Origin of the sequence: Rubrilithobacter danxiaensis, assembly GCF_047272945.1 — a bacterium.
Lineage (GTDB): Bacteria > Bacteroidota > Bacteroidia > Sphingobacteriales > Sphingobacteriaceae > Rubrolithibacter > Rubrolithibacter danxiaensis.
On record NZ_JBKOPS010000009.1, the window covers coordinates 1 to 115,343 of the forward strand.

Annotated in this window: 108 protein-coding genes (1 of these 108 running past the window's edge); 49 read left to right on the forward strand and 59 right to left on the reverse strand. The window is 38.8% G+C overall.

The features are described from left to right. A partial coding sequence (locus ACLCDL_RS12465) for an IS3 family transposase (RefSeq protein WP_423148812.1) occupies nucleotides 1–139 on the forward strand: 139 nt, incomplete at its 5' end. A gap of 68 nt (nucleotides 140–207) precedes the next feature. On the opposite strand, the gene ffh is transcribed toward ACLCDL_RS12465, so the two are convergent. The 8 genes from ffh to ACLCDL_RS12505 all read right to left on the reverse strand — a co-directional run bounded on the left by ffh (nucleotide 208) and on the right by ACLCDL_RS12505 (nucleotide 7,194). After that, a complete protein-coding gene (gene ffh / locus ACLCDL_RS12470) occupies nucleotides 208–1,551 on the reverse strand; it encodes a signal recognition particle protein (RefSeq protein WP_423148639.1) in 1,344 nt (447 codons plus the stop codon). Nucleotides 1,552–1,628: 77 nt separating this feature from the next. Then, entirely contained in the window at nucleotides 1,629–2,624 is a 996-nt protein-coding gene (locus ACLCDL_RS12475; protein ID WP_423148640.1) for a DUF3078 domain-containing protein, read from the reverse strand. A 65-nt stretch (nucleotides 2,625–2,689) separates the two neighbouring features. Then, nucleotides 2,690–3,013 carry a hypothetical protein gene (locus ACLCDL_RS12480; RefSeq protein ID WP_423148641.1) on the reverse strand — a complete coding sequence of 108 codons (324 nt, stop codon included), beginning with the start codon at nucleotides 3,011–3,013 and terminating at the stop codon, nucleotides 2,690–2,692. Beyond that, nucleotides 3,010–3,753, reverse strand: a complete 744-nt coding sequence (locus ACLCDL_RS12485) for a carboxypeptidase-like regulatory domain-containing protein (RefSeq protein ID WP_423148642.1) — start codon at nucleotides 3,751–3,753, stop codon at nucleotides 3,010–3,012. The genes ACLCDL_RS12480 and ACLCDL_RS12485 overlap by 4 nt, the downstream gene beginning before the upstream one ends. Before the next feature lie 59 nt (nucleotides 3,754–3,812). Then, nucleotides 3,813–4,628 carry a glucosaminidase domain-containing protein gene (locus tag ACLCDL_RS12490; RefSeq protein WP_423148643.1) on the reverse strand — a complete coding sequence of 272 codons (816 nt, stop codon included), beginning with the start codon at nucleotides 4,626–4,628 and terminating at the stop codon, nucleotides 3,813–3,815. A gap of 8 nt (nucleotides 4,629–4,636) precedes the next feature. Then, nucleotides 4,637–5,308 carry a glucosaminidase domain and LysM peptidoglycan-binding domain-containing protein gene (locus ACLCDL_RS12495; protein ID WP_423148644.1) on the reverse strand — a complete coding sequence of 224 codons (672 nt, stop codon included), beginning with the start codon at nucleotides 5,306–5,308 and terminating at the stop codon, nucleotides 4,637–4,639. A gap of 1 nt (nucleotide 5,309) precedes the next feature. Further along, complete coding sequence (locus tag ACLCDL_RS12500) at nucleotides 5,310–5,945, reverse strand: O-methyltransferase (protein WP_423148645.1); 636 nt, start codon at nucleotides 5,943–5,945, stop codon at nucleotides 5,310–5,312. A 115-nt stretch (nucleotides 5,946–6,060) separates the two neighbouring features. Beyond that, on the reverse strand, nucleotides 6,061–7,194 hold the full coding sequence (locus tag ACLCDL_RS12505) for an acyltransferase family protein (protein WP_423148646.1): 1,134 nt from the start codon (nucleotides 7,192–7,194) through the stop codon (nucleotides 6,061–6,063). Nucleotides 7,195–7,415: 221 nt separating this feature from the next. Here ACLCDL_RS12505 and ACLCDL_RS12510 point away from each other — a divergent pair, with 221 nt between their 5' ends. After that, the gene (locus ACLCDL_RS12510) at nucleotides 7,416–8,561 is read left to right on the forward strand and encodes an acyloxyacyl hydrolase (RefSeq protein WP_423148648.1); all 1,146 of its coding nucleotides are present in this window, start codon (nucleotides 7,416–7,418) and stop codon (nucleotides 8,559–8,561) included. Nucleotides 8,562–8,571: 10 nt separating this feature from the next. On the opposite strand, the gene ACLCDL_RS12515 is transcribed toward ACLCDL_RS12510, so the two are convergent. The 3 genes from ACLCDL_RS12515 to ACLCDL_RS12525 form a co-directional block, all read right to left on the reverse strand. Continuing rightward, on the reverse strand, nucleotides 8,572–9,678 hold the full coding sequence (locus tag ACLCDL_RS12515; RefSeq protein ID WP_423148649.1) for a glycoside hydrolase family 18 protein: 1,107 nt from the start codon (nucleotides 9,676–9,678) through the stop codon (nucleotides 8,572–8,574). 68 nt (nucleotides 9,679–9,746) lie between these two features. Continuing rightward, the gene (locus tag ACLCDL_RS12520; protein ID WP_423148650.1) at nucleotides 9,747–10,694 is read right to left on the reverse strand and encodes a YihY/virulence factor BrkB family protein; all 948 of its coding nucleotides are present in this window, start codon (nucleotides 10,692–10,694) and stop codon (nucleotides 9,747–9,749) included. 76 nt (nucleotides 10,695–10,770) lie between these two features. Continuing rightward, the gene (locus ACLCDL_RS12525; RefSeq protein ID WP_423148651.1) at nucleotides 10,771–11,985 is read right to left on the reverse strand and encodes a PQQ-dependent sugar dehydrogenase; all 1,215 of its coding nucleotides are present in this window, start codon (nucleotides 11,983–11,985) and stop codon (nucleotides 10,771–10,773) included. 177 nt (nucleotides 11,986–12,162) lie between these two features. On the opposite strand from ACLCDL_RS12525, the gene ACLCDL_RS12530 reads away from it, so the two are divergent. Further along, on the forward strand, nucleotides 12,163–12,366 hold the full coding sequence (locus ACLCDL_RS12530; RefSeq protein WP_423148652.1) for a hypothetical protein: 204 nt from the start codon (nucleotides 12,163–12,165) through the stop codon (nucleotides 12,364–12,366). Nucleotides 12,367–12,422: 56 nt separating this feature from the next. Here ACLCDL_RS12530 and ACLCDL_RS12535 read toward each other — a convergent pair whose 3' ends face one another. From ACLCDL_RS12535 to ACLCDL_RS12545, 3 genes are all read right to left on the reverse strand, one after another. Beyond that, on the reverse strand, nucleotides 12,423–13,400 hold the full coding sequence (locus ACLCDL_RS12535; protein WP_423148653.1) for a DUF2382 domain-containing protein: 978 nt from the start codon (nucleotides 13,398–13,400) through the stop codon (nucleotides 12,423–12,425). Between the two features lie 69 nt (nucleotides 13,401–13,469). Continuing rightward, nucleotides 13,470–13,952, reverse strand: coding sequence for a YsnF/AvaK domain-containing protein (locus tag ACLCDL_RS12540; RefSeq protein WP_423148654.1), 483 nt, complete (start codon nucleotides 13,950–13,952; stop codon nucleotides 13,470–13,472). A gap of 143 nt (nucleotides 13,953–14,095) precedes the next feature. Beyond that, a complete protein-coding gene (locus ACLCDL_RS12545) occupies nucleotides 14,096–15,025 on the reverse strand; it encodes an SPFH domain-containing protein (RefSeq protein WP_423148655.1) in 930 nt (309 codons plus the stop codon). Between the two features lie 188 nt (nucleotides 15,026–15,213). On the opposite strand from ACLCDL_RS12545, the gene ACLCDL_RS12550 reads away from it, so the two are divergent. Next, nucleotides 15,214–15,447, forward strand: a complete 234-nt coding sequence (locus ACLCDL_RS12550) for a hypothetical protein (RefSeq protein WP_423148656.1) — start codon at nucleotides 15,214–15,216, stop codon at nucleotides 15,445–15,447. 32 nt (nucleotides 15,448–15,479) lie between these two features. On the opposite strand, the gene ACLCDL_RS12555 is transcribed toward ACLCDL_RS12550, so the two are convergent. Next, on the reverse strand, nucleotides 15,480–16,784 hold the full coding sequence (locus ACLCDL_RS12555) for a PAS domain S-box protein (RefSeq protein WP_423148658.1): 1,305 nt from the start codon (nucleotides 16,782–16,784) through the stop codon (nucleotides 15,480–15,482). A gap of 273 nt (nucleotides 16,785–17,057) precedes the next feature. Here ACLCDL_RS12555 and ACLCDL_RS12560 point away from each other — a divergent pair, with 273 nt between their 5' ends. The 7 genes from ACLCDL_RS12560 to ACLCDL_RS12590 all read left to right on the forward strand — a co-directional run bounded on the left by ACLCDL_RS12560 (nucleotide 17,058) and on the right by ACLCDL_RS12590 (nucleotide 25,657). Beyond that, nucleotides 17,058–18,305, forward strand: coding sequence for an efflux RND transporter periplasmic adaptor subunit (locus ACLCDL_RS12560; protein ID WP_423148660.1), 1,248 nt, complete (start codon nucleotides 17,058–17,060; stop codon nucleotides 18,303–18,305). Between the two features lie 4 nt (nucleotides 18,306–18,309). Further along, nucleotides 18,310–19,770 (forward strand): TolC family protein, encoded by a 1,461-nt coding sequence (locus ACLCDL_RS12565; RefSeq protein ID WP_423148661.1) that lies wholly within the window; start codon nucleotides 18,310–18,312, stop codon nucleotides 19,768–19,770. A gap of 19 nt (nucleotides 19,771–19,789) precedes the next feature. Continuing rightward, the gene (locus tag ACLCDL_RS12570; RefSeq protein WP_423148662.1) at nucleotides 19,790–20,455 is read left to right on the forward strand and encodes an ABC transporter ATP-binding protein; all 666 of its coding nucleotides are present in this window, start codon (nucleotides 19,790–19,792) and stop codon (nucleotides 20,453–20,455) included. Nucleotides 20,456–20,516: 61 nt separating this feature from the next. Continuing rightward, nucleotides 20,517–21,758, forward strand: coding sequence for an ABC transporter permease (locus ACLCDL_RS12575; RefSeq protein WP_423148663.1), 1,242 nt, complete (start codon nucleotides 20,517–20,519; stop codon nucleotides 21,756–21,758). Nucleotides 21,759–21,784: 26 nt separating this feature from the next. After that, complete coding sequence (locus tag ACLCDL_RS12580) at nucleotides 21,785–22,960, forward strand: ABC transporter permease (RefSeq protein WP_423148664.1); 1,176 nt, start codon at nucleotides 21,785–21,787, stop codon at nucleotides 22,958–22,960. A gap of 23 nt (nucleotides 22,961–22,983) precedes the next feature. After that, the gene (locus tag ACLCDL_RS12585; protein ID WP_423148665.1) at nucleotides 22,984–24,357 is read left to right on the forward strand and encodes a sigma-54-dependent transcriptional regulator; all 1,374 of its coding nucleotides are present in this window, start codon (nucleotides 22,984–22,986) and stop codon (nucleotides 24,355–24,357) included. Further along, nucleotides 24,341–25,657: a sensor histidine kinase gene (locus ACLCDL_RS12590; protein ID WP_423148666.1), complete on the forward strand. Its 1,317-nt coding sequence runs from the start codon at nucleotides 24,341–24,343 to the stop codon at nucleotides 25,655–25,657. The genes ACLCDL_RS12585 and ACLCDL_RS12590 overlap by 17 nt, the downstream gene beginning before the upstream one ends. Before the next feature lie 88 nt (nucleotides 25,658–25,745). Here the strand turns inward: ACLCDL_RS12590 and ACLCDL_RS12595 are convergent, their stop codons facing one another. Continuing rightward, nucleotides 25,746–27,833 carry an LruC domain-containing protein gene (locus ACLCDL_RS12595; protein ID WP_423148667.1) on the reverse strand — a complete coding sequence of 696 codons (2,088 nt, stop codon included), beginning with the start codon at nucleotides 27,831–27,833 and terminating at the stop codon, nucleotides 25,746–25,748. Between the two features lie 327 nt (nucleotides 27,834–28,160). Between ACLCDL_RS12595 and ACLCDL_RS12600 the strand changes: the two genes are divergently transcribed. Then, a complete protein-coding gene (locus tag ACLCDL_RS12600) occupies nucleotides 28,161–31,058 on the forward strand; it encodes a DEAD/DEAH box helicase (RefSeq protein ID WP_423148668.1) in 2,898 nt (965 codons plus the stop codon). On the opposite strand, the gene ACLCDL_RS12605 is transcribed toward ACLCDL_RS12600, so the two are convergent. Then, complete coding sequence (locus ACLCDL_RS12605) at nucleotides 31,055–32,173, reverse strand: DUF4407 domain-containing protein (protein WP_423148669.1); 1,119 nt, start codon at nucleotides 32,171–32,173, stop codon at nucleotides 31,055–31,057. The two genes, ACLCDL_RS12600 and ACLCDL_RS12605, sit on opposite strands and share 4 nt — an antisense overlap. A 131-nt stretch (nucleotides 32,174–32,304) precedes the next feature. On the opposite strand from ACLCDL_RS12605, the gene ACLCDL_RS12610 reads away from it, so the two are divergent. Next, nucleotides 32,305–32,619: a rhodanese-like domain-containing protein gene (locus ACLCDL_RS12610; protein ID WP_423148670.1), complete on the forward strand. Its 315-nt coding sequence runs from the start codon at nucleotides 32,305–32,307 to the stop codon at nucleotides 32,617–32,619. Between the two features lies 1 nt (nucleotide 32,620). Further along, nucleotides 32,621–32,824, forward strand: coding sequence for a DUF6358 family protein (locus ACLCDL_RS12615; protein ID WP_423148671.1), 204 nt, complete (start codon nucleotides 32,621–32,623; stop codon nucleotides 32,822–32,824). A gap of 2 nt (nucleotides 32,825–32,826) precedes the next feature. Here the strand turns inward: ACLCDL_RS12615 and ACLCDL_RS12620 are convergent, their stop codons facing one another. Next, nucleotides 32,827–33,846 (reverse strand): dipeptide epimerase, encoded by a 1,020-nt coding sequence (locus ACLCDL_RS12620; RefSeq protein WP_423148672.1) that lies wholly within the window; start codon nucleotides 33,844–33,846, stop codon nucleotides 32,827–32,829. A 67-nt stretch (nucleotides 33,847–33,913) separates the two neighbouring features. On the opposite strand from ACLCDL_RS12620, the gene ACLCDL_RS12625 reads away from it, so the two are divergent. Next, nucleotides 33,914–34,579, forward strand: a complete 666-nt coding sequence (locus ACLCDL_RS12625; protein ID WP_423148673.1) for a hypothetical protein — start codon at nucleotides 33,914–33,916, stop codon at nucleotides 34,577–34,579. A gap of 33 nt (nucleotides 34,580–34,612) precedes the next feature. Beyond that, complete coding sequence (locus ACLCDL_RS12630) at nucleotides 34,613–35,599, forward strand: hypothetical protein (RefSeq protein WP_423148674.1); 987 nt, start codon at nucleotides 34,613–34,615, stop codon at nucleotides 35,597–35,599. Here the strand turns inward: ACLCDL_RS12630 and ACLCDL_RS12635 are convergent. Together ACLCDL_RS12635 and ACLCDL_RS12640 are read right to left on the reverse strand one after the other, a co-directional pair. After that, on the reverse strand, nucleotides 35,596–36,210 hold the full coding sequence (locus ACLCDL_RS12635) for a rhomboid family intramembrane serine protease (protein WP_423148675.1): 615 nt from the start codon (nucleotides 36,208–36,210) through the stop codon (nucleotides 35,596–35,598). The genes ACLCDL_RS12630 and ACLCDL_RS12635 overlap by 4 nt on opposite strands. Before the next feature lie 19 nt (nucleotides 36,211–36,229). Further along, nucleotides 36,230–36,853, reverse strand: coding sequence for a hypothetical protein (locus tag ACLCDL_RS12640; protein WP_423148677.1), 624 nt, complete (start codon nucleotides 36,851–36,853; stop codon nucleotides 36,230–36,232). A 191-nt stretch (nucleotides 36,854–37,044) separates the two neighbouring features. On the opposite strand from ACLCDL_RS12640, the gene pepT reads away from it, so the two are divergent. The 4 genes from pepT (at nucleotide 37,045) to ACLCDL_RS12660 (ending at nucleotide 41,497) form a co-directional block, all read left to right on the forward strand. Further along, nucleotides 37,045–38,295 carry a peptidase T gene (gene pepT / locus ACLCDL_RS12645; protein WP_423148678.1) on the forward strand — a complete coding sequence of 417 codons (1,251 nt, stop codon included), beginning with the start codon at nucleotides 37,045–37,047 and terminating at the stop codon, nucleotides 38,293–38,295. A 68-nt stretch (nucleotides 38,296–38,363) separates the two neighbouring features. Continuing rightward, on the forward strand, nucleotides 38,364–39,137 hold the full coding sequence (locus tag ACLCDL_RS12650) for a hypothetical protein (RefSeq protein WP_423148679.1): 774 nt from the start codon (nucleotides 38,364–38,366) through the stop codon (nucleotides 39,135–39,137). Nucleotides 39,138–39,158: 21 nt separating this feature from the next. After that, nucleotides 39,159–39,797, forward strand: a complete 639-nt coding sequence (aat, locus tag ACLCDL_RS12655; protein WP_423148680.1) for a leucyl/phenylalanyl-tRNA--protein transferase — start codon at nucleotides 39,159–39,161, stop codon at nucleotides 39,795–39,797. Between the two features lie 203 nt (nucleotides 39,798–40,000). After that, nucleotides 40,001–41,497: an MFS transporter gene (locus tag ACLCDL_RS12660; protein WP_423148681.1), complete on the forward strand. Its 1,497-nt coding sequence runs from the start codon at nucleotides 40,001–40,003 to the stop codon at nucleotides 41,495–41,497. A gap of 14 nt (nucleotides 41,498–41,511) precedes the next feature. On the opposite strand, the gene ruvX is transcribed toward ACLCDL_RS12660, so the two are convergent. Continuing rightward, nucleotides 41,512–41,931, reverse strand: a complete 420-nt coding sequence (gene ruvX / locus ACLCDL_RS12665; RefSeq protein ID WP_423148682.1) for a Holliday junction resolvase RuvX — start codon at nucleotides 41,929–41,931, stop codon at nucleotides 41,512–41,514. A 176-nt stretch (nucleotides 41,932–42,107) separates the two neighbouring features. On the opposite strand from ruvX, the gene ACLCDL_RS12670 reads away from it, so the two are divergent. Genes ACLCDL_RS12670 through ACLCDL_RS12680 form a run of 3 tightly spaced genes read left to right on the forward strand, consistent with a single transcriptional unit; the run spans nucleotide 42,108 to nucleotide 45,039 of the window. Beyond that, nucleotides 42,108–43,253: a DNA polymerase III subunit gene (locus tag ACLCDL_RS12670; protein ID WP_423148814.1), complete on the forward strand. Its 1,146-nt coding sequence runs from the start codon at nucleotides 42,108–42,110 to the stop codon at nucleotides 43,251–43,253. After that, on the forward strand, nucleotides 43,253–44,572 hold the full coding sequence (locus ACLCDL_RS12675) for a PSP1 domain-containing protein (RefSeq protein ID WP_423148683.1): 1,320 nt from the start codon (nucleotides 43,253–43,255) through the stop codon (nucleotides 44,570–44,572). The genes ACLCDL_RS12670 and ACLCDL_RS12675 overlap by 1 nt, the downstream gene beginning before the upstream one ends. Beyond that, on the forward strand, nucleotides 44,572–45,039 hold the full coding sequence (locus tag ACLCDL_RS12680) for a gliding motility lipoprotein GldH (RefSeq protein ID WP_423148685.1): 468 nt from the start codon (nucleotides 44,572–44,574) through the stop codon (nucleotides 45,037–45,039). The genes ACLCDL_RS12675 and ACLCDL_RS12680 overlap by 1 nt, the downstream gene beginning before the upstream one ends. A gap of 66 nt (nucleotides 45,040–45,105) precedes the next feature. Here the strand turns inward: ACLCDL_RS12680 and ACLCDL_RS12685 are convergent, their stop codons facing one another. After that, on the reverse strand, nucleotides 45,106–46,401 hold the full coding sequence (locus ACLCDL_RS12685; protein ID WP_423148686.1) for a UDP-N-acetylmuramoyl-tripeptide--D-alanyl-D-alanine ligase: 1,296 nt from the start codon (nucleotides 46,399–46,401) through the stop codon (nucleotides 45,106–45,108). A gap of 94 nt (nucleotides 46,402–46,495) precedes the next feature. Here ACLCDL_RS12685 and ACLCDL_RS12690 point away from each other — a divergent pair, with 94 nt between their 5' ends. From ACLCDL_RS12690 to ACLCDL_RS12700, 3 genes are all read left to right on the forward strand, one after another. Beyond that, nucleotides 46,496–48,997 carry a M14 family metallopeptidase gene (locus ACLCDL_RS12690; protein WP_423148687.1) on the forward strand — a complete coding sequence of 834 codons (2,502 nt, stop codon included), beginning with the start codon at nucleotides 46,496–46,498 and terminating at the stop codon, nucleotides 48,995–48,997. Between the two features lie 315 nt (nucleotides 48,998–49,312). Continuing rightward, complete coding sequence (locus ACLCDL_RS12695; protein WP_423148815.1) at nucleotides 49,313–49,540, forward strand: type II toxin-antitoxin system RelE/ParE family toxin; 228 nt, start codon at nucleotides 49,313–49,315, stop codon at nucleotides 49,538–49,540. 65 nt (nucleotides 49,541–49,605) lie between these two features. Continuing rightward, complete coding sequence (locus tag ACLCDL_RS12700; protein ID WP_423148688.1) at nucleotides 49,606–49,920, forward strand: helix-turn-helix domain-containing protein; 315 nt, start codon at nucleotides 49,606–49,608, stop codon at nucleotides 49,918–49,920. A gap of 392 nt (nucleotides 49,921–50,312) precedes the next feature. Here ACLCDL_RS12700 and ACLCDL_RS12705 read toward each other — a convergent pair whose 3' ends face one another. The 4 genes from ACLCDL_RS12705 to ACLCDL_RS12720 all read right to left on the reverse strand — a co-directional run bounded on the left by ACLCDL_RS12705 (nucleotide 50,313) and on the right by ACLCDL_RS12720 (nucleotide 53,441). Continuing rightward, the gene (locus ACLCDL_RS12705; protein WP_423148689.1) at nucleotides 50,313–51,155 is read right to left on the reverse strand and encodes a sigma-70 family RNA polymerase sigma factor; all 843 of its coding nucleotides are present in this window, start codon (nucleotides 51,153–51,155) and stop codon (nucleotides 50,313–50,315) included. 51 nt (nucleotides 51,156–51,206) lie between these two features. Next, the gene (locus ACLCDL_RS12710) at nucleotides 51,207–51,380 is read right to left on the reverse strand and encodes a hypothetical protein (protein ID WP_423148690.1); all 174 of its coding nucleotides are present in this window, start codon (nucleotides 51,378–51,380) and stop codon (nucleotides 51,207–51,209) included. A gap of 36 nt (nucleotides 51,381–51,416) precedes the next feature. Further along, nucleotides 51,417–51,725, reverse strand: coding sequence for a hypothetical protein (locus ACLCDL_RS12715; protein WP_423148692.1), 309 nt, complete (start codon nucleotides 51,723–51,725; stop codon nucleotides 51,417–51,419). Between the two features lie 162 nt (nucleotides 51,726–51,887). Beyond that, nucleotides 51,888–53,441: a rhomboid family intramembrane serine protease gene (locus ACLCDL_RS12720; protein ID WP_423148693.1), complete on the reverse strand. Its 1,554-nt coding sequence runs from the start codon at nucleotides 53,439–53,441 to the stop codon at nucleotides 51,888–51,890. Nucleotides 53,442–53,856: 415 nt separating this feature from the next. Between ACLCDL_RS12720 and ACLCDL_RS12725 the strand changes: the two genes are divergently transcribed. Further along, complete coding sequence (locus ACLCDL_RS12725; RefSeq protein ID WP_423148694.1) at nucleotides 53,857–54,201, forward strand: helix-turn-helix domain-containing protein; 345 nt, start codon at nucleotides 53,857–53,859, stop codon at nucleotides 54,199–54,201. 12 nt (nucleotides 54,202–54,213) lie between these two features. Here ACLCDL_RS12725 and ACLCDL_RS12730 read toward each other — a convergent pair whose 3' ends face one another. The 7 genes from ACLCDL_RS12730 to ACLCDL_RS12760 all read right to left on the reverse strand — a co-directional run bounded on the left by ACLCDL_RS12730 (nucleotide 54,214) and on the right by ACLCDL_RS12760 (nucleotide 62,026). After that, nucleotides 54,214–55,482: an MFS transporter gene (locus ACLCDL_RS12730; RefSeq protein WP_423148695.1), complete on the reverse strand. Its 1,269-nt coding sequence runs from the start codon at nucleotides 55,480–55,482 to the stop codon at nucleotides 54,214–54,216. Between the two features lie 59 nt (nucleotides 55,483–55,541). Then, the gene (locus tag ACLCDL_RS12735; protein WP_423148696.1) at nucleotides 55,542–56,906 is read right to left on the reverse strand and encodes a M20/M25/M40 family metallo-hydrolase; all 1,365 of its coding nucleotides are present in this window, start codon (nucleotides 56,904–56,906) and stop codon (nucleotides 55,542–55,544) included. 86 nt (nucleotides 56,907–56,992) lie between these two features. Then, a complete protein-coding gene (recG, locus tag ACLCDL_RS12740; protein WP_423148816.1) occupies nucleotides 56,993–59,098 on the reverse strand; it encodes an ATP-dependent DNA helicase RecG in 2,106 nt (701 codons plus the stop codon). Between the two features lie 16 nt (nucleotides 59,099–59,114). After that, nucleotides 59,115–60,023, reverse strand: coding sequence for an EamA family transporter (locus ACLCDL_RS12745; protein ID WP_423148698.1), 909 nt, complete (start codon nucleotides 60,021–60,023; stop codon nucleotides 59,115–59,117). Between the two features lie 5 nt (nucleotides 60,024–60,028). Then, nucleotides 60,029–60,406: a RidA family protein gene (locus ACLCDL_RS12750; protein WP_423148699.1), complete on the reverse strand. Its 378-nt coding sequence runs from the start codon at nucleotides 60,404–60,406 to the stop codon at nucleotides 60,029–60,031. A 27-nt stretch (nucleotides 60,407–60,433) separates the two neighbouring features. After that, entirely contained in the window at nucleotides 60,434–60,577 is a 144-nt protein-coding gene (locus ACLCDL_RS12755; RefSeq protein ID WP_423148700.1) for a DUF6728 family protein, read from the reverse strand. Nucleotides 60,578–60,661: 84 nt separating this feature from the next. Continuing rightward, nucleotides 60,662–62,026 (reverse strand): OmpA family protein, encoded by a 1,365-nt coding sequence (locus ACLCDL_RS12760; protein ID WP_423148701.1) that lies wholly within the window; start codon nucleotides 62,024–62,026, stop codon nucleotides 60,662–60,664. Between the two features lie 162 nt (nucleotides 62,027–62,188). On the opposite strand from ACLCDL_RS12760, the gene ACLCDL_RS12765 reads away from it, so the two are divergent. Beyond that, nucleotides 62,189–63,478, forward strand: coding sequence for an aminopeptidase P family protein (locus tag ACLCDL_RS12765; RefSeq protein WP_423148703.1), 1,290 nt, complete (start codon nucleotides 62,189–62,191; stop codon nucleotides 63,476–63,478). On the opposite strand, the gene meaB is transcribed toward ACLCDL_RS12765, so the two are convergent. Then, nucleotides 63,465–64,343 carry a methylmalonyl Co-A mutase-associated GTPase MeaB gene (meaB, locus tag ACLCDL_RS12770; RefSeq protein WP_423148704.1) on the reverse strand — a complete coding sequence of 293 codons (879 nt, stop codon included), beginning with the start codon at nucleotides 64,341–64,343 and terminating at the stop codon, nucleotides 63,465–63,467. The genes ACLCDL_RS12765 and meaB overlap by 14 nt on opposite strands. A gap of 198 nt (nucleotides 64,344–64,541) precedes the next feature. Between meaB and ACLCDL_RS12775 the strand changes: the two genes are divergently transcribed. From ACLCDL_RS12775 to ACLCDL_RS12790, 4 genes are read left to right on the forward strand one after another with little or no spacing between them, the layout of a single operon-like run. Next, complete coding sequence (locus ACLCDL_RS12775; protein WP_423148705.1) at nucleotides 64,542–65,339, forward strand: glycosyltransferase family 2 protein; 798 nt, start codon at nucleotides 64,542–64,544, stop codon at nucleotides 65,337–65,339. Then, complete coding sequence (locus ACLCDL_RS12780; RefSeq protein ID WP_423148706.1) at nucleotides 65,314–66,153, forward strand: glycosyltransferase family 2 protein; 840 nt, start codon at nucleotides 65,314–65,316, stop codon at nucleotides 66,151–66,153. The genes ACLCDL_RS12775 and ACLCDL_RS12780 overlap by 26 nt, the downstream gene beginning before the upstream one ends. A 29-nt stretch (nucleotides 66,154–66,182) precedes the next feature. Then, complete coding sequence (locus ACLCDL_RS12785; RefSeq protein ID WP_423148708.1) at nucleotides 66,183–66,908, forward strand: glycosyltransferase family 2 protein; 726 nt, start codon at nucleotides 66,183–66,185, stop codon at nucleotides 66,906–66,908. A 19-nt stretch (nucleotides 66,909–66,927) separates the two neighbouring features. Next, entirely contained in the window at nucleotides 66,928–68,067 is a 1,140-nt protein-coding gene (locus ACLCDL_RS12790; protein ID WP_423148710.1) for a glycosyltransferase family 9 protein, read from the forward strand. Between the two features lies 1 nt (nucleotide 68,068). Here ACLCDL_RS12790 and ACLCDL_RS12795 read toward each other — a convergent pair whose 3' ends face one another. Continuing rightward, nucleotides 68,069–68,878 (reverse strand): class I SAM-dependent methyltransferase, encoded by an 810-nt coding sequence (locus ACLCDL_RS12795; RefSeq protein WP_423148711.1) that lies wholly within the window; start codon nucleotides 68,876–68,878, stop codon nucleotides 68,069–68,071. 92 nt (nucleotides 68,879–68,970) lie between these two features. Between ACLCDL_RS12795 and ACLCDL_RS12800 the strand changes: the two genes are divergently transcribed. After that, the gene (locus ACLCDL_RS12800) at nucleotides 68,971–70,788 is read left to right on the forward strand and encodes an ABC transporter ATP-binding protein (protein ID WP_423148712.1); all 1,818 of its coding nucleotides are present in this window, start codon (nucleotides 68,971–68,973) and stop codon (nucleotides 70,786–70,788) included. A 191-nt stretch (nucleotides 70,789–70,979) separates the two neighbouring features. Then, entirely contained in the window at nucleotides 70,980–72,125 is a 1,146-nt protein-coding gene (gene glf, locus ACLCDL_RS12805; RefSeq protein WP_423148713.1) for a UDP-galactopyranose mutase, read from the forward strand. Nucleotides 72,126–72,196: 71 nt separating this feature from the next. On the opposite strand, the gene infB is transcribed toward glf, so the two are convergent. The 3 genes from infB to rimP form a co-directional block, all read right to left on the reverse strand. Beyond that, nucleotides 72,197–75,148 (reverse strand): translation initiation factor IF-2, encoded by a 2,952-nt coding sequence (infB, locus tag ACLCDL_RS12810; protein ID WP_423148714.1) that lies wholly within the window; start codon nucleotides 75,146–75,148, stop codon nucleotides 72,197–72,199. An 85-nt stretch (nucleotides 75,149–75,233) separates the two neighbouring features. Beyond that, the gene (nusA, locus tag ACLCDL_RS12815) at nucleotides 75,234–76,469 is read right to left on the reverse strand and encodes a transcription termination factor NusA (RefSeq protein WP_423148715.1); all 1,236 of its coding nucleotides are present in this window, start codon (nucleotides 76,467–76,469) and stop codon (nucleotides 75,234–75,236) included. Between the two features lie 2 nt (nucleotides 76,470–76,471). After that, nucleotides 76,472–76,936, reverse strand: coding sequence for a ribosome assembly cofactor RimP (gene rimP / locus ACLCDL_RS12820; protein ID WP_423148716.1), 465 nt, complete (start codon nucleotides 76,934–76,936; stop codon nucleotides 76,472–76,474). Nucleotides 76,937–77,124: 188 nt separating this feature from the next. On the opposite strand from rimP, the gene ACLCDL_RS12825 reads away from it, so the two are divergent. Beyond that, entirely contained in the window at nucleotides 77,125–77,469 is a 345-nt protein-coding gene (locus tag ACLCDL_RS12825) for a phage holin family protein (protein WP_423148717.1), read from the forward strand. On the opposite strand, the gene ACLCDL_RS12830 is transcribed toward ACLCDL_RS12825, so the two are convergent. The 6 genes from ACLCDL_RS12830 to panC all read right to left on the reverse strand — a co-directional run bounded on the left by ACLCDL_RS12830 (nucleotide 77,466) and on the right by panC (nucleotide 83,784). Continuing rightward, on the reverse strand, nucleotides 77,466–79,583 hold the full coding sequence (locus tag ACLCDL_RS12830) for a M1 family aminopeptidase (RefSeq protein WP_423148718.1): 2,118 nt from the start codon (nucleotides 79,581–79,583) through the stop codon (nucleotides 77,466–77,468). The genes ACLCDL_RS12825 and ACLCDL_RS12830 overlap by 4 nt on opposite strands. Before the next feature lie 2 nt (nucleotides 79,584–79,585). After that, the gene (locus tag ACLCDL_RS12835) at nucleotides 79,586–80,830 is read right to left on the reverse strand and encodes a peroxiredoxin family protein (protein ID WP_423148719.1); all 1,245 of its coding nucleotides are present in this window, start codon (nucleotides 80,828–80,830) and stop codon (nucleotides 79,586–79,588) included. After that, nucleotides 80,827–81,975: an acyl-CoA dehydrogenase gene (locus ACLCDL_RS12840; RefSeq protein ID WP_423148720.1), complete on the reverse strand. Its 1,149-nt coding sequence runs from the start codon at nucleotides 81,973–81,975 to the stop codon at nucleotides 80,827–80,829. The genes ACLCDL_RS12835 and ACLCDL_RS12840 overlap by 4 nt, the downstream gene beginning before the upstream one ends. A 17-nt stretch (nucleotides 81,976–81,992) precedes the next feature. Then, nucleotides 81,993–82,484 (reverse strand): D-glycero-beta-D-manno-heptose 1-phosphate adenylyltransferase, encoded by a 492-nt coding sequence (gene rfaE2, locus ACLCDL_RS12845; RefSeq protein WP_423148721.1) that lies wholly within the window; start codon nucleotides 82,482–82,484, stop codon nucleotides 81,993–81,995. Nucleotides 82,485–82,531: 47 nt separating this feature from the next. After that, on the reverse strand, nucleotides 82,532–82,882 hold the full coding sequence (panD, locus tag ACLCDL_RS12850; RefSeq protein ID WP_423148722.1) for an aspartate 1-decarboxylase: 351 nt from the start codon (nucleotides 82,880–82,882) through the stop codon (nucleotides 82,532–82,534). A 62-nt stretch (nucleotides 82,883–82,944) separates the two neighbouring features. Next, on the reverse strand, nucleotides 82,945–83,784 hold the full coding sequence (panC, locus tag ACLCDL_RS12855; protein WP_423148723.1) for a pantoate--beta-alanine ligase: 840 nt from the start codon (nucleotides 83,782–83,784) through the stop codon (nucleotides 82,945–82,947). A gap of 144 nt (nucleotides 83,785–83,928) precedes the next feature. On the opposite strand from panC, the gene ACLCDL_RS12860 reads away from it, so the two are divergent. The 4 genes from ACLCDL_RS12860 (at nucleotide 83,929) to ACLCDL_RS12875 (ending at nucleotide 89,122) form a co-directional block, all read left to right on the forward strand. Beyond that, nucleotides 83,929–84,753: a glycogen/starch synthase gene (locus ACLCDL_RS12860; protein WP_423148725.1), complete on the forward strand. Its 825-nt coding sequence runs from the start codon at nucleotides 83,929–83,931 to the stop codon at nucleotides 84,751–84,753. 15 nt (nucleotides 84,754–84,768) lie between these two features. Then, entirely contained in the window at nucleotides 84,769–86,214 is a 1,446-nt protein-coding gene (locus ACLCDL_RS12865) for a DUF4270 domain-containing protein (protein WP_423148726.1), read from the forward strand. A gap of 58 nt (nucleotides 86,215–86,272) precedes the next feature. After that, nucleotides 86,273–88,108, forward strand: a complete 1,836-nt coding sequence (glmS, locus tag ACLCDL_RS12870) for a glutamine--fructose-6-phosphate transaminase (isomerizing) (protein WP_423148727.1) — start codon at nucleotides 86,273–86,275, stop codon at nucleotides 88,106–88,108. Nucleotides 88,109–88,183: 75 nt separating this feature from the next. Further along, on the forward strand, nucleotides 88,184–89,122 hold the full coding sequence (locus ACLCDL_RS12875) for a LysR substrate-binding domain-containing protein (RefSeq protein WP_423148728.1): 939 nt from the start codon (nucleotides 88,184–88,186) through the stop codon (nucleotides 89,120–89,122). 99 nt (nucleotides 89,123–89,221) lie between these two features. Here the strand turns inward: ACLCDL_RS12875 and ACLCDL_RS12880 are convergent, their stop codons facing one another. The 3 genes from ACLCDL_RS12880 to ACLCDL_RS12890 form a co-directional block, all read right to left on the reverse strand. Further along, on the reverse strand, nucleotides 89,222–89,830 hold the full coding sequence (locus tag ACLCDL_RS12880; protein ID WP_423148729.1) for a superoxide dismutase: 609 nt from the start codon (nucleotides 89,828–89,830) through the stop codon (nucleotides 89,222–89,224). 77 nt (nucleotides 89,831–89,907) lie between these two features. Then, a complete protein-coding gene (locus ACLCDL_RS12885) occupies nucleotides 89,908–90,384 on the reverse strand; it encodes a nucleoside deaminase (RefSeq protein ID WP_423148730.1) in 477 nt (158 codons plus the stop codon). A gap of 25 nt (nucleotides 90,385–90,409) precedes the next feature. Further along, nucleotides 90,410–90,745 (reverse strand): tRNA-binding protein, encoded by a 336-nt coding sequence (locus ACLCDL_RS12890; RefSeq protein ID WP_423148731.1) that lies wholly within the window; start codon nucleotides 90,743–90,745, stop codon nucleotides 90,410–90,412. Between the two features lie 64 nt (nucleotides 90,746–90,809). Between ACLCDL_RS12890 and ACLCDL_RS12895 the strand changes: the two genes are divergently transcribed. Beyond that, the gene (locus ACLCDL_RS12895; protein ID WP_423148817.1) at nucleotides 90,810–91,997 is read left to right on the forward strand and encodes a class I SAM-dependent rRNA methyltransferase; all 1,188 of its coding nucleotides are present in this window, start codon (nucleotides 90,810–90,812) and stop codon (nucleotides 91,995–91,997) included. On the opposite strand, the gene ACLCDL_RS12900 is transcribed toward ACLCDL_RS12895, so the two are convergent. The 6 genes from ACLCDL_RS12900 to ACLCDL_RS12925 form a co-directional block, all read right to left on the reverse strand. Continuing rightward, nucleotides 91,998–92,786 (reverse strand): TerC family protein, encoded by a 789-nt coding sequence (locus ACLCDL_RS12900; protein WP_423148733.1) that lies wholly within the window; start codon nucleotides 92,784–92,786, stop codon nucleotides 91,998–92,000. A gap of 143 nt (nucleotides 92,787–92,929) precedes the next feature. Beyond that, complete coding sequence (locus ACLCDL_RS12905) at nucleotides 92,930–94,162, reverse strand: DUF4097 family beta strand repeat-containing protein (protein ID WP_423148734.1); 1,233 nt, start codon at nucleotides 94,160–94,162, stop codon at nucleotides 92,930–92,932. After that, nucleotides 94,143–94,697 carry a hypothetical protein gene (locus tag ACLCDL_RS12910; protein ID WP_423148735.1) on the reverse strand — a complete coding sequence of 185 codons (555 nt, stop codon included), beginning with the start codon at nucleotides 94,695–94,697 and terminating at the stop codon, nucleotides 94,143–94,145. The genes ACLCDL_RS12905 and ACLCDL_RS12910 overlap by 20 nt, the downstream gene beginning before the upstream one ends. 23 nt (nucleotides 94,698–94,720) lie before the next feature. Continuing rightward, nucleotides 94,721–95,278, reverse strand: coding sequence for an RNA polymerase sigma factor (locus ACLCDL_RS12915; RefSeq protein WP_423148736.1), 558 nt, complete (start codon nucleotides 95,276–95,278; stop codon nucleotides 94,721–94,723). A gap of 86 nt (nucleotides 95,279–95,364) precedes the next feature. Then, nucleotides 95,365–95,901, reverse strand: coding sequence for an AAA family ATPase (locus ACLCDL_RS12920; protein WP_423148737.1), 537 nt, complete (start codon nucleotides 95,899–95,901; stop codon nucleotides 95,365–95,367). Between the two features lie 96 nt (nucleotides 95,902–95,997). Then, nucleotides 95,998–96,534, reverse strand: a complete 537-nt coding sequence (locus tag ACLCDL_RS12925; protein ID WP_423148738.1) for a hypothetical protein — start codon at nucleotides 96,532–96,534, stop codon at nucleotides 95,998–96,000. 333 nt (nucleotides 96,535–96,867) lie between these two features. Here ACLCDL_RS12925 and carB point away from each other — a divergent pair, with 333 nt between their 5' ends. Continuing rightward, nucleotides 96,868–99,684, forward strand: coding sequence for a carbamoyl-phosphate synthase large subunit (gene carB / locus ACLCDL_RS12930; protein ID WP_423148739.1), 2,817 nt, complete (start codon nucleotides 96,868–96,870; stop codon nucleotides 99,682–99,684). 57 nt (nucleotides 99,685–99,741) lie between these two features. Here carB and radA read toward each other — a convergent pair whose 3' ends face one another. From radA to ACLCDL_RS12950, 4 genes are all read right to left on the reverse strand, one after another. Next, the gene (radA, locus tag ACLCDL_RS12935) at nucleotides 99,742–101,121 is read right to left on the reverse strand and encodes a DNA repair protein RadA (RefSeq protein ID WP_423148740.1); all 1,380 of its coding nucleotides are present in this window, start codon (nucleotides 101,119–101,121) and stop codon (nucleotides 99,742–99,744) included. 111 nt (nucleotides 101,122–101,232) lie between these two features. Beyond that, nucleotides 101,233–102,783, reverse strand: coding sequence for an Rne/Rng family ribonuclease (locus ACLCDL_RS12940; protein ID WP_423148741.1), 1,551 nt, complete (start codon nucleotides 102,781–102,783; stop codon nucleotides 101,233–101,235). Between the two features lie 247 nt (nucleotides 102,784–103,030). Then, nucleotides 103,031–103,876 (reverse strand): tetratricopeptide repeat protein, encoded by an 846-nt coding sequence (locus ACLCDL_RS12945; protein WP_423148742.1) that lies wholly within the window; start codon nucleotides 103,874–103,876, stop codon nucleotides 103,031–103,033. 20 nt (nucleotides 103,877–103,896) lie between these two features. Beyond that, nucleotides 103,897–104,196: an HU family DNA-binding protein gene (locus ACLCDL_RS12950; RefSeq protein ID WP_423148743.1), complete on the reverse strand. Its 300-nt coding sequence runs from the start codon at nucleotides 104,194–104,196 to the stop codon at nucleotides 103,897–103,899. A gap of 160 nt (nucleotides 104,197–104,356) precedes the next feature. On the opposite strand from ACLCDL_RS12950, the gene mutY reads away from it, so the two are divergent. Next, entirely contained in the window at nucleotides 104,357–105,430 is a 1,074-nt protein-coding gene (mutY, locus tag ACLCDL_RS12955; protein WP_423148744.1) for an A/G-specific adenine glycosylase, read from the forward strand. A 2-nt stretch (nucleotides 105,431–105,432) separates the two neighbouring features. After that, nucleotides 105,433–105,873, forward strand: a complete 441-nt coding sequence (locus tag ACLCDL_RS12960) for a single-stranded DNA-binding protein (RefSeq protein WP_423148745.1) — start codon at nucleotides 105,433–105,435, stop codon at nucleotides 105,871–105,873. A gap of 65 nt (nucleotides 105,874–105,938) precedes the next feature. Here ACLCDL_RS12960 and aspS read toward each other — a convergent pair whose 3' ends face one another. Next, the gene (aspS, locus tag ACLCDL_RS12965) at nucleotides 105,939–107,684 is read right to left on the reverse strand and encodes an aspartate--tRNA ligase (protein ID WP_423148746.1); all 1,746 of its coding nucleotides are present in this window, start codon (nucleotides 107,682–107,684) and stop codon (nucleotides 105,939–105,941) included. 394 nt (nucleotides 107,685–108,078) lie between these two features. On the opposite strand from aspS, the gene ACLCDL_RS12970 reads away from it, so the two are divergent. From ACLCDL_RS12970 to ACLCDL_RS12995, 6 genes are all read left to right on the forward strand, one after another. Then, the gene (locus ACLCDL_RS12970; RefSeq protein WP_423148747.1) at nucleotides 108,079–110,457 is read left to right on the forward strand and encodes a TonB-dependent receptor; all 2,379 of its coding nucleotides are present in this window, start codon (nucleotides 108,079–108,081) and stop codon (nucleotides 110,455–110,457) included. A 4-nt stretch (nucleotides 110,458–110,461) separates the two neighbouring features. After that, the gene (gene pnuC / locus ACLCDL_RS12975) at nucleotides 110,462–111,088 is read left to right on the forward strand and encodes a nicotinamide riboside transporter PnuC (protein WP_423148748.1); all 627 of its coding nucleotides are present in this window, start codon (nucleotides 110,462–110,464) and stop codon (nucleotides 111,086–111,088) included. A gap of 9 nt (nucleotides 111,089–111,097) precedes the next feature. Further along, on the forward strand, nucleotides 111,098–112,204 hold the full coding sequence (locus ACLCDL_RS12980) for an acyl-CoA dehydrogenase family protein (protein WP_423148749.1): 1,107 nt from the start codon (nucleotides 111,098–111,100) through the stop codon (nucleotides 112,202–112,204). Nucleotides 112,205–112,281: 77 nt separating this feature from the next. After that, nucleotides 112,282–113,916 carry an alkaline phosphatase PafA gene (gene pafA / locus ACLCDL_RS12985; protein ID WP_423148750.1) on the forward strand — a complete coding sequence of 545 codons (1,635 nt, stop codon included), beginning with the start codon at nucleotides 112,282–112,284 and terminating at the stop codon, nucleotides 113,914–113,916. A 13-nt stretch (nucleotides 113,917–113,929) separates the two neighbouring features. Continuing rightward, the gene (locus tag ACLCDL_RS12990; RefSeq protein ID WP_423148751.1) at nucleotides 113,930–114,565 is read left to right on the forward strand and encodes a thiamine phosphate synthase; all 636 of its coding nucleotides are present in this window, start codon (nucleotides 113,930–113,932) and stop codon (nucleotides 114,563–114,565) included. Between the two features lie 24 nt (nucleotides 114,566–114,589). Beyond that, on the forward strand, nucleotides 114,590–115,153 hold the full coding sequence (locus tag ACLCDL_RS12995; RefSeq protein WP_423148752.1) for a thiamine pyrophosphokinase: 564 nt from the start codon (nucleotides 114,590–114,592) through the stop codon (nucleotides 115,151–115,153). A gap of 3 nt (nucleotides 115,154–115,156) precedes the next feature. Here the strand turns inward: ACLCDL_RS12995 and ACLCDL_RS13000 are convergent, their stop codons facing one another. Then, nucleotides 115,157–115,343: the 3' end of a M20/M25/M40 family metallo-hydrolase gene (locus tag ACLCDL_RS13000; RefSeq protein WP_423148754.1), read on the reverse strand. The gene runs 1,112 nt beyond the window's last position; only the last 187 of its 1,299 coding nucleotides appear in the window; its start codon lies off the right edge, out of view — the gene reads right to left on this strand; its stop codon occupies nucleotides 115,157–115,159.

The window sequence follows — 115,343 nt, forward strand, 5'->3', positions numbered from 1 at the left end:
CGAATACGGATCGACAGATCAGTTGAAAAAGGATATAAAAGACTATATCTGTTACTACAATAAAAAGCGAATAAAACTGAATTTAAATGGAATGAGCCCAATGGAATATCGAGCTCATTATTACAAATCTAATAACTAAATTCGTCCAAACTTTTGGGGGCAGTCCAGTAATGGGCAGGATTTTGTTTTTTTTAAAGAAGCGGATTTCTACCTTTTTCCGAAAGGCATTTTCGGCATTCCACGCATCATTTTTGCCGCGGCCGCCGGATTGCTGAATTGTTTCATCACCTTGCGCATATCATCAAACTGTTTAATCAGTTTATTTACTTCCTGAATATTAGTTCCGGAGCCTATGGCAATCCGGTTTCTCCTGCTTGGATTTATAGCATCCGGATTTTCTCTTTCGTAAGGCGTCATAGAGCGGATAATAGCTTCTATCGGCTTAAAAGCATTATCATCAATGTCAATATCTTTTATTGCTTTACCAACTCCCGGTATCATTCCCATCAGATCTTTCATATTACCCATCTTTTTAATCTGCTGGATCTGTCCAAGAAAATCATTAAAGTCGAACTTATTCTTTCTTATTTTTTTCTGAAGTTCTGCTGCCTCTTTTTCATCAAACTGCTGTTGCGCACGTTCAACCAAAGAAACCACATCACCCATTCCAAGTATCCGGGAAGCCATCCTGTCGGGATAGAAAACATCCAGCGCTTCCATCTTTTCGCCCGTACCTATAAATTTAATGGGTTTGTTAACTACCGATTTAATTGACAAGGCGGCCCCTCCCCGGGTATCGCCGTCAAGCTTGGTTAAAACCACACCGGTAAAGTCAAGGCGGTCATTGAAAGCCTTAGCTGTGTTAACGGCGTCCTGGCCGGTCATTGCATCAACAACAAAAAGGATTTCGTTCGGATTAGTGCTTGCCTTTACCGCTGCAATCTCGTTCATCATCTCCTCATCCACAGCCAAACGGCCGGCAGTATCAACAATTACAATATTATTTCCGTTCCTTTTTGCTTCTGCAATACCTTCTTTCGCAATGCCAATCGGATCATTGGAAGCTCTGTTTGCGTAAACCGGAACTTCGATCTGCTGTCCTAAAACTTCCAGCTGGTCAATCGCCGCGGGGCGATAAACGTCGCCAGCAACCAGCAATGGTTTCTTGCCTTTTTTAGTCTTTAAAAAGTTAGCAAGCTTACCCGAAAAGGTGGTTTTACCGGCACCATTCAATCCTGCAATAAGAATTACTGTAGGATTTGCAGTAAGTTCAAGTTCTGTAGCAGAGCCTCCCATCAGAGCCGTAAGCTCATCGTTCATTATTTTGGTAAGAAGCTGGCCTGGTGAAATAGAAGTTAATACGTTTTGCCCAAGGGCTTTTTCCTTTACCTCGTCTGTAAAAGATTTTGCAGTTTTATAATTTACGTCCGCATCAAGAAGAGCCTTCCGGATCTCCTTCATAGTTTCGGCTACGTTTATTTCTGTTATACTTCCCTGCCCTTTAAGAACTTTAAAGGCACGGTCTAATTTATCCTGTAAATTTTCGAACATCGTAATAATCAGCTTAAATAGCCAGCAAATTTAAGATTTAATGACGAAATAAACGGATATATGTTTTACTGAAGTGGTTAATTCGGCGGGAATTTATATGCAAGCCCTAAAGACAACGCCTGGCTTGCCTGTATCTTTGTACTTGCATCATCATCGTACACAGCAATGGCATTAATACCTACATTTACAAACCGGGTAATATTGGCTGTAAGCAGAAAGTCAAGGCGGTGGTCTATATTTCCCAGTTTTTCGTAATTGGCAAACAGAGAGTACCTTGACTTAAGGTTAATGTTGCTTGCAATATTTTTATCAATACTTGCAACTACTTGCAAAGCCAGCTCGTTTCTGAAAGACTTTCCCGGTTCAACCCCGTAATTTTTAGGATTGGTAAGATAGAGATCATTATCAAGCACAAAAGTTTGACGGGCAGTTCCTGTACCCAACCGAAGCCAGAAATATTTGGATGGCTTGTACTCAAATCCTAAAGATTCTGTAAGATATCCCGGTGACATGAATCCTGAAATTAAAGTCCTCGTCTCATTTCCCACACTGTCTTTTCCGAAGTTATATCCTCTGTCAAACTGCGATTCGAAGCTAACGGAGCCGAAAAAGTTCCAGTTTTTAGATACCTTGAGTGCAAGTTTATTATCCCAGAAAATCCGGTCGTTGGTTTTACGCTCCAGCTGGTCACGGTTTTTTAGTTTACCGTATTGCAATACCACTTCTGATACGTAATTGCGATCTTCTTTGGTGTAATCTACCTTGTAATTGAAATTAGTTCCGAGGGCAATGGAATTTACTCCACCTCCGCTCCAGTTATTACTAAATGCTGCCTGGTTTAAGTTTATACCAAAAGCAATCCAGTTCTTCCAGTAATTTACTTTAATGTCCAGTTCTTTCTCCGGAATTTGTACCGGCACAATCTGTAAAACAGGCTGCCTTACCGGAAGTGCATTCTTTTTTGGATATTGCCGCAAATTACTCAGATCAACAGAATCTTGCTGAGCCTTCTCCTGGGCATAACAAAAAGAAACAGCAGTTAAAGAAATGATAAGCAGCGTTTTCCAAAACATCGCAGCAAAGAAACTGAAAATAGCTGTTTTTTAAAAGGCAATTTCGTCTAAAACGTAAAAATGTATCAGAAATAATGCAGCCAGGCCCATAATTTCCGGCTTTTTATATACCGTAATTTTTTCTCTTCGGCATAGGCTTCTTTCTCAAAAACTATATTCATGTACGCTTTAAAATGATTCTTAAAACGAAGCAGGTTGACTATATAATTTAATAGATACAGCAGGTAAAAAGGAATAATCAACAATTCGAGTTGCTGAATTAAATGAATTTTTTCGTGGTTGATAAAAACAGGATCAAGCTTATATTTCTTTTCTTTCAGCAAAATGAACGGAAACAAAGCCATGCCAGGAACCGGTAAGTGCTTTACATGGAGCACAGGGAATTTCATGGAGCCTTCTTAAGGGATGGAAGCCGGTATGCTCCCGGATTAGCTACATATCTTTGATAACTCTCCTTTATAAATTTAATCAGCGCATAATCATTGGCTTCCAGTATAAAGTAATACGATGGCCGGTACTGCGACATAAAATCCTCCAGTTCTTTATCTTTTAAGCCCGTTGTATTGCTTACCAGTTTTTTTGTATAGCGGTAATCAATAAGTGCTTCCCGATAATCTCTTTCTATTATTTCCTGTAAAAAACGGGCATGTTTCCCTTCTTTACTCAATAAACTGAATAGTGCATCTATACTTAATCCGGCCCCTCCCGGACCAACTGATAACAGGTCTTTAGAATTTCCTTTACGGTAGATATCATTGTAAGCTGCCTGATTTTCTTCCAGCTTCTTTTGAGGAGACTTCAGGGAATCTCTTACTATTACTTCTTTTAGCCGAATGCTTGTGCGTTTTAAGTAAAAAAGAACCGTATTCTCTGTTTTTACCGTTGTTGTATCCACGGCATAACCTTCAAGAGCGGCAATAAGCGTATCGCCCTTCAGGGCTTTCATTGAAAACTCGCCCTTTAAGTTATTAAATACGCCCTTGTCTGTACGTGTGTTGTAAATAAAAACCCGTGTTATTCTTTGTTTGGTGTCTTTGTCGAAAACAATGCCCTGCACGGTAGTTTGCTGCGCTAAAAGATCAGCTGCGCAAATTAAAACAAAGCATAATACTAAAAGAAGTTTCTTCAAAACGGCTTAAAACTAACTAATCGGTTTTTATTAAAAACCAATTTAACAAACATTAACAATTATTTAGAAACAAGCAATAATTGTCCCAGTTTGATATCCGTATTTTGAATGCCGTTCAAAATCTTGATCTCTTCTACTGTTAAAGCAAATCTTTTGCTGATAGAATAGAGCGTATCGCCTTGTTTAACTTCGTATATTTTCATTGCAACAGGCGTTTTTTCCGGCTCCTGTGCTTTTGATACCGGAGGTTTAGAATTTATTTCGTCCATTACCCGATCTTCGCGTTTAGCTTTTGCTAAAACAGTTTCTTTCTTATCATACTGATCAAGGCCGTATCTCTCAATCAGGCCGATAAGAAGTTCAGGATATTTTGGATTTGTGGCATAACCCGCCTGTTTTAATCCGTAAGCCCATCCGCGATAATCATCTTTATCCATTTCGAATAAAAACGCGTAACGCTTGCGTTTAAGAAATTCAGAATGATCCCTGAAGGATTCTTCGGGATTGTTATAGACGCGGAAACATTCATCCAGCTGGTCGTCATCTCTCAAAATAGTTGGGCCTCTCCAGTCCGAATTACATTTTATACCGAAATGATTATTGGCTTCCCGTGCAAGTGTACTATTTCCGTTTGCAGATTCAAGTAATCCCTGGGCCAGCGTAATACTTGCAGGAATCCCATACAAGTTCATTTCTTCCGCAGCAATACCTTTAAACCGATTAATATACTCTTCGGCAGAAGTGCGGTTAATAAGAACTGTTTCTCCAAAGACCTTTCGAACCCGCTGTGCCGGTTGGTTTGCTTTTAAAGTAGTTTTTCTGCTGCTGCAAGAAGTTAAAAGAGCTAAACCAATTAACAGAATAAATAGTCTCATCAAATAAATTATATTTTTAATCGCTGTCCGGGCTTCAACCTGCTCGTCTGCAAGCCATTGTTTTTTTGAATGCTTGCTACCGTAGTTTTAAACCTTTTTGCTATTGTTGACAGCGTATCGCCCGCCTTTACTTCGTACACAATTATTTTAGGTGCAGGTGTGTTTATCTTTACTTCCGTAGTTTGTACTGCCGGAACTTCATCGGCAGGTTTATCATACTGATACAATTTATATTTTTTTATAATTGCAACAACCTGGCTGGCCCAGGTACCGCTTCTTGCATAGCCTGCTTTTTGAATCCCGTAAACCCATTTTTTATAATGGGAGGCTCCTAACTTTTCAAACAGCGGATCTAAAGTGCTTCGCCTTTTCATAAAGCTTACAAAATCTTCATACGAATCGTCTACGCTTTCGTATCCCTTATAGGCCGATTTTATTTTTGTACTTGAGTTAGCTCCTTTAATTCCGAAGTGATTGTTAAGATTGCGGGCAATTTTACTGTTGCCGCTGGCAGATTCATGAATGGCAATCCCTAAAATTATACTGGCAGGAATTCCATGCTCGTCCATTAAACGTATGGCTGCATCTTTGTATGATTCTACATATTTGCTTGCAGCCGACTGCCCGAAGGTAATGCCTGATGTAAACACCAGGAATACTGTGATCAATCGTTTTAACATACTATTGAATTTTACGAATTATAAAAAGACCATCCCGTACAGGTAAAATCAATTTCTCTGCACGTTTATCGTCCGTTACTTTTTTGTTGAAATTGTTGATGGCAGCAGTATCAGAATCATTTTCAGAAACCACCTTACCCTTCCATAACACATTATCAACTATTATAAGCCCTCCAATACGCAGTTTTTCAAAAGTAAGGTCATAATACGAAGAATTATTCTTTTTATCAGCATCGATAAAAACAAGATCAAATGTTTCTTCGAGTGCAGGGATAATAGTTAATGCATTCCCGATATGATACCTGATTTTTGAATTCAAACCCGACTGATTAAAATATTCTTTAACCCGATCCTCAAGTTCTTCATTAATATCAATGGTATGAATTATGCCATCGGAAGATAGACCTTCGGCTAATGAAAGTGTTGCGTAACCGGTAAAAGTTCCAACTTCAAGTATCCGCCTTGGCTGGATAATTTTAGATAAGAAACTTAGAAGACGGCCCTGAAAATGTCCTGACAGCATACGTGCCATGGGGACTTTCAGGTTCGTTTCCCGGTTAATGTGCTGGAGTAATTCCGGCTCCGGATCGCAATGTTGTTCCAGATAATTCCGGATAGCATCGTTCAGGAGTTCCATCCTGCAAAGATATATATTTTTGTTTTTACAAATTAAGCATGTCTCTTCCTGTTGATCATGAGCAGGTTAACGTTTTATTTCACACAATTTGTCTCAACAGTACTATGATTAAAATTTAAACCCGAACATAAATTTTCTTCCTGTCTAAAATCCAGCCGATGCTCCAGCACAATAACATATAAAAAAGTGCAAAAAGTAAAGAGCCGAGCGGGCCGGGGGCAATAGTTTGAAAAACATTGATCCCTAACCATTTAAACAAGCCGGTGTGAGGTGCTACTGTTATCATGTAGGCAACTACTACCAGTATTTCTGATAATAAGTAAATGAACAGCGGATTTTTACCAAAAACTACGAAGAAGCGGGACCAGTTTGCCGGATTCCAGAATTTTATTTCCAGCAAGTAAATTAATGCTGAAATTATAACCAGGTCTAAACCGGTGGTAAGTAAAACAAAAGAGCTGGACCATAATTTTTTATTGATCGGAAAAACGCTGTTCCAGCAGATGGCCAGAAAAATCAGCACAAAGCCAGCCAGCATTAATTTCGTTGTTGTTTCGTAGCCTTTTCCTTTTTCCTGAATAAACTTACCCGCATAATAACCGATTATCACATTTACTATAGCCGGCAGTGTGCTTAAGATTCCTTCGGGATCAAAAGCTACTCCTTCACCATGATATAAGTGGCTATCGCCTAATACAAATTTATCAAGATACGTTCCGGCATTGCCAAGCATACTTAACGGATCGACAGGATTTCCAAAAGCCAGCAGTATAACCCAATATCCTACCAATAGCAAGGCGCTTACCACGTATACTGTTTTTGTTGACAGGTAATGGATCATTAAGGAAGCAAAGCAATAGCACAATGCAATCCGCTGCAATACGCCCATTATACGTGTTTCACTAATCGGAGCAAGGGTAATATGTCCCTCATGTATTCTGAAAAACGGGAACCAGTATGAAAGATATCCTAATAAAAAGATCAGGATTGTTCTTTTAAATATTTTAGATAATACTGCTGCATCTCCAATTGCTTTATACTTTTTCATTGAAAAGCTCATTGCATTACCAACGGCAAACAGAAAGGATGGGAAAACAAGGTCTGTAGGTGTAAAACCATGCCAGGCAGCATGCTCTAAGGGAGCAAAAGGTACAGCGCCGGCACCGGGGGTATTAACAATAATCATGAAACAAATAGTCATGCCCCTGAATACATCCAGGGATAGGAAGCGAGCGTTTGAATTGTCCATTAAGATTTATCGGTTAGTTGTATGAAGGTAAAAAGTTTTCATTACATTTCATAAGCAGGCTAAGTCTATCCATAGAAAAAACATTATTTATTAACATAAGCTCACTAAAAGTTGGCAGATATTTTTAAAACCTATTTCTTTGCATTTTATTTATTCCTCTCTGTTTAATAGGGGATTACAAGAATTAACGCTATCAAATTACACTATTTCGTCAGTGCCGTATGAACAACGCCAGGGGAATTGAAATAAGCTTTATATTACTTTTTCTTTTAAGTTTTTATACTGTAAAAGCACAAAATGCTGCTGAAATTTCTTCTGATTCCCTGTTCAATAATTCAAATACCAGACATATAAGTTTTGGATTTGAAAGCGGCGGGGTAATGGCTACCACGGGAAAAGCTGAGAATCTGTTAAGGGAAATGAAATACTCTGCCATTGACCTGAGATTGGGCTGGCAGGGGAAACAGGATAACATTTATGCTTATCTGCATCATTACCCTGTTTTTGGTTTTGGCTTAACAAAAGCTGATTTTAATACCAGCGCTGTTGGACAGCCGCTTGCTTTTTATGGTTTTGCAAGTTTACCTGTTGGAGGACGGCATAAACGCTACGAAATTGATTTTACGCTGGCTTTGGGTTCGGCGGTTAATTTTAATCCTTTTAATAAAGACAATAATCCTTCTAACCTGCTCATCGGTTCCAGAATCACTCAATACTTTGGAATGGGGTTTAACATTGATTACCTGCTTAGTCCTAAATTTTCTATAGGTGTAGGGACTAACCTGAAACATTTTTCAAACGGATCGTACCAGAAGCCTAACCTTGGAATAAATTTAACTCCTATAAGCGTTACAGCAAAGTATTCTGTGAATAAAAGAATTCTTCCTCCCCGAATGGAAGTTCCCGTTTTTAAGCCTGTTCATTCCTTTGATATTTATACATCTGTGGGGGGCAAACAATTTGATATTGCAGGCGACCGGTATTTTAAAGGTGCAATCGGATTGTTTTACATGTATCAAACCCGCTATTCTACCCGGTGGGGAATCGGAACTGAATTATTTTATTCCGGAAGCGGGCCATCACTGGTATCCGGTGATGCTTCGCGTTTCAGTAAATCTACAAGTATTGCAATTGTTCCTGCTTTCGACTGGCTGCTCACTAAAAATTTATTTGTAGCCTTGGGTACAGGAATTTATTTAAAGAGAAATATTGAAAATGACGAACGGACCTTTTTCTACGAAAGCCTGAATCTGAGATACCGTTTTCTCGATCAATTTACCGTTGGAGTGGGTTTAAAAGCCCACGAAGGTGCAGCCGATTTTTTTGGCTACACTCTTGGCTACAGTTTAATAAAGAAGAGGGAGTAATTTTTCGACCTTATTTAGCTTCTTTTCCTGTTTCAATGATCGTATCCAGTAGGCCATCAGAAGGTGTATCAAGCCCTAATTCCCAGAACATAATACCGCCCAGGTTATTCTCCATCACATACTCTGTTTTCAAAGCAATAGAGCGTTTGTCATCAAAAGTTGCAAAAAGCTTTTTATCCCGATTATACATGTAGGGTGCTTTTGCGGTATCGTCCCAATGATATTCGAATCCATTTTTATCCGACAGATTCTCCGGGAATTTTTTGTAGTCGACGGAAGTTTTAAATTTTCCAGGCTGGTATAACCCATTATTTTCCGGCGGTACGTTTTCCCAGATCCGTGCGTAAAAAGCTGCCCCGATAATTATCTTACGCGGATCCACTCCTGCTTTATTAATTAAATATTTAACCGCATTATCTGTGGATTCAACTTGTTTAGGAGTAGAATACAGAGCCGTATGATGGCCTGTTTCCACAGCATATCCGTTTATGAGATCATAAGACATCAGGTTAACCAGATCAACAGAACGCATCACACTTTTCCAGTCCACAGATTCATCAAGGTATTTCTGAAAGCCTCCAGCAGCAAACGTTATAATGGCTTTTTTTCCTAAAGTTTCACGTAGCTGCTTTACCAATTCGGTAAAATTATTTTTGTCCTCAGGGGAATATTTATGTTCAGGAAAACCTTCAATGGCAGGATATTCCCAATCCAGATCTATGCCGTCTGCTTTAAAACCTGTCAGCACTTTTTTTACTGATTCTGCAAACTCCCTGCGTCCCTCTTTAGCCGAAAAAACATCCGAACAAGTTTTACAGCCACCCCATCCGCCGAGTGAAACTAATACCTTTAGTTGCGGGTTTACCTTTTTCATATCTACCATTTTTCTTATCATGGCAGAATCGGTTTTGTTACCTATGTTGAATTTATTATCCTTTAAATGGCCGAAGCAAAAGATAATATGGGAGATTTTTTTCGGATCGTATTTTTCAAGTTGCTCTGGCTTACCTGAAAAATAAGCTATTACATTGAACTTATTAACAGATTGCGCTTTGACAGCAGGTGAGCAAATAACAAGAATCAGAACGAATGAGAGGGCCTTAATTCGGTTTAACATAATGGTCTTTCAGAAAAAATTTTTATGCCTGAAAGGTAAGAATTAATTACTGAGTTAATAAGCCGGGCTTAATTTTTTTGTGGCGGAAGCACATCAACATCTTTTTCGATCTCTTTCTGTTCTAAGTGTACGGCGTAATCAGCAGGCTGAATTTCTTTCCCATACCTTTCGGAATATACCTGGGTAAATTCAGCCCCGAAGTAGAGGATAGCTGCAGTATAATATACCCATAACAAGATTACGATTAACGACCCGGCTGCTCCGTATGTGGACTCAGTACCACTTTTTTGAATGTACAGCCCGATTAGTAATCTTCCTATCATAAACAGAATAGCGGTAAAAATAGCGCCACCTCTTACATCTTTCCAGCCAATTTTAACATCCGGAAGGAATTTGAAAATAATAGCAAAAAGTGTTGTAATAACTATAAAGCTGATAACCAGGTTGGCTATGTTAATAAGGATGACGGTTACATCGGGTAAATACCTGGTCAGTATGTCGAACAGGGCGAGGATAGCTCCGTTAATAACCAGCGAAACAATTAAAAGAAAGCCTACCGCAATAATTAACGAGGAAGAAAGCAGGCGGTTTTTAAGAAACTGGAGCCAGCCCTTTTTAGGCTTTGGTTTTACACGCCAGATTATATTTAATGAATCCTGTATTTCTATAAAAACTCCTGTTGCTCCTATTACCAGCGTTACAATTCCAATTATCAAGGCTATATTGCTTTTACCGGATAAAGCCAGATTTTTAATAATTTCCTGAAGCTGCAGCGCTGCATTACTTCCTATCAGGTCTTTCATTTCAGTAAATACTCTGTTCTCAAAAGCATCCTGCTTTAAAAAAATACCAGCTAATGAAATTATTAATATGAGCAGAGGTGCAAGGGAGAATATAGTATAGTAAGCCAGTGAAGCACTGAACTTCATGGCCCGATCATTTGAAAAACCGGCAAACGTAGCTTTAAGAACGGCAAATGCTTCTTTCCAGAATTCTTTAGTGAATATTTTTTTCATAGCAGCTGAATAATCTTCAGCTTATAAAACTCCAATTGTATTACAAAGTTTAAACTTATTAAATCTTGTACGGCCTTTATTTAGATGTGAATTTATATATTTTACCATCGTTATATGAGCAAACGTATAACTCGTTATCCGCGTCTTCACCAAAAGAGGAGATGGCACCGTCGTGTTTAAGCAGGAATACATTTGTATATTTTCCGTTCTGGTTGCTCAAAGCCCAGATGTTACCCGTAACATAATCGCCATAAATATATTTCCCTTTTAAATCAGTTAACTTGTCTCCCCGATAAACGTAGCCACCCGTAACGGAATTTCCGGTTGATGGACCTTGTTTGTATGAATAAACAGGTAATATCAAATCTTTGGTATTGCAATCGGAGGATTTAAAACACTCATCTGCCTCCATAATATTCCATCCGTAATTACCGCCTTTTTTAATAATGTCAATTTCTTCGATTTTATTTTGGCCTACATCCCCCGCCCATAAATCTCCGGTTTCTTTATCAAAACTGAATCGCCATGGATTACGCATACCGTAAGCATAAATCTCTTCACGGAATCCCTCAGAATTACCTTTAAAAGGATTATCAGACGGAATTGCATACTTTAAACTGCCTTGAGTTCCGTTTACATCAATCCTTAAAATTTTCCCTAACAATGCCTTTTTATTCTGGCCGTTTCTGTGCGGATCTCCACCGCTTCCCCCATCGCCCGCAGCAATATACAAGTACCCGTCTTTACCGAAAGCTACTTTACCCCCATTGTGATTGCTGTAAGGTTGGTCGTAAGTAAGTAATATTTGCTCGGACGCAGGATCAGCCATATTTGGATTTGATACGGAAACCTTAAAACGTGAAATTACAGTGTGTAACTTTCGGTCGCCGCCTGCAGTGTAGTTAACATAGAAATACCCGTTATTTTTATAGTCGGGATGAAATGCCAGTCCCAACAGGCCCATTTCACCGCCTGAGGTTACTTTGGGCACAAAATTTAAAAAAACCTCGGCTTTTTTTACAGCCGGATCGTTATTAAAAGTATAAATAATACCTTCCTGGGCAATTACAAAATTGCGGTTTGTGCCATCAGCAGGACTAACAAATTCTACAGGCCGGTCGAACGTAAGATTTGGAAATGCCGGTTCCAACGCAAGAACAGGAGTACCGCCATTATTGTCAGCATCCGGATTTGAAACATCGTTTTTCGGCTTGTCCTTGTCGCGGCAAAATGTAAACGATAAAAATATAAGCAGCAAACCTGCAAACAAGAGTATGTTTGATCTTTTCATAAAGGCCTATTATAATCAGTTTTAAACTACTAATTAAACTGATATAAATCATGAAAGTTTTCAGATTAATCCAGATAGGCTTTCCCGCATTTTTTAAAATAACATCTGCATGAAACCCTGTGGCTAAAATCTCCGTAAAACCCTGTGAGTTTAGAATTTCTTTATTGCTTATTTTACATGAAAACAGAAAAGAATTTAAGAGAGACAAGCCATTATAATGTCTTCAGAATTGGGGCCGACACGGATATATTTAACGGCAGGATCCGGGTTGTTCAGGATCTTTTAGAAAAGCTGGAAGAAAAAGGCGACTATATAGCTTGTCAGGCAATTTTCGATTCTTTGGAAATTTATAACGCTGCAAATATCCGGGCAGAAAATTAAAATTGATACTGATAAAAAAATAGGCTGAATCCTGCAGGGTTCAGCCTATTTTTATTTTAAACCCGTCCTCTCCGGCTCAAATTATCATCATCATCCAGATCGTCATCATTATCAACAATTCTGTCATTTGTAATATTAAATCCGGTATCAAGGGCCGCGGTACGGTCTTCTGCGCTGGTATTAAAATTCTCCGGATCAGAGCTGTAAAACTGCTTATCGCTGTTATCGCTATGAGATCTTAATCTGTCGCTATCAGACGCATTCAAATTTTCTATATCCACATCTGTCCTGCGAACGGTATCTCTCACAGTTTCCTCTGTTTCCTCTACATCTTTTCCCAGTCTTACTTCTTCCACAATCCGCGATTCTTTACCTACTACAGGTACTTCTGCCTGCTCTCTCATTTCTATTGTTCCTTCTTTGAAATCAGACAAATCTGACTCTGATGCAGGCCGGTTAACAGGATTTCGTTCTACCGTTACATGTTCCTTGCGCAATCGAATACTTTCTTCTACAGGGCGTTCGATGATTTTACTCCGAATGCGTGCTCCTCCGGTTTCAACTACTTTTTTACCTACTGATAAATTCTCTTCAATAATCGGGATGGATCTATTGGTAGTTTCATCAGAGATACGGTCAGACATTGTGTTGTCAGACATTCCGGATGTGCTGCGGTATTCCCGGGCACGTTCATTCACATCAACCGCACCGTAATTGTCTAAAATTTCCGCGGCTCGTTCTGCTTCCTCTCTTGACTCGGTATGGACGGTTACAATGGAACCTCTTCTGCCCACTTCACTATAACTTTTAGCCTCTTCGTCGTCATCGCTACCAAATAAATTACTAAAAAAATGGCTGATACTATCTCCAAAGCTGTTATCGTCATTATCTGTGGCGCTTTCTGAATTTTCATCATCCTGCCTGTTAACGGAGATATCTATATTTTCTCTTGAAAAGCCATGATTTTCGAGATATTCTACTGCTTCCTGTGCGGGATTTGTGTAATCAAACACTCCAATTACTGTATGTGACATTTGTTCCTCCTTGTTTTTAAGATTTAAAAATTTAATTAAGTGGAGTAGATTTTCTTCATACTTATAAGTTTATGATTCAAGATTTTGATGTGATACATTAATTTCTTCCTTCTTAAGTTTATCAGAATAAGGTGTATTCAGTTCAACTTTTTGTTTTGTTATATGTAGTTCCTCCACGAGCATGAGGCGCTTTTCAATAACCAGCACTTCTTTTACTACCGGAACAATTGTTGTATCACCTTCATTTCTAATGGCGGGTGATGTTTCTACATACTGATTTACGGGAACATGCTTTATAGCTACCTTTTCTTCGATAGTAGGGATATTTACAGATACTTCCTCTTCTTTAACTGTCTTTGAAATATGTACTTTGCCGCTTTCAACAGTTTTTTTATCTACCTGCAGCTGCTCTTCGTACTTTGGAATAGTTATAGTGTCGGTTGTCTTCCTGCTATCCTGTTTCTTATCAATACTCATGCTATCGTTATTAAGAAGCTGCTGATATATCTCAATATTCTTACCACGATAAGATGCCTGAAGCAGAAAGGGCAAAAAAACTTTAAACTATGAAAAAAGAGAACCCGAATTGGGAAGAAGTGTATAATTTATTTCAAAAGGAGAGATGTTATCATTCCCCAACAAAATCAGGCTGTACCTTTATAAGTACAACCTGAAGCTTTTGAGTTAAAGCTGTGCTATTTAATTTCCTGGTTCTGTAACAGATGAAGGCTCATCATTTCCTGCATCGATTTTTTCATGCCATCTGTAGAACCATCAAGAAAAATCACATTTCCCTTTGAGTTTTCTGAGAAGTGTTTGATAGCTTCGGTCCACATGGTAAATAGAATAACGGAAGTATCCATATTAGCCTGTTGCATTTCCTTTGCGGCTACCGACATACCTTTGGCTACTTCTTCACGGAAAAGTGCAATACCCTGCCCGCGAAGCTGGGCAGCCTGGCGCTCGGCTTCGGCAGCTATTTTTATGGCATTTCCTTCAGCTTCTGCTGATTTTGTTTTGGTAATTAACAATGCCTGCCCCTCATTTTCTGCAGCAGCTTTCAAATTGTTTGAGGCCACAACCTGACTCATTGATTTCATTATCACTTCATCGAATGTAATATCATTTAATTGCAGATCCTGCAGGTGATAACCCCAGCTTTCAAGAATGGTATCCAGCTGTTCTTTAACATGCTCTACAATATCTCTCCGTAAAATCAACACATCGGCTTGTCGCTTAGTAGCAACAAATGCCCGTATCGATCCCTCAACTGTCCGTATCAATGCCTGCATCAGGTTACGCTCATCCACAAATTTAAAAGCTACGTTTTTAATAGTTTCTTCACTCTGATCAAAAACAGAATACAGCAGCATCGCTTTAAAATAAACATTGGCCTGGTCAACAGTTACTGCCTGGAATTCCAGTTCTACAGACCGGTTCTGTACAGAAATCCTTGAATAGATTTGTTCAATAAGAGGAATTTTAAAATTTAATCCAGGTAACAAAATCCGCCGGTACTTGCCAAAGACAGTTACAACAGCTATTGTTCCCTGCCTTACGGTAACAAAAGAAGAAAACAGAATGATCAGAACTATAAAGCCCGCTACAAGTAAAGGTATATTCATGTTATGAAATTATCTTTTAAAGATAGAAGTATTTCCTAAAAATGGTTCGGCTTAAAAGAAGCTACTGCAATAATGCATAAGCAGCGTGTTTCTTTTATCCATACAATGGTGTAAAACTTTAAATACTATCTTTTAAAACAATCTTTTCATAATTCAATTATCTCAATATCTCCAATGAGGATAAGATTATGGGATTACCTTTCAGAATTACTTACAAAGACAAGGATTACGTTTATGAGATTATTAACGAATCACCAATAACAAAAAATACAACCCAATTGCATATCCTTTTAAATGGAGAAAAGTTTAGCATGATAAAAAACGAACAGAAAGTATGGGTACAGCAGGAAGGCGACCGTACCTTAGATCCCGAATTTATTCAGGCCATCGGCCGCTCAGTTTCATTACGCTTCAGAATGTAAAAGACTACACGATATTACTATCTCTTACGGCATTAAAGCACCGTTTTCTTCGATATCTCCCTTACCATTTCATCCAATTCAACCCCGCTTTTCTTTAACAGTTCGAGCAGTTCGGCTGAAGTATCTACTTTATGTTCCTGCAGCATATCTAATATTCCGAGGATATTGGCCAGCGGCTTTCGTATGTCGTGCGAATTGATTTGAGCAATTTGTTGCAGGCGCTCATTTTGCTGCAATATTTTGTATTCGTTTTCTTTATTCTTCGATATATCCTGCATAGCACCCACCATACGTACTGCTTCGCCGCTCTCATTACGGAGGATGTAGCCACGGTCTACAATTACAGCGTAGGTATCATCTATTCGTTTGTACCTGTATTCTTGTTGCCAATACTGTACGTCAGTCTGTAAAACCGCCTTCTCTATCGAATTTTCTATCCCTTCCAAATCTTGCGGATGAATACGTTGAGCCCATTCAGATAAATTACAAGAGTATTCTTTGTAGCCTAATATTCTTTCATATCCTTCTCCCCAGTAAAGCACATTTTCCAAAATGTTCCAATCGTATATTGCTTCGTTAGTGGCCTTGTTTACTAACTGGTACCTCTCATTGCTAAGTTTAAGATTTTCCTGCGCAATTCTTTGTTCGGTAATGTCTGTATAAAAAAGTGTCAAAGCGCCATCGTAAGGATAAACCGTCACTCTTTTCCATCTTTTTATACGAGGCGAAAATTCTTCAAAAGTTATTGGAACATTTTCTTCCAGCGCTTTTTTTAATTTCTTTTTCGAGAACGATCCCTCCTCAAAAAGATCCCAGAAATAAGCGTTTAGCAATTTCTCCGGTGGGTACTGGGAAATTCGAACTGCAGCCGGATTAAAGGCAGTAATAATCCAGTCTTTATTTAAGTTAATATAACCTTCGTTAAACTTATTTAAAATTGCATGCAGGCGTTCTGCTGCCAGGTTGTGCTGCCTTTCAATTTCTTTATGCTCAGTAATATCCCTGGCAGAAGAAAAGATAAATGGCGTATTGTTTATGCGGCTCCCATTCCATGACAACCAGATATAGTGCCCGTCTTTACACCTGTACCTGTTTACACAATGTGAAACTTTCTTTTCAGCAGAAATTAATTCCAGTTCTTGGGATGTGGGCTGATAATCGTCCGGATGAATAAATTCATTAAACGGCCGTGATAATAATTCTTCTTCCGTGTATCCCAGAGCCTTTATAAAAGAATCATTAATTCTCTTAAAATATCCATCGTTACCGGCTATACAAAAAAACTCCTGAGATAAATTAAAAAAATCATTCCAGTTATCAGAAATAAAATCCCTCATAAATAAGCTACTTCATCAGAAAATCAGAATATTTTTACGAAAACACCGATAAAAAGTTTTGCTTCTTTCGGCTAATGAGATATTAAAATTGAATGATTTTTTATCCTTATTTAAAGCAAATAAAAGTTGATTAAAGACTCTTATCTAAAAACTTAACAAAACAGAACAATTTGTTCGATTTCGAACATTTTTTTAAACTTCATTTTTTCTATATAATTGAAGATCAGTATTTTATCTTTGGCATTTCTTTGGAATAAGTATGATCCAAAAATTATGGATAAACTCATTACTGAAGAGATAATAACGAAGAGGAAAAGGAAACTCTTCTTCACAATAGGAATACTTGTTACCTGCCTGATTATAGCTGTTTGGATGCTCCGGTTTTTTGTGAAGAGCACAGTTAAACGCTCGGAAATTGCTACTGCTGTTGTAGAAGTGGGAAACGTAGAAAACACGATAAATGCTTCCGGCGAAATTCTACCGGAATTTGAACAGGTAATAACCAGCCCGATCAATTCTTCAGTACAAAATGTATTGATTGATGCAGGAACTTCAATAAAACCGGGCCAGGCGATTTTAACACTCGATAAATCTTCTGCTGAGGTTGAATATGAAAAGCAGAAATTTCAGCTCGAATCAAAACGCAACAGTATTCATAAACTAAAGCTCGAACTGGATAAAAGCTTTTTCGACATCCAGTCAAATAACGAGATCAAGCAACTAAAAATTAACAGTTTAAAAGCTTCGCTTGAAGATACAAAAAGGCTGTATAAGGCTGGTGGCGCAACTAAAGAAGATGTTGCGCAGGCCGAGTTGAATCTGAAAGTAGCACAGCTGGAGAAGAAACAACTGGAGAACGAAATTCAGAACAAAGTGCAAACCATGAAAGCGGAGATGAAAGAATCAGAACTCGCAGCTGCTATTCAGGAAAATGATCTTCGTGAACTGGAAAAGAAACTGAAAGAAGCTGATATTATGGCAAACAGATCCGGAGTTGTAACCTGGGTTAATAAAAATATTGGAGCCAGTATCCGCGAAGGCGAAACGCTGGCCCGCATTGCTGATCTTAAAAGTTTCAAAGTTTCGGGAACTATTGCCGACAGTTACCTGGACCAGCTGCATAAAGGAATGCAGGCCATCATCCGCATAAATGATACAAAATTAACAGGGATCGTAACAATGGTTTCTCCCTCCGTCCAAAACGGCCTTATTTCTTTTGATGTGCAATTAGATGAACGAGATAATAAACTGCTGCGGCCTAACCTGAAAGTAGACGTGTTTCTTGTTACAGAGAGCAAAACAAACGTGTACCGGGTTTCAAATGGTGCTGCTTTTAAAGGAAGCGACTTGCAGGAAATCTTCGTGGTAAAAGGAAACAAGGCAGAAAGAAGAACAGTTCATACCGGTTTATCAAACTTTGATTACATAGAAATTAAAGACAATGTGAAACCCGGGGAAGTGGTAATCACGTCTAATATGAGTGATTACAAAAATGCAAAGGCAATAACCATTACCAATTAGTCTGATGAAAGCTATTTATATACTTACAATTTTACTTTCGGGACAATTGAGCACTGGTTTTTCTCGGGATTTGCAAGATACTATCAGATTAAGCTTGCAGGAAGTAGTAGCAATGGCCAAAGATAAGTCAATTGCGGCACGACAGGCTTCTACCGTTAAAGAAACCCGGTATTGGGAATGGCGGACGTTCAAATCCAACTACCAGCCGCAGCTATCTCTTCAGGGAATACTTCCGGGATACAGCAAAACTTACGCCGAGGTTCTGCAACCAAATGGAACAGTTGATTTTCAGCCGGTACGAAATAATAATTCTTCGCTAAATCTGTCGTTCAGCCAAAGCATTTCTGCAACTGGCGGAACTGTTTTCGGCACTACCCAGATGCAGCGCTTTGATGATTTTGACCGGAATAATGTGTTGTACAACGGTGTTCCGTATGCACTCGGTTATAGTCAGCCTTTATTTCAGTTTAACCGTTTAAGATGGGATAAGAAAATTGAACCGTTAAAATACAATGAAAGCAAGCAGGCGTACATCGAATCGATGGAAAAAATATCAATAAATGCCAGCTCGTATTTCTTCGACCTTCTTCTTGCTCAGGTAAACCTGCAAATTGCCGAAACGAATTTAAGCAATACCGAAAACATACTGAAAGTAGCAAATATGAAGCTTGAATTAGGCCGCATAACACGAAACGAAATTCTGCAACTACAGCTTGAACAGTTAAAAGCCGAAAAAGCAGTCGGAATTGCCAAACGCGACATGGAAATCGCCACGCTTAATCTTCGTTCGTACACCGGGCTTTTAAGTACTGATAAGATTGCCCTTTTGCCTCCTCAAGCAAGTATAAACATGAATGTAGCAACCGAAAAAGTGATTTCTGAAGCGTATGCAAACCGCTCGGATGCTATTGCTTTTATTCGCCGGATGGCAGAAGCGAAAAGAGATGTTGCTAAAGCTAAAGGCGATAATGGCTTAAATGCTACGTTAACTGCGAGGTTAGGTTTTTCAAAAAGCGCCTCAAAAATGTTCCAGGTTTACGAGTCGCCGCAAAACCAGCAATTGGTTCAATTAGAATTGGATATACCGATAATGGATTGGGGAAGATCAAAATCAAGAACTAAGACTGCGCAGGCAAATGAACAGTTTACCGAATATGCAGTAGAGCAGGATAAGCAAAACTTTACCCAGGAAATTGTAACGCAGGTAACCTTATTTGAGATGATGAAAGATCAACTGGTACTTACTGCAAATGCCGATAGTATTGCTTCTGAAAAATACCAGATAGCAAAAGACCGGTATCTTCTTGGGAATCTAAGTATTACAGATTTGAGTATCGCTTTCCAGGAAAAAGACCAGGCAAAACGTGACTACATTTTTGCTCTTCGCGATTTCTGGGGAGCTTATTATCAGTTAAGATATTTATCTCTGTATGATTTCGAAAAAAATCAGAAAATAACCTATTAAACTTAAAAATCAAAAGAATATGATACGATTAGAAAATATTGAAAAAGTTTACCGTACAGATACGGTTGAAACCATCGCATTGGACAGCATTAGTATGAATGTGTCAAAAGGAGAATTTCTTTCAATTATGGGCCCTTCGGGATGCGGTAAAAGTACTTTACTGAATATTATGGGGCTGCTTGATGCTCCGAGCAAAGGTGATGTTAAAATTGATAATCAGCAGCTTACTAATTTATCAGATAAGCAACTGGCACAGTTCCGTAACAAAAAAATCGGATTCATCTTTCAAAGTTTTCATTTAATTAATGATTTAAAAGTACTTGATAATGTTGAACTGCCCCTTCTCTATCGCGATTCATCTGCAAAAGAAAGGAAACGATTAGCTGAAGAAGCACTGGAAAAAGTTGGGCTGAGCAACCGGATGAAACACTTTCCGACACAGCTTTCAGGTGGTCAGAAGCAACGGGTTGCCATAGCGAGAGCAATTGTTGGAAAACCCGACATTATCCTGGCAGACGAACCGACAGGAAACCTGGATAGTGCTATGGGAAATGAGATTATGGATATTCTTCTTCATCTTAACCAAAGGGAAGGCACAACGGTAGTAATGGTTACGCACGACGAAAACATGGCCCGTAAAACGCACCGTTTAGTAAGGCTATTTGACGGATCACAGGTTCAATAATTTTAAAGTTGAAAGTAGCAAAACCAACAACTTATTACTCACAACCTACAGCTCAAAAATCATGTTAAAAAATTATTTAAAAATAGCCCTGGCGGTTTTACAGCGAAGAAAATTCTTCACTTTTATCAGCCTTTTTGGTATCAGCTTTACGCTTACCATCCTGATACTGCTCAGCTCGTTTGCTGATCATGCCATTAGTACCAGCTATCCGGAATTAAACAAAGACAGATCTTTATACATCACAACCTTACAACAGCTAAATACAAAGAAGTTTGGTATGATGCAGGGTCCGGGCAGCTTTTATTTTATGGACCATTATGCGGGCTCATTAAAAACACCTGAAAAAGTTGGTATCTCTTCGATGTTTATCGCTACCAACACCTATGTTAATAATAAAAAATTTGTTATTAATGTAAAATATACCAATGAAGCTTTCTGGGATGTTATTTCCTATGATTTTATAGAAGGAAAACCGTATACAAAGCAGCAAATAGCAAACGGCGAAAAGATAGCTGTAATTACTGACGATACTAAAAGGGAATATTTTGGCGATGTTAAAAATGCGGTGGGGAAGTATATTGAAACTGACAATGTTCAATATAGGGTAGTAGGAGTAGTGAAAGCAAGTCCGGTAACTATGATCTATTCTTATGCAGATATGTTTCTTCCATACACTATTTCAAAGGCAGATTACCGGAATAAAGGATATATGGGCAATTATGTAGCAGTGCTTTTAGCAAAGTCAAAAGATGATCTCCCTAAAATTCAGGAAGAGTTTGCGTCTGTAGTTTCAAAGATACCGCCTGAGAACCCTAAAGATTTTGACGAATTTCATAGCAGCGCTGATCCTTATCTTGCAACTTTTACACGCATAATTTTTGGGGACGGAAATAATTCGGGAATTACAAAATTTGGAATTACCATCTTTCTGTTCGTACTGCTGATTATGCTTCTTCCAACTATTAACCTGGTTAATATAAATATCAGCAGGATTATGGAACGCTCGTCAGAAATTGCAGTAAGAAAGGCCTTTGGCGCATCTTCCGGAACGCTCGTTATCCAGTTTATTGTAGAAAATATCATCCTGACATTGCTTGGAGGTTTGATAGGGCTGGCATTTGCCGGTGTTGTAATACATTTTGTTAACGAAAGTCAACTGATTCAAAATGCCAATTTCGGTATTGATTTAAGTGTTTTTGCCTACACCATCCTCGCATCATTATTCTTTGGCCTTCTATCAGGAGTCTATCCCGCCTGGCGGATGTCAAGATTGCACGTAGTTAAGGCTTTAAAAGCACAATAGATAGTCATCATTAAAAAAATAGAAATATGCTTTCGCACTTATTTAAACTTATATGGAACAAGAAAAAGCAGAATTTTCTGCTTATAGTTGAAATGCTTGTATCCTTTGCAGTTCTGTTTGCAGTGTTTACACTGGTAGTTTTTTATTATAATAACTATAAAAAGGATGCCGGCTTTAAATACGAGAATGTTTGGACAGTCAGTTATACAGTTCCTTCCGGCATAAATAGAAATGATTCTGTAATGATGTCTATAGAGGCTCTCAGAAATATCATTTCTTCCATGCCCCAGGTAAAATTACTGAGCTTTTCTGGGAATAACGTCCCCTTTTCAATGAATCAGTTTAACTCCATGCTTTCCTATAAAAATAAACAGGCATTAAGCGACTTCTACCTCGGTGAGCGCTCTTATAAAGACGTTCTGGATTTGCAATTAGTAAAAGGTAGTTGGTACAGTCGGGATATGATTACCTCACGAACCAAGCCTGTTGTTATCAATGAAACATTAAAAGAAAACCTTTTTGGGAATGAAGACCCTATAGGAAAAATTATTTCATCAGACCCTGAAAAATTTAAAGTTGTAGGTGTTGTTCACGATTTTAAGAGTAAGGGAGATTATCAGGATGCCGGCAACGGCCTTTTCCGGGTTCTCGACTCTGCAGATTATAAAAATCAAAATTCGATACTTATAAAAGTTGATCCCGATGCGAATGCCGCTTTTGAAGCAAAGCTATACAAGACACTTTCAAATTTCAGCAAAAATGCAAACACAGAAATTGAACACTTAGATAAAAAACTGGTAAGCAAGAATAAAGTAACCCTGGTGCCCATGTTAATTCTTCTTATTGTAGCATCGTTTTTAATAATCAACGTAGCCTTAGGCCTGTTTGGAGTGTTATGGTATAATATTAATAAACGCAGGGGCGAAATCGGCCTACGGAGAGCAATTGGTGCTTCTGGAAATTCAATATCGAAACAACTGGTCGGGGAGGCCCTCGTCCTTGCCACACTGTCGTTAATTATCGGCTCTTTCTTTGCCATTCAGTTTCCTTTACTAAATGTATTTGATCTTCCGGCACATATTTATATAACCGCACTGCTGCTTTCAATTGCGTTTATTTACTTACTTGTTACTATTTGTGCTTTATATCCCGGAAAACAGGCTGCAGCAATTTATCCGGCAGTTGCTTTGCATGAAGAATAATCCTTAAATTAACATCGGTTTTTATGGTTTTAATTATTGATGACGATATCGCAGTAAGAACATCATTAGTGCTCTTGCTGCAAAGTGAGGGATATAAAGTGACGTCTGCCGCTTCGCAGCAAGAGGCTTTGGACGCTATAAAAAAACAGGAACCCTCTCTGATCATTCTCGACCTTAATTTTTCAATTGATACTTCTGGAATAGAAGGTATGGAACTGCTTGGAAAGATTAAACAGGTAAGTCCCGCTGTTCCTGTTATTCTGATTACAGGCTGGGCCTCTATTGAACTGGCAGTGCAGGGAATGAAATTAGGGGCCAATGATTTTATTAATAAGCCCTGGAGTAATGAACATTTGCTGCAATCGGTAAAAACACTGCTTAATCTCCAGGAAAAGAAAACGGGTAATCATACACGTAAACAGCTGGATAAGCTCTACAATTTTAAGCAGATCATAGGTGAAGATCATCAGATGCTTCAGTTGCTGGATACAATAGGGCACGTTGCCTCTACAGATGCTTCAGTATTAATTAATGGCGAAAGCGGAACCGGAAAAGAGCTGATTGCAGAAGCAATCCATCAAAATAGCCTCCGCTGTAACCGCCCGTTTATCAAAGTTAATCTTGGCGGAATTTCAACTTCTTTATTTGAAAGTGAGATGTTCGGGCACGTTCGCGGAGCCTTTACTGATGCCCGGACAGACAGGATCGGCCGGTTTGAAATGGCAAATAAAGGAACGATATTTTTAGATGAAATTGGTGATTTGGATGCGGGAAGTCAGGTAAAGTTACTGCGTGTTTTGCAGGATAGAACTTATGAGGTTTTAGGAAGCAGCCGGACAAAAACCGTAGATGTACGGGTAATTTGTGCTACAAACAGAAACCTGGAAGAAATGGTAAGCAAGGGAACTTTCAGGGAAGATCTCCTTTACAGGATAAATCTGATAACAGTAAAATTACCGGCTTTGCGGGAGAGGCCGAAAGACATCCCGCTGCTGGTTTCATTCTTCACAAACAATCTTAAAGAAGTATATAACCGCCCTGCCCTTACTGTAACTGCCGAAGCGATGAAATGGTTACAAAACCTGCCCTTACCGGGAAATATAAGGCAGTTGAAAAACCTGGTGGAACGAACAGTTCTGGTTAGCAGGCATGACAAGCTTGACACGAAAGATTTTCAGCAGCAATACGAAATGTCTCCGGCGAAAAAAGGAAATCTGCAGCTTCCTGAGGTGGGAACATTAAGTTTGGATGAGATAGAAGTAATGATGATAAAAAAAGCTATGGAGTTTCATAAAAACCGCATTACAAAAGCAGCAAACTCTTTGGGTATAACACGTAATGCCTTGTACCGCCGTTTAGAAAAATATAATATTCCATACGATGAAACTGCGGACTAAGTACCTTCTTTTTGTTCTGATACTTCATTTAACTACGCTTGTCCTCACTTTCCTGATTTTTAAAGAAAATAAAATCCTTTTCATTCTTGCCGAAGTATTTATCCTCATTTCACTGTATTTATCGTGGGAATTGTACAAGCAGCTCCTTCAACCATTACGAATGCTTTTGGAAGGTATTAATGCAATAACCGACAAAGATTTTAATGTAAAATTCCTTCCTACCGGAAAGTACGAAATGGACCAGTTGATTCACGTTTACAATAACATGATTGACAGTTTACGAACAGAACGCACCTTGCAGGAAGAACAGCACCTGTTCCTTGAAAAATTGATAAATACTTCCCCAACAGGAGTCATAGTACTTGATTATGATAATAATATTTCTCAGCTCAATCCGCGTGCATCTGAATTTCTTGGATTAAAGAATGAAGCACTGATTAATAAACCTGTTGAATCTATTGAACATCCCGTACTGAAAGAAATCAGCGTTCTGAAAACTGGGGAGTCTAAAATTGTAAGCATAAATGGGTTAGAAAGCTATAAGTGTCAAAAATCTTCTTTTATTGATCGCGGTTTTCCGCGTTATTTTATCATGATAGAAGAACTGAGCGCCGAAATACTGGTAGCAGAAAAAAAAGCTTACGGAAAAGTAATCCGGATGATGGCGCATGAGGTAAACAATACGATCGGGCCGGTAAACTCAATTATGAATTCCGCATTATTGATCCAGCAGCAGCAAGCTTCTCATCAGGAACTTCAACATGCATTACAGGTTGCCATAGAAAGAAATAATAACCTGAATATTTTTATGCGTAATCTGGCAGACGTGGTACGCCTTCCGGCACCTGATAAAAAGCTGCTTGATATTAACCTTCTGCTCATTTCAGCAGGAAAGTTACTTGAACTAAGAGCAAAAGAAAAAGGGATAGAAATAGAATTTCACCTTTCCCCCGAACCCTTAAACTTAAAAGCAGATATTCAGCAACTGGAACAGGCAATTATCAATATTATAAAAAACGCAATAGATGCTATTGAACCTCAAACTCAGGGAAGGATTCAAATCATAACTGAATTTTCTCCGCCCCAACTTATTATCAGAGATAATGGCAAAGGAATATCAGAACAGGTTGAGGCTAATTTATTTACACCCTTCTTCAGTACAAAAAAAGACGGGCAAGGAGTGGGGTTAACGTTAATCCGCGAAATTCTGATGAATCATCGTTTTGACTTTTCTTTAAAAACTTCTGATAATAGATTTACGGATTTCAGTATTTTATTTAATCCGCGGAAGTTGAAATAGTACTGATATTACAAGCAGAAAAATAGCTATCTCCTAAACAGAAACGGCTGTCCTGATCAGACAGCCGTTCTTATTATGAGAGCTACAATTACTTGGAATAAATATATCCGTTATTTCGATACCCGCTTGCTGTGTTTTTATACCAGTCGGGATATAATGTTCCTCCCGAACCGGCCCATTCAAGAAAATGGAGGTAAGCTTTACTTACAAGGCTTTCTTCTGTAGGATAAGCAAAGGGTTCGGCTATATTAATTGCCCAGGGCCAGTTATCTTTAGTTAAATAATAACGATTAGTTGCCGGGTTTGAATTATCATCAACAGTTTTAAATAAAGACATATCTGCCTTATCAGTTGGTTTGTTACCAGGAAGATGTATTTCGTATCCCCTTCTCTGGTTACTTATCATAAAAGGATTAAATGGTGCACTTCCTAATGTTGAAGAAGCAACAGGAGAAGTAAATTCGATATAAACATGGGCAGTGTCTCCAGCTACCTTCTCCATAGTAGGCCGTGTATTTACGAAATAAGCGCCAGCATAATTGTCTATCAGGGCCTTAGAATTATCAAAAGGAATAATAACAGCTTTGCTTTGGCCTGCTTCCAATCCGTTACTTGCTTTTTGGATATAGGATTTAATAAATTTCTGTCCTGTCACTTTGCTTACTATATTGGGACTGAAAGGAAATTCTACACCAAACCCGTTTTCATATGAAGCACCAACCGCCGCAACTGTAAAATCACCTGTCATATCTACAATTTTGTTTTGTGCATTATTGGTAAATTTATAACGGTAATTTATCACCAGGTCATTTAAATCATAATCACCTTTTTCCGGCCAGCGGTCTTCAAAGGCAAGGGTACTCCAGCCCGTAGTTGTTGTATACGCACGTGCAGGATCATTAGGAAACTCATCAGACTCATCTTTTACTCCATCTCCGTCTGTATCTCCACCGTTATCCAGTTCAACTACACCGGTTTTACTGAAGCTATTTGCTTCACTTGCAGTTGCATAGAAAATTACATCATTGAAATCGCCTTCATTAACCGACGTTTCAGTTTGACGGTTTAAATCCTCAAAACCAATTAAGAAAAGATTATAAATATCATTATATAATAATACAGAATGCTTTTTTAATGAATTGCTTGATTCTGGGTTAAGTTTAGAAGTAGAATAAAACTTTGTTTTATCAAGATCAACTCCGTAGGACGATCCAGATTTTGTCCAGCCATTCTGTATCAAAACAAAGCCAATAGATGTTCCCGCTTTAAATTCGCCAAGTTTTACCTTATCTCCTGAAGTTAAACCTCCTCCAGAACCTGTCATGGAAGTATTAGGAAAAACTAAAGTTACCTCATCTATATCTTTTTGTTTTTTAGGCGGGTTATTGGTAGGATATGTATAGTAACCTAAACTATTGTAATAGTCTGCTCCTTCTGATACAAAAGTAATCCAGACAGTAGATTTCTTTGTGATATTAAGAGTGGTAACAGCGTTATCAGATAAATATTCAGGATGATAGCTTGCAAGTGCTTTTTGTTCCGGGAGGGAGGCATTAATAGCACTTAACAAAGACGGAGAAATATTATCCCGTGAAGATTCAAGATATTTTGGTTTACCAGATGGCTGGTAAACTGAAGTTGCAGAAGAACCTCCATCCGGATAAACATAGTCTGTTCCACCAGATACCACCATTATTTTATTTAATGATGAAACAGCGTTTTTAGTGATGCTTAATTCATTTTCAACTACAATATCTCCACCAAAGCTTTCTTCTCCACCAATTGTAGCATCAATAGTGTTACTGCTATTATTAATAACCGCCTTAAGATTATTAAGCAGTCCGGGATAATTTGGTGAAACAATAACAGTATCCAGAGGTGTAGGAACTATAAAGGTTCCCTCAACGTACCCATTAGCATCTGAAATTGCTTTTAACAACGATGACTCTTTGTCTTCATTTTTCGGGTTAGTAACCGTTACCATTACACCTGATAATGGTTCATTTGTATTTGACAACAATCTTAATTTGAAATTTATCTCTTTGGTTGTTGAAAAATCAAAATCGCCGGGAGCAATCTTATCTATATTTTCCTCTGCAGCACTACCGGGCTCTTTTTTACATGACACTGCTATTAAAACAGGAATTAGCAGTGTAATGAGTAATAATCTTTTCATATTCTTAATCTATGTGCTTCTCATTTAGCAACAAACAGTCCAAATTGAATTTTTGGCCATAAAAGACAGTTTAAGGCTTTATATAAAAAAAACAACTTAAAATAATGGGGAAAAGATTTCTGAAAGTGTGGAGTTTATTTCCTAATTTTTTCACATATATTCTCATTTGTTTACAGTTTGTGGGTTGCGTGAAAATGAAAATTCCCTTTTTTGAAATAGCTGCTAGAGCACAAGTACCTTTAATTTTTTTCTTTAAAAAACACCGAAATATCCTTACGTTTACAATTTTTTAATTGGATAGCCTTTACTTGTTTATTCTCGTTACGAATGTTACGCGTTGATACTAATAAGCCTTTTAAAATTGTTTATTCTATTTGCAAACATGAGTTTTTGGGTTATCTGATTGAACCGCATGTTGTACAATTAAATCCGGACGGAGATTTCTCGCTTACATATCAGCGGCTGTTTTCTACAACTGCAGAAGAGTTTACTCAGGTTTTAGACGAAGAAGACAAAAAACTCATTAAGCTTCTGGAAGAAGTTGAGCAAGGGCATATAATCAAAAGATTTTATAAAAAACCGATTCGGCCCATGGAGTTTTTCTCTAAAATTTATGATGAGAAACTGCATGGAGTTATACGCCCTAAAATAGAAAAGAAGCTTGCTGAAGCCCTCAGGCTCTTAAAAAATAAGGAATTATATTTAATGGGGAAGGAAGGCTGGCCGGTAGAAAAAGCATTGCACATTGCAGAAGAGCCGGTTTCTGTCCTGTTCCATTTCAGAAGAAATGCTGAAGAAACCCGGTATTTTCCAACAATAAAATACCAGGGCTACCGAATTGAGTTCATGTTTAAAGACGCCCAGATAATTTGCAATCATCCGGCATGGCTTCTTTTAGACGAGGTACTCTATCCTTTTGATGAACATGTTGAAGGGAAGAAACTGCAGCCGTTTCTCAATAAACGTTATATCGGTATACCAAAATCATCAGAGAAAACGTACTTCGAGAAATTTGTTTGCCCTTTAATAGAGAAGCATCACGTGTACGCCGAAGGCTTTGAAATCCGGACGGAAAAGTTTGAAGCAAGCCCCGTATTAAAAGTTATTTATGTTGCAGGAGGTATATCTCAACTACAGTTATATTTTAAATACGGTACATATGTTTTCCCTGCCGGAAGCGACCGCCAAGTTACTGTGAGAATGGAAAAGCAGGGCGATGACTACATCTTTCATCGTGTAAAACGCTCTTTAATCTGGGAAAAAAATAAATTAAATGAGTTGCTTGAAATGGGCCTGAAAACCGGTGGAGCCTTATTTACAACTTTGGAAGTTACTCAAAATTATCCTGAGGAAGAGGACCGTTCTTTCAGCATAATAAACTGGCTGAACGACAATCACGATGAACTTTTAGCTAAAGGCTTTGCTTTTGAACAACCTGAAGGAGATAAACGTTTTGTTTTTGGACATACCAAAATTGATCTTGAATTCAGAGAAACAAACGATTGGTTCGATATGTATGCCGTTGTTCATTTCGGGCCGTATCAAATACCTTTTATTGATCTGAAACATCATATCCTGAATCGCATTCGGGAATTTGTGTTACCCTCGGGAGAAGTTGCAGTTATCCCCGAAAAGTGGTTTTCGCAATACAGCAATTTACTTGCTTTTGCAGAAGGAGGTAAACATCTAAAACTAAAAAAACATCACATTGGGCTGATAAATGACTTTGCCGACAGCGAACTTGCCAGCATTACAATTGATCGGAAATTGCAGAAACTCGCTGAATTTGAGGAAATAGAAGATATTACGCCTCCTCTAAATTTTCATGGAAAATTACGGTCATACCAACAAGCGGGATATAACTGGTTTAATTTTTTAAGGAATTACAATTTTGGAGGATGTCTGGCAGACGATATGGGTTTGGGTAAGACGGTTCAAACGCTGGCGCTGTTGCAAAAGATAAAGGAAGAAGACAAAGAAAATCAGGTAGCTTCTACGTCACTTATCATTATGCCTACTTCGCTTATTTATAACTGGCAGAATGAAGCACAAAAATTTGCTCCCGAACTTAAGATCCTTTGTCATACAGGAACTTTCAGAAATAAGGAAGTGGAGAAATTTGCTGAATACGATATTGTATTTACCACCTACGGTATAACAAGGGTAGATATTGACCAGCTAAAGAACTTTTATTTTAATTATATTATTCTGGACGAAAGTCAGAATATTAAAAACCCTGCCTCGAAAGCATACCGCTCTGTGCGGCAATTAAAGTCGAAACATAAGTTAATTTTGAGTGGTACACCTGTTGAAAATTCCGTTAATGACCTCTGGTCTCAAATGTCTTTTATAAATCCGGGTTTACTTGGTAATCAGCATTTTTTCCAAGATAATTTTGTAACTCCCATAGAAAAAAAGAAAGATGAAGAAAAAGCGAAAAAACTCCAGGCTTTAATAAAACCGTTTGTTTTGCGCAGAACAAAAGCCCAGGTAGCAACGGAACTTCCTGAAAAAACAGAACAACTGTTCTATTGCCAGATGAACGAAGAACAGTCGCAGGTATATGAAAAAATCAAGTCAGAATACCGAAATGAACTGTTACAGAACATTGAGAACGGAACCTATAAAAGTTCACAGGTTCAAATCCTTCAGGGTTTAACAAAACTCCGGCAAATTGCAAATCATCCGGCAATGGTAGATGAATCGTATGAAGGCGAGTCGGGAAAATTTGAAAACGTAATAAACGCACTCCAAACAGTGCTTTCCCGCGGACATAAAGTACTGGTATTCTCTCAGTTTGTAAGGCAATTGAACATTTACCGGAAACATTTTGATAAAGAAGGAACGGTTTACAGTTATCTGGACGGAGCTACAAAAAACCGTGGAGAAGTAGTAAAAGAATTTACTGAAAATAAAGACATTAAGCTTTTTTTAATATCCATAAAGGCTGGCGGAGTAGGTTTAAACTTGACAGAAGCTGATTATGTTTTTATTCTTGACCCGTGGTGGAACCCCGCGGTAGAACAGCAGGCTGTTGACAGAACACACCGTATCGGGCAGGATAAAAAAGTGTTTATCTATAAATTTATAACAAAAGATACGGTAGAAGAAAAAATCCTTGCTTTACAAAGCAGGAAAAAATCGGTAGCAGAAAGCCTGATAACTACAGAAGACAGCTTTGTTAAATCTTTATCAGCTGAGGATATAAAAGAGATATTGAACTAATCCCAGGAATAATTCTGTAGCTCTTTTTCCGATTGTCCTCTTATTATTTGCTTCTGTTTATCTATTTCGGTTTCTATTTTGGTATCCTGCACGCCATCTGTAACGGCAATATCGTAATCCTTATTTTTATAGGAGCCGTAAATGGAAGATTCTTCAACATTGCCCACAGCAATATCGTACGGGCCGCGGTTACTCATTAGCTTTACAAAAACCGGCAGGCATTCAAATAAAATAAACAGGAAGCCTATAAACGAAATCGCAAGGTATGTACCCAGTTCTCTTGTTCCGTCGGCATTGAACGAAAGCTGGCCCAAAGCCCAGTTACGGTCTGCAAAACCGGCTACGTTTACCAGGCTGTCCAGTTGCTTTCCGCTAAACATCCGCTCGGTGGATATGCCGTCCAGGTCTTTCCGACGGTTAATAAAATTCTCCATTTTAGCTATATCCTGTCGTACCGCATTCAGCCTTTCCAGTTTCTGGTTAATAACCGCATCCTTTTGCTTGGCATAGGTGCCGTAACCAACAATTCCGGAAGTCTGGTTTGTTTTATCGCCAAATACTTCCTGATTTAACACATAACGGGACCGATTAATATCTTTCGTCAGCGAGTCCTGCTCGCTGTTTAAATCCTGCAGTTTCGCCAGTTCCATTGAATATTTATTGGAAAAGGTACGGTTCAGTGTGTCTATCTTTGAGCGCTGCCCGTTCAAGTAACTTGTCTTAAGCTTCTGCCTGATCTCTTTATCAAAAATCTTCAATTCCAGCGGCCGGGAAATAACAATCCCAATCATAATGGCTAGTAAAATACGTGGCGTAGCCTGAGCTATTTGCTGATTCGTGGTTCCGCTTTTATTTATACTGCTCACAATGTAGCGGTCCATATTAAAAATAGCCAGGCCCCAGATAAGTCCAAAAAGAACTGCAAACACAACTGCTGCAGGAGAGCCTGAGAAAACAAAATACATTGCATAGCCACCCGAAAGGGTAGCAAAAAGAGCGGTAAAGAAAATAGTGGCACCAATGCCAACAAATTTATTATGTTCTGTAGGAAATTTTTTTAGTGTTTCAATATGGGCTCCGGAACAAAACCAGAAAAAATCAGTTATCTTCTTCATTAATGTCAGCGACAAATATTTATTAAAACGCTTAGGCCCTCAAGTTGTTACGAAATCAGAAAAATTATTATTTATATTCGGCTGAAGAAGAGCTTAATTATAACCCTTATCTTTGCAAAAAATATAACAATATGAAAGAGATCTCTGTACAGGAACTAAAAGAAAAGATGGATAACAAAGAAGATTTCCAGCTTATAGATGTTCGTGAACCTTTTGAATATGAAATGTCAAATTTAGGAGGCCTGAATATCCCGCTTTCAGGAATACTTTTAGAGGCAGACAAAATTTCAAAAGATAAACCTGTTATTATGCAATGCCGTAGCGGAAAACGCAGTGCTGCAGCTATTCAGCAATTAGAGCAGCAAGGTTATGACAATCTGTATAATTTAGAAGGAGGCATTTTGGCCTGGGCTTCTGAAATAGACCCGGACCTGCAGGTTTATTAAAATGATAAAAAAAATCTTATTAAATATTTTTTTCAACCTGGGTATTCTTACGCTTGTATTATGCCTCATTTGGCTATACAACCATCAGCAATATCCATTAATGGCCGGAGTAGTGTTTATTCTGGCCCTGTTTGTATATTTAAAGATGCGCCTGATAAGGAGCGTTAAAGAGTTAACCAGAAAAAAGGCTTCAGCAAAAAGATAGCTTTATTGCGGATTAAATTCCAGACCTAAACCTGGTTTATCGGTAAGAATGTATCTTCCCTCGTTAAAATCCGGATCTTTAAAAGGATTGTTCTTTGTTAAAAAAGGGCCATCCAGATCACACCAATCACAAAGGGGAGCCAGTGCTGCCGCTGCTAAAGTGGCAATGCTGGTTTCGCTCATGCAACCAATCAAAATCTTCATCTTAAGCTGCCGTGCTCGTTCAATCATTTTATACGCCTCAAACATTCCGGCACTTTTCATCAGTTTAATATTAATGCCGTGATAAGCTCCTTTTATCTTTTCAATATCAGAGTGTCGTTGAACAGCTTCATCAGCAATAATCGGTAAGGGACTATTTTGAGTAATCCAGGCATTATCGTCTATTTTGTTTTTATCCATGGGCTGTTCTACCAGCTGAACGCCATTCTCTTTCAAAAACCAAAGTATTTCCAAAGCGTGGGTTCGGTCAGTCCATCCCTGATTGGCATCTACATACAGAGGTTTGTCAGTTACTTCACGAATGGCACTTATAAGTTCTTTATCATTTGCACTGCCCAGTTTCACTTTCAGCACTTTACATTTAACCGCTTCTGCAACTTTCAGTTTAATTATTTCAAACGTATCAATCCCAATAGTTTGTGATGTTAAGGGCATTTGTGCCGGGTTAGAATTAAAAAAACTGTAACAGGGCTTGTCTTCAATTTTTCCTTTAAGGTCATGCAAGGCTATGTCAACGGCTGCTTTTATTGCCGGGTTTCCGCTTGCAAGGGTATCCAGGTAATTATTTATAGCAGCGAAATCAAAAGGATAATTTACCCAGTCAAGATTAACTTTTTTGAGGAAATCCGTTGCAGTTTGTACACTTTCTCCCATGTAAGGCACCATCGAAGCTTCCCCGTACCCGGTAAATCCCTGAGATGAAATCTCTAATAAAATTAAGGGCGTTGAAGTCCTGGTATGTTTTGAAATGCGGAAGGGATGTTTAAGTTCAAGTTCAAAGGGCTTATAAGTTATCTTCATTAAAAATTAAAGATAAGAGAGATTTCATACTTCTAACACCAAATTAACTATTCCTTGTTAATCAGATATGACATCTAGTCTTAAATACTTTATATTATTTTTTTTAACTACTTCAATACTAAGCGGCTGCGCAACTAAAAGACATAGGACTCCGGCAGAAAAGGTCAGCATGGTTATCAATGTAAAAAGTAACGATCCTGATCTGGTTTCCACAAACCTTGATTATTACAGTTTGAAGATGCTTGATGCTTTAGAAAGGTTTCAAAAGGTAGATTTGGGACTGGCAGAAGAAGATGAACCAGCCGATGTAACTTTAAGCATCGATATACAGAATCTCACAATTTGGCCTAAAAACGAATATCGAACCAGAAGAACATTTTCAAGATCTGTGATAATAGGCAAAGATGCGGGCGGAAATCCAATATATGGAATAGTAAGAGCCAGCGCAGATATTATCCGGGAGCAGATACGTACAGACGCCAGTTTATCCGTCAATTTGAAATTTTCAGGAAAAGAGGATAAATCCTTCCAACGTGTGTTTGTGCCGCGTTATAACTGGAATAGAATTTATGCAGAAAATATTCAGGGAGACCCCAGGGCTTTAGACCCGTCTATCCTGATGGCTTCTGTTCCCCCGCCCGATCCTCAACCCATTGAAATACTTATCCAACTTTCTGAACAGGAAATGTTCGATCGTGTATCAAGAGAGATTCGATCTTTCTATAATAAATAAATATTTAGCTGAAGATGTTTGTAAATTTGGGCGATGATTAAGCCTTTATTTCGTCCTTTTGACCGTTTTACATTTAACCAGACTTCCTGCTTTTTAAGCGGAGAAAATACCCAGATAAAAACAAATGTGTTTCCAAAATGGCTGATCGAAGCGTTTGACCTGGAGCAGAAACCTATAAAACTGTTAGATGAAGGAATTGTAAATTATTCAGATATCCTGCTGCCTGCTTCAGAACAAACCTTATTGGCAATGGAGGCTCTTGAGAATGAAATCTCTGCTGCTGCGCTCGGAGGCTATAAGCAGATAAAAGAAATTTCTGAAATACGCCTTTTTCAATGGATCTGCAAATGGGTTTACGGTATGATCCATTTTGAAATAAGAAACGGGCTTAAACAACAACGTGCGTCCGGAGAAGCCTTTAACTTCTCCCAAACGTTAATCCACAAGTTCAGTAATTTGCACCTTATGCTGCAGTCGCTTATACGGCCTGTTGAATTTGAAGGAGTGAAACCCTGGTCTATTTTAGTATTTCCTGTTAATAATCCCGAAAACACCTTTAGCTATCGCGATGAAATAAACACCTTAACCTTTTCTTTACGGATGAAGGATTTTGGCATAATTGGGTGCCTTCAGGATAACGGAGCAAACAAAACATTCCATAAAGAAATGCTGGGAAAGCTTGAAGGAAAAATCTTACATCCCATCCAATTTGAAGAAGTATGCGGGCGGTTTTTTTATTCATCTTACCTGTTTAACCGCCTGCCCGATTATACCATTCTGCCAACGGAAGAAACTATTTTTATAGAAAGCATGCTTTTTTACAGCATAAGTGGACAGCCCCTTTTTGATGCATGGCAAAATAAAACCTACGGACAGGTTTTGGAAAACTTCTGGAAACCCTGGGGATATAGCTTATTTGAAATTATTAAAGACCCCGAAAATCCCCTGAGTTTTTTGTTTAGCGAGGATAACAATTTTATTCCAGGCAACTTGGTAGAGAATACGTTAAATAAAGTTTAACTTCTATGCAGCAGCTGGTTGAAAAAGTAAGAAATTACGTTGGGGTAAAAAATAATGGTGAGGATTATTCCTGCAATAGCGCCGTAAAAATGCGCATCGTGGTTTATATGGCTCGACTGTTTGGAAGCATATACGCTGTAGGCTAAATAAAGTACCCCGAAAAGTACTGCCGGAATTGGGATCGGAATTGGAAATATCATCATTGATGAAAGCGGGTAAAATAAAATAAAGCTGAATACCACTGCCGATACAGCGCCCGAAGCACCCAGGCTGTTATACCAGAAATGATCTTTGTGTTTTATGATAGTGCTTATATCACTTAAAGCAAGGCTGGCAATGTATAAAACCGCGAATTGCCAGTGGCCGATTATCTTTTCAAGATTAAAAGCAAAAAAATAATAAGAGAGCATGTTAAAGAAAAGATGCCCCCAGTCTTTGTGGATTAAACCGCTGGTAAAAATAGAATAAACACGTTCTCCTCTGTTTACACTGTATGGATGCAGCATAAATTTGCCGTAAACTTCCTCGTTATAAAAAGCATACAAACTTGTTACGATGGTAAGTAAAAAAATTACACTGGCTACGGGAGTTTCATTAATGTATTCTTGCATGAGGGAAAAATACAGTTTTTTACCATAATCCCTCGGGGCCGAAGGTATATTTTATACCAATACTGCCAACACCCAGCATATCAGGACTTACATTTTTAAAAATTGTCGGCGGATCGTTATAACCGTCCAGTCCTTCGCCAAAGGTTACGTTAAACTGGTACTTTGCACTTACAACAAAACGGGTATAGCCCCAGTAATCGGTTTTCAGGTCGAAATTCATACCAATTTCAGCAGGTAACAGCAAGCCCATGCTTTTATCTTTTCCGGGGAAAGTATAAATAGTTCCATCTGGGCGGGGCTTGTTTCTAACTATTTCCTTCTGGTTATTCATAATTACTCCAATACCAGTTCCCATGTATAGATTGCGGATGAAATACCACTTTGGATAAAGATCAACGTTTACAACCTGCCCGATACTGATTTTTCCATTTGCTGTGATAGAGGTATAATTATTTTTAAAATAACGAAGATGAGGATCGGTAAACCGGTCGCCTCCTGTAACTAATCCGTTTTGAAATTCCAGTCCGGCTGTAAGAAAAGGAGTAATGTAATAATCGCCGGTAGCGATAATAGAATAAGAAGGTGTTTTTTTATCAAGATCAGCGAAAGCTGCGTTTGCGCCTACACCGAGACCAACAGCCATTCGGTAGAAATTATATTGCGCAAAAGATACTTTACAGGTAAGTAAAACAAATAATAGTAAAAGCGCTTTTTTCAACGTATTGAAGTATTGAGAGCAAATCTTAAAAGTATTGTAAAACTACAATAAATTCTAAAAATTCACCAAAATTAGGTTAATTCACTGAATTGGTTTTGTACGTTAAAGTTAATATTATGTTTCTGAATTATAATTTTACCTTCCTGGAGCGTTTTTTGAAATACGTTACCATAGATACGCAGTCTGATCCGTATTCTCCAACCTGTCCTTCAACCGAAAAACAGAAGAACTTAGGCCGCCTGCTGGTAGAAGAGTTGAAAGAAATGGGAATAGAAGACGCAGCGCTGGATGAATTCGGATATGTTTATGCTACCATCCCTTCCAACACAGGTAAAAATGTTCCGGTAATTTGTTTTTGCTCCCACATGGACACTTCTCCTGATTCAAGCGGAGCGAATGTAAAACCAATGGTACATAAAAACTATCAGGGACAAAATCTGGTATTGCCAGACGACCCGAAACAGGTTATAAAACAGAATGAACACCCGGATCTGGCATCCAAAATTGGTGAAGATATTATAACAGCCAGCGGATCCACTTTACTTGGAGCGGATAACAAGGCAGGAGTTGCTGAAATAATGGACGCAGCTAATTTTTTAATGCAGAACTCGGCTGTAAAGCACGGTGCAATTAAAATTCTTTTCACTCCTGATGAAGAAATTGGCCGTGGAGTTGATAAGGTTGACCTTAAAAAGTTAGGTGCTGTGTACGCCTATACAATTGACGGAGAATCAAAAGGCACGATGGAAAATGAAACGTTTTCCGCAGACGGCGCCATACTTACAATAAAGGGAGTAAGTGCTCATCCCGGCTTTGCAAAAGGGAAAATGGAAAGCGCCATTAAAATTGCTGCTGAAATAATCGCTTTACTACCAAAAGACAAACTTTCGCCGGAAAGCACAGCAGAAAAGGATGGCTTTATTCATCCTGTAGCTGTAAACGGAACTATTGAAGAAGCAACCGTTGAATTTATTATCCGCGATTTTTCTACAAATGAGTTAAAAAAACACGAACGAATTTTAGAGCTTATTGCAGAAGAAGTGATGCAGGGATATCCTGGCTCTTCATTTAAACTGGAAATAAAAGAGCAGTACCGCAATATGAAAGATGTTTTAGATCAGCATCCAAAGGTAATTGAATATGCCCGCAAAGCGATTGAAAGAATCGGTTTAAATCCTCAGTTAAGAAGTATCCGCGGAGGAACGGATGGCTCAAGGCTATCTTTTATGGGATTGCCCTGTCCTAATCTGTTTGCAGGAGAACATGCATTTCACAGCAAACAGGAGTGGGTTTCGGTCCAGGATATGCAGAAAGCAGTAGAAATGATCGTAAACGTGGCCACGATATGGGAAGAAGAAAGTAATTGAACAGGTAGAGTTAAAAAATAATTGCTTACTTTATTAAACTTATATAAGCAGGATAAGTCGATTATTGTATGAAAAGAAGTTTAATTTTTTCTTTACTATTCACCGTTTTTATTACTTCACAGGGGTTTTCTCAAAAAAATGACATTTCCAAAAATCAGCTTCTGGATAGGGCCATCGTCATTGACGGAAACTTTTCTGAATGGAACGATTCTTTACGGGTTTATAATCCCGAAGCTAACATAACCTATGCTGTTGGCAACAACGATTCAACATTCTACCTTGCTGTAAAAACTGCGGATCCGCAAATGATAAGAAAAATTCTCACTTTCGGATTCAGCTTCAGCATTAATAAAGAAGGAAAAAAGAAGCCGGAAATTACGGTAACCTATCCCTATATTGATCGTGTAGCAATGCCTGTTGCTGCAAAACGCCCTGCCGGCCCTCCTGATTTTAATAAGCTCAACAAGTTGCAGCTTGCAAAAGTAAAGGGAGTAATTGTAAAAGGTTTGAAGGAACTTCCGGATGGAAACATTGCTCTTAAGAATGAATACGGCATTCAGGCAACAGCAACAATTGACGACAAGAACATTTTCCGTTACGAGCTTTCTGTTCCGCTTCAGTACTTAAATCTTGAAGCATCTTTTGATGGAACCCTTGCTTATAATTTTAAAATTAACGGGCTGGAAAGAACAGTGCTGGAGCGTAGCCCGCGAAATCGCAGTTACGGTTATGGAGGTTATGGATATGGCTACGGAGGCTATGGTTACGGTGACGACGTTTACCGGCGTAAAATAACCGATGCCATTGAGTTTTGGGAAAAGTATAAGCTGGCAGGCAACTAAGAACCTTCCTCTCTTTTTTAAATGATATTTCGACTCTCGGAATCCGACCTTGTATTCCCTCCGGCAGAATTAGCCGATGAAGATGGTTTGTTAGCCGTAGGGGGAGACCTTTCTCCGCAGCGATTAATCTTGGCATATAAAAACGGAATTTTCCCCTGGTATTCAGAAGAAACTCCTATTCTCTGGTACTCTCCCCATGAACGTTTTGTACTTTTTCCAGAAAAACTGCGCATCAGTAAAAGCATGCGCCAGGTTTTAAGGTCAGAGCGATTTATTGTTACAGAGAACGAAGCTTTTGAAGAGGTAATAAAAGCTTGTGCTACCGCTTATCGGAAAGACCAGGACGGAACCTGGATTACTGCCGAAATGCAGCAGGCCTACATCGAACTTCATAAATCAGGCAATGCACATTCTGTAGAAGTATGGGAAAACAAAGAACTCGTAGGTGGCTTATATGGCGTGAAAACGGGTAGTGTTTTCTGTGGAGAAAGCATGTTCAGTAAGGTGAGCAATGCTTCTAAAACGGCATTAATATGGTTGTGTAACAATAAAAATTACCGCTTAATTGACTGCCAGATTGCAAGTGAACATCTTGAAAAAATGGGCGCAGAGCTCATAAGCAGAGCTGTATATATGCGCTATCTGAATTCCGGATATTGAAGCAGATAATTCGCTCCAAATTCTCGCTATATATTGTAACATGTTCATCCCTGAACCGTAAAATATCCCGGATTAAAAACAAAACCGCCATTAGAGATTTCGGGAGATTAAGATAGATTGAGAAGGTTTTTTAACTGCAAGCCTTTAAAACCTGAAAAAGAAGTTCCTAATCCTTTCGGAAAGCTTTAACGAGCTTTTATCTTATGAAAATTTTACAACCTTCAGAAAACCTGTCAGAGAAACAAATCAATTCAGGTTTAAAATTAGTAATTGCCGACGGACTTGCTGCAGAAGGCATGGTTACCTTAACCGGAGGAGCATTTTTAGTGGCAATCGCCATTCATTTAGGAGCTTCAAACTTTCAATTAGGTTTGCTGGCTGCTCTTCCTACATTTTCGAGTATTTTTCAGTTAGCATCCATCTGGCTGGTACGCCGTTTTAATAACAGAAGGGCGATTTCTGTAGTAAGCAACTTTATTGCCCGTTTCCCGCTGCTGGTAATTGGTATGCTCCCCTTCATGTTTTCGGGAAGCACAAGTATACAGGTACTGATATTCTTACTGTTTTTTCATTACTTTTTTGGTTCTGTTGCCGGTGCCAGCTGGAATTCGTGGATGAAAGACCTGGTTCCTGAAAATAAGCTTGGAACTTATTTTTCTCATCGCAGCCGCGTAACGCAAATATTAAATGTTACCATGAGCCTTCTGGTAGCTACTTCGCTTGATTACATAAAAGCACATCATCCCGATAAAGAAATTATTGCCTACTCTTTAATGTTCTTAGTTGGTGGTTTGCTTGGCATGCTGGGGGTTTACGCCCTTTCGCGTACACCCGAGCCTAAATCGTACCTTTCAAATGAAAATTTCCTTAAACTGTTTAAAAAACCTTTGCGTGATAAGAACTTCCGGAACTTAATGGTTTTCCATTCCTTCTGGGCATTCTCTTTAAATATGGCAACGCCGTTCTTCTCTGTTTTTATGTTAAAAACACTCGGATTGCCGCTGTCCTATATTATCCTCTTCGGAATAGTAAACCAGATAAGCAGTATTTCTGCATTAAAATTATGGGGCCGCTACGCAGACAGGTTCAGTAACAAAACAATTATCAGGATAAGCGCCCCTATTTATGTAGGTTGTATTGTTGCCTGGGCTTTTGTAGGAATGGCACCCACTATGTATTACAGCATAGGTTTGCTTGCTATTATTCATATCCTTAGCGGGATGTCAACCGCAGGAGTAAACATTGCGTTATCAAATATCGGACTAAAACTGGCATCGAAGGAAGAAGCTATAGTATACCTCACTTCTAAAAACATGATGGTGGCCTTATTTTCAACCATCGCACCTATGATTGGAGGATTAATGGCTGATTTTTTTGCAAATCACGAATTTATATGGAACCTGGAGTGGAAAAGTGCCAACGTGGTTAACAGTCTCCCGATAATTGCTTTAAAAGGCTGGAACTTCTTCTTTGTAATAGGAGGATTTATGGCGCTGTTTTCTTTAAGATTGTTGAAAAATGTAAAAGAAAAAGGAGAAGTTGGAAAAGAAAGAGCTGTTATTTATATGAAAGCAACTTTCAGGTCGAAACTGAAAGGATATTCAAAAAACCAGTTCGACCTGTCTAAAATTTTAAGCCCGGTTGCACTTCCTACATTAATTAAGAAAAGAGTTTCAGGAATACTGGATTTTGAAAAATAATAGGGGCCAGGTTATCAGAGATAGGATTGTTTTTCCAGGTAACTTTGTAAAATAATGGTGGCCGAGATAGTATCAATCCGCTCCTTATTCTGCCGGTCTTTCTTCTTAAAACCGCTTTGCGCAATGGCGGCGCTTGCCATTTTCGAAGTAAACCGTTCATCGATGGTTTGTACCGGTATTTGCGGAAAGTTCTTCTTCAAAATTGTAATAAAACCTTTAACATGCTGACCAGATTCTGACGCTGTACCATCCATTTGTTTAGGTTCACCAACTACAAAACAAGCCACTTCTTCGGTTTGAAGGTATCTTTTCAAATAGTCAACTGCATCTTTCGGATGAATTGTTTCCAGGCCTGTAGCTATTATCTGTAAAGGATCGGTAACTGCAACTCCAATACGTTTGGTTCCATAATCAAAAGCCATTATACGGGCCATGAGCTGATTTAAATAAATGTTAAAAAGCAAAGGTACGCTTTCATAAAACAGGATCATATGCTGTTCATGACTTACTTTAGTTTTTAGTGTTAAAAAATTTCTGTTTTAATCCCCCAATTGTAAAAAGTGTAGCACCTCATATCCCACATCTCATTTCTATTTCTTATTTTGCACAAATGCAGTTTTCTGATATTATCGGTCAAAACGAAGTAAAAGAACATCTTATCCGTACGGTAAAAGACGGTCGGATAAGTCATGCACAATTATTTTTAGGTCCGGAAGGTTGCGGGAGTTTACCGCTTGCCCTTGCTTACGCTCAGCTTATTTCATGTCAGAATCCGTTGGAAAAAGATAGCTGTGGCCAGTGTTCCTCCTGCCGGAAATACAGGAGGCTCATTCACCCTGACCTGCATTTTTCCTACCCTTTTTTTGCAAAGCATAAAGACGATACGGCTATAACCTTTATTGAAGAATGGCGTGAAACTTTTCTTGCAAACCCGTACTTAAACCTTGACAGTTGGAGAGAATCGTTAGATGCAGAAAACAAACAGGCAAACATTAATATTGCTGAATGTCACCAGATAATAAAAAAATTAAGTTTAAAACCATTTGAAGGAGAATACAAGGTTTTAATAATGTGGCTTCCGGAATATCTGGATAAAGAAGGAAACACATTGCTTAAAATCATTGAAGAACCTCCGCAAAAAACACTGTTCCTTTTAGTTGCTCAAAACCAGGACCAGATATTAAACACCATTCTTTCTCGTACTCAACTCGTTAAAATAAACAAGCTGAAGGATAAAGAAATAAAAGAACATCTTATTCAAAACCTCCAGGTTGAGCAGCAAAGAGCCGAGCAGATTGCTTACCTGAGTGAAGGAAATATGAATACGGCTCTCACCCTTTTACATGGCGAAAGCAACAATAATTTCAACTTGTTTTCAAACTGGTTGCGTATGTGTTTTACCAACCGGGGTGTTCAGATAATTGATTTTGTGGAGGCCGCAGCAAAATATGGCCGCGAGAATCAGAAAAACTTTTTGCGCTTTGGAATGAAAATGTTTCGTGAAGTGATGATTACACTTTCCAACGCCCGGTCTCTGGTTAATTTGCCGGAAGCTGAAAAAGAATTTATTTTCAACGTAAGTAAAACCTTAAACCTGGCTCAGGCCGAAGCACTATACAATGAGCTTGAAAAAGCACACTATCATATAGAAAGAAACGCAAACCCTAAAATTTTATTTTTAGATGTATCTTTGCAATTTGTTAAAATATTAAAGTTTAATACGCTCCCCAAGGGGACTCAATATATATTCAATTAATGGGATGTGGAAGTTGTTCATCAGGCGGCGGATGTACGCCTGCAGGCTGCAAAAGTAACGGCACTTGCCTTACAAACGGTTGCAGTAAATTAGATGTTTACGATTGGCTGGCCCACATGGACCTGCCATCAAATTATAAACCCTTCAATATAGTTGAAGTAAAATTCAAGGGTTCCCGTAAGGATTTTTACATTAACCACGAGGATATTTACGTGGAAAACGGTGAATTAGTAGTTGTTGAAACCCCAACAGGAGGATACGACGTTGGCCATATTTCTCTAACCGGAGAATTGGTGAGAATGCAATTGAAAAAGAAGCATCTGAAAACGGAAGACGTTACCAAAAAAATTCTTCGTAAAGCTTCTCCTGCTGATGTAGATAAGTGGAAAGCCGCAAAAGATCTGGAATGGGAAACTATGCACCGGGCAAGAAAGCTCGCCATAGATTTAAACCTTTCTATGAAGCTGAGCGACGTAGATTACCAGGGGGATAAAACAAAGGCTACCTTTTATTATACCGCCGAAGGACGGGTTGATTTCCGGGAACTGATCAAAAAGATGGCTGAGGCATTCCGCATACGCATTGAAATGCGGCAAATAGGCATGCGCCAGGAGGCGAGCCGGCTTGGAGGGCTCGGGTCCTGCGGAAGAGAGCTTTGTTGCTCAACCTGGCTAACCGACTTTAAAACGGTTTCTACCTCTGCTGCCCGGTATCAAAACCTTTCCTTAAATACCTTAAAGCTTGCGGGCCAGTGCGGTAAATTAAAATGCTGCCTCAATTACGAGCTCGATACGTATATGGACGCTCTTAAAGACATTCCGGATGATATTGAACGATTAGAAACCGGAAAAGGTACTGCACGGCTTCAGAAAACGGATATTTTTAAAAAATTAATGTGGTTCAGTTATCCGAACGAAGAAAACTGGATTCCCCTGGAAATAAAACGTGTACGCGAAATTCAGAAACTGAATAAGGAAGGGATAAAACCAGAAGACTTAAAAGAAGAAGCGGCTGAAATTGATGCTGCACCTTTGGCTAAAGTACTGGATTATGAAAATGTAGTAGGCCAGGATAGTTTAACCCGTTTAGACGAAAGAACAAGGAAAAAGAAAAAGAAGAATAAGAACAGAAATAAAAACGGGGCGGTACAAACCGGGCTACCGGGTACTGTTAAAACCGCTGAGGGAAAACCTCAAAGTCAGGCCGATTCAGCAGAAACGGAAAAAACAAGCCCGAAGCCAAACCAGGGAAACCGGAACAATCGCAGGTTCCGTAACCGGGGAAATAATAACTCCAATAATCCAAAAGAAAACTCATAATGCCAGCACGGTTTTTATTGTTATGTTTTTTTGCACTAAGCTTAACTGCCTGTACTGATAACTTTATAGTTGATACAAGCCAGGCAATATCAAACCGCAACTGGAGTTATATAGAAAAGGTTAAAATTCCTGTCACTATTGAAGACGTAAACCAAAAATATAACCTTTATATCAACTTACGCCACACAGCAGACTACAAATACTCAAACATCTTCATACTTATTCATGAAATAAGGCCGGATAAGAAACGAATTACGCTTCGTAAAGAGTTTAAACTTGCATATCCGGATGGTGAATGGCTTGGAAGCGGTTCTGGAAATATTTATACCTACCAGCTTCCATTCAGAGAAAATTACACCTTCCCGGAAAAAGGCACCTATGTTTTTGAAATGGAACAAAATATGCGTGATAACCCCTTGAGGGAAGTGACGGATGTTGGGCTACGGGTGGAACCTGTAACTGAATAGTCAGAAATAAAATAATCGCAGGCTCGGCTAAAACCCAGTCTGCGACTCAAATATTTTTAATACTACTTACAATACCTCTACCAGCTTTTCCAGCTTCATTCCCCTCGATCCCTTAATCAATACAGTAGCATCTTTTACCGGGTGATCTTTCAAATAAGTAAAGGCCTCTTCTGTCGACTCGAAGAAATAACTTTTATCATCCCGCAATTTGCAAAACTCTTTCCCGATAAAAATCTTCTTGTCTGCAGTTATTTTTAAAGCCTTTTCTAAAATAGCCCGGTGCTCTGCTGCTGATTCATTGCCTAACTCAAACATATCGGCCAGAATGATCACTTTCTGATCGGCGTCTATAGCGTTAAAATTATCCAAAGCGACCATCATGCTGCTTGGATTGGCGTTGTAATAATCGCAAATGAGTGTATTTATTTCAGTTTTTGTGATTTGAGAACGGTTGTTACTTGGTACATACCCGCCAATACCCCGATTAATTTGCTCCGCATTTAATCCGTAATATAAACCGATAGCTGCAGCAGCTAATATATTTTCCAGGTTATAGATACCTGTTAGATTAGATTTTACACAATGCTTATTCCCTTCCGCAAACCAGTCTACCACGAGGTAGGGATTATTTTCAACCAGGTACCCGTACACAAAACACTCCGCTTTAGTACCGTAATAAATCGGCTCGGTTAACCCTCTTTCTTCACTCATTGCTACCAAAAAATCATTATCACGGTTTATAAAGGTTTTACCACCACTAACTTTCATAAAATCGTACAACTCTCCTTTCCCTTTTTTCACTCCTTCAAAGCCACCAAATCCTTCCAGGTGCGCTTTCCCCACATTTGTAATAAGGCCTGCAGTAGGTTTTGCTATGCTGCAAAGAAAGGCAATTTCCTTCTGGTGATTGGCTCCCATTTCTATAATTGCGATTTCTGTATCTTCTCTAACTGATAGCAGCGTTAGCGGAACTCCGATATGATTATTCAGGTTTCCGAGGGTAGCATACGTTTTAAATTTCTCAGATAAAACTGCTTTAATCAGCTCTTTTGTCGTTGTTTTTCCATTGGTCCCCGTTATGCCTATAACAGGAATATTTAGCTTTTGGCGATGAAATGTCGCCAGTTGCTGCAAGCTTGTCAGCACATCATCTACCAGGATACAACGTTCATCCTTCCGGTATTCTTCTTCATCAATTACCACGTAAGAAGCGCCGCTTTCTAAAGCTGCAGAAGCAAAGGAATTGCCGTTGAAGTTTTCCCCTTTCAACGCAAAGAAGATACAATCTTTACTTATTTTACGGGTGTCGGTACAAACTACAGGGTGCTTAACAAATAAGGCGTAAAGTTCTTCTATCTGCATTTTAATGGCTTTGCACAATATTACTGTTCATAATGAAAAAATAAAAGCTAATTTCATAACAACAAACACATATTTTTTAGCAATAGTTTATTGTATGAAGAGACTAATTATTCTACTGATTTTTTTTCTGACGGTGGCTGCGGATGTTTCGGCTCAGAAAATAATGTCTCCTTCAGAATTTCTCGGATATAATCTGGGAGATCAGTTTACTCCGCATGATAAAGTGTTATCTTACTTCAATTATATAGCTGCACGAAGTAAGAATGTACAAATAAAAAATTATGGCAAAACTTACGAAGGAAGGCCGCTCATACTCGCCTTTATTTCTTCACAAAAAAATATAGAGCGGTTAGATGAGATCAGGAGGACCAATCTACAGTTTACAGGCTTACAGCAAGGCACCCCAAACGAAAGACAGCAACCGGTAATTGTATGGTTAAGTTATAATGTACATGGAAATGAAGCTTCCTCTACCGAAGCAGCAATGGAAATTTTGTATCGACTTTCCAGCCCTTCAGATACCACCGTTCAAAACTGGCTCAATAATACCCTTGTAATAATCGATCCCTGTTTAAACCCTGATGGCAGGGAACGTTATATAAATTTTTACAATCCGGTAAGGAGTTTACAGCCCGATCCGCTACCTGAGAGCCGCGAACATGCTGAACCCTGGCCGGGCGGGCGTTCCAATCATTACTATTTTGACCTGAACCGCGACTGGGCATGGCAAAGCCAGGCAGAAACACAACAACGAATGGCAGTTTATAACCAATGGATGCCGCAGGTTCACGCCGATTTTCACGAGCAATCTGTAAACTCACCCTATTACTTTGCTCCCGCCGCCGAACCCTTTCATGAAGTTATTACTCCCTGGCAGCGTGAATTTCAAACCCTGATCGGTAGGAACAATGCCCGTGTGTTTGACCAGAAAGGATGGTCGTATTTTACACGCGAACGTTTTGATCTGCTTTATCCATCGTATGGTGATACCTACCCAACCTATAACGGAGCCATAGGAATGACCTTCGAACAGGCAGGAAGTGGCCGTGCCGGACTAAAAGTTATAACTTCCGCAGAAGATACCTTAACATTAAAAGATCGCATAGAACATCACCTTACAAGCGGGCTAACTACTATTAAAACAGCATCCGGCAATGCCGCGAGGCTTTTAAAAGAATACAAAAATTACTTTTACACTGCCAAAAACAAGCCGCCCGGAGAATACAAAACGTACATAGTAAAAGGCGAAAATCCGGAAAAATTAAAGTCCCTGGGTAAATTATTAAAGGCAAATCAAATCAACTTTGGCTTCGGAGGCCGCTATACAGGAACCGGCTTCAACTATTTTTCACTGAAAATAGAGCGTTTTACCGTGTCAGCTACCGATATGCTTATTAATTCCAACCAACCAAAATCTGTTCTGCTCAAAGTGCTGTTTGAACCACATACCGCTATCAGCGACTCCAATACCTACGACATTACTGCCTGGGCTTTACCTTATGCTTTTGGAATAAAGACCTCCGCCACCACTGCACAAATCGATGCGCCGTTAGCTGATTCGCCTTCGCAGATAAAAAAAGAAGAACTAAATACACCTGCAATTGGGTATGGTTTTAAATGGGATTCGTTTAAAGATGCTGAATTCCTGGCCGTACTGTTAAAAAAGAAGCTTAACATAAAGGTCGCCGAACTACCTTTCGAAGTAAGCGGCAAAAATTTTAGCGCCGGTTCCTTTATTATTTTCAAGTCGTTGAATCCTGCTATTGCCGGAAACTTTGATGCAAACATAAAAAAGCTGGCAGAGCAAGCGGGAGTCATATCATTTCCCATAAGTTCCGGGATGGTTGACAAGGGGTCGGACTTTGGCTCAGCAAAATTTCATACGCTTAAAACGCCGAAAGTAGCTTTGTTTGCCGGAGAAGAAACATCTTCCTTATCTGTTGGAGAGATCTGGCACTTCTTCGAGCAGGAACTTAAATATCCCCTGTCGATTTTACCGCTTGCTCAGATTGAAAAAACTACGCTGAATAAATTTAATGTTATCATCCTTCCCGATGGCGGGTATAAACCGCAGGTCATCGATCAGCTTCAGAACTGGATTGAGAACGGAGGCAAACTGATTGCTTTAGGCGAAGCTGTTAAGTCGATAGCAGACCGGAAAATTTTTAATCTCAAGTCTAAAAATGACAGCAGCGAAGCCGAAAAAGATGTTTACGAATACCTGAAGCCCTATGAAAACCGCGAACGCGAAAGTATAAAAACAGAAATCCTGGGGGCAATTTATAGGGTTGATTTAGACAATACACATCCTTTAGGCTATGGTTTTCCCGATTATTATTATACGCTCAAGACGAATTCAGACCTATTCCAATTCCTGAGCAGTGGCTGGAATGTGGGAGTTCTTAAAAAGAATAATTATGTAAGCGGCTTCGCCGGAGCGGAAACGAAAAGAAAATTAACCGACGGCCTTTTGTTTGGAACTGAAGAAATAGAAAACGGAATCATAGTTTACCTGGTCGACGATCCGCTCTTCAGGGGCTTTTGGGAAAACGGTAAGCTCTTATTCTGCAACGCCTTGTTTATGGTAGGATGGTGATGAGTTGGATTTGGAATCAGGTACGGAAGCGTTAACTCGGTTCCTAAATTTAGGCGGCATGGCAACTAAAAACTTGTATAATTTTAATACAAAAACTTTCTTTTATTATTAATATCTGAAATGGGTGGGTATCCCATCCTTGTGCTATAGCAAGCATATCCGGCGGATTGAAGTTTCCTTATAAGGATACATTTGCTTACCTTTGTTGATGACCAAACTTTTTGAGGTAATATTTTTAGAAGAAGTTTTTGAATTTTTAAACAAACTTGATAAAAAGCATCAGGAAAAAATATTATTAACATTCGTAAGGCACAAATAGCGCATGACCCCGAATTATTTAAAAAACTTACTGAGGACATTTGGGAACTTAGAACCTTATATCAAGGTTTACATTATCGTTTACTTGCTTTTTGGGATAAAACAGATAAAAATAATACGTTAGTTATTTCGACTCATGGCTTTGTAAAGAAAAGAAGCAAGGTGCCTGAAGGTGAAATTCAGAAAGCTAAGCAAATTATGATTGAATATTTTAACGAGAAATAACTAAGTCCTTACGTTTTTGTTGATACAATCCAAGCGGTGCAGCTTGTTAAACTCTGCAAAGAAAAATGAAAACATACACATTAAATGAATTACAGGATAAATTTATCGGGCCGGAAGGAAGTCCAGAAAGAGATAAATTTGAATATGATTTGCAAATGGACTTGATAAGTCTTGCAATAAAACAAGCTCGTAAAGAAAGGCATTTGACCCAGGAAGAGCTGGGCAAATTAGTAGGTGTTCAAAAAGGCCAAATATCTAAGCTTGAAAACAGTGTCAGCAATGTGACAATTGATACGATTATGCGTGTATTTACTGCTTTAAAAGCAAAAGTGAAATTGCAAGTTGAATTGCCTAATAATAAGATTGTAGTGGGACAATAGTTATGGAATACAGCATTGGTAACTGTTGCACAACCAGTTAATACCTCCTGCTGTTCCTACTGTTCGACATGTTCCGAAATGCATGTCGAACAATAGATCCCTAGTTTTTTAGCCACTGCTGTTCGACATGTTCCGCAGGCATGTCGAACATTAGATAAAAGGATCTATAATCCGGGAGACAAACCGAATTATATCCTTTTAAATCCTGTAAGGCTGTGATTGTTGGATAAGAAGAAGAAATACTTGTATAGCAGTTGCGGCGATTATTATGGTATTAGAAAAGGATTACTGTAATTAGTGATATAGGATTATAAATCCTCCTCATCAATAAATTCGATATGCCTTTGAGAACATGTCGAACAGCGAAAAAAGTTCAACCTAGCACTTCACCCTTACCACTTTTTCCTTTCAATATTTTTAAGTTTTTCAGGATCGATAACGATATTAATCTGAACGACATCCCCTTCCGGTGAGAACTCAAAAACCTGGCAGCTAACCAGCCTTTCTCCTGAATAGTACAGCAAGGCTGGCTCATGGTTAACCGCTGCAGTAATAATTGAAAAGCCTTTTTGATACGTTTCATAAACAAACAGCAATAAATCAGAAACAGCAGCAACGCCCTTCAAACTCCGTGCTGCAATGTTCAGGTTTGGCCCTCCGTCTGCATAAAGTGCCACGTCATGAGAAAGCAGCTTTTTTAGCTTCAAAACATTACCCAGGCGGATTGCAGAAACATATTCGGTTAGCTTCTCAGAAATGCACGAAGGTTTTCTGTCCTGGCTTATCCGGTCCGGCTTTAATTTACTTTTTGCCCTGCTTAACAGTTTCCGCGAGTTTTCTGTACTTACAGACAGGAATTCCGAAATTTCTTCATGAGAATAATCAAAAGCTTCTTTCAAAATAAAAACTGTCCTTTCTTTAGGGTTCAGCTGTTCCAGCAGTACCAGCATAGAGTAAGAAGCCATTTCTTTCAATTCAACAGCTTTATCAGCATTGTCTGTAGCAACAGGCTCCGGAAGCCATATCTCACCGAGTTTCAACCGGCTTCTTTTGCTTTTTATATTGATCGCCTGATTGATTACACCTTTAATCAGGTAGCTCTTTTCATTTTCAATGCGTTCTCTCTTTACAGTATAATAATTAGTCATCACCTCCTGAATAGCATCCAAAGCATCGTCAACGGTTCCGAGAATATTATAAGCATAAGGAAAAAGCACTTTTTTATAGTCTTTCATGCACTCTGATCTGATTACCTACCTTTTTATGACAACAACCATTTCGAAAACTTACGCTGCAAGAATGGCATGAGTAAAAATACCATAATTGGAACAAGGATAAGTGTTAAAACCAAAGTCCGCACAGGAAGTGGTGGTATAGCAGCCAGGATTTTTTCGGATAAGGCGAGGACGAACGTAATTGCCGGATAAACAGCCACCCAGGTAAGGACAGCTGTTTTCCATTTTTTTGGACGATTTTTGAAAGATTCCATTTCTAAATTAAAAGATAGGATGAGAAGAATCAATCAAAGTAAACGCTTCAATTACCGGCTCTTTCTCAAGCCCGCTTTCATCCCGCTGTTCCTGGAAGGATTTGAAGGACGGAAGATCTAAAAACTGGCGCTGCGATTCATCGGAGTTGTAAATGGAAATGTGGCTGAATGTTTTGCCATCTTTAGCCAGCAGAACAAAATAGCGCATTTCGGGGTCCGCAATGCTTTCTACTTCTGCTAAAAAAGCCCGGACGTTTTCACGGTTCTTTGCTGCAAATTCCTGTTTAACGGTGTAAGTTACTTTGATAGTTTTCATTCTTTTAATTTTTATACACCCCTAAGACAAGCAGAAGAAAAAAACGTGACAAGTTTTTGTAAAACGGAGATTTATAGAAGAATTTAAAAGGGATTTGTATCCTGTTTTCCTGTATTAAAAATCAATTTCGATTTTTAAGTAGGGGTTAACCTATACCAGCCCTCATTTAACATATTCCAGCCACTTGTCATTACTGTCTTTCAAATCTTCCCGGATAATGTTATTCATTTGTACAGTGAGGTTATTAATTTCCGGCCGGTATTTCTTTGTTCCTTCAAAGCATTCTTTATAAAGCAGTTTGAAAGATTGTTTCTGCAGCCTGCTATAGGTAATCATCCTCTTCACTTTTCTGCAAAGAACTTCCGGCAGTTTAAGCCGTTCCATTTCTGCCGTCACACGGAAGTTTTTGTCCCACGGTTCAACTCCTTTTTCTTTAATATGCTGTAATTTCTCCTGCTTATCAGCATAATAAATATAGCTGAACACATCCCTGGTCAGGAGTTGATTTTCAAGATACGCGTTATTTAGTTCCTTAAACCGCTCTAACTGGTAATCAGGAATACTGTATAGAGAGCCCGAAACAATGAGGGAAATAGAAGTTATAACAGCGCCGTATCGCAGGGCATCCGTATTAAGGAAAGGGGGATTATTAATTTTAACGGTAAATAAAAGTCCGATTATAAATCCGGAAATTAAACCGCCAACATGAGCTGCATTATCAATTTGCTTCCCCATTCCGTTAAACAGCATCAGCGCTATTACCAGGGCCGTGCTGATCATCATCGCTTTGCGGGCATTTTTTTCAAATAAATCGGTAGCAAGCATGGCAAGAAAAACTCCAAACATTCCCATAATTGCCCCCGAGGCTCCTCCCATAATTCCGGTAGGATGATATATCAGGCTAAGTGTACTTCCGCATATGCCGCTTAAAAGATAGGCCAGAAGGAACTTTTTCGGCCCCAGCTTATTTTCAGTCATCAAACCGATATAAGCTAAAGCATATGTATTGGAAAAAAGATGCAAAACAGAAAAATGTATAAAGGTATTGCTTGTTAAACGCCAGAAATTTCCCGAGAGAGTTAAATGACGATTGTTTGCACCAATAGAATAATAAAAGTTCGTGTAAAAGTTTTCCAGATCGGTGTAGCCGTTTCCTTTATTTGCAAGCACAACAGACTTTGCTACCAGCAGTATAAATGAGAACAGGAAATAGATGATATTAAGATCAATGATGATTGGAGTTACCAGGTACCCTTTTCTGGGTACAAACAGATGAAGCACATTCCTGATCTTTTCCTTGGAAGCAAGCGGAGCTGTTTCAAAATAGGAGTTGCTGCTTAAGGCCGCCCGTTCCTGGTAATTCTGTACCTCTTCGTTCCATACATCCTTTAAATGGAACTCAACGTATTCAAACTCATTAAAAAATTTGTCAAGATTATCGCTGTTTTTACTATAATCATTAAATAAAAGCTGGATACCCACGCATTCGCTTTTTACAATGGCAAAGTTTGATTTAATGCGGATAGAAATTTCTTCTGTATACGATTGCCACGAAAGGTTGGTGTAAGCAATTAATCCCGATTCCGAAAGATGACTTAATTTCCACCCCAGATTTTCTATAGCCTTTAAAGCTACTACCAGGTATTGTTCCGCAGGAAACTCTCCTAAAGGAATGTATTTTTCTACTTTGGGCGAATAGCCCCAGGATGCCGGCATATAATTTTAAGCGTTCCTCTAAAATAAGATATGTTTAGCAGAAATAAAAAAGGAAGGCCCTTTCCCAATATTCGGTTATATAAAGCAGTATCGTTAATTCCTCATTCTAAGTTGGTTATTCCCGCTTTTAGAAACAACTTTTCCCACTATATCATGGTAACTCCGCAATCCTTAAACGTTGTTTCTACTAAACAAACAGTATTTTCTCATACTAACTCCGTAACTTTTTATAGTAGCAAAACATTTTCCCGGTATAAATACATTGCTCCCCGGAATTTGACTGTTACTTCCCATTATTTAACAGTTGTTCCCGTTTTATTTAACCTTTTTTCTAAAATAAAACGATAAATGTGGTATCATTTAGCCTTTCAGTGAATTATTATTATCTTGATATTAATATTAACCTCTCAATAATATGTTATACTTTAGTCTCAAACCTGTATTTAAACTCAGGGGGATACATAATCCTTACAACTTACTTGTAAAAGCCGGCATATCTTCTCACAGTGCCAGCAGTTTGCTAAACAGTGACCTTCGCAGTATGCGACTGGATCATTTGGAAAAGGTTTGTATCCTGTTAAACTGCACCCCCAACGATCTTTTAACCTGGGTACCCGACAGTGATTCCAAATTAGAAGAAGATCATCCCTTAGCCGAACTGAAGCCAAAAACAGAAACTGTTGATTTATACCTGGCCTTAAAGAAACTACCTTTAAGTGAATTAAAAAAAGTAGCAGGTTTGATACAGGATGCTAAATGAATTAGTCGCTACTTAATGAGGGTGTATTTCCTTTAAGCCCAAAGGAACAAGTTTTTTAGTTTTCAGGTAGGTTATACTAACCACAATGAGCGTCATACATCCCCCAAAAATTACCGCCGGAACGGTGCCGAACAAACGTGCCGTCAGCCCCGATTCAAAAGCGCCAATTTCATTAGAGGATCCTATAAACATGGAGTTTACCGCCGAAACCCTTCCCCGCATGTCTTCTGGCGTTAACAGCTGCATAATAGTAGACCGGATTATTACGCTTACGCTGTCAAAAGCGCCTTCGCAAAAAAGGAAGAACAGGGTCAGATAGAAGTTTCTGGATATTCCGTAACAGATTATACTAAGCCCGAAACCGGTTACAGCAAACAGAAGGTTTCTCCAGGGTTTATTCATCGGCGAATGCCTGGCCATAAATAACATCGTTAACACGGCACCTAAAGCAGGGGCAGCCCGCATCATACCGAACTGTTCTGCTCCTACATGCAAAACTTCACTTGCAATTACCGGAATAAGGGCTACAGCACCGCCAAAGAAAACAGAAAAAAGGTCCAGGCTCAGTGCACCTAACAGCATCCTGCTGCTGAAAACAAACTTTATTCCCTGAGAAAGGCTGCTCATAATACTTAAACCGGAAGTAAATTGAGGAGGATGTTTTTGAAGAAAAAAGGTGCTGCTCAGAGATATTAAAAGACAAACCAGGATAATGGCAAAAGTCGCCGTTACACCGGCAAAGCCGTAAACAAGACCGCCTAAAGCAGGTCCTCCAATAGAGGCGATCTGCCAGCCGGTACTGTTCCACGTTGAAGAATTCGGATAATGTTCTCTGGGTATTATCTGCGCCATTATTGAAAAAAAAGCCGGCCCCAGAAAGCCTCTCCCTAATCCGATACAAAAGATCATTACGTAGATAATAATAACAATGTTTTGCTCCCCCAGGCGGCTCGAGAAGTAAGGCAGTGTGATTAGAAAAAGTACAAGTGAGCAAATGAACAAACCGGAAAGCATCCATCTGGCAATACCTCTCTTTTCTGATTTATCGGCAATGTATCCGCCATATAATGCAATTCCTATTGCAGGTATAGCTTCGGCAAGGCCTATAAAGCCCAGAGAAAGCGGATCTTTGGTGAGGTGATAAATATACCATCCTATAACAACCGCCTGTATCTGGTACCCGAAAGTGAGGAAAAAACGCATACTTAGAAATGCCCTGAATTCGGGATAACGTAATGCAACGTAAGGATCGTTCTTCTGCTGTGAACTGTCTGTTTCCAAGTGCTTGTCTTTGATATAATAAATTAAAACAGGGGTTTCTTGTTTTGAACACGAAAACTTTACAAGCCGTATTTATCAATCAGATAAATCAAAGAAGCCATAGAAGCTGCTCCTAATTCAAGCTCACGTTTATTTACGTTTTCAAATACATCCGAAGTAGAATGGTGAATATCAAAATATCGTTGGCTATCCGGCATATACCCAATTAAAACTGTATTTTTTAAAGGGCTTATATCAGCACCTGCTTCTCCGTTTATGAGTTCAGCTAATCCGTAGGGCTCTAACAGCTGCTTCCAGTTTTCATTTATCTTCTTAACTTTCTCCGGAACATCCTGAAAAGCAAATCCCCGTGGAGTAAACCCTCCTTCATCCGATTCAATTGCTGCTATATGTTTTTCTGCATTACGTTCAGCTAATTCAGCATACTTTGTTCCTCCCCGCAATCCATTTTCTTCATTCACAAACAATACTGCTCTTACGGTATGTCTTGGTTTATATCCAAGCGTTTTAAACATCCTCAGCACTTCAACAGACTGCATCACTCCTGTTCCGTCATCATGAGCACCTTCTGCAAGGTCCCAGGAATCTAGGTGGGCTCCTACAGCAATTATTTCTTTAGGATTTCCTGTTCCTTTTATTTCAGCTATTACGTTATGCGATTTCGCATCTGGTAACTCCCGGCAAGATTGTTTGAAATAAAACGTAAGCGGTTTCCCGGATTTAATTTTTTCACTTAGTAAGTTAGCGCCTTTTGTGCTGATAGCAGCAGCCGGAATTTTAAGAACACCATTATCGTACCGCATGGTTCCTGTATGAGGATTATCGTCAATAGCATGAGTCATTGAACGCACAATAACCCCTACTGCGCCCAACTTTGCTGCTTCAACCGCACCATGAACCCGCTGATCAACCGCACCTCCGTAAGATAAAAAAGTTTTGATGGGTCGTGGATCAAAAGGGCGGTTATAAAAAACAATCTTTCCTTTAACCTTTGCTTCACCCATAGCACGTAACTCGTCAAAATTCTTTACTTCTATTACATTAGCCGTGATGCCTTTTTCAGGAGTAGCTACAGATCCGCCCAAAGCAGTAATGGGAACGGGGATTTTTTCATTACCTGATTTAATAAAAGCAGTTTCCTTAGCTCCGCGTACCCAATGCGGTACCATTACTTCCTGCAGGTAAATAGTATCGAACCCATACTTCTCCATAAGCTGTTTTGTCCAGTTTACAGCTTTCTCAGCATTTGAAGAGCCGCTTAACCTGGGGCCTATCTTCTTACATAAATATTCCAGGTTCTGGTAGCATTGGCCGTTTATCAAGGCCTCATCATAAATTTTTCGGATAAATACCGAATCTGTTTGAGCAAAAGCCGTCGATTGTATCAGGAAAAACAATACTGCTATGCGTTTATAAATTTTCATTTAAAAAAATTGTTTTAAAAGGGTTAATGAAGCTATTTATTCTAATTGAACCATGCAATGTTCAGGATCGTTTCATAATTCTCACTTCAGGAAATCTTATCCCAGCTTATTCCGCCGCCATGTTTATTAAAATACTGATTTAATACCTGGTTCTTATCAAGAGATAATTCCGGATCTTCTTCAAATATTTTTATTACTGCCTGCCGGGCCCTGGTTAATATAAGCTGATCGGTGGCTAAATTAGCAAGTTTTAGATCAAGTACGCCACTTTGCTGCGTACCTTCTATATTTCCCGGTCCCCGTAACTGGAGGTCTGTTTCTGAAATTTCAAATCCGTCGGTAGTCCGTACCATAGTTTCAAGCCGTGTTTTACCTTCTTTGCTCAATTTGTTTCCAGACATCAGTATGCAATAAGACTGTTCCGCTCCTCTTCCCACCCGACCACGCAGCTGGTGCAGCTGTGAAAGTCCGAAGCGTTCTGAGTTTTCAATGATCATGACACTTGCATTTGGGACGTTTACTCCAACCTCTATTACGGTAGTTGCTACCATAATCTGGGTTTCCCCTTTTACAAAGCGTTGCATTTCAAAATCTTTATCAGCAGGAGAGAGTTTGCCATGAACAATACTGATACGGTAATCGGGCAGCGGGAACTCCCGTGATATGGCTTCAATACCCGCTTCCAGATGCAAAAGATCCAGTTTTTCGCTTTCTTTTATTAATGGATAAACCACATATACCTGCCTTCCTTTCGCAATTTCCTGCTTCATGAAACCAAACATCCTCAAACGCTGGTTTTCAAATAAATGAATTGTCTTAATTGGCTTTCTTCCCGCAGGAAGTTCATTTATTACGGAAACATCCAGGTCGCCATACAATGTCATGGCAAGAGTTCGCGGAATGGGGGTAGCAGTCATCACCAGAACATGCGGCGGAACCACATTCTTTCGCCAAAGCTTAGCTCGTTGCTCTACTCCAAAGCGGTGCTGTTCGTCAATAACTGCCAGACCGAGATTATTAAACTCAACCGAATCTTCAATAAGTGCATGTGTCCCTACCAGTATATCCAGTTCTCCATTTTTTAAGCGTTCGAGTATTTTTTTACGCTCTTTTTTGGGAGTAGAACCGGTTAAAAGGGCAACAGTCACAAAATCTACGGCTAACAACTGATTGAGCGAGGCATAATGCTGCTGTGCCAGGATCTCTGTAGGTGCCATCATGCAAGCCTGGCATCCGTTATCTATTGCTAAAAGCATACTCATTAAAGCGACAATCGTCTTCCCGCTTCCCACGTCACCCTGCAGCAAACGGTTCATCTGCACGCCTTTTTGAGTATCCTGCCTTATTTCTTTCAATACCCTTTTTTGTGCATTCGTTAATTCAAAAGGAAGCTTTTCAGAATAGAATGTGTTAAACTTTTCGCCCACTTTTTCAAACACTACTCCTTTAAACCGGATCTTTGCTAAGTGTTTATTTCTTAAAAGCTTAAGCTGAATGAAAAAAAGTTCTTCAAATTTGAGGCGCTTCTGGGATTCAAGAAGCAGGTTTGTATTTGCCGGAAAATGAATGTTTACAACAGCATCCGCCCTTTTCAGTAAGCTTTCTTGATGCAGCAGATAGTCCGGCAAATTCTCTTTTATCTCTGGCAGGACAATTTGAAGCAGATTGGTTTGTATCCGCTGAATCCCTTTGCTATCCAGCGAAAACTGTTTTAGCTTTTCTGTAGAGTTATAAACAGGCTGAAGGGTAAGATTTCCTGTTTTTTGAGCATGAGGATTATACAATTCTATCTCCGGATGAGGAAATGAAATTTTTCCGTTAAACGAATTAGGTTTGCCAAAAACTACAAAAACATTTCCGGGCTGCACCATCTTTTGAATCCATTTTACCCCCTGGAACCAAACAAGCTCTACACTGCCGCTATCATCTTTAAATAAGGCTACCAGACGCTTTGTATGTTTCTCGCCCACTATTTCGCAGGATAACACTCTTCCTATAACCTGTACAGCAGGCAAGTCTGCATGAAGCTCTTTAATTTTATAAAATTTGGTGCGATCAATATAGCGGAAGGGATAATGCTGCAGCAGGTCAGAATAAGTAAAAATGCTGAGCTCCTTTTTTAACAGGTCTGCACGCTGTGGGCCAACACCTTTAAGATATTCAATCGGGGTTTGTAATACCTGTTCTGTCAAGAGCTCCAAGTTTTTATCAACCAATATGTTTCATCCTGTTTCTTATTAATCCTTGTATTAAATCGGAATTAAATAAGGCAACAGCTAAAAATAGCAAAGTGTATGCACATAACTGATAAGTGGTAATACCTTCATGAAAATAAAAAAACGCTACTGCAAATGAAATAATAGGATTTATGTAAATGATAATACCTACTGTAGAAGATGGAATACCATTTAAAGCATATAAGCTCAGGAACAAGGGAAGAATAGTAAAAACTACGGATATGAGCAGGATATTCAGCCAGAAATCCAGCTCAACCGGTACTGCCCGTTGATGTAAAAGAAACAGAGGCAGCATTAAAATCAATGATATAACAAGCTGCACGCCAAGGATAGTAAGCTTATCTACATTATTCAGCACCCTTTGTACAATGAGATAGAACGCATAAAAAGAAGCAATAAAAACTGACCAGCTTACGTCCGGCGCAGATCCCCAGGCTAAAATGATTATACTCAAAGCTGCTACCCCTATAGCAATAAATTTTCTTGAGGATAATTGTTCCTTTAAAATCAGAAATCCGCCAAGTGCAGTAATTAAAGGGCAAACCATGTACGCAAAGGCAGCAGATTTGAGGCTCACATTATTTGTAGCATAGATAAATGTAAACCAGTTACCGGTAATAAGTATTCCGGCCAGAAGCGTAAGAAGCAGTAGCTTTCTTTTAACAGGAGCTGGTGCTGATTTATAATAAGTAATATCAGATTTCAGTGAAGTTTTCCTAAAAACTGAAATGATTAACCATGTTATAACTAAAGAAGAGAATATTCGGTAATGCAATATCTGCTCTGCAGGGTAGGCTTTAAGGTGGCGTAAAGGGATTGCAAAAAATCCCCAGATTACAGCAGCTAAGAAAGCTGCCAGGTAATATCTAATTTTAGTCAAGAGTATTATTTACTGGCAATTACTGATATTTCTACATTCACGCTTTTAGGTAAGCCGGCAACGGCTACTGTTTCGCGTGCTGGAAAATCAGCGGTAAAGTATGTTCCATAAACTTCGTTTACAGAATTAAACAGACTCATATCACTTAAAAAAATTGTAGATTTTATTACTTCGCTAAAAGTATATCCTGCTTCAGAAAGAACTGCTGAGATATTTTCCATTACCTGTTTCGTTTCTCCGGCAATAGTTTCTGAAACTAATTCACCTGTTTCTGGATTAATAGCAATTTGTCCTGATATAAAAAGCAGGTTTCCTGTTTGTACAGCCTGACTATACGGTCCGATAGGAGCAGGAGCATTTGTGGTATAAATAGTTTTTTTCATAGATTCTTTAATAGCAACTTAATCATATTATTTTTTCAGTATAAACCAGTCGATTAATTTATATATCAAACCTGCGACAAATAAAATAATAGCAGTTGCATTAATAATATGCATCACCTTTAAATTAAAATTCGATGGCCGGTTTGGATCCCTTTTCCTGAAAAAATACATGATAGCACAAAGTTAAAAATAAAAAAAAGAGGGCTGCAAATGCGCCCTCTCTTTTTTTAAGATATGCTTAATATACTATATCTCTTATTGACCGTTTGTGCCAGTCATCATTCCTACTGGTTTGATTTCAACTCTACGGTTTTGAATACGTCCTTCTTCTGTTGAGTTTGAAGCAATTGGACGGCTTTCGCCATAACCTTTAACTGAAATACGTTTTGCATCAACTCCAGAGTTAACAAGGTAAGTTTTTACTGAGTTAGCTCTGTCTCTTGATAAGTTCATATTGTATGATTCAGTTCCTTCAGCAGAAGCGTGACCTTCAAGGTTTAGCTTAGCGCTGCTGTTAGCTCTAAGATCATTAGAAACTCTATCTAAAGTTGGGTAAGATGAAGTTTTTAATACTGAGCTGTCAAATTCAAACTGAATATTGTTGTAAACACCAGCCTGAGTGCTATCAGCAGTAGGTAACTGAAGAGGGCAACCAGAACCATCTACTACAGTACCTGCAGGAGTTCCAGGGCATTTGTCGAATTTATCAGAAACACCATCACCGTCAGCATCTGCAGAAAGTTGGTTAACAGTTGACTCAAGAGTAGATACACGACCTTTAAGAGCTTCAACTTCCTGACGTAATGTAGGATCTTTTAATTCATCGTACATTAAAGCAACAGGGTTAACCCAGTCTAAATTTGGTTTTGCAGAAGAACCTAAAGAGAATTCAAGGCCAGCATATCCGTAAGACCATTTGTCTTTAGATACAGGGCTTGCTCCATAGCTTAAATCAAGTAAATCATGATCTAAGAAGTTCATATCATAACCTAAATCAAAGTTTACACGATCAGAAACTTTAAATTTAACGCCAACACCAACAGGGATGAAAGCACTTTTCATGTTGTCTTTGTCACCATCATCACCAAAAGTACCTTTTGGCGCAACAGTTGTACCGTTTCCGGCAACGTAGCTTGGGTTATAAGCAGCTAAACCGTAACCAGCTTTAACGATGAAGTTAACAGCATTTTCTCTGCGTAAGAAATCTGCAGTAGCTACATTAACAACACCTTTAATAGTTGCAGCATAATTCAAATCAGTGCTGAAAGACTGGCGGTCGTAAGCAACACCACCTGGAGCATCTTCATTTGTTCCTGATAGTTTGCCTCTCATTACGCCTAATTCCAATCCGAAAGCATGACCTAATTGCTTACGTACTGTTAAACCATAACCAAGATTTGCTTCCCAGTTTGTGTAATCATTTGCTCCGCCTGTAAGAACAGCAGGTGCTAATACTCCAGCATTAACCCCGATGGACCAGGTTCTGTACTGCGCCCGCCCACCAAATACTTTGGCAGATGAACTTGAAGCTGTTGCTGTAGTATCTTGTGCATTTGCTGACAAAGCAAGTGCAGACACCAGTGAGCATGCAACAACTTTCTTAATTGTAGAATAATTCATACTCTGTTTTTTTTAAGGTTAAACAATTTTTAATTGTGTAATTTAATGCAAAAATAAATATAAGTTTGACATCGCCAAATTCACAAATATTATTCCATTTTCTTGCATTAACATTAGTTATACTTAAAGGTTTTTAATTTTAGCAAAAGATACAAGGTTCTTATGAAGTATTTACCAATAGATAATAAATTGTTTATTTCTAACAGAAAGCGTTTTTGCAATAGGTTAAGCACTAATTCTATTGCTCTTTTTAATGCCAACGACGAATTTCCACGTAGCGGCGATCAGACCTTCCCTTTTAAGCAGAATGCCGATCTTTTTTATTTATCAGGTATTGATCAGGAACAAACTATTTTACTTTTATATCCCGATTGCCCTAATCCTTTGTATCGTGAAGTACTATTTTTAAGACAAACAAATGAACACATAGCAGTTTGGGAAGGATACAAATATACCAGGGAAGAAGCAAGTAAAGTATCAGGAATTGAAAACGTACGTTGGTTGGAAGATTTCTGGAGTATTTTAACGTCTATAATTTTTTATGCCGAAACAATCTACCTGAATACCAACGAGAATGACCGCTTTTCGCCCGGAGTTCCATATCGCGACCTTCGGTTTATCAGGGAACTAAAAAAACGGTACCCACTACACCACTTCGAACGGGCTGCACCAATTCTTCGCGATTTACGTGTAGTCAAATCTGAAATTGAGATTGAACTGACCAAAAAAGCATGCAATATTACCCGGGATGCGTTTGTAAGAGTTCTTAAGTTTGTTAAACCCGGGGTGAAAGAATACGAAATAGAGGCAGAAATTATTCATGAGTTTATCAGGCAGGGAGCTACCGGGCATGCCTATAGCCCAATTATCGCTTCCGGTAAAAATGCTAATATCCTTCATTATAACGATAATAACCAAATTTGCGCAGCTGGTGAGGTAATACTCTTTGATTTTGCTGCCGAATATGCAAATTACAATGCTGATTTAAGCCGTTCAATTCCAGTTAGCGGCAAATTCACTCCACGCCAGCGAGAAGTTTACCAGGCCGTTTTAAGAGTACTGAAAGAAGCCACTAAAATGATAGTTGCCGGAACAATATGGAACGAATATCAGGAGGAGGTAGGTAAAATAATGGAAAGTGAACTGATTGGATTAGGCCTGCTCGATAAACACGATGTTTCAAAGCAAAACCCTTCCATGCCGTTATATAAGAAATATTTTATGCATGGAACCTCCCATCACCTTGGGTTGGATGTGCATGATTTTGCAAGCCGTTACAAGCCTTTTGAACCCGGAAATATTCTTACCTGCGAACCCGGTATTTATATTCCTGAAGAAGGTTTAGGGATACGGCTTGAAAATGATATTTTAATAACCGGCGAAGGAAATATCGACCTGATGGAAAATATTCCTTTAGAAATAGAAGAAATAGAAGAAATCATGAATTCCTGATCCAATCGTTAACAAAACGATACAGGTTAAAATCACTTTCCTTCAAAGCTTCAGCAATTTCCTGCTGAAGCTTTTTTTTATCTATCCCTTTCATCTTTTTGCTTTGAATCAAACTCCATGCTTTTTCAGCCAGTAGCATTTCCTTTCTTTTACCAGTATGAGTTTTTTGTGCAGAATGTATTGAACTTAACAGTTCATCAATTCCTTCGGCTTTCTCTGAATTGGTTTTAATAACTGGTGTTTCGCAGCCTCGTTGCGTTGTTAATTTTTTCAGGTTATTTGCAAATTCAGCAGCGCCCGGCCGGTCTGCCTTATTGACTGCAAACACGTCTGCTATTTCCATTAAACCTGCTTTTATATGTTGAATTTCGTCACCGGCCTCCGGAACGAGCACCAGAACTGTTACATCTGCCAGTCCTGCTATTTCAACTTCAGATTGTCCAACTCCAACTGTCTCCACTATTACATAATCAAATCCTGCCGCTTTCAGAACATCCACCATTTCAATGGTCTTGGCAGAAATCCCGCCTAGCGAACCGCGTGTAGCAACGGAACGAATAAATACGTTTTGGTTATTAAAGTGTTCATTCATTCGGATACGATCGCCCAATAAAGAACCATAATTAAAAGGAGAAGTTGGGTCTACAGCAAGCACTGCAATTCGTTTATCAGATTTCAGAATTTTACTGATAAGTTTACTAATTAAAGTGCTTTTACCAGCCCCTGGAGGGCCGGTTATTCCAAGTACAACAGATCCGGAAATAGAAGGCAGATTATGAAGTATATCATCACACCCTTCAAGATCATTCTCAATAATAGTTAATGTTCTGGCAATTTTTCGGAATTCTGGTTTTACATACTTCATCAGCAGAAATTATGCATTTTTTAAAATAGTAAAATTTGAAAAGCTATATTAAGGCCTTTATTTATTTTTGCAAAATCGTTTACCTGAATAACAGGTAACAGTAAGTTAACAGTTGAACAAGAGAAATTGGGATATAATATTTTATATTCATAATGATATAACATTGCAGCGCAGACAGGATACCGAACTATACTCTTTATGAATATACCCGTTACAAGCCTTATTATATCTACCTATAACTGGCCGCAAGCCCTGGAACTTTGTTTGATAAGTGTTTTAAATCAAAGTGTATTTCCTGCAGAAGTTATTATAGCAGATGATGGTTCGGGTGAGGAAACAAGGCAACTTATAAAAAAGTACGAGCCAGCCTTTAAAATTCCTTTAAAACATATATGGCATGAAGACATAGGTTTTCGCAAAACTATTATTTTAAATAAGGCAATTGCCGAAAGCAGCTCTGCTTATATAGTTCAAATAGACGGAGATGTAATACTTGATAAAAATTTTATCAGCGACCATGTAACGTCGGCTGAAAAAAATACGTTTATCAGAGGAACAAGAGCCATGCTTACTCCAGAGAAAACAAAAGAGCTAATAGCTAAAAAAAGCTATGCTATTTCTCCTTTTTCTTCCGGCGTAAGAAACAGAAACAACGCTATAAGAATTTTTTCTTTGCGAAGTTTAGGATCAAGAAAAGAAATGTCATCAAGAAACGTACGCGGGTCTAACTTATCTTTCTGGAAAAAAGATTTTGAATTGGTAAACGGCTATAATAACGACCTGACCGGATGGGGCCATGAAGATGAAGAGCTTGCAGCAAGATTTATAAATAATGGAATTATTAAAAAGATAATAAAACTTTGTGCCATTCAATTTCATTTGTTTCATCCCGTATGTGCACAAGAAAAAGAAACCGAACATCGTTTTGAAATAGAAAGAGTTATAGATGAAAAAGTTCAGATATGCTTAAATGGCTATCGGACTCTTAGTAATTGATTTAATGTTTGAAAGAAAAAAAATATCAACATCCCTGATTATTTCTACTTATAACTGGCCAAAAGCACTTGATCTGTGTTTGTTGAGTGTACTTAATCAACAAGTATTGCCTGACGAAGTAATTATAGCAGATGACGGATCGGGTGATGAGACAAAAGCATTGATCGAAAAACATAAAAAAAACTTTCCTGTCCCGTTAATACATGTGTGGCAACCCGATGAAGGATTTCAGTTAGCTAAGATCAGGAATAAAGCAATTGCTGCTTCAACAAAAGATTATATTATTCAGATTGATGGCGATCTTATATTGCATAGTAAATTTATTTCAGATCATTTAAGTTTTGCGAACCCTGGGTATTTTGTAACAGGCAGCAGAGTAATGATTGATAAAGAGTTGTCAGGGAAGTTACTCCAGGAGTGTAGTATAAAGCTAAATATCTTTACTAAAGGCCTGTTTAACATTTCAAATGGTTTCCGGATAAGTATAGTAAGGAATTATCTGGCAGAACGGTACAGGATTAATGATATTTACTTTATGCGTGGCTGCAATATGGCCTTCTGGCGTAAAGACCTGATAAAAGTGAACGGATATAACGAAGAATTTGCAGGTTGGGGAAGGGAGGACAACGAAGTAGCTGCCAGATTAATTAATGCAGGTATAAAAAAGCGTGTTCTAAAATTTGGCGGCGTTGTTTTTCATATTTTTCATGTCGTTAATGAAAGAATGATATTAGAAAAGAATAACATTTTACTTTTAAAGGCTATAAAGGAAAAAAAAGTAGAATGTTTACAAGGTCTGAAACAATACTTGTAGGCGCCTTTCAACTGATTTGAAGAGAAGAGATGAAAGATAACATGCAGAGTATAAAGAAAATCTCAATTATTCTTGTAACCTATAACATTAATAATTCCTTGCAAAAATGCCTCGACAGTATTTATTCCCAAAGTCATTCTGAAATTGAAATTATTGTAATAGACGGAGGAAGTACCGACGGCACTGTAGAAATTTTAAAAAGCAATTCGGATAAGATACACTATTGGAAGAGCGAAACGGATAATGGAATATATGAAGCTATGAATAAGGCTTTAAATTATATAACAGGTGAATGGGTATATTTTTTGGGTGCAGATGATGTATTATTACCTGAATTTTCAAGTATGGTAGGAGCCTTAAAAGATCCAGATACTATATATTACGGTAGCGTTTTAAAGGAAGGGCAAAAATATTTAGGAGTCTTAAATGCGTATCAACAGGCCAAAACAGGAATATGCCATCAAGCTATAATTTATCCTGTTTCAGTTTTTAAAGTATATAAATTTGATACTAATTATCCGATTTCTGCAGATCACTTATTAAACATGTGGTGCTGGAAAGATAAAAGATATAAATTCAAATTTATTGATTTTATAATAGCAAAGTATAATCATACGGGGATTTCATCTATTCAAAAAGATTTAGCATTTGAAAACAAAAAATCATCTTTTATTTACAAGTACTACGGATTAGGAATATGGCTACGTTTTACATTTAAAAAAATAAAACAAAAACTACTAAGAAGACCCGTTTAATCTCGTTGAAATCCACACAATGAAAATTAAAAACAGGAATATTTTTAGAATAACCCGTTTTATCTTATTAAGAGGCCCTTTTTTATTCAAGCTTCTTTTACCTTTTAGAAAGAATACATCTAAAACTTTATTATTAATTAAGATTGACGCTATTGGCGATTATATTCTTTTTAGAAATTTTATCGAAGTTCTTAAGTTTTCTAAAAAATACCAGGATTACGAAATAGATCTAGTAGGTAATATTCTCTGGAAAGATCTAACACTTTGTTATGATAGTTCGTTCATTACTAACTTCCGTTTCATTGATCCTGATATGATTTATAATAGTCCTTTACAGGCATTAAAGCTTGGATGGCAGTTGTTTAAAAAAGGGTATGAAGTAGTATTACAACCTACATACTCCCGAACTCTTTTAGCAAACGGTCTAGCAGGTTTAACAAACGCCAAGTCAATTCTTTCTTTCAATAGTGATTCTGAATTAAATCCTCGGTACAAACGGATTACCGATAAGTTTTATACATCTCTTTATAGTTTACCGATTACAAAAAAACATGAATTTGAAAGAAATCTCTTTTTTTTTGAGCAGGTTGTTGGAAATAAGATAGACTTGGGTTCACCTCTTCTTCCTGTTTCAGAGTCGGTACCTGTAGATATTTTAGTATTCTTGGGGTCAGGTTATTTTAAAAGAAATTGGTCAGAGGAAAAACTATTGGAAATATTAAAACGAATTTTATCAGCCACACCCTATAATATTATTCTTGCAGGAGCTCCAACAGAAACTAGCATTTCAAATTATTTACTATCAGGATTAAAATCAGATCGAGTTTTTAGTTTAACAGGGAAAACTTCATTGCCAGAGATAATTAAAAAAATTGCCAGCTCTAAGCTTGTAATTTGCAATGAAACCAGTGCTGTACATATAGCCACAGCTTGCAATGTTGACTGTGTTTGTATTTTAGGAGGAGGCCATTTCTATCGTTTTGCACCTTATCCTGCTAATATAACTACAAAAGTAGCTTATGTTTACGAAATTATGGAATGTTTTGAATGCAACTGGAATTGTAGAATTAATCATAAAGAGCAAGATCCTTTTCCTTGTATTACAAACATTTCAGTTGAAAAAGTATGGAAAGCAATAAAGGAAAAACTTGCTTTATAAATTAAAGCTTCAACTTGTCTCTTATTGATTCGTAATCCTTTTTAAGTAAGCTTTCCTTGTTCCCTGTTTTGGTCTGATCATACCTTACTATGTACTTTCTTATTTTTCTGATATACCAGGGATCTTTTATTGACTTAAAAGGGTCGCCAATTAATTTTTTTTCAGTAAACATATGTAAAGAACTTCCGTCTGTATAAAATTCTTTATTTAGTCTTCTTCCGAGATGTCTTAAAGATTTAATACTGTAAAAGGAAATATGCTGTCCAATTTCTGGTGCAAAATACCACCAGTCTTCAGCTGTTTTTAAATTTTCTGGTTGTATTTCTGTCGAAAATATAAGATTAGAACTGTATTTAAATAAATCTCTTAAATCTCTTAATGGGTCATCCAAATGCTCCAACACTTCAAAAGCAGTTACTGCCTCAAATTTCAAATTGTGATTTTTATTTAAATCAAATTCTTCTGCAAAAATATTTTCACAATACTTATCCGTAGTATAAAAATTATATCCTTTGTCTCGCATTAAACGTGTAAATAATCCATATCCCCCTCCAAAATCCAAGAACGTTCCTGTGTGATTTAAGCATGTGAATATAAGTTTTGCAACCTTTTTTGATAAGATGATATTTCTGTAGATTAATCCAAGATCAGTTTCTGTAATAGGTTTTGAATAAGCTTCCGGAAGCCAAAAAGGCTCTTCAGTTTGTATAAATCCTGTTTCTTTACATTGATAATATTTAACTTCGTATTTGTTCAATATTTTAGCAGTAAAAAGATATTGCGTTTCTCTTCCTGTAATTTTACTTTTCATAATTACTATAAAGGCTTAAAATACATTTTTATGGGTAATTCGAGTCTCATTTACTCCTTTTAAAATGAGTACCTTTGCAAACAATTTTAACAATGAAAATCTATTTCCGACTTCTTTCTTTTGCCAAGCCAATTGAAAAGTTTGCAATACCCTATATTATTTCCACTGTTTTAGCAATTATATTCAACACCCTCAATCTTGCTCTTCTTGCGCCGCTTTTAGATACCCTTTTTGTAAAAGATAAAGTTTCTGCAGACCCGGCTTCTGGTTCAAGTTTGAATATAATGGATACGTTCAATTATTACGTGCATTATTTTATTACCAATTATGGCACATGGGAAGCACTGAAATTTGTATGTCTCATGATCGTAATTTCTGTTTTCCTGGCCAATCTCTTCCGCTATTTCTCACAGCGGATAATGGAAAATTTACGTGCACACACATTGCTAAACTTACGGAAATCGGTATTTAACAATGTAATGGAACTTCATACCGGCTATTTCAGTAATGAACGTAAAGGCGATATTATTTCGAAAATAGCATCAGACGTACAGGTAGTACAGTTCTCAGTAACAAGTACACTGCAGGTACTTTTTAAGGAACCGTTACAAATAATAGCCTACCTGATCGTCCTTTTCTCCATTTCAACTAAATTAACCCTGTATTCGCTTTTAATTATACCCTTAGCGGGATTTATTATAGGCCGAATTGTTAAACGTTTAAAGCAGCAGGCTATAAGTTCTCAGCAGTCTTTCGGCTTAATGGTAAGCTATCTTGACGAAGCACTTTCGGGCATTAAAGTGATCAAAGCATTTAACGCTTCTGAATTAGTTAAAGATAAATTTAACCAGGAGAACCGGCATTACACGGGCCTGATTAAATCAATGGCAAGAAAGCAACAGCTGGCATCTCCGGTGTCTGAATTTTTGAGTGTCAGCATGGTTGCCGGAATTGTACTTTATGGCGGATACCTTATCCTGAACAAAACTTCCGAGCTGAGTCCGTCAGAGTTTATTACCTACATCGCCATTTTTTCGCAGATAATGCGCCCTGCAAAAGCAATAACCGATTCCTTTAGTAATATACATTCAGGCATTGCAGCCGGAGAAAGAGTTCTTGACCTGATCGATATTAAACCTGCTATTACAGACGCGGCAGATGCAATTGATGTTAAAGGCTTTAACGAATCGATCCGATTTGAAAATGTTACCTTTTCGTATGGCGATAAAGTTATTTTAGACAATATTTCACTTACTGTTCCGAAAGGAAAAACCATTGCGCTGGTAGGACCTTCCGGTGGAGGAAAATCTACTTTAATGGATCTTATTCCACGTTTTATGGACCCTCAGTCGGGAAAAATCTTATTAGATGGCCGTGACATTCGTCAAATATCCTTAAATTCCTTACGCGAACAGATGGGAATTGTAAACCAGGAGTCTATTTTATTTAACGATACCATTTTTAATAACATCGCTTTCGGAAAACCCGGAGCAACTATCGAAGAGGTTGAAACGGCTGCAAAAATTGCCAATGCCCATGAGTTCATCCTTAAAACAGAAAATCAATACTACACTAACATCGGCGATCGTGGATTGAAGCTTTCCGGTGGACAAAAACAACGTTTAAATATTGCCAGGGCTGTTTTAAACAATCCGCCTATTATGCTTTTGGATGAAGCGACATCGGCTCTCGATACGGAATCGGAAAAGCTGGTACAGGAAGCATTAAACAATTTAATGAAGAACCGTACAACTTTTGTAATTGCGCATCGCCTTAGTACCATTCAAAATGCAGATAACATCATCGTTTTAGATGCGGGGAAAATTGCTGAACAGGGAACTCACCAATTCTTAGTTCAAAAGAATGGTCTCTATAAACGCCTGATAGATATGCAAACTTTTGAAAGCTAACAAATCAGTCTCTTTCTCTGTATAAACTTTCTACTCCTGCTTTCTTTACCAAAATAAAGATTGCGATTCTTCCGCATATTAAAACAATTTGACCTTATCCACGGTTTCCAAAAACGCGGTCTCTTTACTGGTTTTAATAAAACTCGAAATACGAATAGCACTATCAATAAATACGACAGGAAAGATATTATATGAACTCATCTACTTATGATTACCTTATTGTCGGCTCCGGTTTATTCGGAGCCGTTTTTGCACATGAAGCTAAAAAGGCAGGAAAAAAATGTCTTGTTATAGATAAGCGAAGCCATGCTGGCGGTAATGTTTATTGTAAAGAAATTGAAGGTATTAACGTTCATGCTTACGGAGCTCATATTTTTCACACCAACGATAAAGAGATCTGGGATTATGTAAATCAGTTTGCGGAATTTAACAGGTACACCAATTCACCTATTGCTAATTATTACGGGCAACTTTATAATCTGCCCTTTAACATGAATACTTTTTATCAGCTATGGGGCACGAAGACGCCTGAAGAGGCAAAAGCAAAAATTGCCGAGCAAATTGCCGGCTTAAATATTAAGGAGCCTAAAAACCTGGAAGAGCAAGCTCTTCTGCTTGTTGGAACCGATATTTATGAAAAACTGATAAAACATTATACCGAAAAGCAATGGGGAAGAAAGGCTACAGAACTTCCGCCTTTTATAATTAAACGATTGCCGGTAAGGTTTACGTTTGACAATAACTATTTCAATGATAAATACCAGGGAATCCCTGTAGGCGGTTATAATAAAATAATCAACGGCTTATTAAACGGGATTGACACCAGGATAAATGTTGACTTTTTTAAAGACCGAAATGAATTAAAATTACTGGCCGAAAAGATTGTTTTTACCGGTAAAATCGACGAGTATTTTGATTTTAAATTCGGGGAGCTTGAGTACCGGAGCCTTCGTTTTGAAGATGAAGTAGTAGATACTCCGAACTATCAGGGAAACGCTGTAGTAAATTACAACGATGCAGAAACTCCGTTTACCAGAATAATAGAGCACAAGCATTTCGAATTCGGGAACCAGCCAAAAACAGTTATTACCAGAGAGTATCCGGTAACCGGAGCCCGTGGTGTAGAGCCATATTATCCTGTTAATGATGAAAAAAATATGTCTGTTCTTAAAAAATATCAGGAACTGGCATCTTTAGAACCTAATGTAATTTTCGGCGGCCGCCTGGCAGAATACCGTTATTACGACATGCACCAGGTAATCGGCTCGGCACTTGTTAAATCACGTAAGGAACTTTCAGATGATTTGAGCATAACAAAAGTGCTAAGTGGATTATAAGCGTTAGTAAAAAGAGAAATGCAGAACTATGAGTTCTGCATTTCTCTTTTTATTTATCAAACAAAAACTCTTTAAAGTTTACGTTTTACTTCTACCTGTTCGTAGGATTCAACAATATCGCCAACTTTAATATCGTTAAAGTTGTGAATATTTAAACCGCACTCATATCCGGTTGCTACCTCCTTCACATCATCTTTATAACGTTTTAAGGAGGCAAGTTCACCTGTATAAACCACAACTCCGTCACGAATTATCCGAATCTTACTGTTCCGGTTAATTTTTCCTTCCAGAACCATACATCCTGCTATGGTACCAACTTTGCTTATTTTAAATACTTCCCTGATTTCCACATTCGAAGTAATCTTCTCCTCATATTCAGGAGCAAGCATACCTTCCATCGCTGCTTTCAGCTCATTTATAGCATCGTAAATAATAGAGTACAGACGAATATCAATTTGTTCCTGCTCTGCCAGCTTACGTGCACCCTGAGACGGACGAACCTGGAATCCGATAATGATTGCATCGGAAGCAGTTGCCAGCAATACGTCTGATTCGGAAATCTGGCCAACTGATTTATGTATAATATTTACCTGGATTTCTTCAGTTGATAATTTTAATAAGGAATCAGAAAGTGCTTCGATTGAACCATCCACGTCACCTTTAACAATAACATTAAGCTCTTTAAAGTTACCTATTGCTAAACGGCGGCCAATCTCATCGAGTGTAATGTGTTTTTGAGTACGAAGTCCCTGTTCACGTTGTAACTGCAAACGTTTATTGGCAATTTCACGTGCTTCCACTTCACTTTCCATCACATTAAACTTATCTCCGGCAGTTGGCGCTCCCTGCATACCTAATACCTGCACCGGCGTACTTGGACCGGCTTTATCTACTTTCTGACCACGTTCGTTGTGTAAGGCTTTTACCCTTCCGCTGTAACTTCCTGCAAGGATAGGATCCCCTACACGAAGCGTACCACTCTGAATCAAAACCGTTGTTACAATACCACGGCCTTTGTCAAGGGCAGCTTCTATAACCGTACCAACAGCACGTTTATTCGGATTTGCCTTAAGCTCGAGAAGATCAGCTTCCAGCAGTACTTTTTCCAGCAACAGATCAACATTCAATCCGGTTTTTGCAGAAATTTCCTGACACTGATACTTACCCCCCCAATCTTCAACCAGGATATTCATCGTTGCCAGTTGTTCCCTTATCTTATCGGCATTAGCACCGGGTTTATCCACTTTACTGAAGGCAAATACTATCGGAACTCCTGCTGCCTGGGCATGATTTATTGCTTCCCTTGTTTGTGGCATCACGCTGTCATCAGCAGCAATTACAATAATTGCAATATCGGTAACCTGTGCACCACGTGCACGCATAGCAGTAAAGGCTTCGTGACCCGGAGTATCAAGAAAAGTCATTTTACGACCATTCTCCAGCTGTACTTCGTATGCACCAATGTGCTGGGTAATCCCCCCGGCTTCTCCTGCAATTACGTTCGTTTTACGGACAAAGTCCAGTAAAGAGGTTTTACCATGATCCACGTGTCCCATCACGGTTACAATCGGTGCCCGCGGCAGAAGTGAATCCGGATCGTCTTCCTCTTCCAATGATATTTCTTCATCATCCGGTTTTACGAACTCCACATTATAGCCAAACTCATCTGCTACTATAGTAAGCGTTTCCGCATCTAACCGTTGATTTATAGATACGAACATACCTAAGCTCATGCAGGTAGATATAATTTGAGTAACAGAAACGTCTAACAAGCTCGCCAGTTCATTAGCAGTTACAAACTCCGTAACTCGAAGTGTTTTTGCCTGCAATTCACGTTCCAATGCGGCTTCTTCAGCGTTTTGAGCTACATCATCCCTCTTCTGGCGACGTAATTTTGCCCGTTGAGCAAATTTACCAGATTTACCCGCACCGCTTAAACGTGCCAGAGTAGCTTTAATCTGATCTTGTATTTCTTTATCAGTAGGTTCTGCCTTCGGAGCTTCCGGTGTACGAGTTCTGTTTCTGAAATCGGGCCTTCCACCCTGAGCATTGCCTTGTCCATGAGGCCGATTTCCCTGGTAGCCTCCTCCCGGACGATTACCATGCTGGCCTTGCTGGCCATGCCGTGGCTGACCTGCATTTGGTTGTTGCTGGCCTTGCTGCTGTCCCGGAGCATTTCCACCTTCTTTACGTTTCCTCTTCCGTTTATGATCGTTATTGGCAACGTTAGATGACGACGCCACTGGCTGATCTTTACGGCGGTTATGCTGAACGGGAAGGGTAATTTTACCAACTACGTTGGGACCGCTCAAACGTTGTGCACGGGCTCTGATAACTTCTTCATCCGGATTAGACTCTTCTGCAGAGGGTGCTGTAACTGCAGGTTCACTGGAAGTTGCAGAAACCGGCTCTTCTTTCTTATCTTCAGCTGCCGGTGCTTTTTCTTCAGCTACCGTTTTAACAGGCTCGGCCTCTTTAGCTTCTTCACGCACAGGTACTGAAGGAGCTTCCGGTGCTTTTTCTTCTTCAGCTATGGGTTGTTTTTCTTCTTTCTTTTCAGGACGATTGCGTGAGTTCAGGTTGTCAAGATCTATTTTACCAACTACTTTTACCCCAGGCAATGTACCCTCGTCCGGCTTGTCTTCTTTAGCCGGCTCTTCTTTAACAGGTTCCTGTTTAGGTTTCTCGTTTGTTGCGGAAGGAGCAAAATGGCCAGCGTTTTTAATCAGGATCTCTTCCTGCTCAAAATCTTTAGGCGTTTTTGTTTCTTGCTTTTCAGGAGTAGAAGGAGGAATATCGTCACGACGGATTTTGCCAATAACTATTTGTTTGGCCTCTTCCTTAACGATTTTATCTCCCTGATATTCCTTCAAAAGAACTCCATACATCTCTTCGTTAAGTTTAGTGGTAGGCTTCGGATCAACCTTATACCCTTTCTTTCCTAAAAACTCAACAGCGGTAGACAAACCTATATTAAGTTCTTTTGCAGCTTTTAATAAATTTATGCTTTTTCCTTCTGACATCTAATAAATTATCCTCGTATTTTACGCAAAAGTACGCTTTTTATATTGTTAATTAATATCGCTATTTGAACAACTATATTTCATTTTATTCAAATTCAGCTTTTAAAATGTTTATTACTTCTTTGATGGTGCTTTCTTCCAGATCTGTCCGTTTTACAAGCTCATCGGTAGATAATGCTAAAATCGACTTAGCGGTATCCAGACCGATTCTTTTAAACTCATCAATAATCCAGCCATCAATTTCGTCTGAGAATTCTTCTAAATCCACATCCTCATCGTCTTCATCAGATTCCCGGTAAACATCAATCTCATACCCGGTTAACTTCCCGGCCAATTTAATGTTATGCCCCCCGCGGCCGATAGCTAAAGAAACCTGATCCGGTTTTAAATAAACTGCTGCTCTTTTATCCTCATCATCCAGTTTAATGGTATTGATTCTTGCAGGACTTAAAGCCCGTTGAATATATAACGAAATATTATTTGTAAAGTTGATAACATCGATATTTTCGTTTTTCAGCTCTCTCACTATTCCATGAATACGCGAACCTTTCATACCCACACAAGCTCCAACGGGATCGATGCGGTCATCGTATGATTCTACTGCAACTTTAGCACGCTCTCCCGGTTCTCTGACGATCTTTTTTATGGTTATCAGCCCATCAAATATCTCAGGAACTTCCATTTCAAATAAACGTTGTAAAAATTCCGGAGCGGTACGTGAAATAATGATCTTAGGATTGCTGTTTACCATATCCACTTTCAGGATAACGGCACGAACAGAATCACCTTTTTTGAAGTAATCGGCAGGAATTTGCTCTGTTTTAGGCAAAATAAGTTCATTTCCTTCATCATCCAGAACCAGCGTTTCTTTTTTCCAAACCTGGTAAACTTCGCCTGTTACAATTTCGCCTACGCGATCTTTGTACTTACGGAAAATTTCGTCTTTTTCGAGCTCTAAAATTTTAGAAACAAGGGTTTGGCGTGCAGCCAGAATAGCACGACGTCCAAAACTTTCGAGCGTGATCTGCTCAATAAATTCATCTCCAACCTCTAAATCCGGATCTGTTTGATGAGCCTCTGCCAGTTCAATTTCCAAATCGTCATCTTCAGAAAATCCGTCTTCCATCACAGTACGTGTTCTCCATATCTCCAAATCCCCGTTATCCGGGTTTACTATCACGTCACAATTTTCGTCTGTGCCATATTTTTTTCGAATCATGCTGCGGAACACTTCTTCCAACACACTGATTACCGTAGGCCTGTCAATATTCTTGAAGTCTTTAAACTCCTGGAATGAATCGATTAAATTTATATTGCTCATTTTTATTTAAATGAAATTAAAACCTTTGTTTCTGTTATATTTTCAAAAGGGATAAAATTTTCAACCTGCTGCGTTTTTTTGCCTTTTTCTTGTTTTTTCTCTTCAATCGTAATTCCTTCGTCTGTAACGCTAATCAGCTTTCCTTCTCTTTTGCTGCCATCCGCTTGTTTAACGCTTAAATTACGGCCGGTATTTTTTTGATATTGCCTTTTCAATTTTAAAGGCGTATCAATACCCGGCGAAGAAACTTCCAGGTTATAAGGATGATCTATTGCATTTTCTTCTTCCAGATGAAAACCTACATGCCTGCTTATGGCTACACAATCTGAAATATCCAGCCCCTTATCCCCATCTACCAAAATAATTAATTTTCCGTTAGGATGCATTTTTACATCCACTAAAAAAAGTTCCGGTTTATCAGAAATCTTTTGATTCACCAACTCTTCTACACGTTTCTCTATATTCATAAAACACTGATAAAAGAAAAGAGGGGACAATGTCCCCTCTTTTCAGATCAATGCAAATATAAGTAAATATTTTTTGTTAGAAAAAACATGATTCCAATGATTTTTATTTTTTTATATTCTTATCACTTAACTTTCAAACAATTATCTGAAATTAAGCATTTTTAACATACTTGTTTTAAAAACGAACCATGAGGCTATTAATTGAAATTTTATTAATGGGTATTGCGGTATCTGTTGCCGCATTTCTAATCCCGGGTGTTGAAGTAACTGGTTTTGGCAGCGCCATTATTGCCGGGATCCTTATTGCACTGGCAAATGCCATTATAGGCACTATTCTTCGTATCCTTACTTTCCCGATAAACATATTAACACTAGGCCTGATGTCATTTATCATTACCGTTTTAATGGTATTACTGGTAGATAAACTGATGACGAGTTTTAATACCAGCGGCTTTTTTTCAGCCTTGCTGTTTGCTATCGTTCTGGCGATAATAAAAATGGTATTTGGAGGATTGGATAGGGAAAAAGATTAGTCTGTTTTCGCTGTTCCTTCAGTGGCCTTTTTAACAGCCGGTGATTTATCGATCAACGTTTTGCGAAAGATTTCTTTTACCTTCTGATCTTCAAAAGACTTTTTAAGAACTTCTACCGCTTTTGCCCGGACGTGCGAATCAGGATCTTTTAATGCAAGGTTTTTAACTGTGTTATAGATACTGTTTTTTTCAGTTTCATTTAAACTTGATACAAAGCTGAGTGCTATTTGCCGGATTGCCGCACTTTTATCTTCCAAAGCAGTGATCATTACCGGATGCGTAAATTTCTGGTCTTTATCTGAAATGATTTTACCGATCGCTTCAAACCTGTCCATAAATAAAGGAGCATGCTGATATTGATAAATGTACTGTTTTAACGGCTTCTGCTCATTCTTTTCGGCTAATACATATTTCTCTGCATCTACATTTATTAAAGAAGGTTCTGTTTCTGCCTCGAAGGTAAAACGTTGCTCCTGCTGTTTCAAAACCACTTCTTTGCGCTCTGTTTTTCCATCCCGGTAAATATCTATTGCAAGTGGGATACGATATAAAGGGGTTTTTGATAAATCCTGTTTTTGCTGAATTATTACCATCACCTCTTTCGCATTGGCATTATAACTGGTTTGTATATTTAAAACAGGATTTCCTGAACTAAGGAACCATTCATTAAAAAACCAGTTTAAATCCTGTCCTGTCACTTCCTCAAAGGCCAGGCGAAGATCATTTATTTCTGCTGTTTTGTACGCGTTACGTGTAAGATAAAGTTTTAATGCCTGGAAAAAGGCGTCATCGCCCACTGTTTTGCGCAGCATATGAAGAATCTGGCCACCTTTCTGATACGATACAACATCAAACATCTGCTCCTTATCCGCATAATTATATCGGATAACATTTTCATCCTTTTTACCCGGATTTTTGAAATAAGCCTGTTTATCCAGCATCAGATAATAATCGGCGTAATCTCTGCCATATTTGTATTCGTTCCATAAATATTCACCATAAGTAGCAAAAGATTCGTTCAGCGGAAGATTAGCCCAGGATTCACAGGTAACCATATCGCCAAACCAGTGGTGGAATAACTCATGTGAAATAATATCTTCATGATTATTATCGAGGTATTCGCCTTCGGTCATGTTCATCCCTTCGAAGAAAACCGTTGCTGATGTATTTTCCATGGCACCACCGGGAAAATCACGTACTACAATCTGCGAATATTTATCCCATGGAAAATCAATGCCCAGCTTTTTTGAAAAAAACTCGATCATCTCCGGCGTTTTGCCGAATATAAGTTTCGCGTTTTTAGCAAAAGCAGGCTCCATATAATAATTTACCTCTTTATCTCTCCATTTGTCTTTTGTTACCACAAAGTCGCCTGCGGCAATCATAGTTAAATAAGTAGAATGAGGAAGCTCCTGCCGCCAGGTATCGGTACGGGTGCCATCGCCGTTATCACTTGAAAAATCGAGGGCACCGTTTGAAAGAGTGGCTAATTTTTTGGGAACCGTGATGCTTATTTCCTGCGTCATTTTTTCCTGAGGCCCGTTAATTGTAGGAAACCAGCTTGAATTATATTCAGTTTCACCTTGTGTCCAGATCTGACGCGGCTTATCTTTATCTTTTCCATCGCGATTTATAAAGTAAATGCCCCGATACTCCTCGGAAGCTATATCACGGCCAACCTGCAGTTTGTACGGCATGGCCACATAATCAATAAAAAGACCGAATTTTTGATTGCGTAAATAGGTTTTATTGAGCTGGATAGTTAAAAGATTACCATCATAGGTATATTTTAACGGTATATTCTCCTCATTTTGAATCAGTTCTACACTATTTATTTTAAAGCCTCTCGCATTCAGTGTTACTTTATCTAACGCATAGAAATAAGGTTTAGCAGTTATATAGGCTTTACCTATTACAAAAGCACTGTCCCAGTTAAAATTAAGATCGAGCCGGGTATGCACAATATCAGTAGTTTTTGTATAACTGCCCCGATAAGTATCAGAATTAGCGTTGCCCGTAACAGTTACAGGATCAAGTAACACTTTTTTAGTGGAACAAGACCCTAACAAAAATGCTATCACAACAGAATAGCATGCTATCAATCTTAACTTCATATTTATTTCTCAGCTAGTAGGCTGTCAATTAATTTTTCAAATTCTTCTGTAAACTGTTTATAATGTTCACCTGTTCCGGGACCACTAAAGCCAGTATGTATTTTTTGAACCACTCCTTTTCTATCAATTACAATTGTTGTGGGAAAAGCTTTAAAATCATTTAATGCCGGAATACTTTTTAATACTTCTTCAGAATTATTGGTGTATCCGGTAATAAGAAAATCGTAATCCACATCAAACCTGTCTTTCAAGCGGCTTAACGTTTTTTTAGAGCGGTTAAAATCGGCAGTACGTTCATAGGCAAGGCCTACAATTTCAAGGTCTTTATTCTTATACTTTTTATATAGAGGGGCCAGATAAGCGGTTTCGTCCATGCAGTTGGGACACCAGGAACCCAAAAACTGAACAATAACCACCTTGTCCTTAAATTTAGGATCAGAAAGAGAGACTTTCTTCCCTTCCATATCAGGAAAAGTAAAATTAATTGTTTTATATCCCGGTTTTAGAGTGGTTAGAGAATATGCATCCGGAAGAATAGCCTTATCATCTTTATGAGCAGTCCAGTCTTTAATAGAAGAGTAGCCGGCATAAAACTTTCCGTTAACAATGGTATTTTCATTTTCAATGTCAGCTGTAAATAAATACGCGTTTCCTCCATCGAATGTTGATAGAAAAAGTTTACCGTCGGAAATTGTGCCTTCCAGGAAACGATAATCGCCGGTTGTGGTTAAGAAAGTTCCGGTTACATTCGCTCCATCCTGCTGAAACTCTGCAACTGCTACCGTCGTGTCTTTCCCTTCATTACCAATAAAAGTAGCCGACCACCTTCCCGCTACCCGATATTCAGGCTTAGTGTTTGTTTTAAAAAAGCGCCAGGAAACGTCGTGCTCGGCAGAAAAATCCATTTCAGAATTTCTGGTTGCAAGATGTTTTATCCATTTTCCGTTTAATGTATTACCCAGTGAGGCCCGTATTTCGGAATCAAACAAAGGCAATTGAATAAAAACCGAATCGTCTTTAACTTCAACTTCATCAACCCTGAACTTATCTTTCCCGTTTAAGATATATACAGATTTTTTACCGTTGGTATCTGAAACAGTAAAATTGAAAGGAATTTCTGCTCCCGACTGCGTTTTTAGAGTGGCTCGCCAAACCCCTTCCTTTAACTGATGCTCGTTTTTTTTGCAAGAGTTTAACAGCATTCCTAATGAAAAGCAGAATAAAGCGCAGATAAAAATATTCCTCATAACTGTGATTTTAATAGTTCGCGGGCTATAACAATTTTTTGTATTTCGGAAGTACCCTCGTAGATCTGTGTGATTTTTGCATCACGAAGCAATCGCTCTACATGGTATTCCTTTACATATCCGTATCCGCCGTGTATTTGTACTGCTTCAGATGCGGTTTTCATGGCAACTTCTGAAGCAAATAGTTTAGCCATTGATGCTTCTTTAGCATAATCTGCTCCCTGATCTTTTAACCAGGCTGCCCGCAAACACAAAAGCCGGGCTGCATCAATATCTGTAGCCATTTCTGCCAGCTTAAATTGCACCGCCTGATGCTCGGCTATCGGCTTACCAAAAGTTTTACGTTCTTTTGAATAATTTACCGCAAGTTCGTATGCCCCGGAAGCTATCCCCAATGCCTGAGCAGCGATCCCGATGCGCCCCGCTTCCAATACTTCCATTGCAAATTTAAATCCAAAACCTTCTTCGCCGATACGATTTTCTTTTGGAACTTTTACATCGTTAAACATTAACGAATGAGTATCGGATCCCCGGATTCCAAGTTTATTTTCCTTTTTTCCTACCGTAAAACCGACCATCCCCTTCTCGACGATAAGGGCATTTATTCCTTTATGTCCGGCTTCAGGATGAGTCTGCGCTGTAACCAAATAAACAGAGGCAGAATTTCCGTTTGTTATCCAGTTCTTTGTTCCGTTAACGAGATAATGATTGCCCATATCAACAGCAGTGGTGTGCTGGGAAGTTGCATCTGATCCTGCATCGGGTTCAGATAAGCAGAAAGCGCCTAACTTTTCACCCCCAGCTACTGGCTTTAAAAATTTTTGCTTCTGCTCCTCGGTACCAAACTTTTCCAAGCCATAACAAATAAGCGAATTATTTACCGAAACTACTACCGAAGCGGATGCATCAATTTTAGAAAATTCTTCCATTGCCAGCACATACGAAGTAGTATCCATGCCCGAGCCGTTGTACTCGGGTGAAACCATCATCCCTAAAAAACCTAATTCTCCGAGTTTTTTTACTTCTTCTACTGGAAATTGCTGATGTTCGTCCCGCTCAATTACTCCTGGTTTCAATACGTTTTGTGCAAAATCTCTTGCAGCTCTGCGTATCATTAGCTGTTCTTCGGTAAACCGGAAATCCATCACGAGTGGTTATAATTTCAGCTGCTCTTTATCTTTTTTTCAATAGCTGTAGTAGAATAACCCTCCAAATACGTTAGTGTTTTTACTTCTCCGCCGTTTGCAAGAACTAAATCTGCCCCTACAATTTTGTCAATCGTATAATCCGCTCCTTTCACAAGCACATCAGGATTGACATAGCGTATCAGTTCAAGTGGAGTTGGCTCATCGAATAAGACTACAGCATCAACAAAAAATAAAGAAGCAAGAATATGAGCACGGGAAGTCTCATCAAGGATAGGGCGCCCCGGGCCTTTTAATGCAGAGGTAGAGGCATCCGAATTAAGTCCGATAACCAGTTTGGTGCCTAAATCCGCAGCTTTTGCAAGGTAATCAATGTGGCCACGGTGCAACAGATCAAAACATCCGTTGGTAAAGACTATTTTTTGCCCCAGAAAACGCCATACGTGAAGGATTGGAAGGAGATTTTCGGGAGTTAAAATCTTTCTTTCGATGATCTGTATGTTATCCATAAGTTTTAATTACGGACAAAATTAAGTTATTAGACGGGAAAGTAAAGTTATTTTATCAGCTTGTTATTATCGTCAGGGAAAACCAAAAGGGGGTTATATTTTTTTGCTTCTTCAAACTCTATGTGCATGTATGACATGATGATCAATATATCTCCGACCTGCGCAAGTCGTGCACAAGAGCCATTCAAACAAATGGTTCCTGATCCGCGTTCGCCTTTTATTACGTATGTTTCAAAGCGTGCACCGTTGTTATTATTTACTACCTGAACTTTTTCGTTAGGAATAATGTTAGCAGCTTCTATCAATTCTTCATCAATAGTGATACTTCCCACATAATTCAGCTCAGCCTGCGTTACTTTTGCACGATGAATCTTTGATTTAAGAATCTCTATGATCATGCTGCAAAATTAAGTAAAACTTTTTATTCGCTTTTTCATACGGTTCGCCAGGTAAAGCAAATTTACTTCAGGATGAGATTATCAATCAGCCTTGTCTTACCGACATATGCTGCCACAAGTGCTACAATATGTTGTACATTTTTTGAATGGACGGGTTGAAGATCATCGGCATTACAAATTTCAAAATATTCCAGCTCTACACCCTCGCTTGAATTTAAAAATTCAATTGCATCAGCTTTAAGCGCTTCTAACGGCTTTTCAGTAAAGTTGTTTTTGGTTATTTGGAGGGCTTTAGATAAAGCTAGAGCCTGTTGATGTTCTTTATCTGATAAGTGAATATTCCTTGAACTTAAAGCCAGTCCGCTTTCTTCTCTTACAATGGGGCACATCACCAACTTGACAGGGAACTTTAAAAGTACGGTCATCCTGCTGATGATTTTAAATTGCTGAAAGTCTTTCTGGCCAAAGAAAGCAATATCAGGTTTAATAATGTCGAACAGTTTGCTCACAATCTGAGTTACTCCCTGGTAATGGCCAGGCCTGAATTTACCCTCCAGTATATTTTCCACTTCGCCCAATTCCAGATGCCATTGTTCATCTTGCTTATACATTTCCTCCACAGGGGGTAAAAACAACACATCACACCCGGCTTCTTCCAGCTTTGCAATATCATCATTTACAGGCCGGGGATATCTTTCCAGATCGGCAGGATCATTAAACTGAGTGGGATTAACAAAAATACTACAGATTACCACATCGCTGTTTTCCCGGGCAATGTTTATAAGAGATACATGGCCGGCATGCAGCGCCCCCATTGTAGGAACCAAACCCAAAACTTTACCTGCTGCCTTTTGAGTAAGCAAAAAGTCAGATAAATCTTTACGGGTTGTAAAAGTTTTCAATGGCATTAAATTAGGGCGCAAAAATGGGTATTTATAAAGAAATACCAAAGAGACTTGCATAATTCATTGCCAAATCATAATATATTGCTTATATTTGCATTCCGAATTTTCTTTTCTTAAATAATAAATAAACAAGTATTGGAGATGGCAAAAACGAAGTTATTGTTTATTACACACGAGATGTCGCCGTTCCTCGAGTTAACAAAAATTTCTGAAATAACCCGAAAACTTCCTCAAGCAATGCAAGACAAGGGATTTGAAATCCGAATCCTGATGCCGCGTTTTGGAAACATTAACGAACGCCGTAACCGTTTGCATGAAGTTATTCGACTTTCAGGGATGAACATTATAATCGACGAAAATGATAATCCTTTAATTATCAAGGTTGCTTCTATTCCCTCTGCACGTATGCAGGTTTATTTCCTTGACAACGAAGAATATTTTCAGCGTAAACATGTTTTCCGCGACAATAATAACAAGTTCTATGAAGATAACGATGAGAGAACCATCTTTTTCTGCAAGGGAGCTTTAGAAACCGTTAAAAAATTAGGCTGGTCTCCTGACATTGTACATTGTCATGGCTGGATGAGTGCCCTGGTACCCGCATATTTAAAAACCTGCTACAGCGACGATCCTACTTTTAAAAATGCTAAAGTAATTTATTCGATCTATTCCAATTGCTTTACAGAAAATCTGAATCCTGAATTTGCAAGAAAAGCTGTAATGAACGGAATGAATGCCGAACATACCGCACCTTATAAAGAAAGTACCTGCAATGCATTGCATACAGGAGCAATTACTTATTCAGATGGTATTGTGCTCGGTAGCGAGGTCATCAATGAAGAAGTGTTAAATTTTGTTAAAAACAGTCAAAAACCTGTTCTGGAGTACGAATCCACTTCAGATTTCGAAAATTATTACAACCTTTACGAAGAAATAGCAAACGAGGAAACAATTTCTTTGGCTTAATAAGGAAAAGATAATATGAAATATACCAAACTGGACTTATTAACTCTGTTGATAAGTCTTTTTATTTTGAGCAGCTGCCAGAATCCCGATAAAATTGGTTTAGATATCAGTCCCGACCAGCAGGTTCTGGGAACCTTAGATTCATCTTTAACTGTTACTGCAACTACAGTAAAAGAAGATACTTTAATTACCAGCGCACTCAAGCAATCTCCTTTGGGTTATTCAAAAGATCCGGTATTCGGAACAACAGTTTCAAATTTAGCGCTATCACTAACGCTTCCAACCGACAGTTCAAAAGTGCGTTTTGGCACTAACCCCCAATTAGATTCTGCCGTTCTGGTAATGAATTACGGAAACGAATTTTACGGAGATTCTGTAAATTCCAATTATACTATTAATGTGCATCAGTTAAACGAAGCCTTTAATACCACTTCCAATTATTACAATACCAAATCGTGGGATTTTAATCCTGCAGTAGTTGGAACAAAAACAGTGAAACACTTTGCGATAAAAGATTCTGTAAGGATTTCACGTTTTGTTAAGGGAAAAGCAGATACAGTGGTAAAAGTTCTTCCACACCTACGGATTCCATTAAAAAGTGAGTTTATTAATGCGAAGTTTTTCAATGCCGGAACAACCAATTTGTCCAGCAGTACTAAATTTCAAAGCTTTTTAAAAGGCTTGTACCTAACAATCGATCAAAGTAAAATAGGAGGTGCAGGGGGTACTGTATTTTTTGTATCAGATAGTATAAAACTTGAGCTGTACTATAAAAACGATACAGTTAGAAATTTCACCGTTTTCCCTTTGGCATCTACCAATAGCGGCGTTGCGGTTGCTGCCAGCATGCAGCACGATTATACAGGAACGCCAGTACAGGAACAGTTGACAACCAACATTCCGAACCCATCACGGGTATATGTACAGGCCTTGGGTGGAGTTCGGACGAAGATTAAATTTCCAGACCTGAATGAGCTTAAAAAGCTGGGAAAAATAGTTATAAATAAGGCAGAACTGGTTTTGTATCCTGATGAAAGTTCGCAGACACTGCTTTCCCCGGCTAAGCGATTAACACTTTATCATACTGATATTGCAGGTCAGCGTCAGGAAGCACCTGACAATGATGCTGGACAATTAAATGGTTTTGGTGATAAATCATATAAAGATATTTTCAGCTTTGGCGGTTTCTACGATAAAACCAAAAAGAAATATACATTTAACATAACATCTTACCTGCAACGAGTTTTAAGCGGAAAACTTGAGCAGTATGATACCTACATCGCACCCATGCGGTACGACCTTATCAGAAACGCTTCTAACGGAAGTTCTTTTGATCCGCGTACAACAGATATCTATCCTTCGGGTACAACTGCAGGGCAGACTGTATTAGGCGGTGGCACAAACAGTAGTTCTGCTGTAAAAATGCAGCTAAACATATTCTATACAAGGCTGGACCAGTAATCCAGCCTTCTCATTTCCCTTTTTTTAGTACATTCGCATATTAAAATCCTCTTTTAATATGTGTGGAATAGTTGGCTATATCGGGCATAGAAATGCATGGGAAATTGTAATTAAAGGACTTCAGCGCCTAGAATACCGGGGCTATGACAGTGCAGGTGTTGCACTGATGGATGAGGATCTGCGCATTTACAAAAAAGCGGGTAAAGTAAGCGATTTACAAAATTTTGCAGCGGGACAAGATACTCATGGTACGATGGGAATGGGCCATACCCGTTGGGCAACACATGGTGAACCTTCCGATAGGAATTCACACCCCCATACTTCCGGTGATGAAAGGCTTGCCATTATCCATAACGGAATAATTGAAAACTACGCCATATTAAAAGAAGAACTTATCTCAAGAGGGCATACTTTTAAAAGTGATACCGACACAGAAGTACTGGTACATCTAATAGAAGATATCCGGAAACAGGGCAACCTTACATTAAGGGAAGCTGTACGCGTTGCCTTAAATGAAGTTATAGGGGCGTACGCAATTGTGATTATGAGCAAAGACGAACCCGATGAACTTATTGCCGCAAGAAAAGGGAGCCCGATGGTTATCGGTGTTGGAGAAAAAGAATATTTCATCGCTTCGGATGCATCGCCGCTGGTTGAATACACAAAAAATGTAATTTACCTGAAAGACAACGAAATTGCATATTTCAAACGTGATGAATTACTGATCAAGAGTATTGATAACGTAATTCAGACCCCTTACGTGCATGAACTGGAACTCAAACTGGAAATGCTTGAAAAAGGGGGATATGACCACTTCATGCTTAAAGAAATTTACGAACAGCCATCTTCTGTAAAAGATTGCATGAGGGGAAGAATAAATCCGAAAGAAGGGATCGTTCAGTTGGGAGGAGTGAAAGAGTATGCAGAAAAATTTAAAAACGTTGATCGTATCATTATTGTAGCATGTGGCACTTCCTGGCATGCAGGCCTGGTAGGAGAATATCTGATTGAAGAATATGCAAGAGTACCGGTAGAGGTAGAATATGCTTCTGAATTCCGCTACCGTAACCCTATTATTTCTGAAAAAGATATCGTTATTGCTATATCGCAATCGGGCGAAACTGCCGATACTATGGCTGCTATTGAACTGGCAAAAGAAAAAGGCGCTACCATTTTTGGAGTTTGTAATGTTGTAGGATCCTCAATTCCACGAATCACACACGCCGGCGTTTATACACACGCTGGTCCGGAAATTGGTGTTGCATCCACCAAGGCTTTCACGGCACAGGTAACTGTTCTTACTTTAATAGCTTTCTATATTGCGCAGCAACGGGGCACAATTTCGCAGTCGGCATTAGTAAGCCTGTTAACTGAACTTGAAGAAATACCAAATTTAATTGAGAAATGTCTTCAAACTAACAGCCTCATTAAAGAAATTGCCGCAGAATATAAAGATTCCCGAAACTGTTTATTTCTTGGTCGTGGCAGCGGTTTTCCGGTAGCACTTGAAGGCGCTCTTAAACTAAAAGAAATTTCATATATACATGCAGAAGGATATCCCGCAGCAGAAATGAAACACGGGCCAATCGCTTTAATTGACGAAGAAATGCCCGTGGTATTTATTGCTACGAAAAACTCGTCATACGAAAAAGTGATCAGTAATATTCAGGAAGTAAAAGCCAGAAAAGGACATGTTATCGCCATAGTTACCGAAGGAGATACCACAGTTAAAAAAATGGCTGATCATGTAATTGAAATTCCGGATACAAATGAAGCTTTTTTACCTTTGGTCGCCACTATCCCTTTGCAGTTATTGTCCTATCACATAGCTGTTATGCGGGGCTGTAATGTAGATCAGCCAAGGAATCTGGCAAAATCAGTAACCGTCGAATAATCTTTTACCTTAATATTACTACAAAATTATATAAGCGCTATTGATACTTCTTATCTTTGAATAGATTTTATCAATATGACTCTTGTACAATTAGAATATATTGTTGCAGTAGATACCTACCGCAGTTTTATTGCCGCAGCCGAAAAATGTTTTGTAACTCAGCCTACGTTAAGTATGCAGATACAGAAACTGGAAGATACGCTGGGAGTAAAAATATTTGACCGAAGCAAGCAGCCCGTAATTCCAACAGAGATTGGTGTTGATATAATCGAACAGGCACGAACAATACTGGCAGAAGCTTCAAAATTAAATGAGATAATAAGCGACCATAAAAGCGAACTTGCCGGAGAGCTTAAAATAGGTGTAATTCCTACCGTTGCTCCTTATTTACTACCTAAAATCATTGTTGCTTTTACAGAGAAATATCCCAGGTTACAGTTACTGATCTGGGAGTACACAACAGACCAGATTATTCAAAACCTGAAATCCGGTCTGCTGGACTGCGGTATTCTTTCAACCCCTATAGAAGATAAATCGTTGAAAGAAAGGCCCCTGTTTTACGAGAGCTTTGTTACTTATATTTCTGCCTCCAGCTCGCTTTCTGAAAAGAAAACGGTTACGAATGAAGACTTAAATCCCGACCAGCTCTGGTTGCTGAATGAAGGACACTGCATGCGAAACCAGGTAATGAACATTTGCCAGAAAAAACGTTTAAGCCAAACAAGGCAGCTTCAATATAATACAGGAAGTATTGAAACCTTAAAAAGAATGGTTGACCTTGATAACGGCATTACCATTCTGCCTGAATTATCTTTATCAGAACTTTCGTCAGAACAATCGGAACGTGTAAGAGAATTTGAATCCCCGGTACCTGTAAGAGAAATAAGTATAGTTACTCATAGAAATTTTGTCAAGAAAAGCTCTATAGCAGCCTTAGAAAATGAAATCATGAAAATTATTCCTGATAAGATGAAAACACGAAAAGAAAAGAAAGTTATGGAAGTGAGTTTATGAGCGGACTTGAAGGCAATCAAAAAACGGGTCTGAGGAAATACTGCAATAAAAAAGGCAGCTAATATTATATTAACTGCCTTTAATAAATCTACTATTTGATTATTTTGCCTTGTTATAACGCTCGGCTACCGCATCCCAGTTTATTACATTCCAGATAGCAGCTAAATAATCAGGGCGCTTATTTTGATATTTCAGGTAATAAGCATGTTCCCATACATCTATACCTAAAATTGGAGTTCCTTTCACTTCAGCTACATCCATTAACGGATTATCCTGGTTTGGTGTAGAAGATACCTGAAGTTTTCCATCTGCACCAACAGATAACCATGCCCAACCAGAACCGAAGCGGGTAGCACCGGCTTCAGACATTTTCTTTTTCAATTCATCTAAAGAACCGAAAGTTTCATTTATTGCATTGGCGAGTTCGCCCGTAGGCTGCTGACTGCCATTAGGTGAAAGGATTTCCCAAAATAAACTATGATTATAATGGCCTCCACCGTTATTGCGAACAGCTGCAGGATATTTTGATACACTTTTAATAATATCCTCAATACTTGCATTTTCTGCATCAGTTCCTGCTATAGCCTTGTTTAAATTATCAACATAAGCCTGATGATGTTTTCCATGATGGATTTCCATCGTCATTTTATCAATATGCGGTTCTAACGCATCGGTAGCGTATGGTAACGCTGGCAATACAAAACTCATAATATTTGAATTTAAGGTTAAACAATTATAACATCGCAAATATAACCCATGGGGCTAAAAATTTGTTCAATCCGCCGTTAAGTTTTATTTCTCTTTTGTAAAAAGAATTCTTTTACCAGCATACTGCATTCATTTTCCTTTATGCCTCCCGACACTTCTGTTTTAGGATGAGTTATTTTTTGGTTTATTCGTGTAAATCCCCGCTGCTGATCGTAAGCGCCGAAAACTATACGACCAATTTGTGTCCAGAAAGAAGCACCTGCACACATAATGCAAGGCTCCATTGTAACGTATAAAGTGCAATCCTTTAAATACTTTCCTCCCAGGTAATTTGCTGCTGCTGTAAAAGCTTGCATTTCTGCATGAGCCGTAACATCATTTAAGCGTTCTGTTAAATTATGTCCGCGTCCTATTATCTTATTATTACATACAATAATTGCCCCGATGGGCACCTCGTCCTGCCGGAGAGCAAGACGAGCTTCTTTCAGTGCCTCGTTCATAAAAAACTCGTCGGGAGTAATAGAAGGCTCATCAGTAAAATTATAATAACGCATCTTTTGTCAGTAAAATATCGGCAGACTAATGTAATTTTGATCCGTCAGGAACTTTTCTGTCAATTGCGGCAAGCACAATATCGCCATCTTCATTGGCAAATCCCGTTACCAAAAACTCTGACATAAAATTAGCAATCTGTTTGTTAGGAAAATTTACAACACCCATTATTTGTCTTCCTATAAGCTCCTCTTTCGTATAAAGTTTTGTAATTTGTGCACTGCTCCATTTAATTCCTAACTCTCCAAAGTCAACTTTTATTTTATACGCAGGTTTTTTCGCTTCAGGAAAATCTAGTACTTCGAGTATTGTGCCTGCCCGAAGTTCTACCTTTTCAAATTCTCTCCAGCTTATTTGATCCATAGCCAAAGTTATAAAAAAGGGAATTTCTTAACCATGAGAAATGATTATAGTAAATTTGCCGGATATGGATGCAGTTCGTTTAGGTAAAGGCAAAGAAAAAGCAGTGCTTCAGTTTCATCCTTGGGTATTTTCGGGAGCAATTGAACAGCTATCCGGAAGGCCGGAAAATGGAGATATAGTACGGGTTAACGATTATAAAGGGCAATTCCTGGCCTATGGTTTTTTTAATTCAGAATCAAGGGTGGCTGTAAGATTACTGGAATGGAAAGAAGAAAATAAGATTGATGAAAGCTGGTGGAGAAGGCGCATCGGGAAGGCGATTGAGGCACGAAAAGATCTGCTGGAATCTGCAGATACAAACACTTGCCGCCTCATTTTTAGCGAAGCAGACTTTTTACCGGGACTTATCGTTGATCGCTATGCCGATTTCTTATCCGTTCAGATACATTCCTCGGGGATTGAAGGGATGAAAAAAGTAATTCTGGATGAACTGCGAAATTTATTAAAACCTGCCGGAATATTTGAAAGGAGCGATGCAGCTGCCCGTGCTCACGAAGGCCTTGAACCTTCGAGCGGGAAATTATGGGGCCAGGAACCACCGGAATACGTTACGGTAAAAGAAAATGCAATTCTTTATAAAGTAAATATTTCCGAGGGCCAAAAATCAGGTTTTTTCTGCGATCAGAGAGATAACAGAAAAATTGTTGCAGCACATGCGAAGGAGAAAAAAGTATTGGATTGCTTTTCCTATTCGGGAGGATTTACCCTCAACGCTCTGAAGAATGGGGCAAAAGAAGTTATCAGCGTAGACAGTTCTGCGCTGGCAATAGAAACACTTAAACAAAATATCCGGTTAAATAATTTCGATAACTCCACCCACCTTGCTATTCAATCGGATGTAAATAAACAACTGCGTGCATTCCGTGAGCAGGATGAAAAATTTGATATTGTAGTTCTCGATCCGCCTAAATATGCTCCATCCCGCTCAAAACTGGATAAAGCTTCCAGAGCATATAAAGATTTAAACCGAATAGGTATGTCGCTGCTGAATGAAGGCGGCCTGCTTGCCACATTTTCCTGCAGCGGGGCTGTAGATATTGATCATTTTAAACAAATACTTGCCTGGGCGGCCTTAGATGCACAAAAGGAAATTCAGTTCATTTACCAGTTTTGCCAACCCGAGGATCATCCGGTAAGGGCGTCATTCCCCGAAGGTGAATATCTTAAGGGCTTGCTTTGCAGAGTTTGGTAACTATTTGTCTTCGTTCTCAACAGGGAAATTGCGTAAATGGACAGGCTTCCCTGAATTGGCTTTCATTTTTAAATTAAGCATTTCTACCAGCACGGAAAATGCCATAGCAAAATAGATATAGCCTTTAGGAATATGCTGTTCAAATCCTTCTGCAATTAAAGAAACGCCAATAAGAAGTAAAAAAGACAAAGCAAGCATTTTTACTGTTGGATGCTTGTTAACAAAACTGCTGATTCCACCTGCAGAAACAAGCATAATACCAACGGCAATAATTACGGCAGCAATCATTACTTCTATATGATCGGCCATACCGATTGCGGTGATCACAGAATCTAAAGAAAAAACGATATCAAGAATTAAAATCTGAATAATAGTCCCCCAGAAAGAATGCACTTTTTTTGCGGATGTTTCATGATCGTCTCCTTCCAGTTTTTCGTGTATTTCGCTGGTACTTTTATAAATTAAGAATAGTCCGCCTATTATCAGGATAAGATCGCGGCCCGAAATAGCCAGTTTTTCCAGCCAGGCTTCGTTTTGCATTCCAATCCAATCGCCCATGTTAAATAACGGAGCCGTTAAGGTCATTATCCAGCTTAGCGACAATAATAAAAGCACTCTTGTTATCATGGCCAGTCCCAAACCAAGCTGACGTGCTTTCTTTTGCTGATCCTCGGGTAATTTGCCTGACAGAATAGAGATAAATACGATATTATCTATACCCAATACAATTTCGAGTACCGTTAAAGTAACAAGAGAAATCCACATTTCGGGATTTGACAATAGTTCCATAATACAAGTCTTTGCCCCGAAAATAAATAAAAAACTATACCTGTTTTATATTTCATAAAAAAACCTTCCCGAAGGAAGGTAAATAGTAGTTTACAAAGCAGCTCTGCTAGCCTTTACCCTTGCAGGATTGACTAAACGGTGCATCAATTAAACTTTACCGATCCATAGTTGGATTGTATTACAACTTTCGTATCTGATCCTTTTCCAAAAGTTCCTTTGTAATTTTTTGAGGGATTAAATCCCCTGGCATGTTCGTCGGGAGTTTTGCTGCTGATATTTACTTTATCGCTATCGTAACCAAATGATGCATAATTAACGGTAACATCAAAGTTGAAATTTGATTTAGGATCAAAGCCAAGAGACATGGAAGAATATGCCCCATCAATATTCAGATCTTTCAAATTTTCGTCAATTTCATCAATTTTAAAACCGCCGGCATATTTAATATTAAAGTCGCCGCTGCCTGAAAGCCTGCCAATTTTTGAAGATGAGTACTTTATATCTGCACTTAATCTTTCTGCATTTTCAATATCCAGGCTACCGTAAGCTACATCAATTTTTCCGGCTTTAAGCTGCTCAATACTTGCCGAACCGTAAGAAACTTTTATCCGGTTAGCAGGGTTTGTTAACCTTTTGCCTGAGAAAGACCCATAAGAAGAATTTACATTAATTACCCCGTTAAAATCAGATATAACCGTACCGCCAAATTTATTGGTAATATCAAGCGGATTACCTGCCGGCATGTAAATAGTATAATTTATCTGGATACCCCTCTTATCTTTCCCGCTACGAAAGCCCCAGTTGTTCTTTTCCTGTTTAATAGACGTACGCAAACTAATCAGGTTATTGCTTTTAGTCTCATTAATATTAATTCCTTCCAGTAATTTAGCAGCTTCATTTTCAGAGCCTTCTGTCGCTTTCATGGTTACATCTACCTTTATTTCATTTTTCGCCCAGGTATTAATAACAATGGTGCCAAACTGGTTATCGATTGCTAACTTATCATCCCTGTTTACAGTATAGGATCTGCTAAATGTTTTTGTTTTTTCTACCGAATTAAAATTCAGATCCTGGTTATCATTTATATTAATATCAAATGAAATATCCTTAAGGGTTTCGGCAAGATTATCTCCAAGATTATCCAATTTTAAATCAAGGTCGGCGAGTGCGATGTTCATTTTTTCAAGATCTTTAAGATCGATTCTAACGTCGATATCCGGAATGTCAATGTCGATGTCCGGAACGTCGATGTTGATACTTCTCGCGTCCTTGTCTTCACTCTTATGAGTTTTGTTTGATTTGTTTTGAGCAAAAAGACTAACATTTGAACTTATAAGGGCTATCATCGCCCAATATTTAAATGCTTTGAGTTTCATTTTTTGATTGTTTTAGCTGATTTACCTGTTCGATAATTTTTAATTGCTGATTCAACACCTGTAACTGTATCTGCAAGTTCCGGATCATTGCTTTTACAGTTTCTTCCTGGTTAGGACTGGTTGACAAATCATTCTTTAATTTTTGATAATTCACGTCCATTGATTTTATTTCGGACGAAAACTCTTTAAACAACTGCGGATCTTCTTTTTCAATCTGTTGTATTTCCTGGCGTTTTTGTTGAATAAGCGATGCATAATGCATCTGCTGTTTTGCCAGTTTCGGATCAATATTGCTTATTTCTATTGCTTGTTTTTTTTCGTAATTGAAAAAAATAAATCCGGCGGTTAACACAATCAGTAGCATTGCAGCTACTTTTATCAGTGAGCTTAGTTTAATTACCCGCTCGTGTTTTGGCTGAATTTCTATTGAATCATTCAGCTTTTCTTCAATCTTATTCCATAAATCTGCAGGAGGTTCAAATTCGTCAAAATCTCTCTTGTTGTTCCTGATAAAATTTTCTAACCGTTCGCTCATCTTCTTCTCCTTTTTTATTGATATTATTTAATTCCCTTATGCTTTAAAATTTCAATCAGCTTTCTTTTTGCCCGTAAAAACTGGGTTCTTGATGTATTTTCTGATATTTTAAGTATGTGTGCAATTTCTTCATGATCATACCCTTCCAGTAAATAAAGCGATAATACAATGCGGTAACCATCCGGAAGGAGTTGTATTGCTTTCCGCACCTGTTCTGCCTGAAAGTACAGATCTTCTTCCTTTTCCCTGTCTATAAGTTCTTTATCTTCAAGATCAACTTCATCTATACTCACCAGCTCCCACTTTCTTTTCCTGAGCTGGCTTATAGATTTATTAATAACAATCTGTTTAAGCCATAATCCGAAAGTTGTCTCCTGCCGGAAGCCCGAAATCCTGCTAAAAGCATCTATAAAAGACTCCTGAAGCACATCGGCAGCTTCATCCTCGCTGGTAAGAATACGCATGGCAACATTGTACATTGCTTTTGCATAAAGCCTATACAGCTGATTTTGTGCACTTCGTTTGCCTTGCTTGCACTCAACCACCAGGTCATAGTGCTGATCTACGTAAACAGCTTCCAAATTTTTTAGCTTTCAATTATAAGACGCAGGCTTTCTGCCGGCGTTGCATCTTAACAAAAAATAATAAGCAAACAGGATACAGGAGTTTATTTTTTTGCAAGAAAAGAATCCACTGCTTCAACAGCATTTTTAATCCGGATGTCGTCTTTTCCGGAAATAACCTGATAATCAGCATTTAAATTATTCAGTTCCTTTTTCCAGATTTCCATAAAATGTTCACGTAGATGAGGAAAATCTCGTAAAGGGTCATCCTGCCAGGGTAGGTCAATATCCATTAAAAGATAAAAATCATAGGTATGATTTTTAAGTTCCGACAATACCTCTTGAGGAGCTTTTCCAAAAATATAGTCACACCAGATTTTTACTGTAAGAAAAGTAGTATCGCATATTAACAGGCTATTTGCAGTAGGAAGAAGCGATTGTTCCAGCTGAAGCTGTCCGTAAAACATATTGATTTCGTCCTGCCAGGTACAAGGTTGTGTGAGTTTTGCACAGTATTCCCTGGAATATTCAGGAACCCAAACAGTTTGATACTTTTTTGCCAGTGCTTCAGAAATTGTAGACTTACCCGTAGACTCGGGGCCAACTACCGCTATTTTCTTTACACCAGTGTATATGTTCATGTTTTAATACCCCATAACAGCAAATAGGCTGCAGGTGGAAACAAATGTAATAAACCCGGAAGCTTTATAAACATTCCTCTATTGAGATAAACCGTATTACTTCGTGGCAGCTTCCGGATTTGTGCTGAATCCTAATCGGACCCTCACGCTTGCATCAACATTCAGAGAATTCCTTAAAACATATTCCATTCTTACCTTCACGCTTGAACCTTTAAGTACATCATCCAGAAACCGGGAGTTATCAATATCCAGCACTAAACTATTTCCCACATTTGTTGAAACATCAGTACGAGTAGCAACTAAAGTTTCATCAGAACCATCGCCTTTGGATAAATAAATTTTAACAGACTTAAACACGCCCAGGTTTTGATCAGCAGGATTACTTGCTTCCAGTTTTGCAGAAGCCATTCTCACTTCCTTTACCATAGAAGTATTGCTGCCCTGACCAGAAAATATCTGGTCAAAGCTGCTTGCAGAACTACTGGCTGAACGTGCATCATTAGCTGTTGCAGATGCCGGTATGATTAAAGTTGCCGTATAAGGAAAGGTTGAACGAACAATAGATTGCACGGTGGCACAGCCTGCAATAAAACATATACAAAGTACAAGTATGCCTGTTATATTCTTTTTCATATCTGTAGTTTGATTGATTTAACATCCGATCGATGTCATTGTTTTTTTGATGCAATTTCCGGCAGGCATTATTAGATATGCAGAGATGAATAACAATCAATTAATTAAATTTTAAAATTCAAGAGGTTAAATTGGATAACCCTTCAAAGGAATTTCAAATTCATTTCAAAATATTATTAGCATAAAGGCCTAAGATTCTTTACCTTTGCACCCCGACTCCCAACCCGATAATTATCGGTGTCGGAAAGCCGGAATTCTCTGGTTACTATTAGAAACTCCGGCAGATCCAAGTCTCTTATTTTGATTTTTAACTTTTGACTTTATAAAAATAAAATGCCAAGAGATACCTCCATAAAATCTGTCCTGATTATCGGTTCAGGACCAATCATTATCGGTCAGGCTGTTGAATTTGATTATTCCGGTTCGCAGGCTGCACTATCGCTTAAAGACGAAGGAATAGAAGTTTCCATCATCAATTCAAATCCCGCCACTATTATGACGGATAAAGTAATTGGTGACCATGTTTATTTATGGCCTTTAAACTGCGAGAGCATTGAACAAATTTTGCAGGAACGCAAAATAGATGCGGTTCTTCCAACTATGGGAGGACAGACCGCGTTAAACCTTTGCAAAGAAGCCGAAGAACGTGGCATATGGCAAAAATATGGAGTGCGTATCATTGGTGTTGATGTGGCAGCCATTGAAAAAACAGAAAACCGCGAAGAATTCCGCCGGTTGATGGTAGAAATTGGCGTGGGCGTAGCAAAATCAAAAATTGCAAACTCTTTTTTAGAAGGAAAAGAAGCAGCCCAGGAAATTGGGTTTCCGCTTGTAATCCGTCCTTCTTATACACTTGGTGGTACCGGCGGCGGTTTCGTACATAAAAAAGAAGATTTCGATCATGCTTTGAGCCGTGGTTTACAGGCCTCACCAACACACGAAGTTTTAGTTGAAAAAGCAGTTTTAGGATGGAAGGAATTTGAGCTAGAGCTTTTACGCGACAGCAAGGACAACGTAATTATTATCTGCTCTATTGAAAACTTCGACCCGATGGGAATACATACAGGAGATTCTATTACAGTTGCTCCTGCTATGACGCTAAGTGACCGCTGTTACCAGGATATGCGGAATCAGGCAATCAAGATGATGCGTGCCATCGGAAATTTTGCCGGCGGCTGTAATGTTCAGTTTTCGGTTGATCCGGCAACTGAAGATATTATCGCTATTGAAATTAATCCGCGTGTATCCCGTTCTTCGGCACTGGCTTCAAAAGCTACCGGATATCCGATTGCTAAGATCGCAGCTAAACTTGCTATAGGTTATAACCTGGATGAAATTGAGAATCAGATCACAAAAACAACTTCAGCATATTTTGAGCCTACGTTGGATTATGTAATTGTAAAGATTCCTCGCTGGAACTTTGATAAATTCAAGGGTGCCAACAAAGAGTTAGGCTTGCAGATGAAGGCCGTAGGAGAGGTTATGGGGATTGGCCGTACGTTCATAGAAGCACTTCAGAAAGCATGTCAAAGTTTGGAGATCGGACGTGCTGGATTAGGGGCCGATGGAAGGCAAAGCAGAAATCTCGAAGAAATTATGTATAGCCTGGAACATCCCAGCTGGGACAGGCTTTTTCATATAAAAGATGCCTTTAGTCTCGGCGTTCCGTTGGAATCTATCCGCAAAGCAACAAAAATTGATAAGTGGTTCCTTGTACAGATACAGGAGCTGGTTGCCCTGGAGCAGGAGCTTAAGCGTTATTCACTCAATAATATCCCTAAAGATTTCTTCTGTATATTAAAACAGAAAGGATTTTCGGATGTGCAGATTTCCTGGCTATTAGGAAATGTGACAGAAGACGAAGTATATGACCGGCGAAAAGAATTAGGCATTCGCAGAACTTATAAAATGGTAGATACCTGTGCGGCAGAGTTCCCGGCTCAAACACCTTACTACTATTCCACGTTTGAGGATGAAAATGAATCAATTGTTTCTGATAAAAAGAAAATAATTGTTCTTGGATCAGGCCCTAACAGGATCGGACAGGGAATTGAGTTCGATTACTCATGCGTTCATGGATTGCTTGCTGCAAAAGAAGCAGGATTTGAAGCTATCATGATCAATTGTAATCCCGAAACAGTTTCTACTGATTTTAATATGGCCAATAAGCTGTATTTTGAACCTGTATTCTGGGAGCACGTACGTGAGATTATCGAGCTTGAAAAACCTGAAGGTGTAATTGTTCAGCTTGGAGGACAAACTGCTCTTAAAATGGCGGAAAAGCTGCATGAAAAAGGAATAAAGATTATCGGTACATCTTTCGAAAACATGGATATTGCCGAAGACCGGGGGAGATTCTCTGACCTTTTGAAAGATCTGGGCATTCCTTATCCGAAATACGGAGTAGCTGAGACTGCCGAGGAGGCTTTGAAAGTCGCACACCAGGTAGGCTATCCTGTTCTTGTTCGCCCCAGCTACGTATTAGGCGGACAGGGGATGAGTATTGTAATTAATGACGAAGACCTGGAAAAAGCTGTAGTTAAATTATTAGGCGACCTTCCGGGAAACCGTGTTCTGATAGACCATTTCCTTGACCGGGCAGAGGAAGCTGAATCCGATTCTATTTCAGATGGAGAAGACGTACATATTGTAGGACTAATGGAGCATATTGAGCCTGCAGGAATTCATTCGGGTGACTCAAGTGCTGTTCTGCCTCCGTTCAAGCTTTCTGCAAATGTTATAAAGCAGATGGAAGATTATACCATTAAACTTGCAAAAGCACTCAATGTACGTGGTTTACTGAACATCCAGTTTGCTATAAAAGATGAAAAGGTTTATGTAATTGAAGCCAATCCAAGAGCTTCACGTACAGTTCCATTCATCGCTAAAGCATACGATGTTCCGTACATTAATATTGCGGCAAAAGTAATGCTGGGGGTAAATAAACTGAAAGACTTTAAGATAGAAAGAAAACCTCAGGGCTATGCTATAAAAGAACCTGTTTTCTCTTTCGATAAGTTTCCGGAAGTAGAAAAAGAATTAGGCCCGGAAATGAAGTCAACAGGAGAAGCTATCCGCTTTATAAAAGACCTGGAAGACCCTTATTTTGTAAAATTATACAGAGAAAAATCAATGTATCTGAGTAAGTAAGACCAGAATTCGATAAGCAAAAAAGCCATTTTAAAAATGGCTTTTTTGCTTATAAAGTTACCCAAATAACGTACTAAAAACTTCCTCCACTTTCGAAACCGTTTTAACTTCAATAGCATAACGGCTCAGGTCCAGCCCTTTTTTATTGTATTTAGAAATGTAAATTGTTTCGAATCCTAACTTTTCGGCTTCGGCAATGCGTTGTTCTATTCTGTTAACTGCCCTTATCTCTCCTGATAATCCTACTTCGGCAGCAAAACAGTTTTTTGAGGAAACAGGCAAATCCTCATGAGAAGAAATTATAGCCACTACCACACCCAGATCAATTGCGGGATCTTCTACTTTCAAACCTCCTGCAATGTTCAAAAACACATCTTTGGCACTTAAACGAAAGCCACATCTTTTTTCAAGAACAGCCAGCAGCATGTTCATTCGGCGGGTGTCAAAACCGGTAGCCGATCGCTGAGGAGTGCCGTAGGCAGAAGGACTTACCAAGGCCTGAGTTTCGATCAACATGGGCCGTAATCCTTCAAGCATGGCAGAAATCGTTATTCCGCTTAGTGGTTCATCCCGCTGTGATAAAAGTATTTCTGAAGGGTTTGATACTTCACGTAATCCGGTTCCCTGCATTTCGTAAATTCCTAATTCGGAAGCAGAGCCAAAACGGTTTTTTACAGCTCTTAAAATTCGATAGACATGATGCCTGTCGCCTTCAAACTGTAAAACCGTATCAACCATATGCTCCAGTATTTTAGGGCCTGCAATCATCCCGTCTTTCGTTATATGGCCGATTAAGAAAACAGGTGTAGAACTTTCTTTTGCAAATCTCAACAACTCAGCTGTACACTCCCGCACCTGAGATACACTTCCGGGGGTAGAGTCTATATGAGTTGAATATAAGGTCTGAATTGAATCAACAATAACCAGATCGGGCTGAAGAATTTCAATTTGCTTAAATATATTTTGAGTTGATATTTCAGTAAGAATATAACAGTCTGCCTTTACAGTCGGAGCAAGCCGTTCTGCCCGCATTTTTATTTGTTGCTCACTTTCTTCACCCGAGATATATAAAACTTTTAATCCAGTAAGATTAAGGGCAATCTGCAACATCAGGGTAGATTTCCCAATTCCAGGCTCTCCACCGATTAGTACTAAAGATCCGGCAACAATTCCGCCTCCCAGTACCCGGTTAAGTTCTTTATCAGGTGTGATATAACGCTGTTCTGTAGTGAAGGCAATTTCATTAATAACGGAAGGCTTGTTGGCCCTCTGTAAGCTTGATGAACCGCTTTTCCAATCGGGTACCGAAGTATTTAATTTCTCTACAATTTCTTCCAAGAATGTATTCCACTGATTGCAGGATGGACACTTTCCCAACCATTTTGCTGATTCATAACCACAGCTCTGACAGAAATAAGCAGATTTAGTTTTAGCCATTGTTTATTTGCAAACGTGAATATATGTATATGTGCAGATAATTATAAAACTAAAATGCAGATATGAAAATGATAATTCATTTGCACATCTGCATTTCAAAAATCTGTACAATTACAGCTTAATTTCTTCTTCTTTGGAATTTAAAAAATGGAATTCTGTTAAAAAGTAGGAAGAAACTCCTTTAACTGTAATCCATTTACCGTATTTAAAAAACCATTTCCACTGGCAGGAAAAAAGTCCTTTTTTAATATATGCTTCAATATAAGGATGAACGCATAAAGTAATTTTTTTCTCGTTTTGTTCGGTAAGAATATAATTGAGATTGTTTTGAATATCGTCCATCAAAACAATACTTGCCTTTATTTCTCCGGTTCCATTGCAGGCAGGGCACTTTTCATTGGTAATAATATTCATTTCGGGCCTTACACGCTGTCGTGTAATCTGCACCAGGCCAAATTTACTGGGCGGCAAAATGGTGTGCTTTGCCCTGTCAAGAGCCATTTGTTCACGCAGATAATCAAAAAGTTCTTTCCGGTTAGCTGGTTTGTGCATGTCGATGAAATCAATCACCACAATTCCACCCATATCCCGCAACCGTAATTGCCTTGCAATCTCTCTTGCCGCTTCCTTATTTACCTGAAGCGCATTTTCTTCCTGATTTTGCGGATTCGCCGTTCTATTACCGCTATTAACGTCAATTACATGGAGTGCCTCTGTATGTTCAATTACCAGATACGCCCCACCGGGTAAATTTACAGTCTTACCGAAAGCTGCCTTAATTTGTTTTTCGATACCAAAATGCTCGAAAATTGGTTCTTTATGTTTATAAGACTTTACAATGCGCTCTAATTCAGGAGAAATATCCCGAACGTATGATTTAATCTCCTCGTAAATGCTGTTATCGTTTACATAAATATTGGTAAAATCAGCATTTAAAATGTCCCGCAGAATGGTAGATGTTCTCCCCATTTCACCCAAAACACGTTTGGAAGGTTCTGCCTTAGGAAGTTTTTGAACAAAGGTTTCCCATTTCGCAATCAGGTCCAGTAAATCTTTCTGCAGTTCGGCCACGCCTTTTCCTTCAGAAACCGTACGAATGATAACTCCGAAATTTTTCGGTTTTATTCCTTCTACTATACGCTTTAACCTTGTCCGCTCGGTATTACTTTTTATTTTTTTTGAGATAGAAATTACATCAGAAAATGGAACCAGAACTGCAAATCTACCTGCAATGGAAAGGTCGGAACTTAATCTGGGACCTTTTGTGGAAATTGGCTCTTTAGCGATCTGAACGGGAAGAATCATATTCTTGCTAAGAACCTCTGAAATTTTGCCGGACTTATTAATATCTTCTTCCAGCTTAAAACTATCCAGCAGTTTATCCTTATAACTGCCGTTCTTTACAATCTTGGTTAATTTAAGGAGCGATTTTAGTTGCGGCCCCAAGTCAAGATAATGCAAAAAAGCGTCCTTCTCATAGCCTACGTCTACAAAAGCAGCATTTAAACCGGGCATAATTTTCTTTATTCTGCCCAGGTAAATATCTCCAACAGCATAATTGTTGTTAATGTGCTCTGTGTGAAGTTCTACGAGTTGCTTGTCTTGCTGTAAAGCTATAGTCACCCCGGTTGGGGTTGAATCAATAATTAATTCCTTTACCAACAGCTACTCTTTTAGCGGCAGAATGGATCTGCCTGTGTTTACACAAAAATGATTAAAAAACAAACAAGTTAACCCCCTGAATCTGTATGCAGGAGGTTAGCTCAAAACCCTGTTAAGGGAAAAGATTATTTTTTCTTATGTCTGTTTTTTCTTAATCGCTTTTTGCGTTTGTGAGTGGCCATTTTATGTCTTTTTCTTTTTTTACCGCTTGGCATAGCTTTTAATTTTTAAATGTTTTAAAATAATTTTATTTACTTAATTCAATGATTTTGTTCTCCACAAATTTTGTCAGATTAGGATTTGCAGCCAGCTCTTCGCTTTTTTTATACGCGGCAATAGCTTCGGCCTTTTCTCCTAAACTTTCAAAGCTGGAAGCTAAATAAAACCAAACTTCCGGGCTTGGTTTATTTTCTATAACTGTTTTAAAGCGTGCAACCGCTTTATCAAACTGGCCCGACTTCATGGAAAAGAGACCCAGGTTTAAATTTGCATTCGTATTTGAAGGATCTTCCTTAACTACTTCTAACAATAACTGAATTCCCTGCATAGGGCTTGCAGCGCCATTTACATAAGCAACTCCTAACCCGGTTTTAGCAGCAAGGTTATTGGGTTCCAGCTTTAAAGCCTGCTTATATGCATTTGCAGCTTTTTGAGTTAATGAAGGCTGTATAAGGCTATCCTGAGTGTTCTGGTAAGCTGCAGCAAATAAATCTCCAGCTTTAAGCCAGTTAGAGAATGAACTTTCTTTTTCGGCAACAGCTTCCATATAAAGCGCTGCAGGTGCAGGCTGATTGACATCATCCCACAATTGGGAAAGTTGTTTTTGAAATTGAACTTTCTGGTTTTCAGGCGCTGCTTTTAAATTTGCCTCCAGATCAGAAACCTGTTTCTCCAGATTTGAATTTAATCCTTGTTTTGCTGTTTCAGATACACTTTCAACAGTAATGCTTTGAGCAGGGGCAGCGGTAGCAGCCGCAGCGCCGTTAGCATGCTGCCCCTCTTCTTTTACTAATCCTTTAATATCTAAAGAAAGCAATAAGCCCATCAAAACCACCACTAATCCGATTACCGTTATTTGCTTTCTTTTTAACATTTCTTTAATAGATTACTGATTTAAACTTCTGCGCTTTTAAGATTTCCGTTTTTTACCTTTTCAACAAAAACCTTTGCAGGCTTAAAACTTGGTACGAAATGTTCAGGAATGATAATTGCAGTATTTTTTGAAATGTTACGGGCAGTTTTTTTCGCTCTTTTTTTAACTATAAAGCTGCCAAAACCTCTTACATATACATTCTCGCCTTTAACCATCGAAGTCTTAACGACTTTAAAAAATGCCTCGACTGCTTCCTGCACGTCTACCTTCTCAATACCTGTTTTGTTAGAGATCTCTGCTATAATTTCCGCCTTAGTCATGTCTTTTTACTTATACAATTTTCCGTAAATACTTAATAGTTTTGGGGTTGCAAAAGTATTGGTTTAAATTGAAATCTTGAAATAAAATGGAGGGTTTTTTTCAAAGCCTCTTTTCCGTTTAGATTTTCGTACTTTTATATCCCCTTTTTAGTTTTTTTAGATGCGTTTTATTGAGGAGCTGATAAACTGGTACGAGCAAAATAAAAGAGATCTTCCCTGGAGAAATACAAACGATCCTTATATAATCTGGCTTTCGGAAATTATACTGCAACAAACCCGGGTAGAGCAGGGCTTACCCTATTTTTATCGATTTTCTGAAAAGTACCCGAGCGTTTCTGATTTTGCCTCAGCTACTGAGGAAGAGATACTTAAACACTGGCAGGGACTTGGATATTATTCTCGTGGAAGAAATATGCTTAAAACTGCCAGAATGGTCATGGAAGATCATGTGGGGTATTTTCCCAAAAAATACGATGATCTGATTAAGCTAAAAGGGATAGGAGAATATACAGCTGCGGCTATTTCCTCATTTGCCGCAAATGAGCCAAAAGCGGTGGTGGATGGAAACGTTTTCCGGCTACTTTCCAGGTATCTTGGCATTGCCGAACCGATAAATACTATAAAAGGTAAAAGAAAATTTACAGAAATTGCCAATGAACTGATTGATAAAAAACGCCCGGGAACTTCAAACCAGGCAATGATGGAGTTTGGATCACAAGTTTGCAAACCTCAAAAGCCTGACTGTGTAATCTGCCCCCTGCAAATTGACTGTGAAGCGAGGCGAACCAACCACATTGATAAACTTCCCGTTAAACTTAAGAATCAGAAAATACGAAACCGCTATTTCAACTATATTGTTGCTGTAAAAGAGAACAAGATTTTAATGAATAAAAGGGGACCAAATGACATTTGGGAAAACCTGTTCGACTTTCCTTTATTTGAAACACCGCATCCTGTTAATCCCGGGGAATTAAAAGGGGATGAAAAATTCACTTCTATTTTTGGACAGGAAGTAGAAATTATAAGTACTCACGGACCACTAAAACACGTACTCAGCCATCAACGTATTTTTGCTCAATTTTTGCAGATAGATAACTTTAATGACAACAATTTTCGTAATAAGAATTGGTTTTACATAGAACAAGAAGACCTGGAAAAAATCGCACAACCTAAATTAATTTTTGCATTCTTCAAAAATTGTTCTATATTGAAATTTAAATCAATTACAACTTAAAAATGTCAGGTATAAACAAAGTAATTTTAGTAGGGCATCTGGGCAAAGATCCCGAAGTTCGACACCTCGATGGTGGAGTTACTGTTGCAAGTTTTCCTTTAGCTACTTCTGAAACATATAACAAAGACGGTAGAAAAATTGAGCAAACCGAGTGGCATAATATCGTCATGTGGCGAGGCCTGGCCGATATTGCCGCAAAATATTTACAAAAAGGCCGGCTGGTTTATATCGAGGGAAAACTCAGAACGAGGCATTTTGAGGATAAGGAAGGAAATAAGAAATATACAACAGAAGTAGTTGCAGAAAATTTTACAATGCTTGGCAGAAGAAGCGATTTTGAAAATGGGAACGGCACTCCAGGCCCAGCAAATAATAATAAGCAGCAGGAAGATCAATTCACTAACTTTAACGACGATAATGCAGAAGACGACCTGCCTTTTTAAATGCAATATTATTAAATAAGAAAGGCATCTCTTAGTTGAGATGCCTTTCTTATTTAAACTGATTTTTATACAGTAGTTTTAATCTTCAGCTCGTTCATTTGCTCTTCAGCAATTGTTGATGGTGAATCAATCATTACGTCTCTTCCTGAGTTATTTTTAGGGAAGGCAATTACATCTCTGATAGAATCGAGACCTGCAAAAATTGAAACTAAACGATCAAAACCGAAGGCAATACCGCCATGAGGAGGAGCACCAAATTCAAATGCGTCCATTAAAAATCCAAATTGTTTTTGCGCCTCTTCTTTACTGAATCCTAAATGTTTAAACATTAGAGCTTGCAGTTCACGGTCGTGAATCCGGATAGAGCCCCCACCTATTTCGGTTCCGTTTATTACCATATCGTACGCATTCGCCCTAACTTCTCCGGGTTTCGTATCAAGTAAGGCTATATCTTCGGGTTTTGGTGAAGTAAACGGATGATGCATGGCATGGTAGCGCTGGCTGTCCTCATCCCATTCCAGTAAAGGAAAGTCGATTACCCAAAGAGGGGAAAATACATTTTTATCTCTCAGGTTTAAACGATTTCCCATTTCAAGCCGAAGTTCGTTTAGTTGCTTCCGCACCTTATCGGCTGGGCCGGCCATTAGTAACATCAAATCGCCGGGCTCTGCGTCAAAAGCAGCAGCCCATTTTTTCAACTGTTCTTCTGTATAAAATTTATCTACTGATGATTTTAGAGAGCCGTCTTCATTATACCGGCAATAAACCAGCCCGGTAGCACCAATTTGCGGACGTTTTACAAAATCTGTCAGTTCATCCATCTGCTTCCTTGTGTAAGAAGCACATCCTTTAGCATTTATCCCAACTACTAGTTCAGCATTATCAAAAACAGGAAAATTGTGACCTTTTACGTACTCGTTCAATTCTGTAAACTTCATTTCGAAACGAGTATCCGGTTTATCTGAACCATATAAGCGCATCGCATCCGCGTAACTCATTCTTGGCACTTCTCCCAAATCAATCCCTTTTACATTTTTGAATAACTGCCTGACCAGTCCTTCAAATACATTCAGAATATCTTCCTGTTCTATGAAAGACATCTCGCAATCTATTTGTGTAAACTCCGGTTGCCGGTCGGCTCTTAAATCTTCATCCCTGAAACATTTTACAATCTGAAAATACCGGTCAAAGCCGGAAACCATCAGTAACTGTTTAAAAGTTTGAGGGGATTGCGGCAAAGCATAAAACTCGCCGGGATTCATCCTGCTCGGTACTACAAAGTCGCGGGCGCCTTCAGGTGTCGATTTTATCAATACCGGAGTTTCAACTTCAATAAATCCGAACGAATCTAAATACTTTCTAACTTCCTGTGCCATTTTATGACGCAGAACCAAGTTATTTCTTACCGGATTACGGCGCAAATCGAGATACCGGTATTTCATACGCAAATCGTCTCCGCCATCCGTTTCATCTTCAATAAGAAAAGGCGGAAGCTTAGCGGCATTTAAAATTTCCAGGTTTGAAACCTTTATTTCAATCTCCCCGGTAGGTATTTTTAAATTTTTATTTGAACGTTCAACTACTGCACCCGATATCTTTATCACAAACTCCCGGCCCAAATTACGGGCTTCAGAGCAAAGTGCAGCATTATCATCCATGTTAAACACAAGCTGGGTAATTCCGTAGCGGTCACGCAGGTCTATGAATGTCATTCCACCTAAATCCCTCGACTTTTGTACCCATCCGCTTAAAATAACCTGTTTTCCGAGGTCTGCAATTGATAATTCTCCGCAAGTATTTGTTCTGTGCATTTGTTTTAAATGTTTGCTAATTGCAAAAGTATTATTTTATGTCAGATTGATGTAGGATGATGTAACATTTGAACGGGTAATAAAGAAAGAATGATTATTTGTTTGTCTTAATACTAAATAAGAATTAGTTTTGCCTCGTCTTAAGGGGTGCCTTGTTTGTGAAGAAAAACGGAATTGCATGCTTCCGTATCTCAAACACAAAAACGGGCTGAGATTATACCCATTGCAGAAGTTTAAAGTAATAAGTTAAGAGGCCAGGTACTTTCAACTTTCAACTCAAAACTTTTAACTCTGCAAGCACCTGATCCGGATAATGCCGGCGTAGGGAAAGGTAAATAGTTAAAAAAATGTTCGTACCCCTACGTGCATATGGTTTAACAGTTTAAGTATTCAAGTGAAAACAGTTTTTTTATTCGTCTTTGCGGCGATGTTCTTCCCATTTCTGGCTATTGCCCAGTTTTCAATTTCAGGAAAAGTTACAGATCCAACTTCTAAAGCGCTTGCCGGAGCAAGTATTTCTGTAAAAAATTCTACTGCCACTACCTCTGCAAACTCAAGGGGAGAATTTACCTTAAGCGGCTTAGAGAAAGGCGATAACACGATTAAGATCAGTTATTTAGGTTATAAAACAGTTGAAAAAACAATAAATATTCCTACAAAAGAAGTGCTGCAAATCACATTGGAGCCAAGCGACTTTATTGCCGATGCAGTTATTGTAAAAGCTACCAGGGCAGAAAAGAATTCGCCTACAACCTATCGCAATATTAACAGGACCGAACTTGAGAAAAACAATGCAGGCCAGGATTTGCCTTATCTGCTTAATCAAACTCCATCGGTAGTTGTAAGTTCGGATGCCGGTGCGGGGGTAGGCTATACCGGTATCCGCATCCGCGGAAGTGACGCTACACGCATCAATGTAACTTTAAACGGAATTCCTCTAAATGATGCAGAAAGTCAGGGAAGCTTCTTCATCAATTTACCAGACTTTGCTTCCTCGGTAGATAACATTCAAATACAACGCGGAGTTGGAACTTCAACAAATGGGGCAGGAGCTTTCGGAGCAAGTCTGAACATTCAAACCACTACCCGCAGGGATTCTGCTTATGCTGAATTGAATAACACATATGGATCATACGAAACCTGGAAAAATACGGTAAATGTTGGAACGGGATTAATAAACGGTAAATTTAGTCTGGATGGCCGTTTGTCAAGAATAAAATCCGACGGATATATTGACCGGGCTTTTTCTAACCTAAAATCCTTTTTTGTTACCGGCGCATATTACGGGAAGAAAGATTTGCTGAGAGCCAATGTATTTTCGGGTATTGAGAAAACGTATCAGGCATGGAACGGTGTTCCTGAAGAATTGCTGGAAACAGACAGAACACACAACGATTTTACCTATGACAATCAAACTGACAACTATCAGCAGGACCACTATCAACTCTTCTACACTCATATTTTTTCTGATAAACTTACTGCCAACACAGCCCTGCATTATACCTATGGACGAGGCTATTACGAGGAATATAAAGAAGATCAAACTTTATCAGATTATAAAATCACCCCTGTTACGATAGCGGATTCCGCAATAGCAAGCTCAGACTTAATTCGCCGCCTGTGGCTTGACAATGATTTTTATGGCTTTACATATTCCTTAAATTACAATCCTGAGCCCGCCGTGAATTTTACCCTTGGAGGCGGATATAACGAATACAAAGGCCGTCATTTTGATGAAGTAATATGGGCGAAATTTGCTAATTACAATGCCGATCAATCGCTTCGACACCGGTACAATGACAACGATGCCTTTAAAACTGATTTCAACATTTTCGGAAAAGCCAGTTACCGGATCAATAATTTGAACCTGTTTGCCGACCTACAGTATCGTCGCATCACTTATTCGTTTCTTGGTTTCAATCGCGATAAGCAAAATATTCAGCAGGAAGCAGATTTGAACTTCTTTAACCCAAAATTCGGATTTACGTACTTTATTAACGATAAAAGCAATGTGTATGCATCGCTGGCTGTTGGAAATAAAGAACCTAACCGGAATGATTATACAGAATCTACGCCAGACAGCAGGCCAAAGCCTGAAAACCTCACAGATGTTGAAGCCGGATATCGTATCACTCTTCCTGACTTTTCTGCGGGCATTAACGGTTATGCTATGCTCTACAAAGATCAATTGGTATTAACCGGCGAACTGAACGATGTTGGCGCTCAAACCAGGAAAAACGTACCGGATAGCTACCGGGCAGGTATTGAATTTGACGGTCGCTGGCAAATTCTAAACAATTTATACTGGGCAGCCACAGCAACTTTTAGCCGCAATAAAATCAAAAACTTTACTGAATTTATTTATGACGATGCTGATAACAGCGTGGTACAGCAATTCAATTATAAAAATACCGACATCAGCTTTTCACCGTCGGTCATCGCATCCAGCGAAATAGGTTTTGGATTTGCCCGGAATACTGAAATAGCATTGCTCAGTAAATATGTAAGTAAGCAATACCTGGATAATCGCTCAGACGAAGACCATAAATTACCCTCTTTTTTTGTAAACGATGTGCGTTTACGTTACAATACCTCAATTAAAGGAATAAAGGGTATCGGGCTAAGTTTACTGGTAAATAATATCTTCAATACATTATACGAAAACAACGGCTATACGTATAGCGGCTTAAGCGGGGGAGTAGTATATCGTGGCGACGGCTTCTATCCACAGGCTACACGAAACTTTCTTGCTTCCTTAAGCCTTAAATTCTGATAAAATGGATTTACAGAACTGGTACCAGCTGTTAACGGAGCAGTTTAAAGAAACCGGTTTTTTGCAATGGATAGCCGTGCTGGCGGGAGTTGCAGAAGTATTGCTGGCACGTAAAAACAAGGTCTGGCTTTATCCAGCCGGTATACTGGCAAGCCTGCTTTCAATTATTCTACTTGTGGAAGCTCTGTTATATGCAGAAGCCGCATTAAATATGTATTATGTAGTGATGAGCATCTATGGCTGGGCTTATTGGATTAAAAAAAAGAATGAACCTCCAGTAAAGATAAGTTATTCCACCAGGCAGGACTGGCTTATTACATTCTTTATAACCTTTGCAGGGTGGGGTATTTTATATATCGCGTTGAAAAATTTCACCAACTCCGATGTTCCCGCCATAGATGCCTTTGTTTCTGCTACCGCATGGGCTGGCATGTGGTTGCTGGCCAGGCGCAAAATCGAGAACTGGATACTGCTTAACATTTCCAATTTTTTTGCTATCCCGCTGCTTTTCCATAAAAAATTACCCCTCTTCGCCCTGCTTACTATCTTTCTGTTTATAATAGCCGTTATAGGTTTTTACGATTGGAAAAAGATCTATAAAGATGAAAATCCTGACCCTTCGTTTACCTGAATTAAAATTATGAAGAACATACAACATCCATCAGCATATTTAAAAGCTGAATGGATAAAAATTATCCGGCAAAATGCCGTAGCTGCAGAGAAATCAGGGAGCTTAACCACCGAACAATTAGACTTGTCTTATCGGGAAGGATGGTTTAAATTATTTGTACCGAAGGAATTCACGGGGCTGGAAATTTCATTAACGGAAGCGCTAAAGCTGGAAGAAGCATTGAGCTGGGCCGATGGAAGCTTTGGATGGACCATAACTTTATGCAGCGGAGCCGGCTGGTTTGGCGGATTTTTAGATAAACCGTTTGCTGAAACTATTTTTACTGATAGAAAAGTTTGTTTTGGCGGCAGCGGCGCTCCAACAGGAACTGCAACAGCTACAGATGGAGGTTATCGGATAAATGGTAAATGGAAATATGCCACAGGGGCAACTCATCTAACACATTTTACCGCTAACTGCCTTATAAAAAAAGGAACGGAAACAGTTTTAGATGAAAGTGAGAATCCCTTGATTCTGCCCTTTGTTTTTAACAGAGACGAGGTAGAAATTACCAGCGACTGGAATACGACCGGCTTAATTGCAACTTCAAGCCATTCCTTTAGTGTATCAAATCTGGATATTTCTAAAGAACGATGCATGAAAACCGATTCGGAAAAAGCCGTAACAGCCAATCCGATCTATAATTACCCTTTTCTTCAATTTGCAGAAAGTACACTTGCGGCAAACATCAGCGGTATGGCAATAAATTTTATTGATCACTGCCAGGATATTTTTGTTAATCGTATAGAACATAAAAAGCTGAAAGAACACCAGCAAAAAGTATTGATAGAATCTCTTGCTGAAGCTAAAAATAAAATAAACGAATCTCGCCAGGATTTTTATTATGCCACAGAAAGATCGTGGGCCTTTTTTACAGACAGGAAACACGCTACCGCTCAGTCTTTAGAAGAAGTAAGTTTAACAAGCAGGAATCTGGCAAGTATCGCACGACAGCAGGTTGACGAGCTTTATCCCCTTTGCGGATTAATAGCCGCCGACCCAAAATCAGAAATAAACAGGATATGGAGAGATATTCATACAGCAAGCCAGCATACCCTGCTTGCTTTACCTTACTAAGTTTGATTCCTGTTTCAAGATTTAATAACGTAGTTTTAATACTGATTTTTAATATTTGTTCTTTAAGATTCTAAATCATGAAAACTAAAATTGCCCTTTTTCTGCTCTTAAGTGCCTTTAATGTTGCTTTTGCACAAAAACCCACATCGAAAAACGAAACTCTTCCCCGCCCAAAATTGGTGGTTGGACTGGTGGTAGATCAAATGAGATGGGATTATTTGTACAGGTATTACGATCGTTACACAGAAGGCGGGTTTAAAAGAATGCTGAATGAGGGAAACTCGTGCGAAAATACATTTATCAATTACCTTCCCACGGTTACAGCCATTGGGCATACAACTATTTATACAGGCTCGGTTCCTTCCATCCATGGTATCGCAGGAAATGATTTTATCGTTCAGTCAACGGGGAAATCGATGTACTGTGCAGAAGACTCGACGGTAGAAACAGTAGGAAGTATTTCTTCTGCCGGCAAGATGTCGCCACGAAATTTGTGGACAACCACTATAACAGACGAGCTAAAACTTGCAACAAATTTCCGTGCAAAGGTTATCGGCATTGCTTTAAAAGATCGCGGAGCAATTCTACCTGCCGGACATGCTGCAAATGCTGCTTACTGGTTTGATGGCTCTAATGGTAACTTTATAAGCAGTACTTATTATATTAAAGACCTGCCAGAATGGGTAAAAGCTTTCAATAATAAAAATCTGGCAGAAAAGTATCTGAAGCAGGACTGGAATACGCTGTATCCGATTTCTTCTTATGTTCAAAGTTCGGCGGATAACAATGCTTACGAAGGAAAATTTTCAGGAGCTGCTGCCCCGGTGTTCCCGGTTAAAACTTCAGCTGCTAAAGATCCTGGAATGATAAGAAGCACGCCTTACGGAAACTCTCTCACAATTGATATGGCAAAAGCCGCTGTAGAAAACGAAGCTTTAGGAAAAAATGTGGTGACTGATTTTCTGGCAGTAAGTTTATCATCCACAGATTATGTTGGGCATCAATTTGGCCCTAATTCTATTGAAGCTGAAGATACTTATCTACGCCTAGATAAAGACCTGGCGTCCTTTTTCAGCTTCCTTGATTCAAAAATAGGCAAAGGGAATTACACTGTTTTTTTAAGTGCAGATCATGGTGCCGCTCATAACCCGGTATTTCTGCAAGATCAAAAAATCCCTGCTGGAGTATGGCCTTCGGGCGAAATTTTAAAACAGCTTAATACATTGCTGGAAAGCAAATACCAAGCTAAAAATATTGTTTTAAGCTTAAATAATTACCAGGTAAACCTGAACAATAACCTGATAAAATCAGGCAAACTGGATGAGAATGCTATACGAAAAATTTCTGTTGACTTTATTAAAGAACAAGAAGGAGTTGCCTACGCCATAGATATGGCAGATGTAGAAAGTGCAACAATTCCGCAGCCATTAAAAAGCAGGATTGTAAATGGTTATAATTCTGAACGGAGCGGCATAATCCAGATTGTATTAAAACCGGGATGGTTCAGTGGTTCATCTACAGGAACAACTCATGGTACATGGAGCCCTTACGATGCGCATATTCCATTAGTATGGATGGGATGGGGAATAAAGCCAGGGCGTGTAACTAAAGAAACGAACATGACCGATATATCCGCTACGCTTGCTGCGTTGCTAAGAGTCCAAATGCCAAATGGTTGCATCGGCAAACCAATAACAGAAGTATTGAAATAGGCTATTACAATCAATGAAAAAATATATCTCCCGGTTCCATTATTTAACACAAGATCTTCCGGATAGAACACATTTAGAACAGGTACAACTTGCCTGCGAAGCTGGTGCAAACTGGATTCAATACCGCTGCCTTACAAAAACAGATGAGGAATTAGTAGCCGAAATAAACCAGGTGGCAGCAGTTTGTGATGATTGGGGGACTACGCTTATTATCACCGACCACTACCATTTACTATTTGATGTGGATGCACAGGGAGTACACATCGAAAATATGCACGCAGACTTTAAAAAAATCCGTGAACAAATAGGGCCGGATAAAACGTTGGGCGCTTCAGCAAATTCTTTTGAGGACATAGGGCAACTCAATTTAACCAACACGGTTGATTATATTGGATGCGGACCATTTTCTGTAACTCAAACCAAACCGAATAATTTTCCTTTATTAGGAGTAACCGGATACAGAAATATCATGAAGAAAACCTTGGACGAAAATATAACCACGCCAATTATAGCTGTTGGAGGAATTAAAATTGAAGATGTAGAGGAATTAATGGGAACAGGCATTTATGGTATTGCCGTATCGGCTGCTGTTAACCTGGCAGACGAATCCTCAAAAGCTTTCAAAGACTTCTACCGGAAACTTCATTAATGTGAGCTGAGAAAAAACAAGAGTATGTCATCTCACCATATTGTTCGAGAAAAACAAGAGCCTGCTTTGTTGATAATGGATTTGCAGGAATTTGAGTACGAAAACCTGGGGCAATTGCTTGAATGGAGTCCCACTGTATTAGTAGATGAAACAGTTTACCCACTAGCTGATAAACTGGGAATAAAAATAGATGCTGTAATTACTTCGAAACCCTTAACAACACAATATCATACGCATTTAATAGCAACAGAAAACTCGCCGATGGAAGATGGTTTGAAATTCCTGGTAGGAGAACAATACCCGGCAGTTAATGTAATAACCAGAGAGTTTATCCTGAAGGATTTTGTACTTTTTGCCGAATTAATTAATGTAGCTGTTTTTACAGGTGGTAAAAAGATTTATTCTATCAAATCTGGTTTTAGTAAATGGCAGGTAGCAGGTCAGCAAATTGAACTCCTGCATGAAGTGTACGGTTTAACCACTTCCGGATTGCGTTTTATTGGTCAAAATTTACTTGAAACGCAGAAAGACGGCTTTTACAGTTTGTGCTTTGAGCAGGATTTTGCCTTCATCGCTGAAAGCGTATAGCTGCTATTCCTCCTGTTCCAGTTTTGGAATGCGTTGTGGCGTATCCATTCCGTTAACAATACTTCTTGAGCTTAAAGAAATGGCTTTTATAGTCGCGTAAATATTTTTCACGTCGAGCGTTTCAAACTCATCGTTTACTGTATGATAATACTTGTCCGAATCAATTTTATCGGTAGAAATTGTGTGAGCA

Coding starts and splice junctions, on each gene's coding strand:
- ffh (WP_423148639.1), bottom strand. CDS start 1,551: ATGTTCGAAAATTTACAGGATAAATTAGACCGTGCCTTTAAAGTTCTT.
- ACLCDL_RS12475 (WP_423148640.1), bottom strand. CDS start 2,624: ATGTTTTGGAAAACGCTGCTTATCATTTCTTTAACTGCTGTTTCTTTT.
- ACLCDL_RS12480 (WP_423148641.1), bottom strand. CDS start 3,013: ATGAAATTCCCTGTGCTCCATGTAAAGCACTTACCGGTTCCTGGCATG.
- ACLCDL_RS12490 (WP_423148643.1), bottom strand. CDS start 4,628: ATGAGACTATTTATTCTGTTAATTGGTTTAGCTCTTTTAACTTCTTGC.
- ACLCDL_RS12495 (WP_423148644.1), bottom strand. CDS start 5,308: ATGTTAAAACGATTGATCACAGTATTCCTGGTGTTTACATCAGGCATT.
- ACLCDL_RS12500 (WP_423148645.1), bottom strand. CDS start 5,945: ATGGAACTCCTGAACGATGCTATCCGGAATTATCTGGAACAACATTGC.
- ACLCDL_RS12505 (WP_423148646.1), bottom strand. CDS start 7,194: ATGGACAATTCAAACGCTCGCTTCCTATCCCTGGATGTATTCAGGGGC.
- ACLCDL_RS12510 (WP_423148648.1), top strand. CDS start 7,416: ATGAACAACGCCAGGGGAATTGAAATAAGCTTTATATTACTTTTTCTT.
- ACLCDL_RS12515 (WP_423148649.1), bottom strand. CDS start 9,678: ATGTTAAACCGAATTAAGGCCCTCTCATTCGTTCTGATTCTTGTTATT.
- ACLCDL_RS12520 (WP_423148650.1), bottom strand. CDS start 10,694: ATGAAAAAAATATTCACTAAAGAATTCTGGAAAGAAGCATTTGCCGTT.
- ACLCDL_RS12525 (WP_423148651.1), bottom strand. CDS start 11,985: ATGAAAAGATCAAACATACTCTTGTTTGCAGGTTTGCTGCTTATATTT.
- ACLCDL_RS12530 (WP_423148652.1), top strand. CDS start 12,163: ATGAAAACAGAAAAGAATTTAAGAGAGACAAGCCATTATAATGTCTTC.
- ACLCDL_RS12535 (WP_423148653.1), bottom strand. CDS start 13,400: ATGTCACATACAGTAATTGGAGTGTTTGATTACACAAATCCCGCACAG.
- ACLCDL_RS12545 (WP_423148655.1), bottom strand. CDS start 15,025: ATGAATATACCTTTACTTGTAGCGGGCTTTATAGTTCTGATCATTCTG.
- ACLCDL_RS12550 (WP_423148656.1), top strand. CDS start 15,214: ATGGGATTACCTTTCAGAATTACTTACAAAGACAAGGATTACGTTTAT.
- ACLCDL_RS12555 (WP_423148658.1), bottom strand. CDS start 16,784: ATGAGGGATTTTATTTCTGATAACTGGAATGATTTTTTTAATTTATCT.
- ACLCDL_RS12560 (WP_423148660.1), top strand. CDS start 17,058: ATGGATAAACTCATTACTGAAGAGATAATAACGAAGAGGAAAAGGAAA.
- ACLCDL_RS12565 (WP_423148661.1), top strand. CDS start 18,310: ATGAAAGCTATTTATATACTTACAATTTTACTTTCGGGACAATTGAGC.
- ACLCDL_RS12570 (WP_423148662.1), top strand. CDS start 19,790: ATGATACGATTAGAAAATATTGAAAAAGTTTACCGTACAGATACGGTT.
- ACLCDL_RS12575 (WP_423148663.1), top strand. CDS start 20,517: ATGTTAAAAAATTATTTAAAAATAGCCCTGGCGGTTTTACAGCGAAGA.
- ACLCDL_RS12580 (WP_423148664.1), top strand. CDS start 21,785: ATGCTTTCGCACTTATTTAAACTTATATGGAACAAGAAAAAGCAGAAT.
- ACLCDL_RS12585 (WP_423148665.1), top strand. CDS start 22,984: ATGGTTTTAATTATTGATGACGATATCGCAGTAAGAACATCATTAGTG.
- ACLCDL_RS12590 (WP_423148666.1), top strand. CDS start 24,341: ATGAAACTGCGGACTAAGTACCTTCTTTTTGTTCTGATACTTCATTTA.
- ACLCDL_RS12595 (WP_423148667.1), bottom strand. CDS start 27,833: ATGAAAAGATTATTACTCATTACACTGCTAATTCCTGTTTTAATAGCA.
- ACLCDL_RS12600 (WP_423148668.1), top strand. CDS start 28,161: ATGTTACGCGTTGATACTAATAAGCCTTTTAAAATTGTTTATTCTATT.
- ACLCDL_RS12605 (WP_423148669.1), bottom strand. CDS start 32,173: ATGAAGAAGATAACTGATTTTTTCTGGTTTTGTTCCGGAGCCCATATT.
- ACLCDL_RS12610 (WP_423148670.1), top strand. CDS start 32,305: ATGAAAGAGATCTCTGTACAGGAACTAAAAGAAAAGATGGATAACAAA.
- ACLCDL_RS12615 (WP_423148671.1), top strand. CDS start 32,621: ATGATAAAAAAAATCTTATTAAATATTTTTTTCAACCTGGGTATTCTT.
- ACLCDL_RS12620 (WP_423148672.1), bottom strand. CDS start 33,846: ATGAAGATAACTTATAAGCCCTTTGAACTTGAACTTAAACATCCCTTC.
- ACLCDL_RS12625 (WP_423148673.1), top strand. CDS start 33,914: ATGACATCTAGTCTTAAATACTTTATATTATTTTTTTTAACTACTTCA.
- ACLCDL_RS12630 (WP_423148674.1), top strand. CDS start 34,613: ATGATTAAGCCTTTATTTCGTCCTTTTGACCGTTTTACATTTAACCAG.
- ACLCDL_RS12635 (WP_423148675.1), bottom strand. CDS start 36,210: ATGCAAGAATACATTAATGAAACTCCCGTAGCCAGTGTAATTTTTTTA.
- ACLCDL_RS12640 (WP_423148677.1), bottom strand. CDS start 36,853: ATGGCTGTTGGTCTCGGTGTAGGCGCAAACGCAGCTTTCGCTGATCTT.
- pepT (WP_423148678.1), top strand. CDS start 37,045: ATGTTTCTGAATTATAATTTTACCTTCCTGGAGCGTTTTTTGAAATAC.
- ACLCDL_RS12650 (WP_423148679.1), top strand. CDS start 38,364: ATGAAAAGAAGTTTAATTTTTTCTTTACTATTCACCGTTTTTATTACT.
- aat (WP_423148680.1), top strand. CDS start 39,159: ATGATATTTCGACTCTCGGAATCCGACCTTGTATTCCCTCCGGCAGAA.
- ACLCDL_RS12660 (WP_423148681.1), top strand. CDS start 40,001: ATGAAAATTTTACAACCTTCAGAAAACCTGTCAGAGAAACAAATCAAT.
- ruvX (WP_423148682.1), bottom strand. CDS start 41,931: ATGGCCCGTATAATGGCTTTTGATTATGGAACCAAACGTATTGGAGTT.
- ACLCDL_RS12670 (WP_423148814.1), top strand. CDS start 42,108: ATGCAGTTTTCTGATATTATCGGTCAAAACGAAGTAAAAGAACATCTT.
- ACLCDL_RS12675 (WP_423148683.1), top strand. CDS start 43,253: ATGGGATGTGGAAGTTGTTCATCAGGCGGCGGATGTACGCCTGCAGGC.
- ACLCDL_RS12680 (WP_423148685.1), top strand. CDS start 44,572: ATGCCAGCACGGTTTTTATTGTTATGTTTTTTTGCACTAAGCTTAACT.
- ACLCDL_RS12685 (WP_423148686.1), bottom strand. CDS start 46,401: ATGCAGATAGAAGAACTTTACGCCTTATTTGTTAAGCACCCTGTAGTT.
- ACLCDL_RS12690 (WP_423148687.1), top strand. CDS start 46,496: ATGAAGAGACTAATTATTCTACTGATTTTTTTTCTGACGGTGGCTGCG.
- ACLCDL_RS12700 (WP_423148688.1), top strand. CDS start 49,606: ATGAAAACATACACATTAAATGAATTACAGGATAAATTTATCGGGCCG.
- ACLCDL_RS12705 (WP_423148689.1), bottom strand. CDS start 51,155: ATGAAAGACTATAAAAAAGTGCTTTTTCCTTATGCTTATAATATTCTC.
- ACLCDL_RS12710 (WP_423148690.1), bottom strand. CDS start 51,380: ATGGAAAACAGCTGTCCTTACCTGGGTGGCTGTTTATCCGGCAATTAC.
- ACLCDL_RS12715 (WP_423148692.1), bottom strand. CDS start 51,725: ATGAAAACTATCAAAGTAACTTACACCGTTAAACAGGAATTTGCAGCA.
- ACLCDL_RS12720 (WP_423148693.1), bottom strand. CDS start 53,441: ATGCCGGCATCCTGGGGCTATTCGCCCAAAGTAGAAAAATACATTCCT.
- ACLCDL_RS12725 (WP_423148694.1), top strand. CDS start 53,857: ATGTTATACTTTAGTCTCAAACCTGTATTTAAACTCAGGGGGATACAT.
- ACLCDL_RS12735 (WP_423148696.1), bottom strand. CDS start 56,906: ATGAAAATTTATAAACGCATAGCAGTATTGTTTTTCCTGATACAATCG.
- ACLCDL_RS12750 (WP_423148699.1), bottom strand. CDS start 60,406: ATGAAAAAAACTATTTATACCACAAATGCTCCTGCTCCTATCGGACCG.
- ACLCDL_RS12755 (WP_423148700.1), bottom strand. CDS start 60,577: ATGTATTTTTTCAGGAAAAGGGATCCAAACCGGCCATCGAATTTTAAT.
- ACLCDL_RS12760 (WP_423148701.1), bottom strand. CDS start 62,026: ATGAATTATTCTACAATTAAGAAAGTTGTTGCATGCTCACTGGTGTCT.
- ACLCDL_RS12765 (WP_423148703.1), top strand. CDS start 62,189: ATGAAGTATTTACCAATAGATAATAAATTGTTTATTTCTAACAGAAAG.
- meaB (WP_423148704.1), bottom strand. CDS start 64,343: ATGAAGTATGTAAAACCAGAATTCCGAAAAATTGCCAGAACATTAACT.
- ACLCDL_RS12775 (WP_423148705.1), top strand. CDS start 64,542: ATGAATATACCCGTTACAAGCCTTATTATATCTACCTATAACTGGCCG.
- ACLCDL_RS12780 (WP_423148706.1), top strand. CDS start 65,314: ATGGCTATCGGACTCTTAGTAATTGATTTAATGTTTGAAAGAAAAAAA.
- ACLCDL_RS12785 (WP_423148708.1), top strand. CDS start 66,183: ATGAAAGATAACATGCAGAGTATAAAGAAAATCTCAATTATTCTTGTA.
- ACLCDL_RS12790 (WP_423148710.1), top strand. CDS start 66,928: ATGAAAATTAAAAACAGGAATATTTTTAGAATAACCCGTTTTATCTTA.
- ACLCDL_RS12795 (WP_423148711.1), bottom strand. CDS start 68,878: ATGAAAAGTAAAATTACAGGAAGAGAAACGCAATATCTTTTTACTGCT.
- ACLCDL_RS12800 (WP_423148712.1), top strand. CDS start 68,971: ATGAAAATCTATTTCCGACTTCTTTCTTTTGCCAAGCCAATTGAAAAG.
- glf (WP_423148713.1), top strand. CDS start 70,980: ATGAACTCATCTACTTATGATTACCTTATTGTCGGCTCCGGTTTATTC.
- infB (WP_423148714.1), bottom strand. CDS start 75,148: ATGTCAGAAGGAAAAAGCATAAATTTATTAAAAGCTGCAAAAGAACTT.
- nusA (WP_423148715.1), bottom strand. CDS start 76,469: ATGAGCAATATAAATTTAATCGATTCATTCCAGGAGTTTAAAGACTTC.
- rimP (WP_423148716.1), bottom strand. CDS start 76,936: ATGAATATAGAGAAACGTGTAGAAGAGTTGGTGAATCAAAAGATTTCT.
- ACLCDL_RS12825 (WP_423148717.1), top strand. CDS start 77,125: ATGAGGCTATTAATTGAAATTTTATTAATGGGTATTGCGGTATCTGTT.
- ACLCDL_RS12830 (WP_423148718.1), bottom strand. CDS start 79,583: ATGAAGTTAAGATTGATAGCATGCTATTCTGTTGTGATAGCATTTTTG.
- ACLCDL_RS12835 (WP_423148719.1), bottom strand. CDS start 80,830: ATGAGGAATATTTTTATCTGCGCTTTATTCTGCTTTTCATTAGGAATG.
- ACLCDL_RS12840 (WP_423148720.1), bottom strand. CDS start 81,975: ATGGATTTCCGGTTTACCGAAGAACAGCTAATGATACGCAGAGCTGCA.
- rfaE2 (WP_423148721.1), bottom strand. CDS start 82,484: ATGGATAACATACAGATCATCGAAAGAAAGATTTTAACTCCCGAAAAT.
- panD (WP_423148722.1), bottom strand. CDS start 82,882: ATGATCATAGAGATTCTTAAATCAAAGATTCATCGTGCAAAAGTAACG.
- ACLCDL_RS12860 (WP_423148725.1), top strand. CDS start 83,929: ATGGCAAAAACGAAGTTATTGTTTATTACACACGAGATGTCGCCGTTC.
- ACLCDL_RS12865 (WP_423148726.1), top strand. CDS start 84,769: ATGAAATATACCAAACTGGACTTATTAACTCTGTTGATAAGTCTTTTT.
- glmS (WP_423148727.1), top strand. CDS start 86,273: ATGTGTGGAATAGTTGGCTATATCGGGCATAGAAATGCATGGGAAATT.
- ACLCDL_RS12875 (WP_423148728.1), top strand. CDS start 88,184: ATGACTCTTGTACAATTAGAATATATTGTTGCAGTAGATACCTACCGC.
- ACLCDL_RS12880 (WP_423148729.1), bottom strand. CDS start 89,830: ATGAGTTTTGTATTGCCAGCGTTACCATACGCTACCGATGCGTTAGAA.
- ACLCDL_RS12885 (WP_423148730.1), bottom strand. CDS start 90,384: ATGCGTTATTATAATTTTACTGATGAGCCTTCTATTACTCCCGACGAG.
- ACLCDL_RS12890 (WP_423148731.1), bottom strand. CDS start 90,745: ATGGATCAAATAAGCTGGAGAGAATTTGAAAAGGTAGAACTTCGGGCA.
- ACLCDL_RS12895 (WP_423148817.1), top strand. CDS start 90,810: ATGGATGCAGTTCGTTTAGGTAAAGGCAAAGAAAAAGCAGTGCTTCAG.
- ACLCDL_RS12900 (WP_423148733.1), bottom strand. CDS start 92,786: ATGGAACTATTGTCAAATCCCGAAATGTGGATTTCTCTTGTTACTTTA.
- ACLCDL_RS12905 (WP_423148734.1), bottom strand. CDS start 94,162: ATGAAACTCAAAGCATTTAAATATTGGGCGATGATAGCCCTTATAAGT.
- ACLCDL_RS12910 (WP_423148735.1), bottom strand. CDS start 94,697: ATGAGCGAACGGTTAGAAAATTTTATCAGGAACAACAAGAGAGATTTT.
- ACLCDL_RS12920 (WP_423148737.1), bottom strand. CDS start 95,901: ATGAACATATACACTGGTGTAAAGAAAATAGCGGTAGTTGGCCCCGAG.
- ACLCDL_RS12925 (WP_423148738.1), bottom strand. CDS start 96,534: ATGAAAAAGAATATAACAGGCATACTTGTACTTTGTATATGTTTTATT.
- carB (WP_423148739.1), top strand. CDS start 96,868: ATGCCAAGAGATACCTCCATAAAATCTGTCCTGATTATCGGTTCAGGA.
- radA (WP_423148740.1), bottom strand. CDS start 101,121: ATGGCTAAAACTAAATCTGCTTATTTCTGTCAGAGCTGTGGTTATGAA.
- ACLCDL_RS12945 (WP_423148742.1), bottom strand. CDS start 103,876: ATGTTAAAAAGAAAGCAAATAACGGTAATCGGATTAGTGGTGGTTTTG.
- ACLCDL_RS12950 (WP_423148743.1), bottom strand. CDS start 104,196: ATGACTAAGGCGGAAATTATAGCAGAGATCTCTAACAAAACAGGTATT.
- mutY (WP_423148744.1), top strand. CDS start 104,357: ATGCGTTTTATTGAGGAGCTGATAAACTGGTACGAGCAAAATAAAAGA.
- ACLCDL_RS12960 (WP_423148745.1), top strand. CDS start 105,433: ATGTCAGGTATAAACAAAGTAATTTTAGTAGGGCATCTGGGCAAAGAT.
- aspS (WP_423148746.1), bottom strand. CDS start 107,684: ATGCACAGAACAAATACTTGCGGAGAATTATCAATTGCAGACCTCGGA.
- pnuC (WP_423148748.1), top strand. CDS start 110,462: ATGGATTTACAGAACTGGTACCAGCTGTTAACGGAGCAGTTTAAAGAA.
- ACLCDL_RS12980 (WP_423148749.1), top strand. CDS start 111,098: ATGAAGAACATACAACATCCATCAGCATATTTAAAAGCTGAATGGATA.
- pafA (WP_423148750.1), top strand. CDS start 112,282: ATGAAAACTAAAATTGCCCTTTTTCTGCTCTTAAGTGCCTTTAATGTT.
- ACLCDL_RS12990 (WP_423148751.1), top strand. CDS start 113,930: ATGAAAAAATATATCTCCCGGTTCCATTATTTAACACAAGATCTTCCG.
- ACLCDL_RS12995 (WP_423148752.1), top strand. CDS start 114,590: ATGTCATCTCACCATATTGTTCGAGAAAAACAAGAGCCTGCTTTGTTG.